Genomic DNA, 115,343 nt, shown 5'->3' with positions numbered 1-115,343 from the left:
CACCTTGCCGTTGACGGAGGTATAGCGGCCCGACATCAGCCAGGCATCCGGATCCTTGACCTGATTGAAATCCTCCAGCACGCCGACTCCATCCGTGGCGCACGGCTTCGTCGGCGTCAGGCTGTTGCTGGGGCAGTCATAGGGAATTTGCTGCAGCAGTATCACCTCGCCGGCGCTGCCGCTGCCATCGTCGGGCTGGAATTGCTTCAGTATCACATCGAGGTCGCCATTCGCCGTGGCGGTCGGATATCGGTCGCCTTCGACCACCAGCGCGCCGGCCATGCCGCTGGCGACCTGCATCGCCGTCGCGCCATGCTGGTGCGGGTGATACCAGAAGGTGCCGGCCGGGTGGTCGATGGGAATATTGTATTCGTACTCAAAATCCACGCCAGGCTTGATCGATATCAACACGTTGTCGCTATTGCCCGAGGGCGAGACCCACAGGCCATGCGAATGCAGATTGGTATCGTTGAAGCAGCCAAGCGGACGCGCCGCATTGATATCGCTCGTCGCGCACTGCTCGGCCGGCAGCGCCGGCAACTGGTTATGCAGCTTGAAGCGCACGGTTTGCCCCGGCGCCATCACCACGGTGGGCGCCATGAAGGTGGCCGCATTCTCGTCGCGTCCATCGAGCGCCAGGCCGTCCGTCTGCTGGTAGGAACGCAGGCGCACCTTGTCATGCTTGGCCGTGGTCGGGTTATAGATGCTGCCGTTGGCATAGCGGATGTACAGGTCATACGACCTTTCAAACTCGTCGCGCTTGCTCGCCGCGCGGTTGGCTGGCCTGGCGCGCGCCTTCAGCTTCGGCGGCTCCTGCAGCAGGCGCAGCTCGAGTTTGGGCACGGACTGCAGGTTCAGGTCGACATTCAGATTGACCGTGCTTTCTGCGGCGAAGGCGGCACTGCAAGCGAACGGCATGGCGGCCAGGCACAGCGACACGTACCTGCGGGGAAGGCGGTGGGACATGACAACTCCTCGATTGGACTGGACAATGGAAGCATGGCTGGGCATGCGTATTTTTATTAATAACATTGCCATTATCCATAATGACAAAGAGTCAATACTCACACTAAGTCACTTGTTGTATTTATTGCTGAGGCGGGACGGGGGTAGGAATGAGGGTACTGATGGGGGCTGATGCAGAGGGGGCGCTTGCCGCCAGAGCCTGAGGTGAGGGGACGGCGTTGGCCGCTGCGCGGCCAACGGCCCGCGCGCAGCGCGGTGATTGGGCGATTCGGAGAGGACTGGGCCGGCACGGCCCAGTCCTTCGAATCCCACCGTTCCGTCCAGACAAATAAAAAAGCCTCCCGCAGGGGAGGCTTTTTTATTTGATTCTGGCGGAGACGGTGGGATTCGAACCCACGATACAGGTATAAGCCGTATGCATCCTTAGCAGGGATGTGCCTTCGGCCACTCGGCCACGTCTCCTAGCTGATTACTCAACTATGTCTCTGTAGCTAACTGCGCTGCAGCGACGAACGTCATAATATCGATTGCCCCCCCTTTGGTCAAGGGCGTGGGGCAATATTTTTGGATATTTAAGCTTTTTCCAGCTCGAACGCTTTATGCAGCGCGCGCACTGCCAGTTCCATGTACTTTTCATCGATCAGCACGGAGATCTTGATCTCGGAAGTGGAGATCATCATGATGTTGATGCCCTCTTCCGACAAGGTGCGGAACATTTGCGATGCGACGCCGACATGGCTGCGCATGCCCACGCCGACGACGGACAGTTTCGACACTTTCGCGTCGCCCGTGATACTGGCCGCGCCCAGCGATTCGCGGTTCGCTTCCAGCACGGCCAGCGCGCGCGTGTATTCGCCGCGCGAGACGGTGAAGGTGAAGTCCGTTTTACCGTCCACCGACTGATTCTGTATGATCATGTCGACTTCGATGTTCGCGTCCGCCACCGGTCCCAGGATGTGGTACGCCACGCCTGGACGGTCGGGCACGCCGAGCACGGTGATTTTGGCTTCATCGCGGTTGAAGGCGATGCCGGAGATGACTGCTTGTTCCATGTTTGTATCTTCCTCAAACGAAATCAGGGTGCCTGAATTGGCTTCTATTTCCAGCGGCAACATCGGGTCGGTCAGCGACGACAGCACGCGCGTGGGAACGCGGTAGTTGCCGGCAAATTCCACCGAGCGCGTCTGCAGCACTTTGGAACCCAGCGAAGCCAGTTCCAGCATCTCTTCAAAGGTGATGGTCTTCAGGCGGCGCGCCTCGGAGACCACGCGCGGGTCGGTCGTGTAGACGCCGTCGACGTCCGTGAAGATCAGGCATTCGGCCGCCTTCATGGCGGCGGCGATCGCCACGGCCGAGGTGTCCGAACCGCCGCGGCCCAGGGTCGCGATGTTGTCGTGTTCGTCGACGCCCTGGAAACCGGTAATGATGACAATCTTGCCTGCATCGAGGTCGCGTTTGACTTTTTCGTCATCGATCGACTGGATGCGTGCCTTGGTAAAGGCGGAATCGGTCTTGATCGCGACTTGCCAGCCAGCATAGGATACGGCTTGTTTGCCGATCGCCAGCAGTGCCATCGACAATAGGCCGACGGACACTTGTTCGCCTGTCGAGGCGATCATGTCAAGTTCACGGGGATCGGGTTGATCCATGATTTCCTTGGCCAGTCCAATCAGGCGGTTGGTTTCGCCCGACATGGCGGATGGCACCACCACGATTTGATGCCCGGCGTCGTGCCACTTGGCAACGCGCTTGGCGACATTCTTGATACGGTCAGTCGAGCCCATCGACGTACCGCCATATTTGTGGACGATTAAAGCCATAAGAGTGAAGTTTCCGCTCAAGAAGAATAAAAAAGGAGGGCTTTACTCTACATGCCGCAATGCAAAATAACAAGCTAAAAAGCGCATTAGCTCATACCGATTGCGCATATGGAAATAACCAATCCATGCAGTCCAGCTGGCTTGAGCAGCCGCTTGGCAGCCACCCCGGGAGTGGCCGTGGCGGCTGCCCTTACGCTCAGCAGGAGACCCAACGCAAGGCGACGCGGGGACGATTCAGCAGACTCAGGCAATGGCAATCGAGGCCAATACCGGCCGCGAACAGCAATTGTTGCGCCGCACAGACAAGGGGCAGCCGTTCGCGCTCCCAGGCGGGCACGTCAAACGCCTGATAATGGTATTTCAAGCTCTTGGTGGGACGGTTCAAGGCCAGTTTCAATCGCTCGCCGCCTTGGCGGAAGTCGATGGTCAAGGTCTGTGCTTGCAACCAGGCAATATCGATACCCTGGCCGCCCTCTTCCACCGCATCGAAATGCAGCACGCCGCCATACGCGGGAAACGCCAGGCTGGCCTCGCCCTGCCACGTAAATTGGTGGCCGGCTTTTTCCAGCCCGGGGATGCCCGCATCGTCACGCTCGCGCATGCCGGCCAGCTCAATCAGCTTCGGCGTCAGGTATAAACGGTCGCGGTGGCGCCGCACGTGGCATTCGGGATGCGTGACCAGCAATTGCGCATCGGGCCGCGCCTCCAGCAGCTGCGCCAGCATTTCCGCCAGCCACGCCGTCGACGGCATGCGCAAGCCGCGCGTGCCGAACCAGTGGCGCAGCAGGTTGTAGCAGCGGTCCGCGCTCAGCGCGCGCAATTTCGCCAGCTCGATGCACTCGCCATCGAGACAGTCCGCCAGATCCTGCGTCGCCAGTTCCGTCAGCAGGCGCTGCGCCGATTGCGCATGCTGGGCGCTGCGGGCGAAGCGCTCCTGAAAACCGGGAAACGCCTGTGCCAGCACGGGCATCACCTGGTGCCGCAGGGCATTGCGGGCGAAGCGGGGATCGTCGTTCGACTCATCGTGGATGTGCGCGATCGCGTGCTTCGCCACGTACGCTTCGAGTAGCCTGCGCGACACGGGCAGCAGCGGGCGCGCCATCACCAGGTCAGGATTGCCCAGCAGCTCGGGCGCGCTGTTGGCGCCATCCATGCCGGACAGGCCCGCCGTGCCGGAGCCGCGCAGCAATTGCAGCAACACCGTTTCAGCCTGGTCATCCTGGTGGTGGGCTGTGAGCAGCAGGCGCACGCCGTGCGCGGCGCTCAGCTCGCCCAGGGCCGCGTAACGGCGCTTGCGGGCCGCTTCTTCCGTGCCCGTTTTCGCATTCTTTTCCAGAGTGACCTTGCGTGCCTCGAAGGCGATGCCCATGCCGGCGCACAACTGCTCGCAGTGGGCCAGCCACGCATCCGCGTTCGGGCTCAGGCCGTGGTGCACGTGAAACGCGTGCAGGGCCACGCCGTGCTCGTGCGCCCAGGCATGCGCCAGGTGCAGCAGGGCAGAGGAATCGAGGCCGCCGCTGAGGGCGATGCCGACGGTGCTGCCGGGTGCAGGTGCGCAGGCGTCCAGTGCGCGGGCGAAGATGTCGGGCACGGTGGCGGTTTGTTGCTTTTTCATTCGGACTCCGGGAATGCAAAGAGGGACAGGCTGCTAAACGGATGGTGTCGTTTAGCGGACTGTCCCTGGTAAAACTTACTCACCGCAGGCAAAAATCCGGGGTCAGACCCGGCGGGTCTGACCCCGGCATTTGCCTGCGTGACCAATAGTACTTACTCGCTCGGCGTGGTTTCCTTGAACTTGCCGTAGCTCAGCAGTTTTTCATGGCGCGCGGCCAGCAAGTCCTTGGTTTTCATGCCGTGGAACTGGCGCAGGGTGTCGGCCAGTGCGCGTTTCAGCAAGGTGGCCATCTGTTTCGGATCGCGGTGGGCGCCGCCCAGCGGTTCGTTGATGATCTTGTCGATCAGGCCCATGGCTTTCAGGCGGTGCGCCGTCAGGCCCAGCGCTTCGGCCGCGTCGGAGGCGCGCTCGGCGCTCTTCCACAGGATCGAGGCGCAACCTTCCGGCGAGATCACGGCATAGGTCGAGTATTGCAGCATCAGCACGGCATCGCCCACGGCGATGGCCAGCGCGCCGCCGGAACCGCCTTCACCGATGATGGTGGCGATCAGCGGCACCTTGAGTTCCGCCATCACGTACAGGTTGTGGCCGATCGCTTCCGACTGGCCGCGCTCTTCCGCGTCGATGCCGGGGAAGGCGCCTGGCGTGTCGACGAAGGTAAAGATAGGCAAGTTGAACTTTTCAGCCACTTTCATCAGGCGCATGGCCTTGCGGTAGCCTTCCGGCTTCGGCATGCCGAAATTGCGCATGGCGCGCTCTTTCGTGTCGCGGCCCTTCTGATGGCCGATGACCATGCACGGCTGGCCGTTGAAGCGGGCCAGGCCGCCGACGACGGACAAATCGTCCGCGTAGCTGCGGTCGCCATGCAATTCGTGGAAATCGGTAAAGATTTCATTCACATAATCCATGGTGTAGGGCCGCTGCGGGTGGCGCGCGATCTGCGCCACTTGCCAAGGGGTCAGCTTGGCGTAGATATCCTTGGTCAGCTGCTGGCTCTTCTTGGCCAGGCGGTCGATCTCTTCCGAGATGTCGACGGCCGAATCGTCTTGCACGAAGCGCAACTCTTCGATCTTGGAATCGAGTTCCGCGATCGGCTGTTCAAAATTGAGGAAAGTCGTTTTAGTCATTGTACCTCCAGGTTTTACCGGCCACGGCGCCAGGGCGCGCGGCGTCATCTATGTTTATTTTACCGTACCGGCTGGTGCGCCGGGGGCTGTATCGGATGCGGCAGGGGCGGCTGCAGGGTCGAGACTGCGCCACAAATACCACGTCGCCACGGTGCGCCACGGCTCCCAATTGGCGGAAACTTCGCGCGCATCGCTGCGGGAAACTGGTTCGCCGGAGAAATAATTGACGCTGATGCCCTGGATCAAACCGGGATCGTCGAGCGGCAAGACATTCGGCCGGAGCAGATTAAATATCAGAAACATCTCGGCTGTCCAGCGGCCGATGCCGCGGATCTGCACCAGCTCGGCGATGACGGCTTCGTCATCCATCTGGTCCCACTGGCTCGCGTGCACGCGCTTGGCCTTGAAATGGTCGGCCAGGTCGAGGATGTATTCGGTCTTGCGTTTGGACAAACCGCAGGCGGACAGTTGCTCGGCGCCTGCCTTCAATACTTGCGAAGGCGTGCATTTCGGGCAAGCCAGCAGCAGTTTTTTCCAGGCAGCATCCGCCGCCTTGGGCGTGATCTGCTGCCCCACCAGCGAACGGGCCAGGGTGGTAAACGGGTCGCTATGGCCGACCAGGTGCAGGTCGCCAAATTGCGGGATGAGCTTTTTCATGATGCGGTCGCGCTTCATCAGCTCGATCTTCGCCTCTTCCCAGTAATGCGGCACCTGGATCACCTGCGCCGCCACCGGGGCTTCCCCGTTTTCCCTGGACGTTGGCATCATGCGCGGCGCCAGTTGGTCGAGCCGTCAGGCTTGTCTTCAAGAATGATGCCCGCAGCCAACAATTCGGCGCGGATCTTGTCGGACTGGGCAAAGTCGCGCGCCTTTTTCGCCGCGCTGCGCGCCGCGATGGCCGCTTCGATGCCGGCCGCCTCATCCTGGCCGCCGTCAGCGGCGCCGACGGTGGCTTGCAGGAATTGCTGCGGCGTGCGCTCAAGCAAACCGAACACGCCCGCCAGGCCCTTCAATTGACGCGCCAGGGCCGGCGACTTGCTCTTGTTGACTTCCGTTGCCAGGTCGAACAGGGCGGCCACGGCCAGCGGCGTGTTGAAATCGTCGTCCATCGCTTCGCGCACGCGCACGGCATGGGCTTCGCTCCAGTCGATGGCGCCCTCTTCCACCGCCACGTCGGCCAGCGCCGTGTACAAACGGGTCAAGGACAGGCGCGCGTCATCGAGGTGCACGTCCGAGTAATTCAGGGGGCTGCGGTAGTGCGCGCGCAGGATGAAGAAGCGGATCACTTCGGCATCGAACTTTTGCAGCACTTCGCGGATGGTGAAGAAGTTGCCGAGCGACTTCGACATTTTTTCATTGTCCAGGCGCACGAAACCGTTATGTATCCAGTAATTGACGCTGGTATGGCCGAACGCGCCTTCGGATTGGGCGATCTCGTTTTCGTGGTGCGGGAATTGCAAGTCCGCGCCGCCGCCGTGGATGTCGAATTGTTCACCGAGCAAGGCGCACGACATGGCCGAGCACTCGATATGCCAGCCCGGGCGGCCCTTGCCCCACTTCGAATCCCATTTGACTTCTTCCGGCTCCGACTCTTTCGACGACTTCCACAGCACGAAGTCGAGCGGATCGCGCTTGCCCGTGTTGACGTCGACACGCTCGCCCGCGCGCAGGTCGTCGAGCGACTTGCCCGACAGCTTGCCGTAGTGGGGGAAATTGCGCACGGCATAGTTCACATCGCCATCCGCACCCTGATAAGCCAAATCTTTGGCTTCCAGCTGCTCGATCAGGCGCAGCATCTGCGGCACGTATTCGGTGGCGCGCGGCGTGTGGTCGGGCGTCAGGATGCCCAGCGCGGCCGTGTCTTCATCCATGTAGCGGGTGAAACGCGTCGTCAGCTGGGAAATCGTTTCGCCGTTTTCCACGGCGCGGCGGATGATCTTGTCGTCGATGTCCGTAATGTTGCGCACATAGGTGACGTCGAAACCGGACGCCTTCAGCCAGCGGTAAATGACGTCGAACGCCATCATCATGCGCGCATGGCCGATATGGCAATAATCGTAGATGGTCATGCCGCACACGTACATGCGAACCTTGCCCGCTTCCATCGGGACGAATACCTGCTTCTCGCGAGCCAGGGTGTTGTAAATCTTTAGATTGCTCATCGTGCTTTGCAAGTGGAGCGGTCGCCAGCCTGGCAAAACGACAGACAGGCGCGGACACCGGGGGTGCCGCGCCACAGAACTGCCGTGTGCGCCGAAGACTGTACGACCCGCTATATTGTTGTTCTTGTTTGTTAGAATTAGGGCGTTAGCGGTCAAGTATAACATTGATAAAAACCATACTGGCCCGATATGAATCAGGTTTTTACGATGTTCAACCGAATTTTCACTTCTTTACAATTAAAGCAAGTTTAAAGAAAAATAACGATCAAGGACGCCTTCATGCAAGAAATCAAATCGAAACGCCTGTCTTTCCTGGCCCGCTTTTGCACCCTGTTTGCCGGCCTGACCCTGGGCAGCGCCGTCGTGGCAGCCGCTCCGGCGACCGCCGTCGACCCAACGCCGCACGTGGCCCTGAAAACCAGCATGGGCGAGATCGTGCTGGAACTGGACCAGGAAAAGGCGCCGAAAAGCGTGGCCAATTTCCTGCAGTACGTCAACAGCGGTTACTACAAGGGCACCGTATTTCACCGCGTCATCGACGGCTTCATGATACAGGGCGGCGGCTTCGACAAGAACATGAAGCAGAAACCGACGAAAGCGCCGATCAGGAACGAGGCGCAGAACGGCTTGCAGAACGTCACCTACAGCATCGCCATGGCGCGCACGGGCGACCCGCATTCGGCCACCGCGCAATTCTTCATCAACGTCAACGACAACGGCCCGCTCGACTACCCTGGCCGCGACGGTTTCGGCTACACGGTGTTCGGCAAAGTCGTCAGCGGCATGGAGGTGGTCGACAAGATCAAGGCCGTGCCCGTGGCAGACAAGGGACCGCACCAGAACGTGCCCGTCACCCCCGTGGTGATCGAATCGGCGACTTTACTCAAGACAGCGCCCGCAAAACTGTAAAATAGCGTTTTTGCGGCGCCCGCCTGTCTGGCGCCGCTGAATCAATTATTCATCCAATTTATTAAGGATCATCATGACCTCCGTCATCATCACCACCAATCTGGGCAAGATCACCGCTGAACTGGACGCCGAGAAAGCGCCGAAAACGGTTGCCAACTTCCTGGCCTACATGCAAGCTGGTCACTACGACAACACGATTTTCCACCGCGTCATCGACGGCTTCATGATCCAGGGCGGCGGTTTCGAGCCAGGCATGAAACAAAAGCCAGCCGACACCACCGTGGAAAACGAAGCCAAGAACGGCCTGAAAAACGACACGTACACGCTGGCCATGGCCCGCACGTCGGACCCGCACTCGGCATCGGCCCAGTTCTTCATCAACATCAAGAACAACAGCTTCCTCGACTATCCAGGCCAGGACGGCTGGGGCTACGCCGTATTCGGTAAAGTCACCGAAGGCAAGGAAGTCGTCGACGCCATCCGCGCCGTGAAAACCTCGCGCGCCGGCATGTTCGCCGATGTGCCAGTGACCGATGTCATCATCGAAAAAGTCGAAGCCGCTTAAGGTAGCCCTGCAAACCTACTGCGCAGCCCACTGCCGGGTTTCCGTTGCTCGCTGTACTCAAGGTACAGCTCCGCTACTCGACCCGGCATCGGGCTTGCTCGCTACGGTTTTCAGAGCCACCTTCAACAATTCATTCCATACACCAAACAAGCCAGGCAGCAATCATGCGTCCCGCAAGCAAGCAGTCCCTTTACTACGGGAGCGTTGAACGATGACAATGCCTGCCGCACTCTTTATTTCCGACCTGCATCTGCAGAGCTCGCATCCGCGCACCAGCGCGGCGTTTCTTTCTTTCCTGGAACACCATGCGCAATATGCGCAAGCGCTGTATCTATTAGGCGACCTGTTCGAATACTGGGCCGGCGACGATGACCTGGAAGACCCGTTCAATGCGCGCATGACGGCCGCCATCCGCGCCGTCAGCGATGCGGGCGTGCACGTCTACTGGATCGCCGGCAACCGCGACTTTCTCGTCGGCTCCGGCTTTGCCGCCGCCGCCGGCGCCACCCTGCTCAGCGAACCGCACGTGGCCACACTTGCCGGCCGGCGCATCGTCTTGCTGCATGGCGACGCCGAATGCACGAAAGACGTGCAATACATGGAGTTTCGCGCCATGGTGCGCCAGCCTGCCTGGCAAAAACAGTTCCTCTCCATGCCGCTGGCGCAGCGCAAGGCGATCATCGACGGCTTGCGCAAAAGCAGCCGCGAGCACAATGGAGAAAAATCCATGGACATCATGGATGTCACGCCCGATGCCGTAGCACAAGTATTTGCCGAACACGCGAGCACCGTCATGATCCACGGCCATACGCACCGCCCCGCCCTGCATAAAGTTGACGAAACCTTGCGCTATGTCTTGCCCGACTGGGAATGCGACGTGACGCCGCCACAACAGCCGCGCGGCGGCTGGATCGCCATCGATGCGCGCGGCAACATCACGCGTCATGACTTGAACGGCGACATCATCGACTAGGCGGTCGCCTACCGCCGCACGGGCACTTGTCCGATAGCCGCGCCCGCCTGGCCTTGCTGTAATGGCGCCATGCACACTGTATACATCGGCACGGCCGGCTGGAGCCTTTCCAGCGCCGTCGCCAGCCGCTTCCCCCTCGATGGCAGCCAGCTGCAGCGCTATGCCCAGGTGCTGGATTGCGTGGAAATCAACAGCTCCTTCTACCGCTCGCACCAGAGCGCCACTTACGCGCGCTGGGCCGCCAGCACACCCGAGCATTTCCGCTTCAGCGTGAAATTGCCGCGCAGCATCACGCACGAACGGCGTTTGCGCGATGGCGCGGCCGAACTGGATCGCTTTGCGGGGGAAGTCATGCAACTGGGCAATAAGCTGGGCTGCGTGCTGGTGCAGCTGCCGCCCAGCCTGCGTTTCGAGGCGGACGTGGCCGCGGCATTTTTTCAGGCGCTGCGCCAGCGCTTCGGCGGCATGCTCGCTTGCGAAGCACGCCACCCCAACTGGTTCGCGGCGCAGGCCACCGGACTGTTGACCGCGCAGCGCATCACGCGCGTGCGCGCCGATCCGCCCGCCGGCCAACCGGGGCCGCACGTGCCCACCACCAGCGAGGCCTACCTGCGCCTGCACGGCAGCCCGAAAATATACTATTCCGACTATCCGGCAGACTACCTGGCGGCACTGGCCGCTGAATTGCACGCACAAACACAGGCGGACAACTGGTGCATCTTCGACAACACGGCGGCCGGAGCCGCCCTGTTCAATGCGCTGGATTTGCAGGCGCGGCTGAGGGATGCGCCAGCCGCGCCTGCGCATCGCGCCATTTAAGGCAAGGGCATCTGGATGATGGCGCGGGCGGTATAGCCATACAAGGTACCGTTGCCAAAAGCCAGGGCCTCCACGATGGGATTTCCCCATGCCAGTTGCGGTGAGGAAATGACCCCGGCCGTATCGATCTTGCGCACGCCATCCTGGCCGCTCAGGTACAGGTTGTCGGCCTGGTCGATGGCCAGGCTGGGCATGCCGGCAAAGGACAGGCTGCCCACGCCAGGCGCACCATCGGCATTTTTAGTCGAGTACAAGGTGCCGGCAAATATGGTCACGGCGCCGGAACGATCCGCCTTGAAGATCACTTGATGATAATAGTCATCAAAATACAGATTCCCCTTGCTGTCAAACACCATGCTGTAAGGCAAAACATCTTGCAAGCCGAGCTCACTGTCGCCGAAGGAGCGCGCGAGCGTCTCAAAAGACACAAACAAGGAAAATACGCCACCGGGCGGGCGCCGGTAAATCCCCCCGTCCAAAGCCTCCGTCCAGGTGATATAGCCATCCTTGTCAATCGCCAGGATATACTGCTGAAGGCCAAAACCGTCTGCTGGCAATGGTTCAACGGTGGACATGACCCCGTCGGCATTGATCTTGCGCAAATTAAATGAAGCAGAATTCGGCGCCCTGTCCGCCACATACACGGCGCCATCCGCGCCGCAAGCAATGGCCACGGGGCTGAGCATGGTCGCGCTGAGCCGTGGCCCGTCATCGCTGCCGGCGCGGCCGGCAATCCCTACATAGACTTCCAGCTTGCCATTGGGCGTCAGCCGGCGCAGCACCTTGTTGGCCGCCTCAAGCAGATAGACATTCCCGGCAGGGTCGCTGCACACGTCCGATGCCTTAAGAGTACCCACGCGGGCCGCAGCGCCCACGCCATCCACCTGCCCGATATTGCCCTGTATGACAGGCAGGATCACAATCCTGTTGCCGCCATCCACCCGGCTCAAGCGCTGCAGGGTGGAATCGTAGACCAGCATGCTGCCCGTATCCCCGATCAATATCTGGGTCAGGTTTTTCCAGTCGAGATAATTCCCTCCCGCGTCGGGCACATACCGGCCCACCACCGTCGTCACCTGGCCATCGGGCGTCATGCGGCGGATGGCCTCGCGATCGGTCAGCAACAAATTGCCGCTGCGCTCGAACACCATGCCGCGCACGCCCCTGAAGCTGGCATTGACACCATTGCCGTCATAGCCAGACGTTCTCACATTTCCGGCGACCAGGGAGGCCACGCCATTGGCAAGGCGATACATCTTGCTGCCGCTACTGTTGCTCAAGTAAATGACGCCGTTGGCATCGACTGCCATCTGACCCACGCGTCCCGTCCGCGGCTGGCCATTCGGCTCGGCAAACAGGACATTGTAGGAACTGACCACGCCAGTTGGCGTCACCCGCCGAACCTGGAACTGTCCATCATCGACGAGCAGCAAATCACCGTTCGGATCCATGGCCATGCTGGCGATCACTCCAAACCGGGCTTGCGTCCCCGGCCCGTCGGCATACACAGGCACACCATCCGGCTCTGCCAGAGTCGCACTGCAATTGGCACGGCGCTTGCCGGCCAGTGTACTGACCACGCCAGCCGGCGTAATTTTTCGTACCTGGCCATTGCAGGTGTCGGCCACATACAGGTTCCCCTTGCCGTCGCTCACCAGCGGTGCACGGCCCCCCATGTAAAAAGTCGCGCTGGCAGCAGGCCCGTCAACGGCACCGGCCTTGCCCGGCATGCCGGCGTAGATACTGAGGCTGCCGTCAGGGGCCAGCTTGTGGATCACTTGTGAGGGAACATCGGCGATGTAATAATTGCCCGCGCCATCCTGCGCTATGCCATCGACACGCTGGATCCGCTCCTGCACGCCCGCCAGCAAGATGGGCAGGCAACGCACGGCCAGGGTGCTGACATCCGCGCTGCCCATGGTCGCCGCGCCTTGCGCGATGCTGCAGCCCAGGCCAGCGGAGGCGCTGTCGACCTTGCCTTGATACGCCGTGCCCGCCGCCAGCTTGCCAACAAAGCTGAAGGGACCGTTGGCCGTGACGGTCAGCTTTTCCGTGCCGTTCGCCAGCACGACGCTGGCGCCAGGCAGCAAGCCGCTGACCGTGCCGCCCAGCAGATAGCGTGGCGTTTCGGCCGGCGCCACGGGTGTCGGTGGCGGCGTGGACGTGCCGCCGCCGGAACCGCCGCCACAGGCGCTCACCAGCGCCAACAGGGCGGCGCCGCAGCCGGCACGCCTGAACAAATTCTGTACTTCTCCAAAGCAATTTATCATTTCTGCTTTCATGGCTGTGGCGACATGCGCGCAAAAAGTTATCAAGTAGGATTTTCAAACACGCAACATTATAGTTTCCTTATGGATAGAAAAACATGAATAGGTTGACATTTGAATTTTCACTGTTATAGTTAACTACAACACCAACTCAATACATCACGGAGCTTCGATGCCTACAGCACTTTTTATGCGCCGCACCGCCCCGCCCTTGTCGGAGCGCATCCCATGAGCGCGGAATGGAACGACAATAGCCCCATCTACCGCCAGCTCAAGGCCAGGGTGGTGGGCATGATGCTCGATGGCGTGCTGCAGTCCGGCGACGCCTTGCCTTCGGTGCGCCAGGTGGCGGCCGATTATCAATTGAATCCCATCACGGTCTCGCGCGCCTATCAGGAACTGGTCGACGATGCCCTGGTGGAAAAACGCAGAGGACTCGGTATGTATGTCTTGGAAGGCGCCCGCGACAAATTGCTGGCCAGCGAACGCGAGCGCTTCCTGCGCGAAGAATGGCCAGCCTTGCTGGAACACATCACCCGCCTGGGCCTTGATCTCGATCAACTGCTGCAAGCGAGCCGCGACGGCGGCGCACACGGAGAGAACGCATGAATGCATTGAACAAGGACAGCGTCATCAGCGCGCGCGGCCTGCGCAAGCAGTATGGCAAGCAGGTAGCCATCGACAACATCAGCTTCGATATCGCACCGGGGCGCATCGTCGGCCTGATCGGGCCTAACGGTTCCGGCAAGACCACCACCCTGAAAGCCATCCTGGGCCTGACGGGCTTCGATGGCGACTTGTCCGTGCTGGGGCGCGATCCCCGCGTGCAGCGCGACGCGCTGATGGACGACGTGTGCTTCATCGCCGACGTGGCCATCCTGCCGGGCTGGCTGCGCGTGGCCGACGCCATCGATTTCGTTGCCGGCGTGCATCCACGCTTCGACCGCAGCAAGGCCGAACGCTACCTGGCCCACACCAAGCTGGCGCCGAAGATGAAGGTCAAGGCCATGTCGAAGGGCATGATCGTGCAGCTGCACCTGGCGCTGGTGATGGCCATCGACGCCAAACTGCTGGTGCTCGACGAGCCGACCCTGGGCCTGGATATCCTGTACCGCAAGCAGTTCTACCAGAACTTGCTGGAAGATTACTTCGATGAAAACAAGACCATCGTCATCACCACCCACCAGATCGAGGAAGTGGAACACATCCTCAGCGACCTGATGTTCATTCGCGACGGCAAGATCGTGCTGGCGTCGAGCATGGAAGAGGTGGGCGAGCGCTACATCGAGGTGATGGTGGGCCCGCAGCATGTCAATCCCGCGCGCGCCCTGCAGCCGATCAGCGAACGCAGCGTGTTCGGCAAGTCCGTGATGCTGTTCGATGGCGTCGCCCGCACCCAGCTGGCTGCCCTCGGCGAAGTACGCACGCCCAGCCTGGCTGACCTGTTTGTCGCGACCATGAAAGGATCGTACCAATGAGTATTTCCCCTGTAAACAAGATGCAATGGCTGCTCCGGCGCGAGTTGTGGGAACACAAGGGCATGCTGGTGTGGACGCCGGCCCTGATCGGCGTCGTCATGACGGTGCTGGGCGCCCTGATGGCGGCCGCGACCGTCGCAAAGACCAAAATGCACACGGCGCTCATCGTCAATGGCGAGGAAATTTCCTGGAGCACCGTCTTCAATACGCGCACCTTCGGGCCGCGCCGCACGGAAATCATCGACGCCGTCGCCAACAACTATACGTACGCGGCCGCGCCGCTGTTCCTGGCACTGGGCTTCCTCGTGTTCTTCTATTGCCTCAGCGCCCTGCATGACGACCGCCGCGACCGCAGCGTGCTGTTCTGGAAATCGCTGCCCATCTCGGATGCGCAGACGGTCCTGTCGAAAGCGGCCATCGCCCTGCTGGTCGCGCCGCTGATCGTGGCCGCCGCCGCCAGCCTGACGTCGCTGGCCCTGATCCTGATCCTCAGCGGCGTGCTGGCGGCCAACGGCATCCACGTGTTTGCCGAACTGCTGGGCTCTTCCGGCCTGTACCTGGGGCCGCTGCGCGTGTTTGGCTTGTTGCCCGTGTATTGCCTGTGGGCCTTGCCGACTGTCGGCTGGCTGCTGATGGTATCGAGCTGGGCCAAGTCGAAAGTCTTCCTGTGGGCCGTCGGCGTGCCATTGCTGCTGCTTATCCTGACAGTCTGGGCCGGCAAGCTGACGCAGACGGAAAGCGACGTCAGCTGGATACAGATGAATGTCATCGGACGCGCCCTGCTGGGCACCCTGCCCGGCAGCTGGTATCTGTTCGAACCGGAACTGCTGCCGCGCATGCACGCCCTGGCAGAGGGGGGATCGCACATGACGCGCATCGATGTGTTCAGCAATTCCTGGTCCAGCCTGGCCTTGCCGGCCGCCTGGCTCGGTGCGGCGGCAGGCGCGGCGCTGATTTACGCCGCCATCCGCCTGCGCAGCTGGCGCGAGGAAGGCTGACAGCGCACTATCTCTTGCCCGTCAAAAACGCCCCGCCCGTCGGGGCGTTTTCTATTTCTGCACCATCGAAACATCTGAAAACAATCACTACCTTTCTGATAGTGATTATTAAAAAACTCCCTCCCTGAATAAAGACTATTCAATCGATAGCATCAGTCCAATATAAAAAATGCAAATAATTATTTCTATCGCATTTTATTACCAATCCAATTTGATAATCACCATACAAAAAAGCAACAACTAGCAATTCGATAGCGATATGGCTTTTTCGATGAAAGGCGCCAAAACACTGCCGCTGGGTAGCGGATTCAGCCGAAAAACACCATTCCGTGACAATCCGTGATTATTCACTTGCGCAAGGCTTGACAGAATAGAGTCATGAAAAATGATTAAAATTGAATTGAAAGTTTCAAAATTGAAACCACCATCAGAGTGAGAGCTGGTGCGGCCTGCATGCAAATTGCGCTGTCTCAGGAGGTAGATCGCCTGGCAAGCCAGTTATCGAAAAAACAGGATGCAAGAAAATAGCGCCATGCAAAACAAATGCAAAAATGGCATTTTTAATATTTCAAGGCAAGCGTTCCATTACGCCAGCGTTTTTTTGCCAGTTATGTTTTACTTCACCATCTGCATCGGCAATACCCAATTTCAACCACGGCCCAAGCCACGCCGGAGTAAGCAAGGAAACGAATTAAATTATTGATTTTTTAATATCTTAAAAAGTTGAACGAACATATAACCTTCTTCCGGAGACTTTCAAATGGCCACCATCCAAAATCCAGCACAAGTTCCCGTCAATGCCGAAGGCGCTGGCGCCAAGGTCGCGACGCCCGCTAAAAAAGCGGTCAATCCGAAAAACGGCGACCGCAAGCAGTATGACGAAGACGAGCTGATTAAAGGGGCCGATGCCAGCGCGACCATGCCGCCTGAAAATGTCGTGGAAGTCACGGGTAGCGCCGATAGCGGCAATGCCGCTGCCCTGGGCACGGCCGCAGCGGTGGCTGCAGCCGCCTTGGCGGCCGGTGGCGGCGGTGCGGCCGCAGGCCAGGCCGGCAACGGCAGTGCCGATCCCGGCACGGCGCAAAGCGACAACAACGGCGGCGCCGCGGGCGCGGCAGGCACCGGCGCGGGCGCCGCCGGCATCCCCAGCGGCAGCGTCGTGGATGTCGCGGGAGCATCAGCTGGAGCGGGTGCAGGCGCCGGTGCTGCAGGCGGTCTGGGCGGACTTGGCGTGCTGGGCGCGCTCGGGGGCCTTGGCCTGGTAGCCGCCGCGGCAGGCGGTGGCGGCGGAGGCGGTGCCGCGGCTGGCGGCTCCGGCACGGGCGGCACAGGTACGGGCGGGACCGGTGGTACCGGCGGCACGGGCGGTTCGACCGGCGGTGGCACGGGAAATCAATCCACGACCACCACCATTACCGACGCGGCCGTGCTGGCTGCCGCCGCAGCGGTCGCGGCGGCCAACAATGCCCTGGCCGATGATGCAGCCGCCGCCGCAGCAGCAGCCACGGCAGCAGCTGCGCTGGCAGCGGCGAATGCGGCCACCCTCGCCGACCAGCTGGCGGCGCAAGCGGCCGCCGCGACGGCAGCAGCCTTGCTCGCAGCCAATAACGCCACCAGCGACGATATGCTGGCCGCCAGCACGGCAGCCGCCGTGCCCGGTGCGCAAGCCGCTGCCACGGCTGCCACGAACGACGACGACGCGGCCGCCGCCGCGGCGGCCGCCGCCGCCATTTCGCTGGCCGCCACCACGTCGGCACAAAATGCCGATGCGGCTGCCGTCACGGCCGCCGCCAACGCCGCCGCCGCGCACGCCGCTGCCGATGCGGCACAGACGCAAGCGGACCAGACCAACGCCCCCGCACTGCAATTAATCGCCGATGCAGCCGATGTCGTCTCCGCCGCCGCCAATACCCAGGCAGCACTGACCGATGCGGCGGCGCTCGGCGTCATCTCGGCCAATGATGCCGCCGCCGCCGCCACCGCCACGGCGCTGGCCAATGCCACGGACGCCGCCGCGCTGGACCTGGCGGCAACGGCCGCCGCCAATGCCGCCGTCGCGGCCGGCATACAGGCCAGCCTGACGGACGCCGCCGCCCTGACACTCGTCTCCGATGCCGATGCGGCCACCGCCGCCGCGGCCGCCAGCGTGGCCGCCGCCACCGATGCCGCCGCCCTGACCGCAGCCTCGAATGCGGCCGCTACCGCGGCAGCGAATGCGGCAACCAACGCCAATGCCAGCGACGCCGCGGCACTGGGCGTCGCCGCCACGGCGGCAGCGAATGCCGCTGCGGCAGCCAGCACGCAAGCAGGACTCACCGACGCCGTGACGCTGACCATGGCAGCGGACGCCGCCGCCGGCGTCGCCGCCTGGGATGCCTCGATCGCCAACGCCACCGATGCCGTGGCCCTGCAGGCCGCCGCCGATGCCGCCGCCACGAACGCCGCAAACGCGCAGACACAAGCCAACATGACGGACGCGCCCACCCTGGGGCTGATCGCCGATGCGGCCACCCTGGCGTCGGATGCGGCGCAGGCGCAGGCCGACCTGACCGACGCGGCAGCGCTGGCCCTGATTTCCAGCGCCGATGCCGCCGCAGCGGCGACAGCGGCCACATTGGCCGGCAACACGGATGCCGCCGCGCTCGACATCGCTGCCGCCACTGCCGCCACTGCCGCCGCCAACGCCGTGGTGACAGCCAACCTGAGCGACGCGGCCGCCCTGCAGATCACGGCCGATGCCGCCGCCAACACCTCGACCGCCGCCGCCGCGCAGGCGGCGCTGACCGATGCGGCCGCGCTGCAAATCGTCTCCGATAATGACGCTGCCGCCGCACTGGCAGCGCAAACCACCGCCGACCAGACGGATGCTGCCGCCCTGGCCGCTGCCGACGCGGCGGCAGCCAGCGATGCCGCGAATGCCCAGGCAGTGGCCGACCAGACCGATGTAGTTGCTCTGCAGCAAGCTGCCGACCAGGCGGATGCGGATGCGGCGGCCGCCAATTCGCAAGCGAGCCTGCTGGATGTCAACGTTGCCCTGAATGCCTTCAACCTGGCCAACCTCGCCGCCCTGGCCGCCAACGTCACGGCCGGGCAGACCAGCGTCGTCGACCTGACGGCCACCGTCAACGCCTTGCAGCTCGACGCCGATGGCGCCGATGCCGATGCCAGCCTGACGGACGCCCTCCTCCTCGCAGGCATCTCCGCCGCCGATGCGCTGGCGGCCGCGACTGCGCTGACCACTGCCAACCTGACCGACGCCGTGGCGCTCGCCAACGCAGCCGCCACTGCCGTCTCGGCGGCGGAAACGGCCGCCCTGCTGGGCGGGATCGATATCTCGGCCGTCAGCGCCGCCGCTGCGGCCCAGGCCGCAGCCACGGCCGCAGCGGCCACCGCCGCGCTGACCGATGCCGGCGCGCTGGGCCTGATCTCCACCGCCGACGCCGCCGCTGAACTGGCTGCCCAGACGGCGGTCACCACCTTGACCGCCGCCAATACGCTGGCGCAAAATGCCCTGACCGCGGCACAGCTCGTGGCCGGCCAGACCGATGCCGCGGCCCTGGCCGTGGTGTCATCGACCGCCGATGCGGTCGCCGCCGCAGCCGTCACGACGGCGGGCCAGACGGACGCCATCGCGCTGAGCCTCATTTCCACCGCCGATGGCCTGGCCGCCGCCTCGGCCGCCAGCCTGGCGGCGCTGACGGATGCCACGGCGCTGGGTGTGATCTCGACCGCCGATGCCACCTTGGCCGCCACCCTGCTGACAACGGCCAACTTGACGGACGCTGCCGCCCTGGGCCTGGCCGCCGCGGCGGCCGCCGCCGCCGCCAATACGGCGACGAATGTTGCCAACCTGACCGATGCAGTTACCCTGGGCACGCTCTCGGCAGCCGCCACCACGGCCGCCAATACGGCGGCCACCACCGCCTCGTTGACGGACGCCACGGCCCTGGGCCTCGTCGCCACGGCCGATGCGGCGCTCGCCGCCACGGCGCAGACGACGGCCAACCTCACCGATGCCGTGGCACTGGGCCTCGTCTCGACGGCCGCCAACACGGCCGCCGGCCTGGCTGCCACGGCGGCCAACCTGACGGACGCCGTCGCCCTGGGCACCGTCTCGACGGCCGCCACGGCAGCCGCCAACACAGCCGCCGCCACCGCCGCGCTGACCGATGCCGTCGCCCTGGGGCTGACGGCCACCGTCGATGCGGCCGCCGCCACCGCCGCGCAAACGACGGCCAACCTGACGGACGCCGTCGCCCTGGGCCTGGTGGCGACCGTGAATGCCACCGCCGCCGCGACCGCCGCCACCGTCGCCGGCCTGACCGACGCCGTCGTGCTGGGCACGCAGCATACGCTCGACGTCACGGCCGCCACCGTGGCCGCCACCAAGGCGGCGCTGACGGACGCGGCCGCGCTGACCACCATCGCCAACAACGATGCCGCCAGCGCCGCCGCGGCCGCCGCCTATTCGGCCGCCCATCCACTCGACCTGGTGGCCGCGCTGGCCGCCACCGTGGCCGCCACCACGGCCGGCCTGTCGCACACGGCGGCGTTGGCGGCGCAAGCCGACGACGCGGCTGCCGCCTCGACGGCCGCCACGGCTGCCGCCTCGCTGGTCACGCTGAACAATGCGATTGCCGCCGACAATGCCGCCACCGCCGCCGCCACGCTGGCCCTGACCTCGCAAGCTGCGGCCACGGCGGCGCAGCTGGACGACACCCTCGCGGCGACCGCCGCCGGCGTGGCCGCCACCTCGCTGGCAGCGGCGCAGGCGGCGCAAGCGGCCGATGCCGCCGCCGCCGCGACGGCAGCGACGGCAGCCAATGCGCTGGCCGCCTTGAATGCGGCCCTGGCCGCCGACGCGAATGCGGCAGCTACCGCCGCGGCTGCCGTCACGGCCAATGCGGCCACGGCCGCCGCCGTCGCCGACGATCTGGCCGCCGCCACGGCCGCCACCGTCGCCAATGCCTCGCAAGCGGCCGCGCAAGCGGCGCAGCTGGCCGACAATGCCGCCGCCAGCGCCGCCACCATCGCCGCCAATGCATTGACCGCGTTGAACCAGGCATTGGCTGACGATGCGGCCGCCGCTGCCGCCGTCCTCAACTCCACCAACGCCACGGCCGCCGCTGCGGCCGCTACCGCCGCCGATACGGCCGCCGCCGCTGCCGCCGCCGTCGCCGCCATCTCGGCCGCCGCCACGCAGCATGCGCAGGCGGACGATGCCGCAGCAGCGGCAGCCGCCCTCACGGCGGCCATCTCGCTGGCCGCCACGCAAGCCGCGCAGGCGGCCGACCTGGCCGTCGGCACGACGGCGGCGGCCGCAGCGAGCGCGCTGGCCGCCCTGAACCAGGCCCTGGCCGATGACAACGCCGCAGCGGCAGCCGGCACGGCAGCCGCCAACGCGCAAGCGGCCCTGAATGCGGCCACGACGGCGCTCAACGCGGCAATCCTGACGGCCAGCGCCTCGCTCGCCGCCACCAATGCCGCCCTGGCCGACGATGCCACGGCGGCAAGCACGGCAGCCGCCGCCGCGGCCGCGCAAGTCATTGCCGACGCCGCGCTGCTGGCCGACGCGGGCCTGGCCGCCCTCGCCACGGCGGCCAACAATGCACTGGCCGCGGCCAGCGCCGCGCTGGCCGCCGACGATGCCGCCGCCAGTGCCGCGCACACGGCGGCAATCTCGGCAGCCGCCACGCTGGCGGCGCAACTGGCCGACACGGCCGCCATCAACGCCCATGCGGCGCTCAACGCGGCCATCGCCAACCTGAACGCGGCGGTGACGGCCGATACCAACGCGCTGGACGCCGACAATGACAAGACGCTCAAGCTGAACCTGCTCATCTCCGCGCAAAATGCGTCCGATGCGGCAGCCCAGGCCGACGCCAATGCGGCAGCCGCCCATGCGGCGCTGACATCGGCCCAGGCCGACGATGCGGCGGCCGTCACGGCCGCCAACAATGCGGCAGCCGCGCATGCGGCAGCCGTCGCGGCGCAAAATGCCGATGCCGCCGCGGCAGCGGCAGCGGCGCAGGCAGCCATCTCGCTGGCCGCCACGCTCAATGCCCAGGCCGACGACGCCACGGCGGCAGCGGCCGCCACGGCCGCCGCGAATGCGCAGCTGGCGCTGAACGCGGCCCTCGCCGCCGACGCCAACGTCGCCGCCACCGCCGCTGCGGCAGCCGCCGCCCAGCTGGCGGCGCAAAACGCGCACGACGCCGATGCCGCCGCCGCGGCAGCGGCCGTCGCGGCCGCCATTACCCTGGCAGCCACGCAAGCGGCACAGGCCGACGATGCGGCGGCCGCCCTGGCCGCGGCCAACGCCGCCAACGCCCAGGCAGCGCACAACGCCGCCGTCGCCGACGACCAGGCCGCGGCGGACGCCGCAGCCGCTGCCTCCCTCGCACAAGCAGCAGCGACGGCCGCAGCAGCAGCCGATGCCGCCGCCACCGCCAGCGCCGCGGCGGCGGCAGCGGCACTGCTCGCCGCCCAGGCAGCACAAGCCGACGACACGGCCGCCAACCAGGCTGCGGCAAACGCCGCCGCCGCCACCGCCGCACACACGGCAGCCATCGCCGCCGATGCCCTGGCCATCAGCACGGCGGCAACGGCAGCCACCGCCCTGGCCGCCGCCACCGCGGCGCAGAACGACGATGACGCCGCGGCGGCGGCCGCCGCCCAGGCCGCCATTTCGCTGGCCATCACGCAGCAGGCACAGGCCGACGATGCGGCAGCGGCAGCGGCCACCGTCAACGCCAACAATGCGGCCGCAGCCGCGCTGGCCGCCCATGCCGCCGATGCGGCAGCGCCGCTGGCCCAGGCCCAGGCCGCCGCCTCGCTGCTGGCCTTCCAGGCCGCGCAAGCCGACGATGCCGCCGCCGCCAACGCGGCGGCAGCAGCGGCCCAGGCACATGCCAATGCCAACGCGGCCTACGCGGACGATGCGGCAGCGGCCCAGGCCAACGCCGACGCGCAGGCAGCCGATGCGGCCCTGGTGCAAGCGAACGCCCTGGCCGCGCAAACGGACGCCAGCGCCCTGGCTGTGGTGTCGGCGGCGGACGCCGCCCACGCCGCCGCCGTGCAAGCGCTGGCCGACCAGACCGATGCCGTGGCGCTCACCCAGGCCGCCGATGCGGCTGCGGCCGCCGCCCTGGCCGCGGCGCAGACGGCCAACCTGACGGATGCCACCGCGCTGCACCTGGCAGCCGATGCGGCCGCCGCCGCCGCCCTGCAGGCGCAGGCGCAGGCGGACCTGACGGACGCAAACTCGCTGACGGTGTCGGCAAATGCCGCAGCCGCAGCCGCGGCGGCAGCCCAGGCGCAGGCCGACCTGACGGATGCGAGCCAGCTGTTCGTGCTGAGCCAGAACGCCCTGCACAACCCGCTGACGGTGAGCGACTTCAGCACCGGCCTGCCGGCCGCCGGCGGCGACGTGATCGACATGTCGGCCATCGCCCACCTGACGGCAGCGGTGGCGGTGAACGTCAACGTGGGCACCGACTTTGGCAACGACAACCTGTTCATCTTCGACGGCACGTCCGTGTCGATCGGCGCGGCGGCCGGCGCCATCGCGGCCGACGACAGCGTCCTGTCGGGCCAGGGCTACATCGTCATCGCCGATGCGCAAAACAGCGGCGCCGTGACGGTGTATCACTCGAGTGACCTGAGCAACGCCAACGCCATCGACACGGCGCTGGTGCTGCTGAGCGGGGTGAACATCACGCAGCTGACGGCGGCCAACTTCATCGTCTGAAGCAGGGCCCCCACGCCAGGCGCCGCACCTGGCGCGGCAGCGGGAGCGCACGGCGGCGCGCTCCCGCCCACCTTGAAATGCGTCAGGCCTCGGGCCGGAAAAATACGGGATGAGATCAAGCGGTTCCCCAGCATTGTCTTCACTGCCACGCATCGCGGCCCTGCTGATGGCCGCGGCCATGGCATCCATGGCGTCTTTCGCCCATGCCCAGGGCGCCACCGCCTGGAGCTTCGACCAGGTCCTGCAGCAGGCGCTGCAAAGCCATCCCGCCGTGCAGGGCAGGCGTTCGGCGCAGGCGGCCGCGCGCGCCGACCTCGATGGCGCGCAATGGCAGCGCTTTCCCAGCCTGTCGGCGGAAGTCCCCACCGGTTCGCAGGAAACGGGCGGCGTGGTGCGCATCGAGCAGCCGCTGTGGAGCGGCGGGCGCATCGACGCCGGCATCGATGCCGCCGGCAGCCGGGTCGACGCGGCCGGTGCGGCCATCGAAGAAGAACGCCTGACCCTGTCCCTGCGCGTGATCGCCGCCTACACGGAAGCGCTGCGCCAGACGGCGCGCGTGCGCTCGGCCGAGGCGGGCCTGGCCGAGCACCAGCGCCTGCTGGACATGATCAAGCGCCGCGTGGTGCAGTCGGTCAGCTCGCAGACGGACCAACGCCTGGCCGAGTCGCGCGCCTACCAGGCGGCCAACGACGTGTCGAATGCGCGCCAGGCACTGGAAAACGCGCTGGCGCAGCTGTCGCAACTGGCGGGCAAACCCGTGCGCCTCGTCAGCACCACCGGCATCGGCGTGGGCGAACCGCTGCCCGACGCCAGCCTGGAGCGGGTCATGCGCCAGGCCATCGACTATTCCCCCACCCTGCACCGCCTCGATTTCGAGGCGCAGGCCGCCGATTCCGAAATCACCATGCAGCGCTCGGCCTACATGCCGAAAGTCGTGCTGCGCATGGAAAAGCCGACAGGCGGCATGAATGCCGACAACCGCACGCGCGCCATGCTGGTGCTGCAGGCGCAGCCGGGCGCGGGCCTGTCGGCCAAGGCCGGCGTGGATGCCGCCGTGGCGCGGCGCGAAGGCGCGCGCGCCGCGCACGACGTGGCCGAACGCGAGGTGCGCGAGCGTTTTACCCTGGACTGGAACGAGGCCGAGGCGAGCCGCCAGCGCCTGGGCAACGCGGGCGAAGCCAGCACCACCTCGACGCAGGTATTCGAATCGTATGCGCGCCAGTACGTGATCGGCCGCAAGAGCTGGAACGACGTGCTCAACGCCGTGCGCGAAGCGACCCAGGCGCAATTTTCGCTGGAAGACACGCGCGCGCAGGCGATCGCCGCCAGCCTGCGCCTGGCCGCGCAAACAGGCACCCTGGCCGGGCGCACGGCGCCGGCCGCGTCGGTGCGCGCCAATTGACCGCCACAGAACACGAACAGGAGACAGCGTGGATACCTCCATCAAACATGGCTTGCTGACACTCATCGAGCGGGCCGCCCGCCTGACGGGACAGCACGTGCCCGCCGCCCGCCTGGCCGACCTGCAACGCCATCTCGATGACATCGACGACAACAGCGCCCCCGGCGCGGCATTGACCACCATCTGGCAGGCGGCCGGGCTGGAAGGCGCGGCGCGCGCGCTGCACGAGCCGACGCCGGGCGAGCTGCCGTTCGCCGTCTACAGCGCCAGCGCGGGCTGGGGCTTGCTGCAGGCGCGCGGCGCCGACGGCGCCTGGCGCGGCGAAGGCGTCGACGGGCGCGCCTTGCAACTGGCCTCGCTGGCCGGCCTGGCTTGCGTGAGCCTGCCGCGCCGCAGCGAAAAAAGCGGCGCCCGCCCCGGCGCCCTGGGCCTGGTGCGCAACGCCCTGTGGCTGAAAAAAAGCGTGTTTGTCGACGCCGTGCTGGCCACCGCGCTGGTGACCCTGCTGACCATGGCCACCTCGCTGTTTTCCATGCAGGTGTACGACCGCGTGATCCCGAACCAGAGCTTCAGCACCCTGTGGGTCCTGGTGGTGGGCGTGGCCCTGTCGATCGGCCTGGAATTCATCCTCAAGCAGGTGCGCAGCCGCATCGTCGACCACTCGTGCAATGACGTCGACCATGAGTTGTCCGAGTGGTTTTTCCAGCGCATGCTGGGCATCCGCATGGAGGCGCGCCCCGCTTCCGTCGGCACCCTGGCGGCGCAGGTAAAAGGCTTTGAGATGGTGCGCGGCGTGCTCACGTCGACATCGCTGTTCGTGCTGACGGACGTGCCCTTCGCCGTGATTTTTCTCGCCATGATCACCATCATCGGCGGGCCGCTGGTGGTGGTGCCGCTGGTGGCCCTGCCGCTGGCCCTCGCATGCGGGCTGATGTTCCAGCGCGCCATCGAAAGCCATACGCGCAAGAACCTCAACGCCAGCAACCGCAAGGCCGGCTTGCTGGTGGAAGCCGTCGACGGCGTCGAAACGCTCAAGGGCAGCAGCGCCGAATGGATGATGCAGGCGCGCTGGGCCGAACTGGTGGCCGAGAGCAGCCACGCCGAGCAGAATATCCGCGACTATGCGGCCCTGTCGCAAAACATCACGGCCGCCTTCCAGCAGCTGACCAACGTGGCGCTGATCTCCATGGGCGCCTGGTTCGTGGCCGAAAACCAGATGACCATGGGCGCCCTGATGGCCTGCACCATCATCAGCAACCGCGCCCTGATGCCCATCGTGCAGCTGCCCGCCGTGATGGTGCAATGGGCGCATGCGCGCGCCTCGATCGACGGCCTGGAACAAGTCATCAGCCTGCCCAACGAAGCCGACAATGCGCAGTTCGCGCTGACGCCGCGCAGCCTCGACACGGGCTTGCGCTTCGAACGCATCCGCTTTACGTATGGCGGCGCGCAAAAGGTGGCGCTGGAAGTGGAAAACCTCGCCATCCACCCCGGCGAGCGCGTCGGCCTGGTGGGCGCCATCGGCTCGGGCAAGAGCACCCTGCTGAAACTGGCCTCGGGCCTGTACCTGCCGGCCGAGGGAAAAGCCTACCTGGGCGACGTCGACATGGCCCTGCTGGCGCCGGCCGTGGTGCGCGAAATGGTCGGCTACCTGCCGCAGGAAACGCGCCTGTTCAGCGGCACCCTGCGCGACAACCTGCTGCTGGGACTGGCCGACCCGGGCGAAGAAGCGATCCTGGCTGCCGCCAAACGCACGGGCTTGATCGAGCTGATACTGGGCCAGCCACGGGGACTGGCGCTGGGCATCACCGAAGGCGGACGGGGCGTGTCGGGCGGCCAGCGCCAGTTGATCGCCGTCACGCGCCTGCTGCTGGCCAAGCCGCGCATCTGGCTGCTCGACGAGCCGACGGGCGCCATGGATGCGAAGACGGAAGCGCGCATCGTCGGGCTGTTGGGCGAGCTGGCGGCCGAAGGCGTGACGATGGTCGCCACCACGCACAAGAACGCCCTCCTGCCCCTGCTCGACCGCCTGGTGGTGCTGCAGGCGGGACGGGTGCTGCTGGACGGCCCGCGCGATGCCGTACTGGCCAAGCTGTCGGGCAAGCCGCAGGCCGTACCCGCTTCCGCACCCGCGCCGGTGGTCCAGGCAGCGGCGGCGCAAGGAGCCGTCGCATGAAACTGGCCAAGGTCGAAACGCGGGAAGAAGCGAAACGGGGCCGGGTGCTGATCTGGAGCTGCACGGCGGCACTGGCGGGCGTCATCGCCTGGGCATCGTGGGCGGAGCTGGACCAGGTCACGCGCGCCAATGGCCAGGTGATCGCCAGTTCGCGCAACCAGATCATCCAGGTGGCCGATGGCGGCGTGCTGGCCGAGTTGCGCGTGCATGAAGGCAGCATCGTGAAAAAGGGCGAATTGCTGGCGCGTTTCGACCGCACGCGGGCCGAAACAAGCTACCTGGAAAGCACGGCCAAGGCCGCCGGACTGAAGGCGGCCGTGGCGCGCCTGCAGGCGGAAGTGTTTGGCGGCGCGCCGAAGTTCCCGCCCGAACTGCAGGCGTTTCCGGAATTTCGCGCCAACCAGCTGGCCCTGTTCAGCAAGCGCCAGGGCGCCGTGCAGGCGGAAGTGAGTTCGCTGGACAGCGCCATGAAACTGATCAAGGAAGAGCTGGAAATGAATCTGCCGCTGCTGGAAACGGGGGACGTCAGCCGCGCCGAAGTGCTGAAACTGCGGCGGCAGGTGGTCGACATCCAGGCGCAGATCACCAACCGGCGCAACAAATACCTGCAAGACAGCCAGACAGACCTGGTGAAAGCCCAGGAAGACCTGGCCGGCGTGCTGCAGACGGTGACGCAGCGCAAGGAGCAGCTGGGCTCGACGGACATCTACGCGCCCACCGACGGCATCGTGCGCAACGTCCGGCTCACCACCCTGGGCGGCGTGGCCAAGCCGGGCGAGGAAATCCTGCAAATCGTGCCCACGGACGATGACCTGATCATCGAGGCGAAAGTCAAGCCGGCCGACATCGCCTTCATCAAGCCCGGCCTGCCCACGGCCGTGAAACTGGACGCCTATGACTACGGCATCTACGGCCGCCTGCGCGGCACCGTCAGCTACATCAGCGCAGACACTTTAAGTGAAGACAACAAGGGCAACGAGCAGCCGTACTACCGCGTGCAGATCAAGACCAGCGGGCGCAAGCTGATGGGCAAGAATGGCGAGCCGATTCTGATCCAGCCCGGCATGACGGCCACCGTGGAAATCAACACGGGTCGCAAGACGGTCTTGCGCTACCTGACGAAACCGATCACCAAGACGTTCTCGGAGTCGATGGGGGAGCGGTGACGCAGCGGGCTGCGTCACCGGCAGGCTTCAAACGGCCGGTTTCAATTGACCGATGACGCTGGCCACCTTGGCCGTAATCATGTCGACCGCGGGGCCATTGGCGCCGTGCGGCAGGATGACATCGGCATTGCGCTTGGTCGGTTCGATGAATTGCTTGTGCATCGGGCGCACGGTTTCCAGGTATTGCTCGATGACGCTCTCGACCGAACGGCCACGTTCCGTGATATCGCGTTGCATGCGGCGGATGAAGCGCACGTCGGAGGCCGTGTCGACAAAGATCTTCAGCGACATCATGTCGCGCAGTTTTTCGTCATACAGGGCAAACAGGCCTTCGATGACGATCACCGGCGCCGGCTTGACGGGAATGGTCCGGCTGGAGCGATTGTGCAGCGTGAAGTCGTACTCGGGCATCTCGATCGCCTCGCCATTGCGCAAGGCCTGGATGTGCTGCACCAGCAATGGCCACTCGAACGCCTGCGGATGGTCGTAATTCTGCTGCCGGCGCACTTCAGGGGAGAGGTGGGTTTGGTCGCAGTAGTAGTCGTCCTGCATCACGACCGAGACCATGTCGGCGCCAAACGACGCCAGCACTTGTTGGGATACGGTGGACTTGCCACTGCCGCTTCCGCCAGCGACACCAATGATAAACGGTTGGAAGGAAATAGTATTCATGCCGAATGATACCGGAAACATGAGCGGTCCGACAGGGAGCGGCTGCAACGCCGGGCCTGTCACGCGCCATGCATCAGTCGTGCATACAGCTCGGCCACCCGCTCTGCCGTGATGCCGTCACGCTGTTCCACCGCCAGCGGATGATCCGTCGGTTCCAGCTCGATTGCCGGACGTATGCCATCGTCGCGCAGGTGCACGCGGGTTTTCAGGTTCAGGGTGTCCGGATACACGGGCAGTTGCGTGCTGAGCCAGCCGAAGAAGGGGCCGATGTGCGCCCGTTTGGCATCGTTGAAGCAAGCGTCCCAGGCGTCGAAGCTGTCAGCGCTCAGCGACACCCACACGCCCCAGCTGAACGGCTCGTCAAAGCCATGCACGGGGATGTCGATGGTGGCGCGCACGAAGCAGTGCGCTTCGTCGACGATGCAGGCGTCGCTGTCGAGCTGGCAGCGCGCGCTCCGTTCGGCGGGCGCCATCTGCTCGCACAGCCACGGCGCGTCGGCGCCGAAGCTGGGCATGCCCGTGTGGGTCTCGCCGCAGGAGCGGCACAGGAAGGAAAAAACCATGCTTGCAGTAAGGTTATTCGAACTGCTTGCGGAACGCCTCGAACTGCGCCGCCAGGCCATCGAAATCGCTGCGCAATTGCAGCACTTCCTGTTCCAGCTGGGCCACACGACTGCCCTGCTGCGGCGCGCTGACGGCACCGGCGAAACCGGCCGCCGTCTCGATCTGCGCCAGCGCCTCTTCGCCGCCCAGCAAGTGGCCGTAGCGCGGCTCCTTGGCGCCGGGCGCGACGGCCAATTTCGCCACCAGCGGCGGGTATTTATCGATCAGGAACTGCAGGCCGGCTTCCACTTCCGCCACGGACTTGAATTCATGCACGCGGCCGCTGCGGCTGCGGATCTCGCCCGCCGTCTGCAAGCCGCGCAGCATCAATATCGTCAGGATGGCCAGCTTGTCCTGTTCCAGCGACCACTTGATGCGCATGCGGTGCTCGTACTTGGCGACCCGGGCGCCCGCCTGCGTGATGCCATTGACGAACTTGCGCTGCATCAAACGCTGCAGCACGTCGTAGACGGTTTCTTCGGACAGGGCCATGACGGGGTCGCGGCTGGACAGCTGGTTGCAGCCGTTCGTCAGGGCGTTCAGCGACAGCGGATAGCTGTCCGGCGTCAGCGCTTCCTTTTCGGCCAGCACGGCCAGCACGCGGATCTCGAAGGGGTCGAGCAGATTCGGATTGTCATTGCTTTTTTCGCCTGCCGTCACATCAGTATTCATGCCTGTATCCTTAATCAACCAGCTTGTTCATTTGCTCGGAATCAAATTTATCACACTCGGGCACGCCCTGGCAGCAGATGCCCGCCGCCTTCAGCGTGGCGAGGATGGTCTCGATGCGCTGCTCCTGCGCCACGGCGTGCGTAATCAAGCCTTGCAGGGCTTTCGACAGCGGGTCGTCGCCGTTGGGCGTGACGCCATACGCGGCGAACAGATGGGCCGTGCTGCCTTCACGCAAGGCGCTGACATCCTTTTGCACGATGTGCGCGGGGTTGCCGACGGCCGTGGCGCCGGACGGCACGGGTTTCAGCAGCACGGCGTTCGAGCCCACCTTGGCGTACTCGCCCACGGTAAAACTGCCCAGCACCTGCGCGCCCGCGCCGACGATGACGCCCCGTTCCAGGGTCGGATGGCGCTTGCTGCCGCTGTGCAGCGAGGTGCCGCCCAGGGTGACGCCCTGGTAGATGGTGCAGTCGTCGCCGACGACGGCCGTCTCGCCGATCACCACGCCGAAACCATGGTCGATGAAGACGCGCCGGCCGATGACCGCGCCCGGATGGATCTCGATGCCCGTGATGATGCGGCCGATATACGAAATGAAGCGCCCTACCCACTTCAGGTGCCGCGTCCAGCACCAGTGCGCCCAGCCGTGCATGACGATGGCGTGCAAGCCCGGATAACAGGTCAGCACCTCCCAGCCATTGCGGGCGGCGGGGTCACGTTCAATGATGCTGTTGATGTCTTCGCGCAGGTGGTGGAACATAATGAAAATGGATAAGGTGGAACGCAAATGGTAGCGTATTCGGAGGGGGACTGCTGGAGGGGGCTGCCGTTGAGAAGCTGCTCAACGGCAAGCTGGGGTCAGACCCGGCGGGTCTGACCCCAAATAACGCTAACTTAAGCTTCTAAAGCGATGCGCTGGCGGCGGGCTTCATACAGACAGACACCGGAAGCGACCGACACGTTCAGGCTCTCGACGGAGCCGAACATCGGGATGCTGACGAGGATGTCGCAGGTGTCGCGCGTCAAACGGCGCATGCCTTCGCCTTCCGAACCCATGACGAGGGCCGTCGGGCCCGTGAAATCGGCTTCGTACAAGCCTTTTTCGCCGTCGTCCGAGGTGCCGATCAGCCAGATGCCGCGTTCCTTGAGTTCACGCATGGTGCGCGCCAGATTCGTCACGGTGATGTACGGGACGGTTTCGGCGGCACCGCTGGCGACCTTGGCGGCCGTGGCGTTGAGGCCCACGGCGCGGTCCTTCGGCACGATGACGGCATGTGCGCCGACGCCGTCGGCCACGCGCAGGCAGGCACCCAGGTTGTGCGGATCGGTAATGCCGTCGAGAATCAACAGCAGCGGCGGGCCGTCGATGGCGTCCAGCAGCTCATCGAGATTGCGCGCCAGCGACAGTTGCGAGGCAAACGCGATCACACCCTGGTGACGGCGCGTGCCGACGATTTTATCGAGACGCGACGAGTCGACAGGCATGACGCGCACGTTGGCAGCCTTGGCGGCGGCGATCATGTCCTTCATGCGGCCGTCGACGCGGCTGGCATCGACGAAAATTTCTTCCACGGACGACGCTTCATGACGCAGACGCGAGGTGACGGCGTGGAAGCCGAAAATCATTTTATTCTTCATTATTTATCGTTTCTTCTTGCTTGTTTTTGATGCAGATACAGTTTTTGCTGCTCGTGGTGCCGCCGCAGCGGGTGCCGCGGCTGGTTTCTTGCTGCGTTTCGGCGCGGCGGCCTTGGAAGCTGCCGCCTTCGGGGCTTCCTTCGGGGCTGCCTTGGCGGCAGGCTTGGCTTGCGCCTTGGCGCCGTTGGAGCGGCCGCCGGAACCATTGCCGGATTTGCCGCCGTTGCTGACGCTGGCCTTGATCTCGTGGCGCTGCTCGGTCGCGGGACCGGGCTTGACCATCGATTTCTTCTCGCCCTTGCGCTTGCCGCCGCCATTCGGCTTGGCTGGCGCTTCTTCGCCCGCCAGTTCCGCGTCGGTGACCAGGCGCAGGTCGATCTTGCGCGTTTCCAGGTCAACACGCGCCACTTGCACCGTCAGACGGTCGGTCAATTGATAACGCTTGCCCGTGCGTTCGCCGCGCAACTCATGGCGCGCATCGTCGTACTGGAAGTAATCGGTGCCCAGCTCGGTGACGTGCACCAGACCTTCGACAAACAGGGTATCGAGCTGCACGAACACGCCGAAGGTGGTCACGCCCGTAATGGTGCCGGTGAACTCTTCGCCCAATTTATCCTGCATGAAGTAGCACTTCAGCCAGGCTTCCACGTCGCGCGACGCTTCGTCGGCGCGGCGTTCGTTGGCCGAGCAATGCACGCCCAGCGCGTCCCAGATGGTGAGATCAGTTTTCTTCGGCTTGCCGTCGGCCTTGTCCTTGGCTTGCTGCTTGCGCGTGGCGTTCGACACGTTCGTGTTCAGCACGGTCTTTTCGGACAGCTTCGGCTCGTATTTCTTGCCTTGCAGAATGGCCTTGATGGCGCGGTGCGTCAGCAGGTCGGGATAGCGGCGGATAGGGCTGGTGAAGTGGGCATACGCCTCGTACGCCAAGCCGAAGTGGCCGATATTGTCCGGGCTGTAGACGGCTTGCTGCATCGAACGCAGCAGCATCGTTTGCAGCAGGGCCGCATCGGGACGCGCCTTGATCTGCTGCATCAGGGTCTGGTAATCGGATGCCGACGGCGTGTCGCCGCCCGTCAGGTTCAGGCCGACCTGCTTGAGGAAGGTGCGCACTTGCGTGAGCTTTTCCTTGGTCGGGCTGGCGTGGATGCGGTAGGTGCCAGGATGCTTGTTGCGCAGCAACAAATCGGCCGCGCAGACGTTGGCCGCCAGCATGCACTCTTCGATGATCTTGTGCGCTTCGTTGCGCGTGCGGGGGATGATCTTTTCGATCTTGCCGGCGCTATTGCAGACGATATACGTTTCCGTCGTCTCGAAATCGATGGCGCCCCGCTCCGTGCGCGCTTTCAGCAAGGCGCGGTAGACGGCTTCCAGGTTTTGCAGGTGCGGCAGGATGTCCGCGCGGCGTGCCGCTTCCGGTCCCTTGGTGTTGCCCAGCACGGCAGCGACTTCGTCATACGTCAGGCGCGCGGCCGAATGAATGACGGCCGGATAGAACTGGTAAGCCTTCAGCTCGCCCTTGTCGCTGACGACGGCGTCGCAGACGAGGGTCAAACGGTCGACGGCCGGGTTCAGCGAGCACAGGCCATTCGACAGTTTTTCCGGCAGCATCGGGATCACGCGGCGCGGGAAGTAGACGGACGTGCTGCGCTCCAGCGCGTCGATATCGAGCGCGTCGTTCGGTTTCACGTAATGGCTGACGTCGGCAATCGCCACGATCAGGCGGAAGCAGTTGGCGCGGCCGATCTTGACGGGTTCGCAATATACGGCATCGTCGAAATCGCGCGCGTCTTCGCCGTCGATGGTCACCAATGGCACGTCGCGCAGGTCGACACGGTCTTTCAGGTCGGCGGCGCGCACTTCGAACGGCAGTTTTTCAGCTTGCTTGAGGGCGGCGGCGGAAAAGATGTGCGGCACGTTGAATTTGCGCACGGCAATTTCAATTTCCATGCCGGGATCATCGAGCGCACCGAGCACTTCGACGATCTTGCCGACCGGCTGCTTGAAGCGCATCGGTTGCTCCGTCAGCTCGACGCTGACGATCTGGCCGGCTTTCGCCTTGCCCACCGAACCGGTGACCAAAATGTCCTGGCCGATGCGCTGGTCTTCCGGCGCCACGACCCAGGTACCGTTTTCCTGGATCAGGCGGCCGATGACGTGGGTATTGGCGCGGTAGGTGACTTCGACGATCGTGCCTTCCGGGCGGCCGCGGCGGTCCGTGCCGACGATGCGGGCCATGACCTTGTCGCCATGCAGTACTTTCTGCATTTCTTTCTCAGGCAGGAACAGGTCGGCGCTGGCGTCGTCGGGAATGACAAAGCCGAAACCGTCGCGGTGGCTGGTGACGCGACCGGCGACAAGCGCGCTCTGGTCGGCCAGGCAGAAAACACCGCTGGCGTCAGACTTGAGCTGGCCGTCGCGCTCCATCGCCTTCAGGCGACGGACCAGGACATCCATGGAATCGGCATGCACTTGCAGCGTTTTCCCGAGAGACTGCGGGTCGAGAGGCGCGCTGACGCTGCGGAATATGCCGAGAATGTCCTCCCGGCTGGGGATGGTGTGGGTATTTTGGCTCAAAAGTATTTCTATAGTTGTTATTGACAGTGATCAAACGGAAGACAAAGACCGATGACATCACCGTCAATATTGACACGGTGATGTCCGGTAGTGTACCGGAGGACGCCTTGGTTTGCCTAACGGACAGCGTAGCGGAAACCGAACAAGTGCCCCGCCGATGAAAAAAAGGAGAAAAGCTGCGCAATGCATTTGACTTCGGCAAATATTGCTCTATAATCTCGGTCTCTTGCAGCGACAAACCTTCACGGGAATGCAGTTGCAGGAAAGCGGTACAGGGTTGATGTGCAGTATGGAGCGAAAGCTCATCTGGCGCAAAACTCTTCAAGTCGCTATAATAGCAGAATTGCTGTAAAGTTATTTTGCAACAAGTACTCGAGCAGTAAAGTAGTAAGCAACAAGTAATAGAGCAGCATCAGTGCCCACGTGGCGGAATTGGTAGACGCGCATGGTTCAGGTCCATGTGCCTTCGGGTGTAGGGGTTCGAGTCCCTTCGTGGGCACCATTACCTAATTCGCAAAAAAGCCGCAAACTTTCACGAGTTTGCGGCTTTTTTCATTTCCGCGCCAAACATCCCTCCCCTCCCGCCAACATAACTTGACTGGCCGCACTGCGGCAACCGAGCCACCCGGCAAGCCCACGGACAGAAACCGGCGGAAAAGCGCTGAAAAAAGAGGCAGATTCAGCCTTTTTTCATAGGGAAAAGCCCTTTTCAGGCGAAAAAGCATGTTTCTTGCAGAAAAGTGCAAAATGTTGATTGACCGAATGCGCGCCAGCCCTTATGATTTTGTCCTCGCTGCAGAACACGCAGCGACAAGCAGCAAGCAGTAACAATGCCCACGTGGCGGAATTGGTAGACGCGCATGGTTCAGGTCCATGTGCCTTCGGGTGTAGGGGTTCGAGTCCCTTCGTGGGCACCACCAGCAACAAGTTGTTCATTGTTGTGATCCGCAGTAAAGTAGCAGATAGTAGCAACAAGCAGCAAAAGCAGCACAATGCCCACGTGGCGGAATTGGTAGACGCGCATGGTTCAGGTCCATGTGCCTTCGGGTGTAGGGGTTCGAGTCCCTTCGTGGGCACCACCAGCAACGAGTCGTTTTCGTTGTAGTCCGCAGTACAGTAGTGAGATATAGTAACAAGCAGCATCAGTGCCCACGTGGCGGAATTGGTAGACGCGCATGGTTCAGGTCCATGTGCCTTCGGGTGTAGGGGTTCGAGTCCCTTCGTGGGCACCATTACCTAATTCGCAAAAAAGCCGCAAACTTGTAAAAGTTTGCGGCTTTTTTCATTTCTGCATGTCTTCCACGGCAGATGCCGCGTGGTTTCCCCACCTGCGGCACCCTCCTCTCTTGCTTACCTGGCCAGCGCCGCCTTCACGGCGTCAAACAGGCTCGTCGTCGGACGGCCAATCAGCGTGCTCAATTGCTTGCCATGATCTTCCAGACCGCCCTTGGCCGCGCCCGCATCGGAATCAGCCAGCAGATCGGCAAAGCCTTCCGGCACGCCCACGCTCACCAGCGCCGCCTTGAAGTCCGCCTGCGGCATATCCTTGTAGACAATCACCTTGCCCGACTGGCGCGCCACTTCGGCCGCATATTCCGCCAGGGTAAAGCCGTGGTCGCCCGCCAATTCATAGATGGCTTGCGGCTGGGCCGCCGTCAGCACGGCAGCGGCGGCCGCCGCATAGTCGAGACGCGCGGCCGACGAGAAACGCCCGTTTTGCGCCGCGCCCAGCACGACGCCATGCTCGAGCACGGGCGCCAGGTGTTCCGTATGGTTTTCCAGGTACCAACCGTTGCGCAGGAAAGTGTATGGCAGGCCGGATGCGCGGATGGCCGCTTCCGTGACGACGTGCTCGGCGGCCAGGCCCAGCGGCGACGTGTCGGCGCGCAAGACGCTGGTATAGGCCAGCAGGGCTACGCCGGCGCGCTTGGCCGCATCGATGACGTTCTGGTGCTGCTGCGCGCGCTGGCCCACTTCGCTCGACGAGATCAGCAGGATTTTCGTTGCACCCTTGAACGCCGCATCGAGGCTGGCGCCATCGTTGTAATCGGCCTGGCGCACTTGCACGCCCTGGGCGGCCAGGCTGGCGGCCTTGGCCGGGTTGCGCACGGCGGCGATGATGTTGGCTGCAGGGATGGATTTGAGCAGGCTGGCGATGACGTGCTGGCCCAGATTGCCTGTGGCGCCGGTGATGACGATCATGATTTCTCCTTGGTACGTGGGTGGTAAAACCCTATAATAGGACTATTACTTACTTATTGTAAGTACGTACCTTTTGGTAAGTACTCTTGGATACCAAACTTCGAAGGCCAACTATCATGTCCACAGACACTCCCGGCGCCAGCCTGCGCGCCGCCCTCGCCCGGCAAAACCAGGGCGCGCACCTGCTCGCGGCCGCCTGCCCGTCGCGCGCCGTGCTCAGCCACCTGACCAGCCGCTGGGCCGTGCTGGTGCTGGTACTGCTGCTGAGCGGCACGCGGCGCTTCAGCGAACTGCGCCGCGAAGTGGGCGGCGTCAGCGAAAAAATGCTGGCGCAAACCCTGGAAGCGCTGGCAGGCGACGGTTTCGTGCTGCGCCAGGCGTACCTGGTGATCCCGCCCAAGGTGGAGTACAGCCTTACGCCGCTGGGACGCGAGGCGGCTGAACGCCTGGCCGTGCTGGTCGACTGGATCGAGGATAATTACCCGCGCATCGAACAGGCGCGCGCCGACCTGAATGCGGCACCGGCCGTGCAAAAGGCCGCGTGAACGAGAGCCATCCGCATTGCTTTTAGCCATCAAGAATTATCGTTTACTCCTACTTGCCTTGATGTAATACTAGGCCCATGAAACGCGTAAGGGCGCGACACCATGAACCAGTTGATTTCTTCCATCACTGACCGGGCCAATGTGCTGCTGGTCAGCAATTCGCCGAACGATGTGCGCGAACTGCTGTATGTGCTGGACCGGCATAACCTGGGTACGGGACTGGCGGGCGATATCGACGAAGGCGTGGAACTGGCGGCCGGCGGCACGGACCTGATCCTGCTCGACGCGGCCCTGGCGGGCACGAATATCGGCGCCACCTGCATGCGCCTGCGCAATGCGGGCGGGCCCCACAGCGTGCCGCTGCTGCTGATGTCGGCCACCCCCAGCGCCGAAGAGCAAGGCCGCAGCGTGGGCGCCGGCGCTTCCGACTACATCAAGATGCCCTTCAATGCGCGCGACGTGGCGGAAAAAATCCTCATGGAACTGGCGCTGCACAAGGCCGAAGCGCCCGCGCCGCGTGCCGCCACGCCGCCGCGCCCCTTGCACCCGCAAACGCTGGAAGTCAATTACCACTCCATCCTGGCCGGTTCGCCCGACGCCGTGCTGCTGTTCGATATCGACAACCGCCTGCTGATCGACGCCAACCACCTGGCCGAAGATTTGTTCGGCATGCCGCTGGCCGAGCTGCTGCAAGGCGGCATGGAACCGCTGTTCCCCAGGCACCAGGTCGATGGCCGCGCCTCGCCGCAACTGCTGGAAGAAAAGATCCGCGATACCTTGCAAGGCAAGATCGTCGTCTTCCGCGCCAACTGCTGCCACCGCGACAGCCACCCGATCGCCTGCGAAATCCGCCTGATGCGCCTGTCCGTGCCGGGCCGCCAGCTGGTGCATGCGCGCATCATCGACTTGACCGAACGCAACCTCGCCGAGGCGATGCGCTCGGGCCAGAGCGCCCTGCTGGAAATGGTCGCCAAGGGCGCGCCGCTGATTCCCACCCTGAACCACTTGCTGCTGCTGATCGAAGGCCAGTCGCGCGGCGTGCTCTGCTCCATCATGCTGCTCGACGATGACGGCATCCATATGCATAGCGCGGCCGGCCCCAGCCTGCCGGCCGAATACATGGCCCTGCTCGAAGGCGTGGCCATCGGCCCCGGCGTGGGGTCTTGCGGCACGGCCATGTTCCTGCGCGAACCGGTGGTCGTCACCGACATCATGCGCGATCCGCTGTGGGCACCCTACCGCGAGCTGGCGGCGCCATTCGGCCTGCGCGCCTGCTGGTCGCGCCCCATCTTCGGCCAGGATGGCACCGTGCTCGGTTCCTTCGCCATGTACTACCGCGAAGTGCGCCAGCCCGACGCGCGCGACCTGGAGCTGATCGACACGGCCACCGACCTGGCCGGCATCGCGATTGGCCGCATGCGCCACGAACGCGAGCTGCAGCGCCACCGCGCCCATCTGGAAGAGCTGGTGGCCGAACGCACGGCGGCGCTGACGCAGGCCAAGGAACACTCGGAACAAACGAACCTCGAATTGGCCGCCGCGCTGGAAAACCTCTCCATCACGCAGGAAGAACTGGTGCGCCGCGACAAGCTGGCCGCGCTGGGCGCGCTGGTGGCCGGCATCGCGCACGAACTCAATACGCCGATCGGCAACGGCCTCGTGGTGGCCACCACCATGGCCGAGCGCACGCGCGAAATCCAGGCCAGCTTCCAGGGCGGCTTGCGCCGCTCCGAACTGGGCGCCTACCTGACCCAGGCCAGCGAGGCGGACGCCATCATGCTGCGCAACCTGCAGCGCGCCGCCGACCTCGTCTCCAGCTTCAAGCAGATCGCCGTCGACCGCGCCAGCTCGCAGCGCCGCCACTTCCTGCTGCGCCAGTTCATCGCCGAACTGATGCTGCCCATGTCGACGCCGCTCAAGGCCGCCGGCCTGAGCCTGACGCAGGACGTGCCCGAGGGTCTGGCCATGGACAGCTATCCCGGTCCGCTGGGCCAGGTACTCAGCAACCTGCTGGAAAACTGCCTGCGCCACGCCTTCGAGGGCCGCAGCGGCGGCACCATCGCCATCACCGCGCGCGGCAGCGACGACGGACAGACGATCACCCTGTCCATCGCCGACACGGGCGTGGGCATCGCCGCCGATGACCTCGTGCATGTCTATGACCCCTTCTTCACGACCAAGCTCGGTTCCGGCGGGTCGGGCCTGGGCTTGCACGTGGCGCACAACATCGTCACGGGCGTGCTGGGCGGCCATATCCATGTTGCCAGCAGCACCGGCGACGGCAGCGGCACCACGTTCACCCTGCAGTTGCCCGCCGCCGCGCCGCAAGCGCCCGCCCCCTGACGGGCAAGCGCGCTACAATGCCAGCAAGCATTTCTTTCGGAGCACCCATGAAATACCTTATCGCCACTGCCCTGCTGGCAGTTTGCGCCGGCGCAATGGCCGGACCTGCCCCCTGGTACAAATGGCGCAGCAAGATCGACGGCACCCTGGCGTGCGCCCAATCGACCTTGGGATTTGGCTGGGAACTGGCCTCGGGACCGTACAAAGATAGCCGTTGCGAAAAACCGGCGCTTGTTAAATAATGGGGTCATGACCACACGGGGCACCGGCTTGAGAGCAAGCGATGGCAATGCGGCGTCGAAAGAGTATGGAACGATAAGAACGTATCTATTCAAACCGAGGAGACCACATGTTTACGAATCCCGAACAATTCGCAACGGCCACCAAGGCCCTGTTTGAATTCCAGCTGATGACCTTCAACACCCTCACCTCCAAGGCCGTGCAAGGCGTGGAACAGGTATTGGCGCTGAACATGGCCACCGCCAAGTCCGGTATCGAGGATGGCCTAGCCGCCAGCAAGGAAATCAGCCAGGCCAAGGATCCGAAGGCCGCCATGGCCGCCGCCGCTGCCCAGCTGCAACCGGGCGTGGCCGGCGCGAAAGCGTATAAACAGCAACTCGACGACATCATCAAGGAAATCCACACGGAATTCACGACGGCTGCAGAAGCCCATGTGGCCGAAGCGAAAAGCAATTTGAGCGCCCTGATCTACGACGTGACGAAAAACGTGCCGCCGGGCTCGGAAAACGCCGTCGCCATCGTCAAGGCCGCCATCGACAACGCCTTCCTCGGCTACGAACAAGTCACCAAGGCCACGAAACAGGCCGTGAAAACAGTGGAAGAGCAGATCGCCAAGGCCAGCGCGCAAGTGGCGCAGGCCACGGAAAAGGCGACGGGCGGCGCCACCGCCGCAGCGGAAAAGGCGGCGCCTGCCGCCAAGCCCAAGGCTGCCAAGAAGTAACAAGTCCCAGGAGCAGATACCGGGGTCGTACCCTGCAGGGTACGACCCCGGCCTTTGCTGGGTTTTACCCCACCGGCATGATCCTGTACACGCAGCGCCGCCCCCCCTCCAGCAGATATTCGCTGCGTTCCACCGTGCAATCGTCCCCCAATACCCGCTGAAAGATGGCCAGCTCTGCGCGGCAGAAATTCTGGCACGCCTTGGCGGCCGCACAAATCGGGCAATGGTTTTCCACCAGCAAGACACTGCCATCGTCCTGCGGCTCGGCATGGGCCATGTAACCCTCGCCATCGCGCGCCCGCGCCAGGCTGTCCACCCGTTGCGCCAGATCAAGCCGAGGGTCGACCAGCTTGCCGTAGGCCGCTTCGCTGCTGCGCTCGCGCGCGCCGATCAGTCTATCCAGCCCCTCGTCGCCGAACAGGGTTTTCACTTGCGCGATCAATTCCAGTGTCAGGTCGGCATGGCGGTCGGGAAAGCGCGCGTGGCCGGCCGGCGTCAGCTGCCAGCGCCGCGACGGGCGCCCCACCTTGTCGGCCACGTCGCCGCAAGCCACCAGGCCCTTGTCCTGCGCCGCTTCCAGCTGGCGCCGCGCGCCCATGGAGGTGATGTCGAGCAAGGCCGCCAGTTGCTGCGCCGTCTGCGGCCCGCGCATCTTCAGCAAGAACAGCGTCTGCTCGGACGTATTCATGCCACCGCCTCGGCATCGACCGCGCCGGCCAGCTGGCGGCGCCAGGCGGCCATGCGCCACGCGGCCCAGGCGGCAGAACAGGCGCCCGCGACAAGGATCAGCCGCGTATCGATCAGGGTCAGCACGGAGCCGCTGAGGGCGACGACGATATTGGCGATGCAAAAGGTCGTGGCCAGCAAGCCCATCACGGCGCCCTGGCCGTGCGCGCTGAAGCGCTCGGCGCACCAGCCCTGGATCACCGTGTTGTACAACGCATTCGGAAGGCCGAACAGCACGATGGCGGCGATGCCCACCCAGATATTGCCAAGCGCCAAGATTCCCACGGCCAACGCCACGCCGCACGCATACCAGCTGGCGCGCAGCAGCGGCGCATGGCGGCTGGGACCGCCCGCCAGCAGCGAAGTGATGGTCATCGTGCCGCACAGGCCCACATTCACCCAGGCAATCTCTTGCGCATGGTAATTGGCCGTCTCGACCAGCCACAGCGGATAGAACTCGTAAAAGCTGGCCACGCCGCAGGTCAGCGCCAGTTGCACGATGAACAGCGTGCGCAGCTCGTCATGACGCAGCAAATTGAGCGAATGACGGTCGCGCGCCACTTGCCACCACGACGTCGTCAGCAGGGACGGCGTTTCGCGCGGCAAGCCCACGGCCACCAGCACGGCGACGAGCATCAGGGCGGCGGCGGCGATCCAGAACGGCACCGTCACGCCCCAATGCAGGGTGGCGCCCGCCAGGATCGGCCCCACCAGCCAGCCCAGGTAAAACGCGCCATTCAGCCAGGACATGGCGCGCAGGCGCAGCGGTCCCGTCAGCTGGTCGGCCAGCATGGCGCGCGCCACGGCGCCGTTACCTTCCAGCAAACCGGTGATGAAACGGGCGACGATGAACAGGGGGTAGGACTGGATCACCAGCGCCCAGGCCGTGAAGGCGTGGCCGATGGCGGCGCCCACGGCCGTGCGCATCAGCAGGGGACGGCGGCCATAGCGGTCCGACAGCGGCCCCAGCAAGGCCGAGCCGATCAGCAAGCCCAGCGGGTTGATGGTCAGCGCCAGGCCGAACAGCAGTTTCGATGGCAAGCTGAGGAAATTATTGAAGGCATTCGGCGCTTCGGCCGCGAACAGGGGCGGCAGGATCGGGTACGGCAGGGAGGCGCCGATGGTCGACAGCAGCGCCAGCAAACAGGCGGCGGAAATCAGGATGATGTTTTTCATGCGGGCTCGATGGAGATTGTCCGGCCAGACTACGTGAGCACGCCACATAAGTAAACTAAAATGTTTATTAATTATGCGCATCATTGTCGCCGCGGGGCCAGCCGTGCGCGCCATCGCCTCGGCTATCATTGCCGCATGACTCACGTTGAACAGGGCAAACATGACACTGGCAGAAATTGAACAGCAACACGGCTTCACTTATCCTGCACTGTACCGGCAGCTGGACCGCGACGGCATGCTGGCCGTGGGCGAATACGGCCCCGACTGGTACAAGCTGGTCTATCCCACCTTGACCGAGCGGCCCACCCTGCTGCTGCATGCGGACGATTTCGAGTTGCTGAGCGTCAAAGCCGCAGCGGCAGCCATGGAAGAACTGGCCGATCCCGACGATTACCGGCAGATCGATCCCGCCTTCCGCTTCATCCCGTTTGCGCAAACGGGCGCGGGCGACCACTACTGCTTTTTCGCGCCTGGCCAGCAGGACGGCGACATGCCCGTCGTGCTGCTGTGGCATGACCAGAATGAAGCCCAATACCTGGCAAAGAACCTGCAGGATTTCCTGTTTCACATGTTGTTGAACAGCATGGCCGACCAGGACACGTACAACGACGTCAGCGACGAGGAATTCAAGGAACAACTGGCAAACACCCTGGGCACGCATGCGCGCTACCTGACGGCGCGCCAAGCCGAGGTGCTGCAATCCTTGCTGGCCAGGGTCATCATCGATTACGACGTGCTGCTGCCGAAGGGACGCAAGGAAGCGCACCGGGGCTTGCTGAGCGATATCGAACTGGCTGGCCTGCGCGCGGAACTGATTCCCTACGAAAAGTTCGACAGCTGTTTTGCCTACAGCACGGCTGGCTGAACATAATTCGCTGGGCAAGCGGCGGCTGAAGGTTTAAACTGTATATAAACACAGTAAAATCGATCACCTTGCAACTTGCCCTATTGCCATCCCCATGTTGAGAGTCCTGGAAAATCCCCTGTACTATCTGGATAATTTCCAGGACGTGCTGAGCTGGATCAGCGCCCGTTACGCCGATCTGCTGAGTCTTGAGGAAACGCAATTCATCGCCGACTTCGGCAAGCTGCCGCAGCCGTCGCGCGCCCTGTTCGTGCGCCTCGTCATGCGCAAGGGCTGTCTATTTCGCGCAAGCAAGCTTAATTACCCGGAAATCGGCGACACGCGCTCAGCCGCCCTGCCCTTGCTGGCCACGGGCTGGGTCGAAAGCGATCCAGCCATTTCTGTCGAGGAACTGTTCGATCTGCTGCTGAAAACGGAAATCGCCCAGGCTTTCGATCTCGCCGCCCCCCTGAAGGCGGCGCGCAAGGCGGAACAATTGGACGCCATGCGCGTACTGCATGCGGAAAGCAAACCGTTTTCCGCGTGGCATCCGACCTCCGGCGACGTGCTGTACCGCCTCGGCCTGCAAGCCCTGTGCGACCGTTTGCGCCTGATTTACTTTGGCAACTATCACCAGGACTGGTCGGAATTCGTGCTGTCCGACCTGGGTGTGTACCAATATGAAAAAGTGGAATTCTCGCCCGCTTCGCGCGGTTTTCGCACGCGCCAGGAAATCGAGCACTATGAAGTGCTGCACCAGTGCCGCGAACGCTACAACGACAGCGCGCCGGCCGACGATGTGCTGCAGGAACTGGCGGCGCTGCCCTTGTCGCAGGACAATAGCTGGCTGGCCAGCCGGCGCGACAAGCTGCGCTTCCAGATCGCCCAGCACCTGGAAAAATGCCAGGACTGGCCGGCCGCCTACCGCGCCTACGCCGATTGCCGCTATCCGGGCGCGCGTGGCCGCGCCATCCGCGTGCTGGAAAAAGATGAACAGCCGCAAGCAGCCTACGACCGGCTGACGATCGCGCTGGCCGCGCCGGAAAGCGAAGCGGAACAGCAGTTGCTGCTGCGCATGGCGCCCCGTTTGCGGCGCAAGCTGGGCCATGCGAAGCAGGCGGCCAGCGCCCCCGCCGCCGTCGACCGCATCGACCTGCTGCTGCCCTGCCCTGAACAGGCGTACTACGTGGAAGGCGTGGTGCAGCAGCACCTGAGCCACGACGACGCGCCCGTGTATTACGTGGAAAACACCCTGATCAACTCGCTGTTCGGCCTGCTGTGCTGGCCCGCCATCTTCAAGGCCATGCCGGGCGCCTTCTTCCACCCGTTTCACCGTGGCCCGGCCGACTTGCACAGCGCCGATTTTTACCAGCGCCGCAGCATCGACTTTGCCGCCTGCCTGACGCAACTGGACGACGGCAGCTACCACGCCGCCATCCGCGCCACGCTTGCCGCCAAACACGGCATCGTCTCGCCCTTCGTCAGCTGGGACGTGCTCGACGACGACTTGCTGGACCTGGCGCTGACCTGCATCCCGGCCGCCCACCTGAAAAAGGCGTTCGAGCGCATCTTGCTCGACATCAAAAGCAACCGCAGCGGCTTTCCCGATTTAATCCAGTTCTGGCCGGCGGAACGGCGCTACCGCATGATCGAAGTCAAAGGTCCGGGCGACCGCCTGCAAGACAACCAGCTGCGCTGGATCGCGTATTGTGCCGAGCACGCCATGCCCGTCAGCGTGTGCTACCTGCAGTGGGGGGCCGCAGCATGAGCCGCAGCACGTACACGATCGCCGTGCGCGCCCTGTGCGAATTCACGGCCAAGGCAGGCGACCTGGACTTGCGCTTCACCCCCTCGCCCACGGCGCAGGAAGGCATGGCGGGGCACGCCACCGTCACCTCTCGGCGCGACGACGATTACCAGCGCGAAATCAGCCTGTCCGGCGACTTCGGCCCCCTGCACGTGCGGGGCCGCGCCGACGGCTACGACCCGGCACGGCGCCAACTGGAAGAAATCAAGACCTACCGGGGCGAACTGGACGCCATGCCCGCCAACCACCGCCAGTTGCACTGGGCGCAGGCGCGCATCTACGGCCATTTGCTGTGCCAGCAGCTGAACCTGCCCATGCTGCGCGTGGCGCTCGTGTATTTCGATATCGCAAGCCAGAAGGAAACGCTCATGCACGAGGAGTGCACGGCCGAGGCGCTGCGCCTTTTCTTCGAACAGCATTGCGCCCTCTTCCTCGACTGGGCCGAGCAGGAACTGGCGCACCGCGCCAGCCGCGATACTCAACTGACGGCCATGGCCTTTCCCCATGCCGACTTCCGCCCGGGACAGCGCCAGCTGGCCGAAGCCATGTACAAGGCCAGCAGCCGCGGCTGCGGCTTGCTGGCGCAGGCGCCGACCGGTATCGGCAAGACGGTGGGCAGCCTGTTCCCCATGTTGAAAGCCACGGCCGCGCATGGCCTGGATAAACTGTTTTTCCTCGCCGCCAAAGTACCGGGACGCCAAATGGCGCTCGACGCCTGCGCCATCCTGAAGGATAGCGCGCCCCTGCTGCCACTGCGCGTGCTGGAACTGAGCGCCAAGAGCAGCGCCTGCGAACATCCTGACAAAGCCTGTCATGGCCAATCGTGCCCGCTGGCAAAGGGTTTTTACGACCGCTTGCCGCTGGCGCGCGAGGTGGCGCTGGCCAGCGGTTTGATCCTGGACAAGGAAGCCGTGCGCGCCATCGCCTTGCAGCAGGCTATTTGCCCGTATTACCTGGGCATGGAACTGGCGCGCTGGAGCGACGTCGTCATCGGCGACTACAATTATTACTTCGACCTCAGCGCGATGCTGTACAGCATGACCCTGGCCCACGACTGGAAAGTCAACGTGCTGGTCGACGAGGCGCACAATATGGTGTCGCGCGCGCGCAGCATGTATTCGGCCGAGCTGGCGCAGATCGACCTGAAAATGCTGCGCAAGTTCGCGCCCGAGGGCTTGAAAAAGCCGCTGGACCGCCTCTCGCGCCAGTGGACGGCCTTATTAAAAGAGCAGGATGGCGATTACCACGTGCATGCGGCCTTGCCGGACAAATTCTTTGGCGCCCTGCAAGGGGTGGCGACGGCCATCGGCGACTACCTGGCCGAGCACGCGGGGGCGCTGGACGAGGATTTGCAGCGCTTTTACTTTGACGTGCTGCTGATCAACCGCCTGGCGGAAAGCTTTGGCGAGCATTCGCTGTTCGACGTCAGCAAAACGGACACTGGCTCCACCGTCTGCCTCCGCAATATCGTGCCGGCACCGTTTCTCAAGGAGCGCTTCGCGGCCAGCCACAGCACGGCCCTGTTTTCCGCCACCCTGAGTCCGTGGAATTACTACAGCGACACCCTGGGCATGCCAGCCGACACGGCCTGGGTCGACGTGGAATCGCCGTTCCAGGCGGAACAACTGTCCGTGCGCGTGGCAGACAGCATTTCTACGCGCTACCAGCATCGCGCCGCCTCGCTGCTGCCCATCGCACAATTGATGGCGAAGCAATACGCAGAAATGCCGGGCAATTACCTGGCCTTCTTCAGCAGCTTCGACTACATGGAAAAGACGGCCCACTTGTTCGCCCAGCATTACCCAGACGTGCCACTCTGGCAACAACCGCGCCGCATGGACGACGCTTCCCGGGCGCAATTCCTGGGCCGTTTCGGCCTGGAAACACGCGGCATCGGCTTTGCCGTGCTCGGCGGCGCCTTTGGCGAAGGCATCGACTTGCCCGGCGCGCGCCTGATCGGCGCCTTCATCGCCACCCTCGGTTTGCCGCAGATCAATCCCGTCAACGAGCAAATTCGCCAGCGCATGGGCGACATCTTCGGCGCCGGCTACGACTACACGTACTTGTATCCGGGCATGCAAAAGGTGGTGCAGGCGGCAGGCAGGGTCATCCGCACGCAATCGGACAAGGGCGTCGTCTACCTGATCGACGACCGTTTTTCCCGCCCGGAAATCCGCCAGCTGCTGCCCACGTGGTGGGATGTGCAGCTAGCCAACCAGTAATTTCAGCTTTTGATACCCCGCCTTGCTCACGGGTATCCTCGTATCGTCGCGCAGGATGGCCACGTGGCTGTCTTTCGTGGCCGCCTCGATGCGGCGGATGCCGTCGATATTGAGCAGATACGAGCGGTGCACGCGCAGGAACTTGGCGGGATCGAGCTGGGTTTCCAGCTCCGCCAAGGTCTGGCTTTTCAGGTAAGAATTGCCCTCGGAACGGATGCTGATGTAGTCATCCTGCGCCTCGATATAGTCGATGCGCGCGCTGGCGATCACGTGGACCTTGGCGCCGTCGCGTATCAGCACGCGGTCCAGTGGCGCCGCGCGCGTGGCCGCCTCGCGCGCCACCGTCAGCACAGTCTCGGGCGTGCTGCGGCTGGCGCGCGCATGGGCCAGCGCCTGGTCGAAGCGCTGTTCGCTGAACGGTTTCAGCAGGTAGTCCAGGGCATGGCATTCGAATGCCTTCAAGGCGTACTGGTCATAGGCCGTGACAAAGATCAAGCGCGTCTTCGCGCCGATCAGCTCGGCCACTTCAAAGCCGTCCAGGCGCGGCATCTGGATGTCGAGAAACACCAGTTCCGGCTCCAGCTCCGCGATGGCCTTGACGGCCTCGAAGCCGTTGGCGCACTCGGCCACGATGTCGATATCGTCGTGGCGCGCCAGGTATTCGCGCAACACGCTGCGCGCCAGCAGCTCATCGTCAACAATGGCGACCCGCATTCTTGCCTGCATCATGCTTCCTCCGTGTCGCCGGTCTGCGCCGGCATGGAAATCATCACTTCGAACTGACCGTCGCGCCGGCCCCAGTGCACGCTGGCTTCGTGGCCATACGCGCCGGCCAGGCGCTGGCGCACATTCTCCAGGCCCACGCCATTGCCGCGGGCGGGCCCTTGATCTGCGTCAACCGGGTTGCGCACGGCGATCTGCAGCAAGCTGCCTGCGCGCCGGGCCTCGATGGCGATCAGGCCGCCCTCCGTCAAGCCGCAGATACCATGCTTGACGGCATTTTCCACCAGCGGCTGTATCAGCATGGGCGGCAGCAAACACGCCAGCGCGGCAGTGTCGATGCTTTCCGCCACTTGCAGGCGTTCGCCAAAACGCACGTGCTCGATGGCAAGAAAATGGCGGATCAACACCAGTTCCTGTTCCACGGTGATGTGCTTGTGCGCTTCCAGGCTCAGGCTCTGGCGAAAGAAACTGGCCAGTTGCACCGTCATCTGGCGCGCCCCCGCCACATCGATAGACGTCAAGGCGCTGATGGAGTTCAAGCTGTTGAACAGGAAATGCGGATCGATTTGCGTGCGCAGCATGCGCAATTGCGCTTCCTGCGCCGTCAGCTGCGCTTCCAGCCCCCGCTGCTCGGCCATCCTGGCGCGCACGAATTCCAGCAACAGATAATGCACTGCGGCAGCAAGGCAATACAGCAGCACGCCCAGGCCGAAGAACAGGGCCAGCAGCGATTGCGTCAGGTTCACGCCCAGCCAGCGCAGCTCCAGCAACAGGCTGACGCTATTCAGAAATTGCAGCAGGGTGGCCCACAGCAAGCCCGCGAACAGGGCCGCCACGCCCACCACGCCGGCGATGGCGAGCGGATGGCGCGCGTGCAAGGGATAGGCGCGGCACAGGTAAAACGCGGAAAAGCCCGAACCGATCGCATACACGAGCGTGGCAGGCACCACCAGCACGACGGCATTGAGCCACGGCGCGTGGGCCACCCTGGCCAGGATGAAGGCCAGGGCCAGGCCCAGCGCGATGCAGACCAGGAACACCACCACGGCGCCGCGCCGCTTCGACAAGGGCCCCGACATGCGCGCCTAGTTGCGGATTTCCAGGCCGCCCATGATGGCGTAGCCCGTCACGTACAGACGCTTGTTCTGGTTCGGCGGCACGATGGTCTTTTCTTCGAAGCCGCCGAGGATGGGCGTGCCCTGCAGCACGACGCTCCAGTCGGGTGGAATCTTGATGGTGACGCCGCCGCACAGGGCAAATACGTTGAGCACGGCTTCGCCTTCGATCGACGCCTGGCGCAAGTCGATTTCGCAGCCGGCCATGATGACATTGATATCGCCGCCCTTGAAGCGCTGCGACGACACGCGCCGCACATAGCCGCCGAGGATGGCCGTCACTTCGATGATGCTGTCATCGTCCGCCTGCCCGCCGGCGCCGGGCGCTGCCGTGTCCTTGTCGAGCGACACGGCGCCATTCCTGGCCTGGCCGAAAGAGTCAGGCGCTGCGGCGCCCTCCTGTTGCGCGGCAAAGCGCCGGCGGCGCTGGCGCTGCTGCGCGCCGGGCAGGGATTTCGACACCACGGCCACACCCAGGCCGATGATCAGCAGGGGCCATAGCAAGTCCCAGTTCATGTAGAAGATGCCCATGTGCTTGAGGGTCCAGGCCACGCCCAGCAGCACCAGCATGCCGCCCAATAAATAACCGTTCGCGCTGCGGCTTTGCGACAGTTTCAGCAGGCCAAACACGATCAGCGCCGTGGGCCAGAAGCGGAAGGTGTAGCGCACATCGATGAAACCGAGGTTATCGAGCAGAAACAGCAGTCCCAGGCCGATGACGATGACGCCCAGCACGATCTGCGATGGCGAGTGCAGCGGCGGTTTATTTTTCATGCTCGGACTCCCGGTAGGCAATAAAATGTTTGTTCAACAGCGGTTCCAGCACGAGGCCCACGCCCCAGGCGATCAGCAAGGCGGGCCAGCTGTTATAAAAACTCAGGTTCCACAGTTCTTCATACGATACATACCACCAGGCGGCGAAAAAGATCAGCCACAGGCCGCTCAATACCTGCTTGGCGGACACTGGCGTGAGCAGCTTGTTGAGGCCGAAAACGACCAGTATCACCGGCCAATAATGCCATAGTGAATAGTAATCGTGGAGATAGATCATATCGAGCCGGTCCAGCAGGATGACGGCGCCGGTGGCGATCAGCAGCACGCCCCACAGCAGCTGGGTACGGCGGCAATAAGCTGGTTCAGGTTTCACGGTCACCCCTTGAAGTTGGTTGATCGTAAAGATACGCGGATTTCGGGGAGGAGAAAACAGCGCTTCGGCGAATGGCGGAAAGACAGCGGTGAATGGCGCGGCGGCGGAAATAACGGGCAAAAAACAGGCAAAAAAAAAGACCGGCTAGAGCCGGCCTTGAAGGGGTTCGCAGTCCACACCGCGACCTGGAGTTGCAGTGCACAGCCGCATGGCGCAAGCGCGCCGGCAGCAAGAATCTGGTGCCGATCCTTGAGGCGACCGGCTGACCTGCTGGAAGATCGAACATGCCGCCAACTTCACGGCAGTGCGTCTCAACCAAGCAAAGCCATCATACTCCCGATCGCCACAAAGCACCGTTCGCTAGCGCACACTGATGAGGTTTTGCTGAGCTGCATCAAACGGCGCTGGCTTGCGGCGGGTGCAGCATGTTGTTCTTAATCCATGCCAGCACGGACGGTCCCTGCGGCTGCCAGCCCAGCAGCTTGCGCGCCCGCTCGCCGCGCACGCGGCTGTTGGAACCGAGGCCGTACGACGCCATCTCGTAGCCCCATTCGGCAATCGCCTCGGGCAACGGCCAGTCCTGCGCAGGCCCCAAGTCAAGCGCCTGGGCGATGGCGGCCGTCATGTCGCGGAAAGCCGCCTCGCCCGACTCGACAAAGTAAAAGGTGCCGGCGGGCGACTTGTCCAGCGCCAGCAAATACAGGCTGACAACGTCATCGATATGCACGTTCGACCAGATATTGCGGCCCGGACCCACGTGGCGCACGATGCCGCTCTTGCGCGCCTGCTTGAGCAGACGGGGCAATTGCACGCTGTCGCGCGGCAAGGCGCCATGGCCGTAGATCAGGGTGTTGCACAGCACGCTGGCGCGCACGCCCTTGTTTGCGCTGGCCAGCACCAGGTCATCGATGGCGACCCGGGCCGCCTTGTCGGCCGTGGGCGCCGGCAACTTGTCTTCGTAATAGATCTGCTGCGTGCCCTCGCCGCCCGAGGCGTCGCCCACGATGGACGAACCGCTGGTGTGGAGGAAAGGCTTGTTGCTGCCGGCCAGCGCCTCAATGATGGCTTCGACGGCGCCCCGGTGGTCACTGCTGGCCGCGTTGATGACGGCGTCGGCCGCCCTCGCCTGCTCGATGAGCAATGCGCGGTCGTTCAACTCGCCCTGCACACCCAACACGCCGATCTTGGCCAGTTCGGCCACCTGTTCCGGTTTGCGCACGAGGCCCGTGACCTGATGGCCGGCGCGCACCAGGCCCGCCGCGATGGAACTGCCGATGAAACCTGCTGCGCCTGTCAAAAATACTTTCATACCGTGGACGCCAAACAAAACCTACTGCGCGTCGCGCTTTGCGGCCTGCGATGCTCACCGTGCTCTAGCACGGTTGCGCTTCTTAGCCACAAATCATCGCCGCTCGCTACGGTTTTGTTAGGCGTCGTTCCTCCTTGGTTAGCTTTGTTAATTCAGATCAAAAGCGATCACATGAACAAAGTATGCCCGCTTTCATCTTTCGCAAAAAGCGGCCGCGCAGCAAAAGATCTATGACTTGGGCGCAACAATCTTGAGCTGCAGGGCGGCGATGTAGCGGCTCCGCCAGGCGGGGTCTTGCGGCGCCAGCAAGGTGAGCCTGTCGCGCGCGCGGGTGGCGGCCACATAGAAACGGTTTTCCTCTTCCAGCGGATCGGTCTTGCTGCGCGGGAATTCGTCGACGGCCAGGTAGGGCAGAATCACGTGGTTGTATTCGAGGCCCTTGATCTGGTCGATGCAGGCGATGACGAGTCTGGCCTTGCCGGTCGAGACCGTCACGGCGTCTTCCATCTCGCCCAGCCAGCCGGCAAAACCGCCCAGCGCCACGCCCGCTTCGCGGCACACGGCAATGAAGCCGTGCAGGGAACGGGCGACCACCCGCGCCTGCGCCGGGTCGACATAGATGCGGCGCGCCGTCTGTTCCAGCTGCATCAAGTCAAAGACATGCTGCAGGGCATCGCCCGCCAGGGCGTCGGGAGGCAGCGCGCGCAGGTAATCGACGGCGGCCAGGGTCAGGGCCGCCTTGTCCTGGTTCTGCGACTTGGCTAGCTGGTTCGTCAAGAAGCCTTCCAGCAAGTCCGGGTAGTTGGCCACGTCGGCCTTGGCTTGCTGCAATTCCGTGCGCGTAAACGGGATTTCCGCGAAGGCCACGAGGGCTTCGAGGATCTCGCCGCGGCGCGGGCCGCTCTTGATCGCATGCAAATCCTTGCGGGCGATGGCGACCATGCCGCGCAGCATCAGCACTTCCAGGCTCAGCAAATAGCTGTTCATATCCACCAGGCCATACGCGATGCCGTTCTGGAACAGCGCCGTTTCCACGCGGATCGCCTGGTCGCGGTCGCGCAGCAAGATGGCCGTCGTGCCCGCATGCGCGTGTTCCAGCGCGGCGATCAGCTGGGCGCTGCACGCTTGCGGCTGCGCATGGTCGTACTCGAGCAGCTCGATGTGGGTGGCGCGCGACAGGGCCGACACGCTGGCCTTGTTTTTCAGCACGCCCACGGCGTGCGCCAGCTGCGGGCCGTAGCGGTAGGAGGCCGTCAGCGGCAGGCGCTGCAAGGCCGGGAATTCCTGTTCGAAGCGCTGGCGCAGGAAGCGGTGGTCGGCGCCCGACCACGTGTAGATGACTTGATCCTTGTCGCCGGCGCCGCAGAAAAATGCGTTGCCACGGCGTATCAGCATGGTCAGCAGGCGGAACGACGCTTCGTTCAAGTCGTGCAATTCATCGGCGACGATGATCTGGAAGGCGGGCAACTGCTGGCGCAGCGGCTCGTCGCCATCGAGCATGCGCACGAGGTCGTAAGTGGCGTCGAACGGGGCGCGGAACTGGATGTCGCCCGTGTCGGCGCCGCGCAAGCCTTCGTATTCGCGCAGCCACAGATAGTGCGTGCGCGACATGCCCAGCAGCTCCAGGTTGTCGTCGAGGGAATTGCTCTCGAAGTCGGGATTTTGGAAATCCAGGCGCGCCTTGGTGCGCAATTGCAGTTTCAAAAACTCGGCAATCGCCCCGTTGGTCGTATTGATTTCCAGCGGGTAACGATGAGCGTACTTTTCCGACACGACTTCCAGTGCTTCCCAGGCCACCGGGCGCAGCTCTTCATCGCTGCGCATGGCTGCCACCTGCATGTTTTCCAGCTGCAACAGCACCTTGGCGGCAAAGGCGTCGAAGGTGTCGATGGTCAGGCGCTTGACGACACCCAGCGGCACGCCAACTTCCAGCAGGCGCTGGCGCAGGGCCACGCGCGCCGCCTCGGTGAACACGAGGGCCAGCATGCGCTCGGGCGCGCGGCCCCGGTGCAGCGCCTCGGCAAGGCGCAGGGCCAGGGTCGTCGTCTTGGCCGCGCCGGCATTGGCGTCGATCAAGACCACTTTCTTTTGCGCCGTCTGGATGGCGACCTGTTCCGGCGTGGGCGTGATGCGTTTGGGAATGAACTGCGGGGCGTTATCTGTACTCAAGGGTATCCTGAAATGATGTCTGTTTTCGGCGCGCTACCAGGCGCAGGTGCGCAGGCCGGCAAAGATGTCGCCCCGCTCGGGCGCGTGGAAGGCGCGCATGCGGGCCGAATGCAGGCGCGGCGGCGTGGCGAAGGCGGCGCCGCGCAGCACCTGGTGCTGCATGAAATACGGCGCCGAATATTCGCGCCAGGCATCCACCGCAAAGCCCGGATACGGCTCGAACGGCGTCGCCGTCCACTCCCACACCTGGCCCCAGTGAAAGCGCGGATGGCCGGACAGCGCAGCATACTCCCATTCCGCCTCGGTCGCCAGGCGGCGCCCCGCCCAGGCACAGTACGCCTGCGCTTCAAACAGGTTGATGTGGCGCACGGCTTCGTTCGGCGGCAAGGTCGTGCGCCGGCCGAAACGCATGGTGCGCCACTGCGTCGCTTCGCGCAGCCAATATAAAGGCGACGAGCGCTCCTGCCGCATCAGCCAGGCGCTGCCGGCAGCGCTCCAGAACTGGCGGTTCTGGTAGCCGCCATCGGCGACGAAGTCGGCAAACTGGGCGTTTGATACGGCGCAAGCATCGATGGAAAACGGCGCCACGTAGCAGCTATGGGGCGGCGATTCATTGTCGAAGGCGAAACCGGCACCGCGCGGCGAGCCCAGTGTGACGGTGCCGCCAGGAAAAGCGATCTGCCCCGCCCCGGGCGGCAAGGCCGGGCTGGCAGCGAGCGATTCCGGTGCTTCCAGGCCCAGCCATTGCAAACCGGCCAGCATTTCCTCGCCACACAGGTCTTCATGCGCCAGGGCCAGCCGGTACGGCGCCAGGGCGCCGTCGACATTGGCTTCGCGCGACAGCTTATCGAGCACGCGGTCGAGTACTTCGCGGCAATACGTCTTCACGGCGCCGGGACTGGGCAGTTCCAGCCTCCAGCGCGCGCGGTGCTCCACCATGTTGGCGTCGAACAAATCGTCGCCGCGCGTCAGCAGGGAGTTATAAATGGCGTCGGCCGGGTGGCTGGTAGCGGCTTCGCGCAGGATGAACCACTCGGCAAACCAGGCGATATGCGCAAGTTGCCACAAGGGCGGCGTGAGCCGCGAATGGCGCGGCATGCCGGCCACCACGTCCAGGCCGGCAGTAACATAACAGTCGAACAGGGAAAGCGTATCCTGGCGCGCGGCCTGCAGCGACTGGGCCAGTTGCTGCGCGCCGGCGTGGCGAAAAGAGGCGTTGATTAAAGTCATGGCCTGATTGTAACGACTTATGCCAACCTTGCACTAGTCGCGCAGGAAACATGGGGCGCCATGCCCCCCCCGGCCTACTTGACCAGCAACTCGCCCTGCAGCGGCGTGACGACCGATTTTGGCATGCTGACAATAAAACTGCTGCCCTTGTCGGCCACGGACTGGATGGCCAAGGTTCCGCCGTGGCGCAGCAGCACGTGCTTGACGATGGCCAGGCCCAGGCCCGTGCCCTGGGTTTCGCGCGAACGGCTCTTGTCGACGCGGTAAAAACGTTCCGTCAGGCGCGAAATATGTTCCTGGCTGATGCCGATGCCCGTATCTTGCGCGATGAATTGCGGACCGGCCGGGCCATCCTGCCAGCGCAGGGTGATGGTGCCGCCGGCCGGCGTGTAGCGCACGGCATTCGAAGCCAGGTTGCCAAACGCGCTATACAGCTCGTCGTAGCTGCCCAGCACGTCGGGACCGTTGCATTCCATGGTCACTTCATGCTTGCCGGCAGACAAACCCTTGGCGTCGCGCAAGACTTGCTGCATGAGTTTCTTGATATCCACCGGTTCGGGACGCAGCGGATAGTCGACCGATTCCAGGCGCGACAGGGTCAGCATGTCCTCGATCAGGTGCTGCATGCGGTGGCCCTGCTCCGTCATCAGCTTGAGGTGGGCGGCGCGCGTGGCGGCGTCCAGGTCCAGCTCGGCGGAAGCGATTTCCAGGAAGCCCACGATGACCGTCAGCGGCGTGCGCAGTTCGTGCGAGGCATTGGCGATGAAGTCGCGGCGCATCATTTCGATGCGTTCCGTCTCCGTCACATCGTGCGTGACGAGAATCTGGCGGCGGTTTTCAAACGGGATGATCTGCACGATCAGCTTGCGGTTGCGGAAGGTGATCGTCAGCGGCTGGTCGTAGCGGCCCAGGATGATGTAATCCATGAACTCGGGGCTGCGGATCAGGTTGGTCACGCGCATGCCCTTGTCGCGCTCGTGCGTGAGGCCCAGGTGTTTCTCGGCGGCAGGATTACACCATTCGAGGAACAGCACGTCGTCCATGATGACGACGCCGTCGGGCAGCAGGTGCATGGCCTGGCGGAAACGCGCCAGCCATTCCGTCAGCTCGGCCTGGTTTTTCTCGTCGTCGCGGCGCATGCGGTACAGGCGCGCGAAAATGCTGGTCCAGGCGCCCCAGCCGTCGGGCAGCTTGGCGCTTTGCGGATTGTCCAGCCAGTTACTCAGCTGGAACAGATACGACAGCTGCACGAACACCATCATGGCCATCAGCACGAAGGCGATGCCCAGCGCATACGTGGCGCCAAACAGATACCAGACGACGGCCACGCCCAGCAGCGCCAGCACCATGCGCAGGGCGGCCGGTACCCAGAACAGCAATTTCGGATTCATAGAGTCAAACTTTACTTTTCAGACAACATGTAGCCGACGCTGCGCACCGTCTTGATCAGGCTTTCCGCCTCTTTCAAGGCTTTGCGCAAGCGCAATACGTGGACATCGACCGTGCGTTCCTCGATCACCACATGGTCGCCCCACACCTTGTCGAGCAGCTGGCTGCGCGAAAACACGCGTTCCGGATGGGCCAGCAGGAATTTCAACAGCTTGTATTCGGCATGGCCGATATCGATCTTCTGTTCATCCATCATCACCGTGCAGCTGACGGGGTCCAGGGCCACGTTGCCGGCGCGCATGGGCGCCTGCGCGTGTTCCGGACTCTTGCGTCGCAGCAAGGCCTTGGCGCGGGCCAGCAGCTCGCGCGGCGAGAACGGCTTGGTGACGTAATCGTCGGCCCCGCTGTTCAGGCCGGCCAGCTTGTCTTCTTCCATGCTCTTGGCGGTGAGCATGATGACGGGGATGGCGGCGAAATTGCGGTCGGCGCGGATGCGCGACAGCAGGCGCAAGCCCGTCTGGTCCGGCAGCATCCAGTCCAGCAGGATCAGGTGCGGCGTGCGGTGCTGGATGAATTCCCAGGCATCGGCGACGTTTTGTACGGAACAGCAATTCCAGCCGGATTCGCGCAGCGAATAGGTCACCAGTTCAACGATGGCCGGCTCATCTTCAACAATCAATACCGTGGTTTTATCAGATGCCATAAAGCTTACTCAGGGAGCTCCTCGGAAATGGCGGGAGCAGCCACCTTGGTGTGGCGGATGTCCTTGCCTTCAACCACGTAAATCACGTATTCGGCGATGTTTTTCGCATGGTCGCCGATCCGTTCGATGGCCTTGGCCACCCACAGGGTATCGAGCGCCGCCGAAATCGTGCGCGGGTCTTCCATCATAAAGGTAATCAAGTTGCGCATGATAGACCGAAACTCGTGGTCGATGATGGCATCTTGTGCAATTAATTGTAAGGCCTGCTTGCCATCGTTGCGCGCGAATGCGTCAAGCGCATCGTGCAGCATGTCGGTGGCCGTATTGGCAATGCCGCGCACCATCTCGTAGTGGTTGACGACGCCGTTGCCGCGCTTGTGCAGATTCTTCGCCACGCGGGCGATTTTCGTCGCCTCGTCGCCTACGCGCTCGAGGTCGGTAATCACCTTGATGGTGGCCATGATGGTGCGCAAATCGTTGGCGGCCGGCTGGCGGCGCACGATCAGATGGCTGCAGGCGTCGTCCAGCGACACTTCCAGCTGGTTGACGACGTCGTCTTCGCGCATCACGCGGTCGGCGCGTTCCGGGTTGCCGATGCGAAAGCACGTCATCGCGTCGAGGAACTGGGTTTCAACGATGCCGCCCATCAGGAGCACTTTCGAGCGGATCGCTTCGAGTTCGTTGTCGTATTGCTTGGATGAATGTTCGCCTATCATGCTGTCTCTCCGTATTCAGTTGTTGTGTATGCGCGGGGCGGATCAGCCGAAGCGGCCCGTGATGTAATCCTGCGTTTCCTTGCGGGCCGGATTCATGAAGATCTGGTCCGTTTCGCCGAATTCCACCAGCTCGCCCAGGTACATATAGGCCGTGTAGTCGGAGCAGCGCGCCGCCTGCTGCATATTGTGCGTCACGATGGCGATCGTGTAATCCTGTTTCAGTTCGCTGATCAGCTCTTCCACCTTCGAGGTGGAAATCGGATCCAGCGCCGAGGTCGGTTCATCGAGCAGCAAGACGTCCGGCTTGACGGCCACGCCGCGCGCGATGCACAAACGCTGCTGCTGGCCGCCCGACAGCGACAGGCCGCTCTTGCTCAGCTTATCCTTGACTTCGCCCCACAGCGCGGCCTTTTTCAGGGCCCACTCGACGCGCTCGTCCATCTCGCCCTTCGACAGGTCTTCATACAGGCGCACGCCGAAAGCGATGTTGTCGTACACGGACATGGGGAACGGCGTCGGCTTCTGGAACACCATGCCGACCTTGGCGCGCAGCATGTTGACGTCCTGGTCGGCGTCGAGCACGTTGCGGCCGCGGTACAGGATCGAGCCTTCCGCGCGCTGGCCCGGGTACAGGTCGTACATGCGGTTCAGGGTGCGCAGCAGGGTTGATTTACCGCAACCGGACGGGCCGATGAAAGCGGTAACCTTCTTTTCGTGGATGTCCAGGTTGACGTTATGCAAGCTTTGCGTTTTGCCGTAAAAAAAGTTCAGGCCCGAAATTTCGATGGTTTTTTTCTTTGGTGCCAGGTCTTGTGCTGGATTCATTTGCGTATTCATATGGGTTCGCTTCGCTCGGTATCTGTTTAATTAGGGACTTTTTGGCTGAACACGGTGCGCGACAGGATATTCAAGGCCAGCACGCTGAAGGTGATCAGCAGTGCGCCGCCCCAGGCCAGCGAGCGCCAGTTGTCGTACGGGCTCATCGCAAACGATGCGATGACGGACGGCAAGTTGGCCATCGGCGCATTCATGTTAAAGCTTTGGAACTGGTTATTCAGGGCCGTGAACAGCAGCGGTGCCGTTTCGCCGGCGATGCGGGCCAATGCCAGCAGTACGCCGGTGATGACACCCGCCTTGACGGCGCGCAAGCGCACGAGTGTCGCCACCTTCCAGCGCGGCGCACCGAGGGCAAATGCGGCTTCCAGCAGGCTGTTCGGCACCAGACGCAGCATATTGTCCGTCGTGCGCACCACCACCGGCACGGCGATCAGCGACAGGGCGATGGCGCCAGCGTAACCGGAGAAGTGTTTCACGTGCGCCACGTACAGCGCATACACGAACAGGCCGATGACGATCGATGGCGCCGACAGCATGATGTCGGTCACGAAGCGCGTCACTTGCGCCAGCTTGTTTTCTTCGCCGTATTCGGCCAGGTAGATGCCGGCCAGGATGCCGATCGGGGTGCTGACGACTGTTGCCAGGCCCACCATCAGGGCGCTGCCGACGATGGCATTGATCAGACCGCCGCCTTCGCTGCCGGGGGCCGGCGTCGTTTGCGTGAACAGGTCGACGGACAGGGCGCCGAAACCCTTGATCACCAGGGTGAACAGGATCCACACGAGCACGGCCAGGCCCAGGGCCATGGCGGCCACCGACAGGGCGATGCCGACGCGGTGCATCAGCAGGCGCTTGCGGTAGACGGGGTTCATGGCCGGCTTGGCCGGAACGTCGAGAGTGCTTACTTGGCTCATTTCGTGCCTTCCTTGCGGGACATGCCAGCCAGCATCAGCTTGGCGGCGGATAAGACGATAAAGGTGATGACAAACAGGATCAGGGCCAGCGAGAACAGCGAGGACACGTGCAGCGCCGATTGCGCTTCGCCAAATTCGTTCGCCAGCAAGGAGGTGATGCTGTTACCAGCGGCAAACAGCGACCACGACAGCTTGTTCGCGTTGCCGATGACGAAGGTGACGGCCATGGTCTCGCCCAGCGCGCGGCCCAGGCCCAGCATGACGCCGCCGACGACGCCGGTCTTGGTGTAAGGCAAGACAATCTTGCGCACCACTTCCCAACGCGTGCAGCCGAGGCCGTATGCGGATTCCTTCAGCACGGCAGGGACGATTTCGAACACGTCGCGCATCACGGAAGCGATGAAGGGGATGATCATGATGGCCAGCACCAGGCCGGCCGTCAGCAAGCCGATGCCCATCATGGGGCCGCTGAACAGCTGGCCGATGACGGGTACGTTGCCGAGGGTGGCTTTCAGCAGGGGCTGGACGTGGTCTGCAAACAGGGGGGCGAAGACGAACAGGCCCCAGATGCCGTAGATGATCGATGGCACGCCGGCCAGCAGCTCGACAGCCGTGCCCAGCGGGCGGCGCAGCCAGGCCGGGCAAATTTCAGTGAGGAACAGGGCGATGCCGAAGCTGACGGGAAAGGCGATCAGCAAGGCGATGACGGACGTCACCAGGGTGCCGATGATGGGGATCAGGGCGCCGTACTGGTCATTGACGGGGTCCCATTCCGCGGACACGATGAAATGCAGGCCGAAGGTCTGGAAGGCCGGTATCGATTCCATGATCAGCGAAATGATGATGCCGACCAGGACGATCAACACCGACAGGGCGAACAGCATCGTCACCTTGTGGAACAGAAAATCCTGGATGCGCTGCTTGCGCATGGTGGAAAGCATTTGCGCGTGACTGATGGAATCGGTCATGGTGCCGCCTGGCATGGGGATCGTGGAGGAGGTAGATTGTGCGCTCATATTGTGCCAGATGTGGGTGGTACTGCCGGTACTACTGTTTGCAGATACTGCTGTTGTTAACTCTTGTTTTATTGTTGCTTCTTAGCCAGGACCGTCTGCAAGGGCTTGCGGGCGGTCCTGGCTAACTCCCTGCCCCGCCGCCGTGCTGCTGGCGGGGACAAGGACATTCTTGCTTGAATAAACCGTAGCGAGCGGCAACTAGTTGTGGCTGAGAAGCGGAGCTGTGCTTTAGCTCAGTGAGCATCGCAGGCCGCAAATAGCGCCGCGCAGTAGGTTTATTAGTAGATCGACTTGCCCGATGCATCTTTCAGGTTGGCTTTCCACGATTCCTGCACCAGTTTCACGACCGATGCCGGCATCGGCACGTAGTCCAGTTCGACGGCAGCAGGGCCGCCGTTCTTGTAGGCCCAGTCGAAGAATTTCAGGACTTCTTTTGCCTTGGCTGCGTCAGCCTGGACTTTGTGCATCAGGATGAACGACACGCCGGTGATCGGCCAGCTGTTCTTGCCAGCCTGGTCGGTCAGAACCACGCCGAAGCCTGGAGTTTGCGTCCAAGGAGCCGAAGCGGCTGCTGCCTTGAAGTTTTCGTCGTCAGGCTGCAGGAAGTTGCCGTCCTTGTTTTGCAGCTGGGTGTGCGACATCTTGTTTTTCTTGGCGTAAGCCCACTCGACGTAGCCGATCGAACCCTTGATACGCTGCACGTTGGCGGCGACGCCTTCGTTACCCTTGCCGCCCACGCCCACGGCCCATTTCACAGCCGAGCCAGCACCGATTTTCGATTTGAATTCCGGGTTGGTTTTCGACAGGAAGTCGGTGAACAGGAACGAGGTGCCCGAACCGTCGGCGCGGTGTACCACGGTAATTTCCGTGTCCGGCAGCTTGACGCCCGTGTTCAGTGCGGCGATTTCCGGCGCGCTCCACTTGGTGATCTTGCCCAGGTAGATGTCGCCAACGACTTTACCCGTCATTTTCAGCTGGCCTGGGGTTACGCCGTCCAGGTTGACGATGGTGACCACGCCGCCCATGATGGCCGGAAACTGCATCAGGCCCGCTTCTTCCAGCTCTTCTGCCTTCAAAGGCATGTCCGAGGCGCCGAATTCAACAGTCTTGGCCTTGATTTGCTTGATGCCGGCGCCGGAACCGACGGACTGGTAGTTCAGGCCGTTGCCGGTGTTGGCTTTGTACGTCTCAGCCCATTTGGCGTAGATCGGGTACGGGAAGGTTGCGCCAGCACCTGTCATATCTGCCGCCATGACGGAAGCGGAAGAAAATGCCATCGCTGCCGAAGCACCCACGACGATAAATTTGAACATTTGCTTCATTTGCATATCAAGTCCTCAGGGTTGTTAGGGCTCAAAGTCCCGGTTGAATGCTGCGCAGTCTAGCAAGCGAATATGACAGCTTTATGACATGGGTAAAAAATCCTGAAATAATTGGCTACGCCCCGAGAACACCCTTTTTCAGCATGAAAAATGACAGGGCGGGCGACGCTTTATGACAGCTTATGTCACGCTTACGTCATATTTCATGATTACACTCACAGCGCGTCATACATGATGAAATACGGCTAGAATTAACTATCTGCAAAGACAAAAGAATATGAAACCTGAACTGCACACGGAAGTGACCAAATCGGGCATCCTGCTTGACCGCGAGCTGTCGCAACTGACTTTCAACCGGCGCGTGATGGCCCAGGCGGAAGACCCGAACATTCCGCTGCTCGAGCGCCTGCGCTACCTGTGCATCGTCAGCAGTAATATGGATGAGTTCTTCGAGGTGCGCGTGGCCAGTCTGCTGGCGGCCGGCAGCATCGGCGGTTCGCTGGCCGGCCACCCTGCCCTGGCGGCCAACCTGGAGCGCATCGGCAAGGAGTGTCATGCGCTGGTGGAACGCCAGTACGAGATATTAAATAACGACGTCTTGCCGGCCCTGCGCGAAGCGGGCGTGCATTTGCTGCGCGACAGCGACCGCAACGAAGCGCAGCGCGCCTGGGTCAAGCAATACTTCGACCGCGAAGTGCGTCCCCTGCTGACGCCGATCGGCCTCGACCCGGCCCACCCGTTCCCGCAAGTCGTCAACAAGAGTCTCAATTTCATCGTCTCGCTGAGCGGCAAGGATGCGTTCGGCCGCGGCACGGCGATCGCCATCGTCAAGGCGCCCCGCGTCTTGCCACGCGTCATCAAGCTGCCGGACGAGATTTCCGGCGACGGCGTGTCCTTCTGTTTATTGTCCTCGGTCATCCATGCGCATATCTCGGACCTGTTCGCCGGACGCGAAGTGATTGCCTATTCGCAATTCCGGGTCACGCGCGACAGCGACCTGTGGGTTGACGAGGATGAAGTCAAGAATCTGCGCCAGGCGTTAAAAGGCGAACTCGTGGGGCGCCAGTTCGGCACCTCCGTGCGCCTGGAAGTGGCGCGCAATTGCCCGCCAGAATTGTCGCAGTTCCTGCTCGACCAGTTTAATCTGGATCAAAGCCGCTTGTACCGCGTCAACGGCCCCGTGAATCTGGTGCGCCTGTCGGAAATGATCGACCACGTCAAGCAGCCCGAGCTGCGCTTCCCCCCGTTCTTCCCCGGCCTCGCGCATAAAGCCATCGGCAACGACATCTTTGCCGCCCTGACCAAGCACGACATCCTGCTGCACCACCCGTACCAGTCGTTCCAGACGGTCATCGACTTCATCCGCAGCGCCGCCTACGATCCATCCGTCGTCGCCATCAAGCAAACCATTTACCGCACGGGCATGAACTCGGACCTGATGGAATCCTTGATCACGGCGGCGAAGATGGGCAAGGAAGTGACCGTCATCGTGGAATTGATGGCGCGTTTCGACGAAGAAGCCAATATCAACTGGGCCGACAAGCTCGAACAAGCCGGCGCGCAAGTCGTGTACGGCGTCGTGGGCCTGAAAACCCATGCCAAGGTGGCGCTCGTCATCCGCCGCGAAGAAGGCTCCTTGCGCTTCTACGCCCACTTGGGTACCGGCAACTACCATCCCACGACAACCAAGCTGTACACGGACTTCGGCTTGCTGACGGCCAACCAGGACCTGGCCGTGGAAGTGAACGAAGTCTTCATCCACCTGACCAGCCTGACCAAGCCGCACAACCTGAACCATTTGTGGCTGGCGCCGTTCGGTCTGCAAAGCGAGATCATCAAGGCCATCCGCAACGAGGCGAAAATCGCCCGTTCGGGCCGTCGCGGGCGCATCATCGTGAAAGTCAACGCGCTGGTGGACGAATCCGTGATCCGCGCCCTGTATGCGGCCTCGACCGATGGCGTGAAGATCGACCTGATCGTGCGCGGCGCCTGCACCCTGAAGCCGGGCGTGCCGGGATTATCGGAAAACATCAAGGTGCGCTCCGTGATCGGGCGTTTCCTCGAGCATAGCCGTATTTACTACTTCCGCAACGACCTGGCGCACGATGTCTACCTGGCCAGCGCCGACTGGATGAGCCGCAACCTGTTCCGCAGGGTGGAAGTGGCCTTCCCCGTGCTGGACCGGGCGCTGAAGCGGCGCGTGATCGCCGAGGGCCTGAATCCGTATTTGAAGGATAATACAAATGCATGGGAACTGGAGCCGACGGGCCATTACGCGCGCCGCAAGCCGCGCGGCAAGCAAACGCCGTTCAGCGCCCAGCAGTATTTGATGCATACACTGGGCACGCCGGGCGCGGAGGTCGGCGAATAGGCAATTCTACACAGAGGAGCACAGCATGGATCTCATCTTGTGGCGACACGCAGAAGCCGAGCCGGGCGTCCCCGACCTCGAACGCGCCCTGACCGTCAAAGGCCAGAAACAGGCGCGCCGCATGGGCGAATGGCTGGCCTCGCAACTACCGGAAAATTGCCGTATCCTCGTCAGCCCCGCCCTGCGCACCCTGCAAACGGCGGAAGCGCTGGGGCGCAAGTTCAAGCTGATGCCGGAACTGGCGCCCGGCGCCGAGGCGGAGGATATCCTGAAGGCGGCCAACTGGCCCGGCGGCAAGGAAAGCGTGCTCATCGTCGGCCACCAGCCCACCCTGGGCCAGGCCGCCGCCCTGCTATTGACGGGTGAAGAGCAGGAATGGGAACTGCGCAAGGCCAGCGCGTGGTGGTTCTCGCAGCGCGAACCAGGCGACCCCATCAGTGTTTATCTGAAGGCGGTGATGGCGCATGATTTGGTGGTGAAATAAGGGTGGTGAAATAAGGGGGCTGAAGCAGAAAATGCGCAAAAAGTGCGCTGGGACAAATACTAGCAGGAATTACAACTCGGCGGCCTTGTAAAGCGCTGCCGATCTGCTAGAGTTTAATTGCATCAACTACGTGTTGGAGCGCTGCTCCGGCACATTGAGCAACCCAGCGGACAGCCGTCCAACGGCGGCTGAAAGACCATGTTAACCTTCGTCGTTTTTCTCTTCATCGCCATCTTCGCCGCCATCATCGGCTTCGTCGCCTTTGAACTGATCGAAGAAATGCGCGGCAGTCACCACAAGCTGATGGATCGCTACCACGAGTAGTGCTCACCTCGGCAATATCGCATGGCGCCAGCGACGGCCTACAGGCCCGTCCCTCGCGCCATCCTTGTTTTTACACTCCCGTTTTACACTCCCGTCTTGAACTTCGTATAGATACGCGTCATCAAGCGGCGGATATCGGCCGTGGTCGCTTCCGGTGCGGCCATGCGCTGCTTGTCGGCGTCCGACAGGAAGATAGCCTTGTTTTCACCGATGTCCTTGCGCACATATTTGATGCTGGCCGGATTCGGATTCGCGTAGAACACCTTATTGCTCAGGCTGGCATGCACTTGCGGGCGCAAAATATAGTTGATGAACAGGTGCGCGTTGCTCGGATGCGGCGCGTCGGCCGGGATGGCCATGGTGTCGAACATCAGGGCGGCCGTCTTCGGCACCAGCACCTGGATCACATTGCCGTTTTTCGCATCGATGGCGCGCTGGCGCGCGATATTGATGTCGCCCGACCAGCCCAGCGCGACGCAGACGGAACCGTTGGCCATGTCATTGATGTAGCCGGATGAACTGAACAGGGTCACGTAGGGACGGATCGCCTGCAGCACCTTGCCCGCTTCCTGGTAATCGGCGGCCGCTTTCGAGTAAGCGGGCTTGCCCAGGTATTGCAGGGCGGCCGGCAGCACTTCCGACGGCGAATCGAGGAAGGACACGCCGCACGATTTCAGCTTCGCCGCGTATTTCGGGTCGAAGATCAGGTCCCAGGCGTTGTCCGGCATGGGCATGCCGCCCAGCGCGGCCTTGACCTTGTTGACGTTGATGCCCACCGTCGTGTAGCCCCACAACCAGTCGACCAGGTAATCGTTGTTCGGGTCGATCTTCGACAGCTTGGCCTGCAGGTTCTGGTCCAGGTTGCCCAAATTCGTCAGCTTGCTCTTGTCGAGCTTGCGCAACAGGCCCGCATCGATCTGCAGGCGCGCCCACTGGGCCGTCGGCACGACGATGTCGTAGCCTGACTTGCCCGCCACCAGTTTCGCATTGAGGATTTCGTTATTGTCGAAAACGTCGTAGCGTACCTTGATGCCCGTTTCCTTCTCAAAATTCTTGATCGTATCGTCGCCGATATAGTCCGACCAGTTATAGATGTTCAGAACCTTTTCTTCCTGAGCCTGAGCTTGGCCAGGCAAGGCCAATACGGCCGCCGCCAAGGCCAGTCCCACTCCAATGCGCCGCCCTGCTTGCCATGTGTTTGCCATCGTACCGCCTCCGGAATTAGTCAGAAAATAGTGACGATGATAGCAAGAAGGGCGGCATCAGGTCTAGCCTGATACCGCCCTGCTTTAGATTATGCCGATGTTAGCTTGCGCCAACACCCCACAGCGTAAAACTGGGGTCAGACCCGACGGGTCTGACCCCGGCCTTTGTTCGCCTTTGGGGTAAATTACACCTTGTCCAGCCCCACTTGCGCTCCCGTAAATACGAGGTTGCCGTTCTGGGCGTCGATGCGGATTTCGTCTTTCGGGCCGAACTTGCCTTCCAGAATCAGCTTCGACAGCGGATTTTCGATCTGCTGCTGGATCGCCCGCTTCAATGGACGGGCGCCATACACCGGGTCGTAGCCCGCTTCGGCGATCTGCTGCAAGGCCGCGTCCGTCAAGCTCAACGCCATGTCCATGCGCGCCAGGCGTTCTTCGAGGATCTTCAGCTGGATCTTCGCGATCGCGCCGATGTTCTTCTCGTCGAGGCCGTGGAACACGACGATTTCGTCGATACGGTTGACGAACTCGGGACGGAAGTGCGAACGTACCTCGGCCATCACGGCCAGCTTCACGACACCGGGATCATCGCTTTCCATGGCCTGGATTTTATGCGAACCCAGGTTCGAGGTCATGATGATGACGGTATTCTTGAAGTCCACCGTGCGGCCCTGGCCATCCGTCATGCGTCCGTCGTCGAGCACTTGCAGCAGCACGTTGAAGACGTCGGCATGCGCCTTTTCCACTTCGTCGAGCAGAATCACGCTGTACGGCTTGCGGCGCACGGCTTCCGTCAGGTAGCCGCCCTCGTCGTAGCCGACATAGCCGGGCGGCGCGCCGATCAGGCGGGCCACGGAATGCTTCTCCATGAACTCGCTCATGTCGATGCGGATCATCGATTCTTCCGTATCGAACAGGAAAGTGGCCAGCGCCTTGCTCAGCTCGGTCTTGCCGACGCCCGTCGGCCCCAGGAACATGAAGGAACCATATGGACGGTTCGGGTCGGAGAGGCCGGCGCGCGAGCGGCGGATGGCGTCAGCCACGGCCGTGATCGCTTCATCCTGGCCCACGACGCGCTCGTGCAGCTTCTCTTCGATGTGCAGCAGCTTGTCGCGCTCGCCCTGCATCATGCGCGACACGGGTATGCCCGTCGCGCGCGACACCACTTCGGCGATTTCCTCGGCGCCCACTTCCGTGCGCAGCAGTTTCGGCTGGTCAGGGTCGAGTTTCGGGATGCCGCTGTCAGCCTGCTTGAGCTGGGCTTCCAATTGCGGCAGCTTGCCGTATTGCAATTCCGACACTTTCTGCCAGTTGCTTTCGCGCGTGGCTTGCTCCATCTGCAGCTTGACTTGCTCGATCTCTTCCTTGATGTGCGTGCTGCCCTGCACCACGGCTTTTTCCGCCTTCAGGATTTCCTCGAAGTCGTTGTATTCGCGCTGCAGCTTGACGATCTCTTCCTCGATCAGGCCCAGGCGGCGCAACGACGCTTCATCCTTTTCCTTCTTGACGGCTTCGCGCTCGATCTTGAGCTGGATCAAACGGCGCTCCAGCTTGTCCATCACTTCCGGCTTCGAGTCGATCTCGATCTTGATCTTCGCCGCCGCTTCATCGATCAGGTCGATCGCCTTGTCGGGCAGGAAACGGTCCGTGATGTAGCGGTGCGACAGCTCGGCGGCGGCGATGATGGCCGCGTCCGTGATTTCCACCTTGTGGTGCAGCGCATATTTATCCTGCAAGCCGCGCAGGATGGCGATCGTCGCCTCCACGGTGGGCTCATCGACGAGCACCTTCTGGAAGCGGCGTTCCAGCGCGGCATCCTTCTCGATGTACTTGCGGTACTCGTCGAGCGTGGTCGCGCCCACGCAATGCAGCTCGCCGCGCGCCAGCGCCGGTTTCAGCATATTGCCGGCATCCATCGCGCCGTCGGCCTTGCCCGCGCCCACCATGGTGTGCATCTCGTCGATGAAGACGATGGTTTGCCCTTCATCCATGGCCAGTTCCTTCAGCACGGATTTCAGGCGCTCCTCGAATTCGCCGCGGAACTTGGCACCGGCAACCAGGGCGGCCATGTCCAGCGCCAGCACGCGCTTGCCTTTCAGCGATTCCGGCACTTCTCCATTGACGATGCGCTGCGCCAGGCCTTCGACGATGGCCGTCTTGCCCACGCCCGGCTCGCCGATCAGCACGGGATTGTTCTTGCTGCGGCGCTGCAGGATCTGGATGGTGCGGCGGATTTCATCGTCGCGGCCGATCACAGGGTCGAGCTTGCCCTTGCGCGCCCGCTCCGTCAGGTCCAAGGTGTATTTTTTCAAAGCTTCGCGCTGGCCTTCGGCCTCTTGCGAATCGACCTTGTTGCCGCCGCGCACAGCTTCGATGGCCGCTTCCAGGGCCTTGCGGGTCAGGCCGTTTTCGCGCGCCAGCTTGCCGCAGTCGGACTTGTCGTCCGTCATGGCCAGCAAGACCATTTCGCTGGACACGAACTGGTCGCCCGCCTTCTGCGATTCCTTGTCGGCCAGGTTCAGCAGAGCCACGAATTCGCGGCTGACCTGCACATCGCCGCCCGTGCCCGACACCTTCGGCAAGCGTTCGATCGAGGCGCCCAGGGCCTTCGACAGGCCGCCCACGTTGACGCCGGCCCGCTGCAACAGCGAGCGTGCGCCCCCGTCGTCCTGGTTCAACAGGGCCGTCAGCAGGTGGACTGGTTCGATATAGGGATTGTCGTTGCCCACGGCCAAGCTTTGCGCATCGGCCAGGGCTTCCTGTAATTTGGTAGTGAGTTTGTCTTGTCGCATGAAAAGCGCTCCCGGTTAATTAGTTGTTAACCAAATTGGGGTGAGGCAGTACTTTTCAAGCATACACAAAGCAGAAAACCGCTGCACTCGGGAAAATGCTAGCGTGCGCGGCAGATACAACTCAAATGGGGCTGGCTTTTACGGTCCACTTGTCCAGGGCCGTCTCGTCGCTGTCGCGCGCATCGACCCAGCGCGCCCCTTCCGGCGTGTCTTCCTTCTTCCAGAACGGCGCTTCCGTCTTCAGGTAGTCGATGATGAATTCGCAGGCGGCAAACGCCTCGCCCCGGTGGGCGGACGAGACCGCCACCAGCACGATCTGCTCCTGCGGCAGCAGGGGGCCCACGCGGTGGATCACCAGCGCGCCGGACAAGGGCCAGCGGCCCCGCGCCTGCTCGACGATGGCTTCGATGGACTTTTCCGTCATGCCCGGATAGTGCTCGAGCTCCATGGCGGCCACGTCCAGCCCCTCGTTCATGTCGCGCACCGTGCCGACAAAACCGACGACGGCGCCCACCTTGGGGTTGCCTGCACGCAATTGTGCGATTTCTTGACTCAAGTCAAAATCAGCTTGCTGGATGCGGACGCTGGTACTCATTTGGCATGTCCTCCGATACGGCGCAGCAGGGTTTCGATGCGGCTGGCCGTGCGCGCATCGGTGGCAGCGGCAATCGCGCACAGCTGCATCAGCTGCGACACTTGCGTAAGCGGCTTCTGGCCCGATTTCAGCGACGATTGCAGCACTTCCACCTGCATTTTCAGGCGGTCGCGGGCAAATTCGGCGCCGCTGTCGACGCCGGCGACGATTTCCAGGCGCAAGACCTCTTCGAGCAAGCGGGCCTGGTTGGCCTGCAATTGCTGCACGTAGGCGGCGGCGCCCTCGCCCAGCGCGGCCTGGGCGGCGGCAAAGCGCTGCTGCAGGCTGCGTTCGTACTGGGTGTCGAGCGGCGGCAAGGCGTTCCAGCGTTCGGACCAGGCGGCCGCATCCGCGCTGGCATCGCCCTCGACCAGGGCCGTTTCCAGCGCCTGCGCCAGGCGCAGCTTGTCGCGCAAGGCGTTGGCCTGGGCCGCGCCGGCCCGTTCGGCGATGGCGTCCGCTTGCGCCTGCACGCCGGCGACGGCCGCGTGGTAGCGCTGCTCGATCTTCGCTTCGCTGGCGCGCGGCACGGGGCCCGTGGCGTTCCAGGCGGCGCGCGTGTCGCGCAGCAAGTGGTTAATGAAGGCCGTGCGGCTCTTGTCGTCGCCCTCGGGCACGACGGCCGTTTCCAGCGCGGCGCACAGCGCTTCGCGCGCATGCAGGTGTTCGCGGCGCTCGTGGTCGGCCGCGTGGGCCGTTTCCTTGCGCCTGGCGAAGATATCGTCGCAGGCGGCGCGGAAACGCTGCCACAGCGCCTGCTCCGCGCGGCGTTCCAGCGGCAAGGCTTTCGCCAGTTCCTGCCATTTGTCCTGCAAAGCTTTCAGCATGTCGACCGTGTTGCGCTCCGATGGCTTGAGCAGACCCACTTCGACGATCAATTGCTCGCGGCGCGCCGTCTCGATCTGGCGCTGGGTGTCCAGCGGCTTCGACAGGGCGTCCAGCGCGGCGCCGAATTCCGCATCCAGGCGTTTCTTTTCCTTGCGGTCGATGGTGCCCAGGCGCGTCCAGGCCTGGCGCAGGCGTTGCGAGGCGGAGGCGACATGTTTCCAGTCGGTACTTTCTTCGGCCGCCAGGGCCGCTGTTTCCGCGATCAGTTCCTGGGCCTTGGCCGCATTGCCGTGGCGCTCTTCGGCCAATTGCTTGAAATGCTGGGCCGCCGGCGCATACGCGAGGCTGCAGGCGGCGTCGAAACGCTCCCACAGGGACTTCGGCGCCGGGCCGGACAAGGTATCGAGCGACTTCCAGCGTTCGCGCAGGCTGCCCACTTTCTTGGCCAGCTCGGCCATCGGGAGTTCCTGCGCCGGCAATTCCTCGCCCGCCTTGACCAATTCCTCGCGCGACACATTGCCGCCCCAGCGCGCCCAGTCGGCCAGACGCTTGAATTCTCCCCGCACATGGGCCAGACGGTCCGCTTGCGCAGGCGTCAAACGGCCGTGCTTGCTATCGCGCAATGTCTTGTCATGCTCGGAAGCCACGTGCAGCAAGCCATCCTGCAGGGCCGCCTCCAGGGCGTCGAGCGTCTTGAAGAACTGTTCCGTCGCTTCCTTCGAGACGGGCGCGTGCTCCTGGCGCGGCTTGCGCAGTACAGGTATAGGCTCGGCATGGCCCGCTGCGGCCTCTGGCGCTGCCGCCTGCACGGGCGCCGGCGCGCTGGCCAGCACGGCCGCAAATTGCTGCTGCAAGCTGTCGGACAAGGGCGACTCTGGCAGGCGCGGCAAGGCTTGCCATGCGCGCTTCAGGGTATCCACGTCGAGCGTGGCGGCGTCCTGCGCCTGCCATTCGGCCAGAGCAAGCTGGCGCGCGTCGAACACGGCCTGGTGTTGCTGCAGGGCTTGCAGGGCGGACTGCGCCTGCTCGCGCGCCTGGATGAAGTCGCTTTCCAGGTGTTTCGGCAAGGAGCCGCGCTCGGGCGATTGCGCATGCTGCGCATGTTCCCCGTCCAGGCGGGCCAGCGCCTGCGCCAGCTCGCCGGCGGACTGGCCATTGCTGGCCAGCGCGCGCGCAGCGGCGACGGCGTCGATCACGGCGCGCTGCAGCACCACTTGCGCTTCCAGGCGGGCGGCCAGCGCGGCACGCGCGGCGGCAAAGGCGGTCGCCAGTTCCGGCGTGGCCTTGATGACTTGCCATTGGCGGTCCAGCTCGGCTACCTGATTCGGACTGAGCTTCTCATCGTTCAACAGGCGCTGGGCCGTGTCGAGGCTGGCCTGGGCGCGTTGCGTCTCGGCAGCCTGATGACGGATCAGGTCGATGCGGCCCTGCATCAGCTTGGCCACGCGGCGGTCCGTGTTGCGCATGGCGTGATGGACTTTTTCCAGCAGAGGCAAGGCGTGGACGTGTTCGGCCGCGATCAGACGGGCATCGGCAAATTCGCTGGACACGATGAATTCAAAGGCGGCAGCCTCGTCGCCAGCCACGGCATGGGCACGCGCCACCTGTTCGGCGCGGCGCGATGCGCTCTGCGCCGAGGCGGCGGCCTGTTCTGCCACGACAGGGTCGGGTACGGCAGTCTTGCTGGCAGAACGCTTGAAGAGAAATTCGAACATGACGGGTTTCGCGTGGATCAAAACCACCATCATAACAAAGCCCGGGGTATTGCATCGGACAGGACTGAACAAGTTATCAAATGAATAAAGCGAATCTTTTTCCTCTATTTTTTCCTATGACAGCTCGCCAGCCACCATACCCAAAGTGCCTGCAGCAGACTCCGCTTGTCGGGGTGTGCGCTCGCTACCCGTTCAAGCCTGCGCACGCAGCGGCTGTGCCGCCACCGGCAACGCGGACGCGGCGCCATCGGCTGCCGTTTCAGCGCCGCCGGTTGCCGGCAAAGGCGCTGGCAAAACAAAGGGCAGCACCTGCGCCTTGCCACGGCGCGCTTCCTGCGCGCGTGCATCGTGGGCGAGGAACTGGTAGGCGATGGCAAACCACGCTTCGCCGACGATGACCTTGCGCGCCAGCGCGAACAGCTCGCGTTCTTCCTTTTCCAGGCGCTGCAGCAAGGCCGCGCAAAAGGCGTCGATGGCGGCGCACAGCTGCTCGGCTTGCAATTCGGAATGGTCAATGGCGGCACCCGCGCGCTGCTGCACGACATTGATGCTTTCCAGCGCCGCGTGGTTCAAGCCGTTCAACTCGTCCAGCAAGCCGTCGGCATGCGGCGCGGCCTGGCGGATGGCGGGAATCAGGTACATCTCCACCTTGCGCCAATAGCTTCCCTGGTACAGCCGGTTCAGCCAGTCACCCGTGTACTGCAGTTGCGCCAAACTGAGCCTGCTTTGCTGGCGCAGCTGCACCTGCATGTATTTCTGAAAAGCTAACAAGCTCATGCGGATGCTGGCCTGTTCCACCGACAGGGAAACCAATATATATGTTGCAGTAAGCATGCACTCACTCCCGAAAACGCGCTGGATATGTCATCCTGGAAGTGAAAGTGTAAAGACTACCGACAGGGGCCGGTTTGATCCTGCACAAACCCGCGGCGAGCCCGCTGCGCTTTTTTCAGGGCGCGCGCAGGCCGATATGCAGGTTGACGACGCCAGGCTCTTCCGATGGCGTGACCTCGCCGCCAAAGCTTTTCACCAGCCGCTGCATGCCCTTGTTGCGCGCCATCGCCTCGCCCACCAGCGCTTCCGTGCCCCGGCTGCGGAAATAGTCGACCAGCTTCTCGAACAGGATGTGTCCCAGTCCCTTGCCTTTCAGGGCCGAACGCACGGCGATGGCGAAATCGGCGTGGATATTGTCCGGATCGGCCACGGCGCGCACCACGCCCAGGGTTTCCGGCTTGCCATCCGGGCCCGTGTGCGTGGCGATGAAGGCCATGGCACGGTCGTAATCGATCTGCGTCAGGCGCGCCAGCTGCGACACGGGCAGCTCGCGCATGGAGGTGAAAAAGCGCAGGCGCACGTCGTCCGGGTCCAGCGCGTGGAACAGGTCCATGTGCTGCGGCGCGTCCTCGGGGCGGATGGGGCGCAGCAGAATCGATTGCCCCATCCACATCACCTGCTCTTCCAGCTCCTGCGGATACGGGCGGATGGCCAGGCGGTCGCGCTGCTGGCCCGGCTGCAGGCGGATGCGCGCGTCGAGGGCGATCACGCCGTCCGCATCGGCCACCAGCGGGTTGATGTCGAGTTCGGCCAGCTCGCCGATGTCTGCCACCAGCTCGGCCACCTGGATCAGGGTGTAGCAGATGGCGTCGATGTCGGCCGGCGGCTGGTTGCGGTAGCCGGCCAGCAGTTTTGAGACGCGCGTGCGCGCCAGCATGTCGCGCGCCAGCACCATGTTCAAGGGCGGCAGGCCGATGGCGTGGTCGGCCGTCACTTCCACGGCGATGCCGCCCTGCCCCACCAATATCACGGGGCCGAAGGCGGCGTCCGTCGTCACGCCGACGATCAATTCATGCGATTGCGGCCGGCGCGCCATCTGCTGCACCGTGAAGCCGTCGATCAGCGCGTCGGGACGCATGCGGCGCACGCGCTTGAGCATGGCGGCGGCGGCCGTGCGCAGGATGTCGGGCGTGTCCAGGTCGAGCGCCACGCCGCCCACGTCGGACTTGTGGGCGATGTCGGGCGAGTGGATTTTCAGCGCGACGGGATAGCCGATGTCCGCCGCCACGGCCAGCGCCGCTTCCACGTCGGCCGCCATGCGCGTGGTGGCGACGGGAATGCCGTAGGCGGCCAAAATCTCTTTCGAGCGGCACTCGCCCAGCACCGTCTGGCCGGCCGCCAGCGCGGCGGCGACGATTTCGCGCACGCGGGCGCGGCGCGGCGTGGCCGACATGGGCAGCTGCGCCGGCACCTGCATCAGGGTTTCCTGGTTGCGCCGGTACTGCACGATCTGCATGAAGCCATGCACGGCCTTTTCCGGCGTGTCGTAGGTGGGAATGCCGGCGCGATTAAAAACCTGGCGCGCGGGCGCCACGGTGGTGCCGCCCAGCAGGCACGACAGCACCGTGCGCGAGGTGGCCTTGATCAGCGGCGTGACGGCTTCGGCGATGTCGATCGACGAGACCATCGCTGTGGGCGCATGCAGCAGCAGCAAGGCGTCCGCCTGCGGCTCGTCGAGCAGGGGCTTGATGGCGTCGGCATAGCGCTGCACGGCCGCGTCGCCGGGCAAGCCGACGGGGTTGTCGTGCGACCAGCCGCGCGGCAGCGCCTTTTCCAGCGCGATGACGGTATCGGGCGACAGGTCGGCCAGCTTGCCGCCGCTGCCCACCAGGGCGTCGGTGGCCATCACGCCCAGGCCGCCGCCGTTGCACAGGATCGCCAGGCGCTCGCCGCGCTGCGAGCGGATGTGCGTGAGCGTTTCCACGGCGTCGAACAGCTCTTCGGCCGAGTACACGCGCAGCATGCCGGCGCGGCGGATGGCCGCGTCGTACACGGCGTCGGAACCGGCCAGCGCGCCCGTATGCCAGGCCGCCATGGCCGCGCCTTCCGCCTCGCGCCCCGCTTTCAGGACGATGACGGGCTTGCTGCGCGCGGCCGCCCGCGCCGCCGACATGAATTTGCGCGCCGCCTGGATGTCTTCCATGTACAGCAGGATGGCGGCCGTATCGATGTCGCCGGCCAGGTAGTCGAGCAGGTCGCCGAAATCGATGTCGTAGCTGGCACCGAGCGAAATGAACTTGGAAAAGCCCACGCCATGCGCGTTGGCCCAGTCGAGCACGCCCGACACCAGCGCCCCCGATTGCGAGACGAAGGCGATCTTGCCGCTCGTCGCGCCCACGTGGGCGAAGCTGGCGTTCAAGCCCAGTTTCGGCACCAGCAGCCCCATGCTGTTGGGTCCCAGGATGCGCAGCAAATGCGGTTTGGCCGCCTTCAGCATGGCCAGGCGCAGCGACTGCTCGCGCACGGGGTCGAGGCCGGACGTCATGACGATGGCCGCGCGCGTGCCCAGCGCACCCAGTTCGCGGATCAGGGCCGTGATGGTGGCGGGCGGCGTGCAGATGATGGCCAGGTCCGGCGCCTTCGGCAAGTGCGCCAGCTTGCGGTAGCATTTCAGGCCCATCAGCTCGTCGTACTTGGGATTGACGGGCCAAATCTCGCCTTGATAGCCGCCGCCCAGCAGGTTGTACAGGGCGATGGCGCCCAGCTTGCGTTCGCGCGCCGTGGCGCCGATCAGGGCCACCGAGGCCGGCTTGAACAGCTTGTCGAGATTACGGATACTCATGTTCTGGCCTCATGGATTGCCGGAGCGGGATTGCCGGAGCGACTACGCGCCAGTGTAAGGGATGCGTTGCCAAAAAAATTTGACCTTGCGATGCATTTCACGAAAAATCCGCGCGCGCCTACCAGCGCGAGCGGTGGCTTTCCGTCACCCCGGCCAGCTGCGCCACGATGCGCTTGGGAGAGTCCGCGCTGGTGCGCACCCAACCGCTGAAGGTGCCGATGGGCTGGATGTAGCGGCTGGCGGCGATCCACAGGTTTTTATCCTCGCGCCGCGCGCCTTCCGGCTTGAAGTGCAGGTCCAGCAGATCGTCGTCCGTCCATACGTGCCACGGCGCCAGCGGGTTGTCGGGATTGAAGTCGAAGTGCGCGCGGCCCAGCGGATACAGCTGGCCATCGAGCCACAGCGCATTTTCATGCGCGCCGAAATAGCCGGCCTGCAGGTTGAAACCCAGGTCCAGGCTGTGCGCCGAGGCCCAGCGCCATTCCGTTTCGCGCGCCAGCAAGCCATTCGAATAATCGAAGCTGGCCACGCCATCGTCCAGGCTGTAGCCCATGGCGCCGCAACGCACCGTGCCCCACAAGGGCAAGCCGCCCGACTTTTGCGTCGCGTGCACGCTGCCGCCCTCGCCCACGGGCCCCACGGCCAGCAAGGTGGGCGCCACGGGCGGGCCGAATTCCGCGTCGATGCCGAAATGGCCGCAATCGAGCCGCAATCGGTAGCGCTGCTGCGGCTGCGCCTCGATGGAGATCACTTGCGAGAGGAAGCGGAAACGGCTGCTGGCCCCCGCATGCGGCGCCACAGTGGCGCTCAAGCCCGGCACGCCATCCTGCGAAAAACTGGCCACGATCTTGCCCTTGTGGCGGTCGAAGGCATACGCGAAGGCCGTGCTGGTCCAGCCCAGGTCGACGATGGCCACGCCGCAGAACAGCGTGGGCGTGGACAGAGCCACGTAGTGCCAGCGCTTGTGGTGGAACAGCCGCCACAGGGCGCCGCGCGCGTGCGGCGGCGCCAGCGCGGCCCAGTCGAAGGCGTTCAATTGGCCCGTGTAGCGGCCAAAGCAGGGAACGCCATCGGCGTCGAGCAGCTGGAGAGGAGCCGGCGGCAGCATCATGCGGCCCGCCTTGCGGCAGCGCCGCCGTCGTGCAGGGCCTCGGCCAGCTGCACACCAAATAGCGCCGGCTGCGCTTGCGCAATATCAATGTCCGGACAGGCGTGCCACAGCGCCAGGCGCTGCACGGCGCCGGCCACGTCCTGCACCAGGCGGGCACTGAGGCGCACGCCGTCTTCCAGCGCCAGCGACTTGATCTCGAAGCGGCCCTGCGCGCGGTGCGCCTTGGCGTCCAGGCGGCCCACCAGCGCGCCGCGGCGCAGGATCGGCAGGGTGAAGTAGCCATACCGGCGTTTTTCAGCGGGCGTGTAGCATTCGAGCCGGTAGTCAAAGCCGAACAATTCCAGCGCGCGGCGCCGGTCCCAGACGACGGGATCGAACGGCGAGAGTATCGTCGTCAGGGTAGGCGCCAGCTTGCCGGCCGCCGCGTCGCGCAACAAGTCCCCATGCTCCGCATGCACGTATACGGCATCGCTCCAGCCATCGACCGTGCAGCGCAGCAGCGCGCCCTCGTCCACCAGCGCCTGCAGATCGTGCGCCAGGCTGGCGCGTGACTGTTTGGTGCGGAAATAATCGCTGATCCAGCCGGCCCGCGCCAGGCCCAGCGCCTTCACGCTGGCCAGCAGCAGGCGGCGGCGCACCTGCTCTTCGGGCGGCAGCAAGCCATCGTGCCAGCCCGGCAAAACGCGTTCGGCGAGGTCGTAATAGCGCTGGAACTGATGGCGCTTGGCGATCATCAGCACGCCCGACGTAAACAGGACTTCGAGCGAGCGCTTTTCCGGCTTCCAGCTCCACCAGCCGCCCGCCTGGCCATCCGTGCGCTCGAAGTCGGCCGAACGCGCGGCGCCGTTGGCGCGGATGTGTTCCAGCACCGAAGCGACGGCCTCGCCCTGCTCGGCCATCCATTTGACCGAGTATTTCCAGCCCATGGCGGCCGGATCGAGCATGCGGTGGCGGTACAGGCCATAGTCTTCGATGGGCACGAAGCAAGCCTCGTGCGCCCAGTACTCGAACAGCGCGCCCTCGGCCAGCAGCTGCTCCAGCCACGGCTGCGGATAGTCGCCCAGCCGGCTCCACAGCACCAGGTAGGGGCTGCGCGCCACCACGTGGATGGTATCGATCTGCAGCACGCCCATCCGGCGGATGGCCGCCAGCACGTCAGCCTTCACGGCTTTTTTACGCCGCGCCTGCAGCAAGCCCTGGGCGGCCAAGTGCAGGGCGCGCGCGGCGGCCAGCGAGAGCGGAGGGAGGTCGGGAGGCGTGGATAGGTCTGGACTGTGCATAACAGAAAGATACCGCATTCCGGACGCGCCTTGTGCGTTTTATCGCTATCGGATCGCGCAGCCGCTGCCCCCGCTACGTTGCGGGAAACACAAGCGTCACCGCCAGGCCCCGGCCCTGCAGTCCGGCGCCGAGGACGATCTGCGCGCCATGCCGCTCGGCGATGCGGCGCACGATGGACAGGCCCAGCCCGCTGCCGGGAACCTGGCTGCCGCCCAGACGCACAAAGCGCTCGAACACGCGCGCGTGCCATTGCTCGGCGATGCCCGGCCCCGTATCGGCCACGCGCAGGTAGCTGCGCCCCGCCTCCACGCCGCAGCTGATCTCGACGGCGCCCAGCGCCGGCGTATAGCGCAGCGCATTGTCGACCAGGTTGCGCAGCAATACCTGCAGGCTGTCCGCATGCAGCGCGCAGGGCGCCGGCGCAACGTTGACCGCCAGCGACAACGGGTACGGCGCGGCCAGCGCCTGCCACTGCGCGCCCTGCGCTGCCAGCACGTGCGCCAGGTCGCCCGGCGCCAGCGCCGTCTCTGCCTGCGACTGCGGATCGAGCTGCGCCAGCGCCAGCAACTGATTGACGAGGCGCGTGGCGCGCTCCACGCTGGCGCCCAGCGCGGCGATGAATTCCTCGCGTTCGTCCGCGCTGCGGGCCCGCTGCAGCACTTGCAGATTGGTCTTGATGGCGGCCAGCGGCGTGCGCAGCTCGTGCGCCGCATCGGCCGTGAAGCGCTGTTCGTTGTCTCGGCTGTGACGCACCCTGCCGAACAGGCGATTAATTTCCAGCAGCAGCGGATGCAGCTCCGAAGGCGCGCCGTACACATGCACGTCCGTCAGTTCATCGGGCGTGCGCGCCGACACTTCGTCGGCGGACGCCTGCAGCACGCGAAACACGCGGTGGATGCTCCACCAGATGGCGATGGTGGCCAGCGCCACGAGCAGCAGGCCGAACAGCGCGATGCGGTAAAAGAAGCCGCGGCTGATGTCGTCGCGGTGGCTGGTCGGTTCGGCCACCAGCAGCTGCAGGCTGCGCTGCGGATCCCACAGCGAAAACAGACGCCAGCGCTGGCCGGCTATGCTGGTCCACGACAGGCCGTCCGGCGCGCTGCGCGACAGGGCGATGTCGGACGCCGCGTCGTTGCGGTACAGGACGCGCTGCTGCGCATCGCGCACCTTGAACAGCAAATACTGGTGGGGATTCGGATGGCCGCGCAGCGGCAGGTCGATGGGCCCCGTCAAGGCATGCTCGCGCGCATCCTTTTCCACCAGCGACAGCAGCAAATGCCCCGTTTCGATCAGCGACTGGTCGAATAATTCCTGGCTTTCGCGTCGCGCTTCCACGTAGACGATGGCGGCGCTGCCCACCCACAGGGCCAAGGTAAGACCCAGCAGCACGGCCAGCAGGGTGCGCCGCAGCGACCAGCTTTTCACGCCGCCGCCAGCCGTTAAGAATCTCTTAAGAACTTCTGCGCAAGATCCGGAGCGAAATATTTTTTGGGAAGCCATGCCTGCAATTGTAAATGATTCTTATTGCTTTCATGATTCCCATTACCTAAACAATACAGACCAATAATTAATTCACCCTCAGGAGTTTGCATGTCCAACAGCCCCCGCCGCGCGCGCCTGCCGCGTCCCACCACCCTGGCCCTGGCCTTGGCCGCCCTGTCCTGCCTGCCGGCTCACGCCCAGACGGGCACGCCTGCCAGCATGCCGGAAGTGGTGGTTTCCGCCTCCGGTTTCGAGCAGGATATCAAGCAGGCGCCCGCCTCGATCACCGTGCTGACGCGGGAAGAGCTGTCGAAGGAGCGCTTCGGCAACCTGACCCAGGCGCTGGAAAGCGTGGAAGGCATCGACGTGGGCGCGGCGGGCGACAAGACGGGCGGCATGAACATCAGCATCCGCGGCATGCCCAGCGACTACACCCTGGTGCTGATCGACGGACGCCGCCAGAACGCGGCCGGCAATGTCACGCCGAACGGCTTCGGCGGCACGCAGACGAGCTTCATGCCGCCGCTGGCCGCCATCGAACGCATCGAGATCATCCGCGGCCCCATGTCGACCCTGTACGGCTCGGACGCCATGGGCGGCGTGATCAACATCATCACGCGCAAGGTGGGCAAAGAGTGGATGGGCTCCGTCTCGGCCGACTACACCGTGCAGCAGGAATCGGACTTTGGCGACGTGAAAAGCGGCCGCTTCTACCTGAGCGGCCCCATCGCCACCGACCTGCTGGGCCTGTCCCTGCGCGGCAGCAAGCAGCGCCGCGATGCGGCCGACATCCGCTACACCGACGCGACTGGTGCGGAAAATGTGCCAAGCATGGGCGCCAATCCCGTGCGCGCGGACATAGCCAACTTCGGCGCGCGCCTGGCCTTCACGCCGAACCGCTACCATACCGTCATCCTCGACGCCGACGCGGGCCGCCAGACCTACGACAATTCGAGCGGCCAGCTGGGCACAAAGACCGTGCAGGGCGGCTACGGTCCGGAGCAAAAATACCAGCGCGACCAGTGGACGCTGTCGCACACGGGCCGCTTCGGCTTCGGCACCCTGGACAGCAGCTACATGGTGAACAAGACGGAAACCCTGGGCCGCACGATTCCGCCGGGCACGCCGGGCGCCGTGGCCGGCAGCGCGCGCACGCTGGAAGTGGAAAGCCAGGTGTTCGACACCAAATTGGTCATGCCTTTGGGCAAGCACATGGCGACCGTCGGCGCGCAATGGTGGAAAGCGGAAATGACGGATGGCGTGGCGCCAAAGAAATTCGAATTCACGCAAAAAGCCCTGTTCGTGGAAGACGAATGGCAGGTGCTGGAGAGTGTCGCGCTGACCTTCGGCGCCCGCTATGACGATCACAGCATCTTCGGCGGCCAGACCAGCCCCCGCGCGTATGCCGTGTGGAACGCGACGCCGAGCTGGACCGTCAAGGGCGGCGTCAGCAAGGGCTACAAGACGCCGCGCGTGGAACAATTATCGCCAGGCATCAACGGTTTCGGCGGCCAGGGCACGATTCCCCTCGTCGGCAGCCCGGACCTGAAGCCGGAAACGAGCACGACGACGGAAATCGGCGCCTACTTCGACAACCTGGCCGGCTGGACCGCCAGCGGCACCGTGTTCAACAACGAATTCAAGGACAAGATCACGACGGGCACGGGCCTCGTCAACTGCGATTACCGTCCGGCGCCGAACCGTCCCGGCTGCGTCAGCTTCGGCAACTGGCCCAACGTCGATGCGTTCGGCCAGTCGGTCAACGTGGATGAGGCCGTCACGCGCGGCGTCGAGCTGAATACGCGCTTCCCGCTGGGCAAGACCTTGTCGGCCAGCGCCAACTACACGTACACGGAAAGCGAACAGAAGAGCGGCAGCAACGCGGGCAAGCCCCTGAGCGACACGCCCAAGCACGCCGTCAACGCGCGCCTGAGCTGGGATATCTCGCGCGCATGGAATGGCTGGCTGCGCGCCGAGTACCGCAGCGAGCGCTTCCGCGATCCGGGCACCTCGGCCGCCACGCGCGCCGCCCAGGCCGCGCTGGGCGACTACAAGGGCTACACCATGCTGCACCTGGGCAGCAGCTACCAGCTGAACAAGCGCGTGACCCTGAACGCGGCCGTGTACAACCTGCTCAACAAGGACTTCATCGACTACCAGCCTTACCGCGCAGGCTCGGGCCCGGCGTTGACCTACGCCAACCGCTATGTCAACAGCCTGGACGGCCGCCGTCTGTGGCTGTCGGCCACCGTCGATTTCTGATGAGCTAATCCATCCGCATTATCGATGCCAACGGGCTGCCTCAGGGTAGCCCGTTTTTTATCAAGCCGCTTGCGCTTTATCAATGCAATAGCCGATCGCATGCACGGTGCGTATCAAGTTCCGTCCCAGCTTCTTGCGCAGGTGGTGGATATGCACTTGCACGGCATTGCTTTCCACTTCATCGCCCCAGCTGTACAGGTTTTTCTCCAGCTGTTCCCGGCTCAGCACGCGGCCGCCGTGTTCCAGCAGCAATTGCAGGATACGGAACTCCTTCATCGTGAGCATCACGGGCACGCCCCCTTGCGTCACCTGCCGGTCCGCGATATCGAGCACCAGGTCGCCATGCACGAGGTTTTCTCGCAGGCGGCCCGCGGCGCGGCGGCAGGCGCTGCGGATGCGCGCGGCCAGTTCGTCGAGGTCGAACGGTTTGACGATAAAGTCGTCGGCGCCCGCGTCGAGCCCGGCGATGCGCTCGCCCACCTGGTCGCGTGCCGTGACGACCAGCACGGCGCCGCTGTAGCCATTGTCGCGCAGCACGCCCAGCGCCTGCATGCCGTCCTGCCCCGGCAAGCCCAGGTCGAGCAGGATGCAGCCATAGTCGTGTAGGCGCACGGCCGTGTGCGCGTGTTCGGCGCTCGTGACCCAGTCGACGGCATAGCCGCCCTGTTCCAGGCCGATCTGCGTGGCGCGGCCCAGTTGCGGGTCGTCTTCGGTCAGCAGGATACGCATGGGGTGGGAGCCGGACGGGCCGCTCAGTCCTTTTTCTTGATCAGGCCAGCCAGCGCGGCGAACGGATTGTGCGTGGCGGGCGCCACCTCGGCCGACAGCAGGCCGGCGCCACGGTCCGCTTCCAGGTAGCGCGAGTGCTCATTGTCGTGGCAATACAGGCACAGCAGTTCCCAGTTGCTGCCATCGGGCGGATTGTTGTCGTGGTTGTGGTCGCGGTGGTGCACCGTCAGCTGCTGCACGTTGGCGCGCGTGAATTCGCGCATGCAGCGGCCGCAGACCCACGGGTACATCTTCAGCGAACGCTCGCGGTAGCCGCTCTCGCGCTGGTCGGCGGCGCGGCGCGCTTCAGCCACGATCTTGTCCAGTCTTGCCGCGTCGGGCTTTTTACTCTGCATGACAACTTTCGATATGGGAGGAAGAAGCATCCATTTTAATGAGGATGGGGGCGCAATTGTACTTTTTCTGCCACGGCGCCAGCCCGTGTCGCCGCCGGCGTGCTTTTTTTAGCGTGCGCGGCACCACAGATACTTGATTTAACGCAAAATAAGGCCAGCGACAGACGACGAACAGACGCTAGGGCGGCAGTCGGCGCGCAGGTCAGCATATTTCGGCTATGATGCGCGCCACGCCGCCCTTCCCCTTTTCCATGACCCTAGCCTGCAAGCGCCCGTGATAGCGATAACAAGACCCCTGCAACGCCTTGCCCGCCGCCTGTACCGTCTCAGCCTGGTGCCCCTGTTCGCGCTCATCCTGCTGCTGGCGCTGTGGGCGGCCGTCTACTATCAGGTGGGCCAGGAGCGGGCCAGCGCCGTGCGCGATGCCGTGGCCGTGAGCCAGTCGCTGGCGCGGACCCTGGCCGACCATACCAGTTTCACCTTGCGCCAGACGGACCACGCCACGCAATTGTTCAAGCTCAAATACGAGGAAACGGACGGCGGCCTGCGCCTGAATGAATTCACGCGCCGCCAGGGCCTGCTCGACAGCGTGCTGCCGTCGAAGCTGGCATTGCCGATCGCCCTCATCGACGCGCACGGCGACGTGATCGACAGCGCCAACGCGTATTTGCCGGAAAACCTGGCCAGCCAGGCATTTTTCAGGGCGCTGGCCGCGAATGCGTCCGACACGGCCCTGGTCGACACGCCCATGCTCGACGCGGGCGGCAAGCACTGGACCATCCGCCTGGCGCGCCGCCTGGACGATGCGCAAGGCCGCTTTGCCGGCGCCATCGTCATCCTCGTCGACCCCACGTATTTTGTCGACGACTACGACCGCCTGAACCTCGATGAACAGGGCGCGCTGATGCTGGTGGCGCGCGACAGCGGCCTGACGGCGGGGCGCATCGGCGAGCAATTGATCCTCAGCGACCGCATCGACTTCCGCATGCCGGGACCGCCGCAGCACGCCGCCGAAGAACTGCTGATCGAGCCGCCCGTCGACACCACGCCCCGCATCTACAGCTACCACGAGCTGCCGCGCTACCCGCTGCTGGCCGTGGTGGGCGTAAGCCGCGCCGTCGCCCTGACGCGCTTCGAACACCGCCGCCTGATATATGTCGGCGCGCTGCTCGCCGCCAGCGTGCTCATTGCCGGCTTTACGGCCCTGCTGATGCGCCAGAGCGCGCGCCTGCGCCGCAGCATCCGCCAGGCCACGGAAACGCAAGCCTTGCTGCGCGCGGCGCACCAGGGCAGCCTCGATGCCGTGCTGCTGCTGAAAGCCTGGCGCCCCGCGCCGGGCAAGCCGGTGGAGGACTTCACCTTTGCCGACATCAACGAGCGCGCCGCCGACATGCTGGGCAAACCGCGTTCGGAACTGCTGGGCCAGCGCGTGCTGCCGCTGATGCCGCTGCTGCGCGGCGAGCGTTTCTTCAAGCGCTTCGTGCTGGTGATGGAAACAGGCCAGCCGCTGGAAGATGAATTCGAGCTGCCGCTGGCCTCGGGCGGCACGCGCTGGCTGCGCCACCAGGTGGTGCCGATCGCCGACGGCGTGGCCGTCACCTCGCGCGACATCAGCGCGCGCAAGCACGACGAACTGGCGCTGCAGGACAACCGCAGCTTCCTGCAGTCGCTGATCGACCATTTGCCCGTGCTGGTCTACGTGAAAAGCGCGCGCCCGGAAAATTTCGGCCAGATGGAAGTGTGGAACAAGGCGGCCGAGGACATCACCGGCCACCTGGCCGCCGACGTCATCGGCAAGACCGATTGCCAGGCCTTCCCGCCCGACTTCGGCCTGCACGACGCCGAGGACGACCGCGCCATCCTGGCCGAGCGGGGCGTCATCGACCATACGGAAAAGCCGTTGCGCCTGTTCGATGGCAGCCTGCGCTACCTGCGCGCCGTCTCCGTGCCCGTGTTCGACGAGCGCCAGCAGATCGAACATATCCTGTGCATCGCCGAGGATATCTCGCAGCGCCGCCAGCAGGAACTGGAACTGCGCCAGAAACAGGCCGAACTGGCCGCCGTCAACGACGCTTCGCCGCTCGGCCTGGTGCGCCTGGACCGCCAGCGCCGCTGCACCTACGTCAACCGCACCTTCGAATCGATCACGGGCTTGCCGCGCGCGGCCGCCTTGGGCGCCGGCTGGACCAGCGCCCTGCACCCGGACGACTATCCGCTGATGCACGTGGCGCTGGAACAGCTCACGCGCAGCCATGCGCCGTTCCAGTCCACTCTGCGCTGCCTGCACCGCGACGGCAGGCTGGTCTGGGTCTCCGTCAAAATTGCCCCCATCCTCATCGACGGCCGGATCGAAGGCTACGTGGGCAGCCTGGACGACATCACCATCCTGCGCGAATCGGAAGTGGCGCTGCTGGAAAGCGAAGCGCGCCTGCGCACCATCGCCGACACCCTGCCGGCCATGATCGCCTACATCGACGCCGACCAGGTCTACCGCTTCCTGAACATCGCCTATGAGCGCGAATTCGGCCTGACGGGCCGGCAAGCGCTGGGTAAGAGCGTGCGCGACACGGTGGGCGAGGCGCGCTACCGCACGGTGGCGCCGTACATCGAAAGAGTGCTGGCGGGCGAAACCCTGAGCTTCGAGGAAGAAGACGACAAGGAAGGCATCGAGCGCTGCATGGAAGTGATCTACATCCCGCAGATCGGCGAAGACAAGCTGCAGGTGGCGGGCTTTCACGTGATGCGCCAGGATATCACCGTGCAAAAGCGCGAAAAACAGCGCCTGCTGAAACTGGCCCAGGTCGATGCATTGACGGGCTTGTCGAACCGCGCCGGCTTCCAGCAAAAACTCAGCGACGCCATGCACGCGAGCCGCCAGCATCAGCACCTGATGGCCGTCATGTACATGGATATCGACCGTTTCAAGCCCGTCAACGACACGCACGGCCACGGCACCGGCGACGCGCTGCTGCGCGCCTTCGCCCAGCGCCTGACGCAAACCATGCGCGTCACCGACATCGTCGCCCGCCTGGGCGGCGACGAATTCACCATCATCATGGAACAGATCACCCGGCCCGAGGACGCGGCCGTGCTGGCGGAAAAAATCGTCGCAGCCATGCAGCAGCCGTTCGAACTCGATGGCATCACCGTGCGCATTTCCGCCAGCATCGGCCTGGCTTTCTACCGCGACGAAGACATTTCCCCCGCCGTGCTGCTGCAGCGGGCCGACGTGCTGCTGTACCAGGCCAAGCAGGATGGGCGGAATACGTACAGAGCCGGCGCATTGACGGCTTGATGGCTGAGGGCAAGCCCAACTGAAGGCTGAGGTCAGACCCAACGGGTCTGACCCCTATCATTCCTGCTATATTGGCGCCTGTCTTCCCTACCCTTGCCCCACCATGCGCCTGCTGCACACTTCCGACTGGCATCTGGGCCAGACCCTGCACAACTATGAACGGGGCTACGAACACCAGCGCTTCCTCGACTGGCTGCTCGACACGCTTGTGGCCGAACAAGCCGACGTGCTGCTCGTCGCCGGCGACGTGTTCGACAACGCCAACCCGTCGGCCGCCTCACAAAAGCAGTTATATGTCTTCCTGCAGCAGGCGCGCGCGCGCCTGCCCGCGCTGCAGCTGGTCGTCGTCGCCGGCAACCACGATTCGGCCGGCCGGCTGGAAGCGCCCGGCCCCCTGCTGGCCGCGCACGGCACCCATGTGATCGGCCATTTACTGCGCGACGAAGATGGCCAGATCGACCTGGAACGCCTGCTGCTGCCTTTGACGGGCGCCGATGGGCAAGTGCAAGCCTGGTGCCTGGCCGTGCCTTTCCTGCGTCCCGGCGACGTGCCGAAACTGCCGGCCGGCGACACCCAGGACGCCTACCTGGGAGGCATCGCCCTACTGTACCGCCAGCTGACGGACCTGGCGCTGGCGCGCCGCCAGCCCGGGCAAGCCATCGTGGCCATGGGCCACTGCCACATGGTGGGCGGCGAAATGTCGAACGACTCGGAACGCCGCATCGTCATCGGCGGCACCGAGATGCTGCCCTCGGGGATTTTCGATGCCGCCATCGCGTATGCGGCGCTGGGCCATCTGCACAAGGCGCAGGCCGTGGGCGGCCAGGAACGCATCCGCTATTGTGGCAGTCCGATACCGCTGTCGTTTGCCGAAGTAAACTACCGCCACCAGGTGCTGTGCCTCGATATCGAAGGCGAGCAGTTACGCGAGGTGCGCACCATCACCGTGCCGCGCGCCGTGCCGCTGCTGCGCGTGCCCGCCACACCGGCGCCCATCAGCGAGGTGCTGGAACAATTGGCCGCCCTCGACGTCCTCGCCGCCGCACCGGAAGCGCAACCGTTCCTGGAAGTGCGCGTGCGCCTCGATGCGCCCGAACCGGGCCTGCGCACGCGCATCGAAACGGCGCTCGACGGCAAGCACGTGCGCCTGGCGAAGATCGAAACGTCGAGCGCCGCGCGCAGCAGCGCGCCCGAGAACATGACGCTCGACCAGCTGGGCCAGCTGCAGCCCGACGACATCTTCCGCCGCCTGTACCTGCAAAAATACGGCCGGCCCGCACCGCCCGAACAACTGTCGGCCCTGGCCGAACTGCTGCTGCCTGGCGCCTGACGTCCAGGGGCATTGCGCCAACCATCCATTCTCCCACGGTACCACTTGAAAGGCTTTATGAAGAAAATCCGTCATTTCCCACTGCTGGGCGTTTCGTTGCTCATATCGCTTGCCGGTTGCGGCCCAAGCGCCGAGTACCCGCCCCCGAGGCCGGCCGAAAAGACAGCAGCGTCGCAACTGTCGAAACCCATCATGCTCAAGGACCTGAGCACCGGCATCAAGGCGGGTAAATCGGTGGCGGATGGCTATCTGGGTAAATGGAGCTATTTCGGTAAACCGCGCGTCGTCACGACCGAGCAGCTGGCTGACGGTACCATTACCGCCATCACTGTCTTGCTGGAAGGGTCGGACCTCTACCCGCTCAAAAGCGAACTGGAAGAGAGATACAGCAAGGAGGAAGGCCATCCCGTCACTTTCAGCTGCAACCTTGCGTTCCGCCGCCTCCCCGCGCTCGACAACTTGAGAATCTCCGATGAAAACTGCATTGTGTACCATGCCGATCAGATATTGCGCATACATTCCATCTTTCCGTCTGACACGCAGATGATCAATAAATTATGGTCCGCGAGAGCCCTGTTCTACACCACCAAATTGACGCTGGTCGATGCCGGGCTTGAAGCCAGGCGCGAGGCCGCCATCAAGATGGCGTCCGATGAAAAGCGCGCGGCCGAAGAAGCCAGGGCGAAAAAAGATCTGTAAGCGCACCAGCGCGGCGACTGCACCAGCATAAAGACCAGCATGAAAATCCTCAAAATCAGCGGCAAGAACCTGGCTTCGCTGGCCGGCGAATTTGAAGTCGACTTCCAGCAGGAGCCGCTGGCGTCCGCCGGCCTGTTCGCCATCAGCGGGCCCACCGGCGCGGGCAAGAGCACCCTGCTCGACGCGCTGTGCCTGGCCCTGTACGACGCCACGCCGCGCCTGTTGAAGGTGCTGGGCCGGGGCAGCGCCCTGCCCGACGTGGGCAAGGAAACCGTCAACGCCCAGGATACGCGCACCCTGCTGCGCCGCGGCACGCCCGAAGGTTACGCGCAGGTGGACTTTGTCGGCAACGACGGCGCCAGCTACCGCGCGCGCTGGAGCGTGCGCCGCTCGCGCACGAAGGCCGAAGGGGCGCTGCAGGCGACCGCCATGAGCTTGCACCAGCTGCCAGCACTGCAACCCATCGGCGGCACCAAGACGGAAGTCAAGGAAGAGATCGAAAAGCGCATCGGCCTGTCGTTCGACCAATTTACGCGCGCCGTGCTGCTGGCGCAGAACGAGTTTTCCACGTTCCTCAAGACGGAAGACAATGAACGGGGAGAGTTGCTGGAAACTCTGACGGGCAGCAGCATCTATACCGACATTTCCATGCGCGCCTTCGAGCGGGCAAAAAAGGAAAAGCAGGTGCTCGAACGCCTGGGCGAAAAACTGGCCGACCAGCGGCCATTGTCGCCGGAAGAACGTGCTGAAACGGCCACGCTGGGTGAGGCCGCCGAAGCGGCCCTGCACACCATCGACTTGCGCAAGGCGGTGCTGGAGCTGCAGCAGCGCTGGCACCACGAGACGCACAAGCTGCAAAACCAGGTAACGGCGGCGCAAGCGGCGCTCGATGGCGCGGATGCCGAACGGGCCGCCGCCGACGAGCGCCGCACGGCGCTGGCGCAGTGGGAATTGCTGCAGCCGGCGCGTCCCCTCATCGACGACGTGGCGCGCCTGGCGAACGACATCTCAGGCACCGGCGCCGCACTGGAAGCGTCGCGCGCGCACGCGGCGCAAGCCGTGGCCAGCGAAACGCAACTGACCGCCAGCGTGCAGCTGGCGGCGGCGGCCTTGCAAGCCAGGGAAGCGGCGCAGCGCGACGCGGCGCCCCGGCTCGATCAAGCCAAGGCGCTCGATGCCGGCATTGCGGCACACTTGCCAGCGCACCGCCAGGCGCAGGATGGCGCACTGGCGGCCGACCAGGCCAACGAGACGGCGCGCGCCACCTTGCACGAGCTGCAGCAGCACCAGCACGCCATGCAGGCGGAGCAGGAAACGGGCCGCCTGTGGCTGACGTCGCACCAGCACTGGCAAGCGCTGGCCGCGTCGTGGCAATTGTCGGACCAGCTGTTCGCCCAGGCCGGCCAGGCGGCCGCGCAAGCCGATGCGGCCGACGCCAGGGCGGCCGAAGCGGCGCAGCTGGTGCGCGCGGCAGGCGCCGCGGACCAGGAGGCACAGGCCGCGTTGGCGGCTGCCGCCGCCACGCTCGCCGCGCACGATGCGCAGCGGCGCGAGGCGCAGTGCGCCGTGCAAGCCATCGATGGACAGCTGCTGCAGCAACAGCGCGGCCAGCTGGAAGACCATGCGCGCCAACTGAATGCGGCGGAAAAGACGTGGACGGAGCTGGCGCGCAAGCAGCAGGAGCTGGCGCACGGACAAGCGAGGGCGGCGCAACTGGCGCAAGCCGCGCAAACGGAAACGACGGCGCTGGCGGTGCAGGCGGCACAAACGGCGCTGCTGGAAGCGGCCCTGGCGCAAGCGGAAAAATCCTTGAAAAGGGCGGAAGCGGCATGCGCGGCCAGCGTGGAGCAATTGCGCGCCACCTTGCAGGACGAACAGCCCTGCCCCGTCTGCGGCGCACTCGATCACCCTTACAGCCACGCCGACGACGCCTTGCAGGCGATGCTGGCCAGCTTGCAGGATGAAGTCCTGGCCTGCCGCGCACAGGCGCGCGGCAATCTGGAGCAACTCGCCACGCACAGGGCGGCGCTGGCCGCGACCGCGCGGGAACAGGCGCAGACGGATGCGGAATTGGCCGTCCTGCCGCCCGCCATCGACAGCTTGAACGCGCAATGGCAGCCGCATGCGGACACCCTGCAACTGCCGCCGGCACACCAGCGCGCGGACTGGTTCGCGCAGCAGCTGGCGGCCAATACGGCAGCCCTGCAAGCGCTGGCGCAGCAGGAGGAGGCGCTGCGCCAGGCCGGCGCGCGGCGCGAGCAGGCGCAGGCGGCGCACGAACTGGCCAGCGCCGTACACGCGCGCTGCACAAGCGCCGTCGCCGAAATGCAGACGCGTCTGGCGCAATTGCAGGCACAGCAGGCGGCCAGTCTGGACAAGGCGGAAACGTCGCGCGGCGCGCTTGACGGCTTGCTGGCGCAGCTCGATGCCGCGTTTGCCGACGTGGAAGGCGCCGAAGGCTGGAAAGACAGCTGGCGCGCCGGCCCCGCCGCCTTCCGCGCGGCGCGCGAAGCGGAAAGCCGGCAATGGCTGAAACAGCAGGCGGACCAGGACCAGCGCGGCCACGCGCTAGCGACCCTGGCCGCGCAGCTGGCAGCAGCGCAGCTGGCCGCCGGCAAGGCACGGCAAGCGGCGCAGGAATCCCACGCCGCCTTTGCCGCCGCCGACAAACAGCGCACGACACTGCAAGCGGAGCGCAACGCGCTGTGGCAGGGCCAGAGCGTGGCCGAGGTGGAACGCAGCCTGGCGGCGGCCATCGCGCAGGCCAAAGACCAGCTGGCGCAGCAGCAGGCGGCAGCCCACGCGGCCAGCCAGCAGCGCGCGCGCCTCGACGAAGCGTGCGCACAGTTGTCGCAGCGCCTGGCCGCCCTGCGCGAACAGGAACACGGCGCCACCGTCGCCCTGCACGACTGGCTGCAGCAGTTCCGGCAGCGTCACTCCGGCCACGCGCCCGCCACGCTCGACGAGCTGCGCGCGCGCCTGGCCATCCCCATGGACGCCATGCGCGCCGAGCGCGATGCCCTGCAAGCGATCGCCGACCGCCACACGGTGGCCGTTTCCGTGCTGGCCGAGCGCCGGCAGCAACTGGCCGCGCACGTGCAGCAGCCGCCGGAGGCAGTGGAAATGGACGAGGCCGTGTTGCAGGCGGCGCTAGACGCGCTTGGCGCCGAACGCCAGGCGGCCAACCAGGAAGCGACGCGACTGCGCCTGGCCATCGCGCAGGACGACGCCAGGCGCCACAGCGCGCAAGCGATGCTGGCGCAAATCGAGGCGCAAGCCGTCATCGAGCGGCGCTGGGCCAGCCTGAATGAACTGATCGGCTCGGCCGACGGCAAGAAATTCCGCAACTACGCGCAGCAATTCACCCTAGAAGTGCTGCTCGGCTATGCCAACGCGCACCTGAACCACCTGGCGCGCCGCTATCAGCTCGAACGCATCGACAACCCGAACAATCCGTCGCTGGGCCTGATGGTGCGCGACCAGGACATGGGCGGCGAGCTGCGCTCCGTGCATTCGCTGTCGGGCGGCGAATCGTTCCTCGTCTCGCTGGCCCTGGCGCTGGGCCTGGCCTCGCTGTCCTCGAACCGCGTGCGCGTGGAATCGCTGTTCATCGACGAGGGCTTCGGCAGCCTGGACACGGAAACCCTGCGCGTGGCCATGGATGCGCTCGACGGCCTGCAAGCGATGGGACGCAAGGTGGGCGTCATCTCGCACGTGCAGGAAATGACGGAGCGCATCGCCACCCGTATCCTCGTGCAACCGGGGTCAGGCGGCAAGAGCGTGGTGACGGTGCGCTAACGGCGTGGCAAAGGCGTCATCGAGCTAGCGGTTCGCGTCCCAGCCTGAGCAAATCCCAGCCCAGTTCGCGGCGGATCTGCTCGGGGTCGGGCGGGGGCCGGCGCTGTTCCAGCTCCGCTTTCAACCATTTTCTCACCAGCTCCTTGGCGGGCTGTACAGGCTTTTCCTTGTCACGCTTGTCCATGGTGCTACCTCTTCAATGGCGGTCAGACGACCTCCTATATACGTTCAACGTCACGGCGCGGATTCAGTTGACGTCCGCGTGGCGCAGATGCAACAACGTGTAACGATGACCGGAGTGCGTTAAAATCGCCGCCTTCGCGTAGACGAACTCTACGCCCCGCAACAGTTCAAGGAACCCCATGAAAGCCGCCCGCAGCCTCACCTTCAAGTGCGTAAAATGTCACAAATCCATGCAGGTTTACCTGCAAAAAGTCTCCGCCTGCTCGCATATCCAGCCGTATCAGGGCATTTGCGCATGCGGCGAACTCAAGCGTCACGCCACGGGCCAGGCCGATGCCGTCAAGTCCTACCTGGAATCGGCAGACGGTAGCTGGTCGCACCACCACTAATGGTTAAAGAATGGGGCGATAGTGCCGTTAATTCGCCTATCTCCCCCATTTGAACCCACCATGTCCCAGCTCCCCGCCCTCCTTTCCGGCTCGCGCCAGCCCGCAGCCAATCCCCTGGCAGGACAGGCGCCGCAAAAAGCGGGCGCCGGCGCCACCGGCCTGGCCGCTGCGCCCCTGATGCAGCGCACGGCGCAAGACGTGGTGGCGCTGTCGAAAAATGGCCTGGACCTGTCGGCCAAGGGATTGTCGCAACGGACCGATGCGCTGGGCAACGCCACGGTCGACGTGGCGCAGGATTTTCTTTCCACCATGACGCGCCAGCTGTTCGGCGACGGCGCCAGCGTTGCCTTCGATTCCGTCGACCTGCAGGCCGGTTCCAGCTTCAGCAGCGGCAGCGCCAGCGTCTCGGGCGCAGGCGCCAGCAGCCGCGCCGCCGCCTTCAGCCTCGATGAAAACGCCCATTTCATCGGCAAGGGCAAGATCACCACGGCCGATGGCCAGACCTTCGACTTCGAAGTGGAAGTGCAATATCAATCGAACATCAGTGCGGGCGCATTTGCGCAAACGCAAGGTGAAACGCCGGAAGCCACATCATCCGATGACGCCGCCCCGCCCGCCAAAGAATTGCCCGCCACGCACTTCGGCGGCAGTCTGCACGACCTGTTCGAACTGCTGGGTCAACAATTGCAAAGCAACATTTTTAATAACAATGTCAACAGCAACGCCGATGGCGCCAGCGGCAAGGATGGCGACCTGGCGGGCAGCCTGAGCTTGCGTTTGCTCAAGCTGGTGCAGCCGGACCATGCCACCGAGACCGCCAAAGTCGACAGGCAAGCCGTGGAAACCACGCCGGAAGAGCAGGCGCGCGCCCGCGCGCTGGCACTCGCCTATGGCACGGCCCCCGCTGGCAGCACGGCCGGCGACGTATAATGGAAGACGGCCTGCGCAGGCGACCATGCCGCGCGCCCCCTTCTATCGATTGAATCCCATGTCCGACACTTCTTCACCTACCGTTCATCCGCAGATCCACTGGAGCGAAAACGGCGCCGAGCATTCGGCCCGCTGGCGCTCGGAAAGCGGCATGCCGCCGCCCAAGCGCGTCGTCATCGCCGACGACCGCACGACGGCCGACCAGGCTTACCGCCTGGCCTGCGAAGGCACGGCCATGCTGTGGCGCGGCGACTTCCAGAACGCGCGCCAGCTGCTGCAGGCGCTGGCGCGGCGCGCCGACCACAAGAACGACAAGCCGAGCAAGAAGGCCAAGGCCGCCAAACTGGCCAAGCCGGAACCATCGGCCACGGAAGCCTTCCATCTGCACCGCCAGGCCCAGTCGCAGCGCGCCCGCACCCTGGCCATGCTGCTGCTGCCTTTCGATGCCGATTACACGATCCCGCTGCGCCGCGCGCCGGACGTGAAACTGGCGTGCAATGAAGCATATGGCCGCGGCGAAGAGCCGTTCGTCGCCTCGCTGCGCGAACTGCTGGGCCTGATCGGCGCGCATGAATGGCGCCGCACGGGCGTGGAACTGCCGGCCCTGGGCCAGCGCATCCATCCGCATTACGGCGTGTTCGCGCCCATCCGCGGCGAATACGTGGGCCTGGTGGCCGACGCGCCGCTGCCCGCGCGCGCCAAGCTGGCCTTCGATATCGGCACCGGCACGGGCGTGCTGGCCGCCGTGCTGGCGCAGCGCGGCATTCAGCGCATCGTTGCCACCGACCAGGACCCGCGCGCCCTGTCCTGCGCGCGCGAAAACCTGGCCCGCCTCGACTTGATCGACAAGGTCGAGGTGGTGCAGGCCGACCTGTTCCCCGCCGGCCGCGCCCCGCTCGTCGTATGCAATCCGCCCTGGCTGCCGGCCCGCCCCAGCTCGCCGATCGAATACGCCGTCTACGACCCGGACAGCCGCATGCTGCGCGGTTTCCTCGCCGGCCTGGCCGACCACCTGGAGCCAAGCGGCGAAGGCTGGCTGATTTTGTCCGACCTGGCCGAGCACCTGGGCCTGCGCCCGCGCGCGCAATTGCTGGAATGGATAGCGCAGGCGGGCTTGAAGGTCGTCGACCGCCTGGACGTAAAACCCACGCACCCGCGCGCGCAGGATGCGACGGACAGCCTGCATGCGGCCCGCTCGCAGGAAATCACCTCGCTGTGGCGCCTGGCGGCGGCATAATCCAGGGTCTGAAACCCGGCCATTGCGCATTGCAGCAAACCCCGCTATAATTCGCCTGCGGGGTGGAGCAGTCTGGCAGCTCGTCGGGCTCATAACCCGAAGGTCACAGGTTCAAATCCTGTCCCCGCAACCAGATACCGAAAAGCCGCTGATTCTTGCAAGAGAATCAGCGGCTTTTTCCATTGCGGCGCGGTATCTCAATGGCCATCCTGCAAGCCAAATATCCTCCATTTCCATCCGCTCTTTCGCAATGCAGCAAACTCGGTTATAATTCGTCTGCGGGGTGGAGCAGTCTGGCAGCTCGTCGGGCTCATAACCCGAAGGTCACAGGTTCAAATCCTGTCCCCGCAACCAATACATAAAAACCGCTGATTCCTGCAAGGGAGTCAGCGGTTTTTTCATTCCAGGCCTGGCCCGCTCACGCGGCGACGCTGGCCCTGATCTGCCTGGCCGCCGCATGCAGGCTGGCCGCCACCCGTTCCAGCTTGTCGGCTCCCGCCGTTTCGGCCAGCGCGGCAAAGGCGCTGATATGAAACGTGGCCACCATGGCGGGCGACACTTCCAGCTCCAGCGCGGTCTTGCTCAATTCCGTCGACGCTTCAAGGTAAGGCTCGCTGCCCGCCTCGAACGCCTGCTTGGTTTCCAGCAATTCCTGGCCGCCTTCCGCCTTGGCCAGACACGCATCGACCTTTTGCTGGAAGGCCGGCAAGGTATCGCGCACGGGTCCGGCGTCCGGCGCCGCCTCCGGTTCCGGCTCCGCAGGCGCAGGAGCGGCTGCGGCCGGCTTGTCCGCCGGCGGCATGTCGCGCAAGGTCAGCCAGCGCTCGACGGCGAGGAAATCGGCAAACGGCTCCTCTACCTTCGGATTCATCAGCCAGACCTCGCCCGTGCGCCAGTCGATCCGGGCGCCGCGCTCGTTTCTCGCCAACAGAATATCCTTGCCGCCATCGGCATTCGACACCCGGCCGATGTCGAGCCAGTTCATCAGTTCCGCCTGGCGCGACATCGCGTTGACCCGGTGAAAAAAGGCCAACCATAAGAATCTGGCGACCAGGAGAACCAGGGCACCGCCAACCATCCACATCATTTTTCGCTCCGCACCACATCGACAGCCCGCATTTTCTCACATGAAAGCTTGCGCCAAGGAAACTTTTACATCTGCCGTGCGCGGGCGCAAATCCACCACCGCACACGACTGGGACGCGCAGTCGCATTTCAACAACGCCGCGTTTTCCCGATTGCCTGGCGGGCGCCGCTACGCTATCATGAGAACAATTCTCATTTAGATTAAGCCATCCCGTACGCATGCTGTCCGCCCCTTCCCCGTCGTCCGATTTCCAGTCGCTGTATGCCGAGCACCACTCCTGGCTGCTGCATTGGCTGAAGCGCCGCCTGCACGATGCGGGGCTGGCGGGCGACCTGGCGCAGGATACCTTCCTGAAGATCTTCGTTGCGCGCAGCAGTGCCGGGATCGCGCAGCCGCGCCCTTTCCTGGCCACCATCGCCAAGCGCCTGCTGGCCAACCACTGCCGCCGCGAAGCGCTGGAACGGGCCTACCTCGACGCCCTGCTGCTGCAGCCGCAAGCGTGCGCGCCGTCGCCGGAAGCGATGTCCCTCCTGCTCGAATCGCTGCAACTGGTCGACCGCGCGCTGGACCAGCTTTCCGCCAAGGCCAGGGCCGCCTTCCTGCTGGCCCACCTGGACGGCATGACCTATGCCGAGATCGCCGCCGAACTGGGCACCACCACGCATTCCGTCAAAAAATACCTGAGCAAGGCCAACCTGCTGTGCTTTTTTGCCGTGCCCGATTTTGCCGCGCCCTGACATGCGCGGCGCCACCGTCTACGCCCAGGGCCAGCCCATCGACCTGGCCGTCGCCATGCAGGCGGCCGAATGGCTGGCCACCCTGATGAGCGGCGCCGCCACGCCGGCGGAAAAAACGGCCTGGCAGCAGTGGCGCCAGGCGCATCCCGACCACGAACGCGCGTGGCAGCACATCGAAAGCGTCAGCGGCGGCTTGCGCGAACTCGATGCGCAGGCCAGCCGCAAGGCGCTGCTGCAACGTCCCACCGCGCCCCCGGTCTCGCGGCGCAGCAGCCTGCGGTTGCTGGCGTGGGCATCGACCATCGGCCTCACGGGCTGGTTCGGCGCGCGCTCGGAATACGCGCCCGACTTTGCCCGTGCCGCGCTGGCCGACCTCTCCACCGGCGTGGGCGAACGCCGCGAGCTAACCCTGCCCGACGGCACCCGTTTGCACCTGAACAGCGGCAGCGCCGTCAACATCCGCTACACGGGCACGCAGCGGCTGCTGCAACTGCTGCAGGGCGAAGTCTTCATCGCCACCGCCCGCGAAACGGGCATGCCCTACCGCCCCTTCCTCGTCGAAACGGCGCATGGCCGCGCGCAGGCGCTGGGCACGCGCTACTCGGTGCGCCAGGCGGGCGGCAGCACCGAGGTCGCCGTCGAAGAAGGCGCCGTCCGGCTGATGCCGCGCCAGGGCGACGGCAATCTGCTCCTCCGTGCGGGCCAGGGCGGCGGCATGACGGCGCAGCAGGTCTTGCCGGCGCACGCCGTTTCGCCCGACATCTGGGCCTGGCGCCGGGGCTTGCTGCTGGCCGACGCCATGCCGCTGCGCGACTTCCTGCATGAATTGAGCCGCTACCGCCACGGTTTGCTGGGCTGCGACGACGCCGTCGCCGGCCTGCGCATTTCCGGCGTCTTCCCGCTGGCCGACCTGGATGCCGTGCTGCTGTCGCTGCCCGACTCCCTGCCGGTGGACGTGCGCCTGCGCACGCGCTACTGGGTGCAGGTGGAAGCGCGCCAACGGCGCTGAGCATTTATTTTGAGGCCGACGCAAAAAAAGGTACCCGCTTTCGCTTCTCGCGTGACCTGTGTAGGCAACGTCCTTTTTGACGACTACACCACAAGGTAACCATGTCTCTTGCCATTCACTCCAAGCCGCGCATCAAGCGCATGGCGCATGCCATTCAACTCGTCTTCATCGGTTCGGCCCTGCTGCTGAACGCCCAGGCGCCAGCCCTGGCGCAGGAAAGCGCGGCAGCGCCAGCGGCCAGCCTCGACTTCCAGGTGCCGGCCGGCGACCTGGCGGCGGCGCTGCGCCAGGTCGCCAGCCAGTCGCGGGTCATCCTCAGCTTCACGCCGGAGCAGACGCGCGGCAAGACGTCGGCCGGCTTGAGCGGCCGCCACGACGTGCTGGCCGCCCTGAACGGCGTGCTGCGCGGCACGGGCCTGAAGGCCGAGCGCAGCGCCAACGGCAGCTATGTGCTGCGCCCGGCCGATGCCGCGGCGGGCGGCGAAGCGCTGTCGATGATGCCGGAAGTGTCGGTCAAGGCGCAGCAGGATGCCACCGAAGGCTCGGGCGCGTATGTCTCCACCCTGCCGATCGCCACGGCCACGCCACTGGGCCTGTCGATCCGGGAAACGCCGCAGTCGGTCAGCGTCATCACGCAGCAGCGCATGCAGGACCAGGGCTTGAGCACCATCGCGCAAGTGATGGCGCAAACGCCGGGCATCACGCTGTATTCGCTGGGCAGCGAACGCACGGGCTTTACTTCGCGCGGCTATTCGATCAGCAATTACCAGCTCGATGGCGTCAGCACGCACTCGGAAACCATGGGCCTCAATGCGATACCGTCGCAAAGCCTGGCCGACATGGCGCTGTACGACCGCATCGAAGTGCTGCGCGGCGCCTCGGGCCTGATGACGGGCGCGGGCGATGCCTCGGGCGCCATCAACATGGTGCGCAAGAAGCCGACGGCGCAATTCCAGGCGTCCGTCGAAGGCGAGCTGGGTTCCCACGATGAGCGGCGCGCCATGGCCGACGTTGCCGGCCCGCTCAACGACGCGGGCACGGTGCGCGGCCGCCTGGTGACGGTGTACGAGGAAGGCGACAGCATCGTCGACGGCTACAGCCGCGACAAGAAAGTGGTCTACGGCGTGCTCGAGGCGGACCTGTCCGCCGACACGAAACTGACGGCCGGCGTCACGCACCAGCGCAAGCGCTCGAACGGATCCCTGTCCTACCTGGGCTTTCCCCTGTTCTACAGCAATGGCAACATGACGAACCTGCCCCGCTCCTTCAGCCCGGCAGCCACGTCGAATCGCTTCGACACCAATTCGACCGACGTCTTCGCCACTGTGGAACACGCGCTGGCGAACGACTGGAAGCTGAAAATCTCGGCCAACCGCGTGCAGTCGTCGCAGGAAGAGCGCTCCGTCTACCTGAACGTCAGCGGCGGCTTGCCCAACCAGGCCACGGGCGATGGCCTGCGCCTGAACGCCGACTACCGCGACTACCAGCTCCAGGTCAACAGCGTGGACGTCAACGTGCGCGGCCCCTTCGGCGCATTCGGCCGCCAGCACGAACTGGTGCTGGGCATGGACTACAGCGAATTTCAAAGCACGACGGATGCACGTTTCGACAATGGCATCGAGCGCACGCCTGTCAACCTGTACCGCTGGAATCGCACGGCGACGCCCGTGTTTGGCGGCACCTATGGCACCAACGACAGCACGCGCCGCCAGGCCAGCGTGTATGCCGCCACGCGCCTCCATCTCTCCGAGCGCCTGAAATTGATCGCCGGGGCAAAAGTGCTGCGCTACGACGAAAATTACATCTCGGACACGCCTGCCGAGTCCTATTACAACGCGGCGCCAGCCTCGGAAAGCCGCGTCGTCACGCCGTATGGCGGCCTGGTGTTCGACATCGACGGCACGCACAGCGCCTACGCCAGTTATTCCACCATCTATCAGCCGCAAGCATCGCAAGACCGCTACGGCAAGCTGCTGGCACCGCGCGAAGGCAAGACCCTGGAAGCAGGCGTCAAGAGCGGCTGGTTCGATGGCCGCCTGAACACGGCCGCCGCGCTGTACCAGATTCGCCAGAACAATCTGGCCGAGTCGGATCCAGGTTACTACGTGCCTGGCACAAAGATTTCCGCCAACCGCGCCATCAAGGGTGCCAAAACCCAGGGCGTGGACCTGGAAGCGACGGGCGCACTGACGCCGGACTGGAACATCTCGGCATCGTGGTCGTACAGCCAGACGGAAGACAATGCGGGCAAGGCCATCCTGACCACCTTCCCGCGCCACCTGGTGAAACTGTGGACCACTTACCGCCTGCCCGGCGAATTCAAGCGCCTGACTGTGGGCGGCGGCATGAACTGGCAAAGCCGCGTGTATTCCGACATCGATGCGTGGCAGGTCAACCGCACCCTGCACTGGGAACAGAAGGCGTACTCGGTGGCCAGCCTGATGGCGCGCTACGACGTCAGCGACAAGCTGTCGGCCACCGTCAACGTGGCCAACCTGTTCGACAAGCAGTACACGGCTTCCGTGTCGGACTGGTGGTTGTCGGGCATGCATGGCCCGGCGCGCAAGGTGGCGTTGACCGTGCGCTATCAGTTCTAAAGCCAGGGCAAGGGCCGGGCTGAATATTTCACATTGCCGCGGGGCCGGTGATACAATTTTCCCGCTTCACGGGCGTTGCCGGCCATTGCCGCCAACGCCCGTGCCCATAGAGACACCCAAGGAGAATGTGTGAAGGACCTCGCCCCCGCCCTGCCAGCCGATCCGGCCGATCAACCCGCCAATCCCGCGCGCCGGCGCATTTTCCAGGCCGCTTCCGCAGTCGGCCTGGCCGCCAGCCTGCCGGCGCTGGCCGACGCCGCGCCAACAAAAAAAACCATCGCCAAGGGCTCGCTCGACGCGAAACTCAAGGCGCACGTCAAGAACGTGGTCGTGATCTACCTGGAAAACCGCAGCTTCAACAACCTGTTTGCCAATTTCCCCGGCACCAGCGCGCCCCTGTCCGCCGTCACGGCGGAACAGGCGCAGCAACTGGACCGCGACGGCAAGCCGCTGGCCACCCTGCCGAAGATCTGGGGCGGCCTGGTGCCGAACCAGCAGAATATCGGCGGCATCGATTACCTGATCAAGGAAGACCAGATTTCCGGCCTGCCGAACGCGCCCTACAAATTGAGCGACGCGGCCGGCAAGCCCCTGCCCGAGAGCATCATCACGCGCGACCTCGTGCACCGCTTCTATAACAACCAGATGCAGATCAACGGCGGCAAGAACGACGGCTTTGCCGCGTGGGCCGACAGCGGCGGCCTGGTGATGGGCCACTACGGCGAAACGTCGAAAAACCTGAACCTGTGGCAGATCGCCGAACAGTACACCTTGTGCGACAACTTCTTCATGGCGGCCTTCGGCGGCTCCTACATGAATCACCAGTTCCTCGTCACGGGCCGCGCCAACGAATATTTCAATGCTTCCGAGACGGCGGCGAAAAAAAAGATCGCCGTGCTGTCAGACGGCCCGCAAGGCGTGCGCCTGGCCATCTCGCCCGACTGCCCCGCCTCCGCGCTGGACGGCAAGCCGAAATACGTGAACGACGGCGCCCTCACGCCGGACGGCTATGCCGTCAACACCATGGCGCCGCCATATCAACCGAGCTACATCCGCCCGGCCTTCGACGGCGACCCGCTGCACGCCGACCCGGCCGACGCGAATACCCTGCCGCCGCAAACCTACGACACCATCGGCGACCTGCTGTCGCGCAAGGGCGTCAGCTGGGCGTGGTATGGCGGCGGCTGGCAAGCTGCGCTCGACCACAAGGGCGGCGGCAGCAAGCCTAACTTCCAGTTCCACCACCAGCCGCTGAACTACTTCAAGCAGTTCGCCCCTGGCACCGCGGCGCGCGCCGAACACCTGCGCGACGGCGGCACGGGCGACAGCCCGATTTCGAACAAATTCCTGGCCGCGGCCGTAGCGGGCAAGCTGCCGGCCGTGACCTTCTACAAGCCGCAGGGCAATCTGAACCTGCATGCCGGTTATTCGGACATCGAGTCGGGCGACCAGCACGTGGCCAACGTCATCCAGCATCTGAAGGAATCGCCGCAGTGGAAAGACATGATCGTGGTGATCACATTCGATGAGAACGGCGGCTGGTGGGATCACGTGGCGCCGCCGAAGGGCGACCGCTGGGGCCCGGGCACGCGCATTCCCGCCATCGTCGTCTCGCCGTACGCGAAGAAAGGCGCCGTCGACCACAGTTTTTATGACACGACGTCGATCCTGCGCCTGATCACGCGCCTGCACGACTTGCCGCTGCTCGAAGGCCTGAAAGTGCGCAACGACGCGTTCGCGTCACGCGGCGCGCTGCCGCCGGGCGACCTGACGGGGGCCCTGAGCTTCCGTTAAGGCCATAGCATCGGTGTCACGGGCGTCCCACAGCCAGGGCCGCCTGTGATACACTGCGTGCCGCACTTAAATCCGCAGGACAAGTTTTCCTGCAGGTTATCCCAACAATGAGCCCGACTCCAGTAGCCGGGCTTTTGTTTTGTGGATGAAGTTAAAGCGTATTCACATGGCGGACAGCTTTTTGCCCGCTCCCCGGCGCCATTTTTCGCGGCCGGGGACCAGAGGTTCAGAAATGAGAGATAAAAAAGACAACGCCACCATCGACTTGCCCGGCTTCGGCCCGCCGCCAGCGCCCGAGGCGCCAGAGCCGGCGCCGGAACCGCAGCGCCGCGCGCGCGCGCGCAAGGTGGCCTTGAAGCAGGTGCAGCTCGAACTGCTGGAGCCGACCGATGCCACGGGCCTGCCCGTGTGGACGCGCGACGCCGGCCTCGATCTGACCGGCTTGCCCATCTGGGCGCCCGACAATTAACACCCCATGCCGGCGGCCGTTTGCCGCCGGCTTCCACACCACCATCCGCACAAGGGCGTAAGCCTGTAGACTGTGCCCATCCACCCGCTTTTTACCGGCTCCGCCCCCTATGAACACCACTTCCGCCACCACTTCTTTTTCCAGCCTGCCGCTGACGCCCGCCTTTTTGGCCAACCTGGACTCGCTCGGCTACCACGAGATGACCACCATCCAGGCGCAAAGCCTGCCGGCGGTGCTCGATGGCCGCGACCTGATCGCCCAGGCGAAAACGGGCAGCGGCAAGACGGCCGCCTTCGGCATCGGCATCCTGCACAAGCTCAATCCGGCCTGGTTTGCAGTGCAAGGCCTGGTGCTGTGCCCGACGCGCGAACTGGCCGACCAGGTGGCCAATGAATTGCGCCGCCTGGCGCGCGCGGCCGGCAACATCAAGATCCTGACCCTGACGGGCGGCGCGCCGATGCGCCCGCAAATCGCCTCGCTGGAACACGGCGCCCACATCGTCGTCGGCACGCCGGGCCGCCTGCGCGACCACCTGGGCCGCGGCACCATCAACCTGAATCACGTGCAAACGCTGGTGCTCGATGAAGCGGACCGCATGACGGACATGGGCTTTTACGAGGAAATCGCCGGCATCGTCAGCGCCTGCCCGGCGCGCCGCCAGACCTTGCTGTTCTCGGCCACGTATCCGGAAGACATCCGCCGCGCCACGGCGTCGTTCCTCGTCAATCCGCTGGAAGTGACGGTCGAAGCGCAGCATGACAACGACAAGATCGAGCAGCGCTTCTATGAAATCGGCTTCGACGAGCGCAATGGCGCCGTCGGCAAGCTGTTGAAGCACTTCAAGCCGGAATCGACCCTGGCCTTCTGCAACACCAAGGTGCATTGCCGCGAACTGGCCGAAGAACTGCGCCAGCAAGGCTTTTCCGCGCTGGCCCTGTACGGCGAGCTGGAACAGCGCGAACGCGATGAAATCCTCGTGCTGTTCGCCAACCGCAGCTGCTCCGTGCTGGTGGCCACCGACGTCGCCGCGCGCGGCCTCGATATTTCCGACCTGGGCGCCGTGATCAACGTCGACGTGTCGAAGGACACGGAAGTGCACATCCACCGCATCGGCCGCACGGGCCGCGGCAGCAAGAAGGGCCTGGCCCTGTCGCTGTGCGCGCCGAACGAGAAAAAATGGGTCAAGCTGATCGAGCAATACCAGAACAGCGCCGCCGAATGGCACGACCTGAAGGAGCTGGCCGAGGATGACGGGATGGAGGCGCTGCCGGCGCCGATGGTCACCCTGTGCATCATGGGCGGCAAGAAGGACAAGCTGCGCCCGGGCGACTTGCTGGGCGCGCTGACGGGCGACGCGGGCCTGACCAAGGAACAAGTAGGCAAGATCAACGTGTTCGAATTCATGACCTACGTGGCGCTCGACCGCAAGGTGGCCGAAGCGGCCTTCAAGCGCCTCAACGCCGGTAACTCCCTGGGCCGCGACTTCGGCAACATCAAGGGCCGCAGCTTCAAGATGCGCTTTATCGAGGCGTAAGCTGCTGCACTGCACGCAGGGCCGCCATGGTCCTGCATCCCGGGTAGTCTTCCCTCACGGGATACTGCCCGCGGTAGTAGCAGCTCCAGTAACTGATGCTGCGCCGCTCCAGCGTGTCCACATACGCTGGGTTCTCCCGCAGATAGCGCGCCAGCGCTTCCGTATTCCAGGCCAGCAGCGCCGCGCCAATCACCTCGACAATCTCCAGCACGTACTCGCCGCACAGGTGCACGACGAACGGCACCGTCCACGCCCGCTCCTGCAGCAACAGCTGTTTTACACACGCTTCGCGCAAATGGCCGTCATGGTGGCGCGTGCCCAGGCACAGGGCGAGCACGCCCGCGTCGCCGGGCAGGCGCGTACAGGCCAGCAGCTGCTTTCGGTGGTAATAGGTGCGCACGGGGATGCGCAGCAGCCGGCCATCCTGATGCACGTCAAACGGTGCCGATGGCGCGTGCAGCTGGCCTTGGGCCAGCGCAGGCAGCAGCTGCACCACGGTGTCGGTCAATGTTGCGGGAAAGGCTTGCGCTTCAACCATCGCGCCCCTCCCGGCAAACCTTGCGCACGCCCAGCGCAGGCTGATCCCTCTTTTCAAAGATCACATTCGAATACCACTCGGCGGGATCGCCTGCGGTGGGCTTGCCCAGCGAGATATAAAAGCCGCCATGCGTGAACAGGGCCGTGGTTTCCTTGCCCGGCGCGCTCCCCTGCAGGAAGGTGGGCCAGGCCGCCTTGTCGACTTGATTAAAACGCGCGGCCAGCAGCGCCAGCAAGCGCGCATGCGTGGCCGGCGCGTATGGGAACAGGTACAGGTATTCGACCAGCTCACCGCCATCGGCCAGGCGCGTGACAGCGGCCGTCGCCGCCTCGATCTCGCCGCCAAAACTGCATAAGGTGCCGCCGCTGTAGGCGAAGTCGATGACGGTCGCCGGCGCGCACGCCTGCCGTTCGCGGTCGATGCCGATGGGCGGCAGCGCACGCACTTGCGCCAGCAGCGCCTCGCCTGACGTGGCCAGTGCGGGAAAGCCCGGACACTCGCTGGCCGCCTGCGCGGCAGAAAAGACCAGGCAACAACTCAATAGCAGCACACGACGCTTCACGGCATCTCCAGTTTCATCAGACGGCCATTATGCAGGACATCTTCACAAAGGCCGCGCCTGTTGCCCTTGCGGCGTATCGTCGATGTCGAAGCCCGCCGCACGCGCCAGTGCGCGCAAGCGGTCCGCCTCGACCCACTGGCGCTGCGCGCGGGCGACGCTCCGCTGCGCCATCCACGCCTGCACCTGCTGCGGCACTTCCAGCTGCGCCGGCTGCCAGGCCAGCAGATCGAGTCCCAGCGCCGTATCGAAACGGGCCATGGTGGCCTTTTTCACGGCGTCCGGCAGCGCACTTTTCAGCAGATCCCAGGCCATGGCCAGCGCGCGCGGATAATTCAGGTCATCGTTGACGCAGGCAGTAAACCGCGCCAGCCATGCGGGATCGGCCTCGCCGTCCTCCTCCCCCAGGCCGTACACGGCCACGCGCAGGCGCGCCAGGCCGCTGCTGGCGGCGCGCAGGGCTTCATCCGTGAAATTGAGGCTGCTGCGGTAATGGGCGCCCAGGCACAGGTAGCGGTAGGCCAGCGGATCGACGCCCCGCTCCACCAGGCTTTGCAAGCGCAAGAAGTCGCCCGAGGATTTCGACATCTTCGCCTCCTGCGTCTTGAGGAAGGCGCCATGCAGCCAGAAGTTGGCCAGGCGCGTGCCGTGGCGCGCCTGCGTTTGCGCGATCTCATTGCTATGGTGGACGGCCACGTGGTCTTCGCCGCCGCAGTGGATGTCGAAATAGGTTCCCAGGTGCTTTTCCGCCATGGCCGAGCATTCGATATGCCAGCCGGGAAAACCCAGGCCCCACGGGCTGTCCCACTCCATCTGCCGCTGTCCCGGCACGCCGCTGAACTTCCACAGCGCGAAGTCGCAGATATCGCGCTTCTCGCCCAGCTCCACCCGCTTGCCCGCTTGCAGGCCGTCGCGCTTCAGGCGCGCCAGTTTTCCATAATCGTCCTGGCGCGTCGTGTCGAAGTAAATGCCGTCGTCCGTGCGGTAGGTGTAGCCCTTCGCTTCCAGGTCGCCGATGAAGGCGATCTGCTCCGCGATATGGTCGGTGGCGCGGCACCAGACGGTGGGCGGCAGGATATTCAACTGGCGCAAATCGTCCTCAAACGCGCACGTGAATGCGGCGGCGATATCCCAGGCCGACTCGCCGCTGCGCCGGCTGCGCGCTTCGATCTTGTCGTCGCCGCTGTCCGCATCCGACGTCAAATGGCCCACGTCCGTGATGTTCATCACGTGGCGCACTTGCAAGCCGTTGAACGCGAGCGCGCGGCGCAAGCCGTCGACGAACAGATAGGTGCGCAGGTTGCCGATATGCGCGTAATCGTAGACGGTGGGGCCGCAGGCGTACAGGCCCGCCTGGCCAGGGGCGATGGGTTCAAACGGCCGCAGGCTGCGGCTATACGTATCGTACAAATGAAGTGTCATGCGGGACTTTTATGCGCGTTGCGGAAAAAGAAAATGGCCACAGGTTTTTCAACACTGTGGCCATCGGAATGAGGAGTAAAAAGTTTAACGGCGCCGGGCCGCATCCTCACGAAGCCATGCGCGCGGACACGGCGCAGCAGCGGCGCCGGATGCAAAAGCTGGATAGAGGATGGAAGTGATCATGGGACAAATATCGCATGTACGCGGGCGGGCCGTCAAGCCCTCCCGCGTCACCCGCTTATTTCTTCGCCTGCTCGATATGCGGCAGCAGCACCGTCAGGATGCCCAGCAGCGGCAGATAGGAGCAGATTTTATACACATAGGCGATGCCCGACACGTCGGCCAGGTGGCCCATGGCGGCCGCCGCGATGCCGGAGACGCCGAACATCAGGCCAAAGAATATCCCCGCGATCATGCCCACCTTGCCCGGCACCAGTTCTTGCGCAAACACAACAATGGCGGAAAACGCGGAAGAAATGACGAAACCGATGATCACCGTCAATACAGCCGTCCAGAGCAGGTCGACATACGGCAGCAGCAGGGTAAATGGCGCGGCGCCCAGGATGGAAATCCAGATCACGCGCTTGCGGCCGATGCGGTCGCCGATGGGGCCGCCCATGAAGGTGCCGGCCGCCACGGCGGCGAGGAAGAGGAACAGGTACAGCTGGGCATCGCCGAGCGACAGGTGGAATTTATCGATCAGGTAAAACGTGTAATAGCTCGACAGGCTGGCCATGTAGATGTACTTCGAGAACACCAGCAGCGCCAGCACGCCCAGCGCGCCAATCACCTTGTTGCGCGACAAGTTCGGCCCATGTCCGCCCGTTTTCGGCTTGAAGCTGGCCAGGTGGCCGCTGTACCAGTGGCTGACCTTGTACAGCACGCCGATGGCCAGCACGGCCAGCAGGCTGAACCAGGCGATATTGCCGTGGCCACGGTTCACGATGACGGCAGCCGCCAGCAATGGCCCCAGCGCGGAACCGACATTGCCGCCCACCTGGAACAGCGACTGGGCAAAGCCGTAGCGCCCGCCCGACGCCATGCGCGCCACGCGCGACGCTTCCGGGTGGAAAGTCGAGGAACCGACGCCGATCAGGCCAGCGGCGATTAGCAGGGTCGGGAAGGTCGAGACGATGGACAGCATCAGCACGCCGGCGAGGGTAAAGCACATGCCGACCGGCAACAGGAACGGCAGCGGACGGCGGTCCGTGTACAAGCCGATCCAGGGTTGCAGCAACGATGCCGTGCACTGGAACGTCAGGGTAATGAGGCCGACCTGGGTAAAACTGAGTGAAAACTCGGCTTTCAGCATCGGATAAATCGACGGCAATAATGCCTGGATCAAGTCATTGAGCAAATGCACGAAGGCAACGGCGCCCAGGATGTGCATGGCCAGACCGGATTGTTGTTGGGAACTATGAAGCGAGGGCGCCGCCGGCACGGGCGTGGCCAATGCTGGAGCAGGTGTGGTTGTGTGCATGTGTCATCCGCAATAATCGGGCACGGCGGGCGGCCCGGCAAAGAAGCCAGTATAGTATGGTCACTGAACTGATAACTTCCAATAATCGTCGCCCAAGTGACAACCAAGAGACAAGCCCGCGCCCCACATGTACACCCAACAACCCGCCCAGACCCATCCCGATGGCGTGCCGTTCAGCCGCAGCACCAGCTCGCACGACTACCAGCACGTGCCGCGCCCCGTGACGGCCATGTCCAGGCAATATGCGGCGGGCGACTATACGGCGCCGCACAGCCACGTGCGGGCGCAGCTGCTGTATGCGACGGAAGGCGTGATGCGCGTCTCCACCGAGCACGGCGTATGGATCCTGCCGCCGCGGCGCGCCCTGCTGATCCCCGTAGGCGTGGTGCATGAAGTCCACATCTTGAGCGAACTGAGCATGCGCACCGTGTACATCGACGCGCAGGTGGCGGCCCAATATGGCGCCGATTGCAAGGTGCTGGAAGTGAGCCGGCTGTTGCGCGAGCTGATCCTGGCCTTGCTGGCCGAGCCGATCGAATATGCGCTGGCGGGCCGCGGCGACTGGCTGGCGCATTTGATCCTGTCGGAGCTGACGGCCGCCGATACCGTGCCCATCGCCATCCCCTGGCCGCGCGACCGCCGCCTGGTGGCCGTCTGCTCGGCCATCATGGACGCGCCCGGCAGCCGGCGCAGCATCGAGGACTGGGCGCAGGATGCGGGCGCCAGCGCGCGCACCCTGATCCGCTTATTCCCCAAGGAAACGGGCTTGCACTACCGCCAATGGCTGCAGCAAGTCCACCTGGCCGAGGCCTTCTGCCGCCTGGACCGGGGCGAAGGCGTGGCGGCCATCGCCTATGCGCTGGGCTACGCCAGCCCCAGCGCCTTCAGTGCCATGTTCCGCCGCATCCTGGGCCGCACGCCGCAGCACTACCTGAGCGAGTGGCGCGCCGCCGACTAAACGAAAAAGCAGCCCGCGGGCTGCTTTTTTTACATGTTCAAGCTGATTCTTTTTCGCCGGCAATCAAGCGGTAGGCCAGCGCGCCCAGCAAGGCGCCGATGATGGGTGCCAGCCAGAACAGCCACAGCTGGCTGGTGGCCCAGTCGCCCACGTACAGGGCCACGCCTGTGCTGCGGGCCGGGTTGACGGAGGTATTCGTGACGGGAATGCTGATCAGGTGGATCAGGGTCAGCGCCAGGCCGATCGGCAGCGGAGCGAAGCCGGCCGGTGCGCGCCTGTCGGTGGCGCCCAGGATGACGATCAGGAAGAACATCGTCAGCACGATTTCAATGACCAGCGCCGACAGCATCGAATAGCCGCCCGGCGAATGGGCGCCGAAACCGTTCGAGGCAAAGCCCTTGCTGACGTCGAAACCGGCCTGGCCGCTGGCGATCACGTACAGCACGCCGCCGGCCACGATGGCGCCCAGCACTTGCGCAATGATGTACGGCAACAGTTGATTGGCGGGGAAGCGGCCGCCGGCCCACAGGCCGATCGAGACGGCAGGATTCAGGTGGCAGCCCGAGATGTGGCCGATGGCGTAGGCCATGGTCAGCACCGTCAGGCCAAAGGCCAGCGCTACGCCGGCAAAGCCGATGCCAAGGCCGGGAAAGGCGGCGGCCAGCACGGCGCTGCCGCAACCGCCCAGTACCAGCCAGAACGTGCCGAGAAATTCGGCGCCATATTGTTTCATGATGTATTCCTTTAAAGTGACGAGAAAACGTGCCAGGGACGACCAATCGGACCGCTCACCACCTTTGCCCGCGCCCGGAGGCGACGGCAAAGCACAGCACCAGCAATGCACTGCACGCTGCAGAGCGCGAATAATGACATGCTGTCATTATCAATGCAACATTAATCTCATGCAACAATATTAATGGTTTTCATGGAATAAACTATTACTTTAATAACTATCATGATGCCGGGCGGCGCATGTATTTGTGTGGCGCCTCCAGTGGCGCAAAACCAAAGCTTGCATACAGGCCATGCGCGTCATCGGTGCCCAGCATCCAGACGACATCGCGCACACGCGCATCGCCGAGCACGGCGGCCACGATCTGCTTGCCATAGCCGCGCCCCTGATATTGCGGCAGCACAAACACGTCGCGCAGGTAGGCAAAATCCGTGTAATCGGTGATGACCCTGGCGAACGCCACTTGCTGGCCATCCACATAGCCGCCGAAACACAGCGCGTTGGCGATGCCCTTGCGCACCGTTTCCAGCGCCACGCCGCGCTTCCAGTACGACTGCTCGCTCAGGTAGCGGTGAATCATGTCCACGTCCAGCTCGCCGCGTTCGCTGGAAATGCGCAGTGGCGCGTGCATCAGTTCTTGAACAGCAGGTCGGCTTCGGCGATGCTGGGTTCGCCGAAGTAGACGGTGCGCGAGCCCCCCTTGCCATCGCTGCCGATATACACGCCCGTCATGCTGCGCTCGGCCGGGTCGTACAGGATGGAGTAGCGGTGGCCGCAATTGTGCGGTTCGCAGACACTGCTCAGCAGACGCGCCTTGCCGTCGATCTCGACGGGCTTGAGCGGGCTCGCCACACCGTTCGGCACCCAGCGCTGCCGCTTCAGGCCGGCCTTCTTCAGGCCGATATTGAAGGCCTTGCGAAAGGCATAGTCCGCCTTGTAGACGTCGGGGAAGTACGGGCAGGTGTGGCCGCCGTCGCAGCTTTGCGCCTGCTCGATCAGCGACAGTTGGGGCGTACGCGCGTGCGCCGTCAGGGTGGCCAGCGCCACGGCGGCGCCCAGGAACAGGGGCAAGAGCAAACGTGCGGACATGCAATCTCCTAAAAGCATTCGGTAATGCCGGCAGCATAGCAGAATGGCATGCTTGTGCGCCCGTCTCAGGGAGAACAGCGGATACCGACGACCCCGTTGACCTTGCCTTCCGCCCATCCCGTCTCGCGCCAACGGTACACGCCGGGCGCGACGATGATCAACTGCCACTCCACCAGCTTGCCAGCGGCGTTGAGGCGGGTTTCGTTGTCATAGCGCAAAGTCAGGCTGTACTCCGTTTCCGCTACCACCGTCGCGGCAAAGCGGTTGGTTTCCCCCAGCTTGCTTTTCCACGTCCGGTCGCTGAAGATCGCCAGCCGCTGATGATCGTCAGACAGCTGCATGCGCGTAAAGTGCCGCGCTTCTTCGCAAACGCTATTCGTATTGACGCTGTCGGACCAGCTGCCAGACAATTGCGCGGCATCAAAGGGAGTCGGGATGGCCGTCACGGCCGCAGTCAGCAGCAAGGTTGCAAGCATAGTTTATCGAAAGAAAACGAAAAGAATCATCATGGCAGGCGCAACGCCAGGGTAATGCTCGACGGCAACGCGGGCGTGCGCCGGTGCAAAGTCGCCTGCTCATAGGCATACGCCATCGCGATGAGTTGCATGTCGCCGTGCGCAGGGCCGATGAAGGACAAGCCGACCGGCAAGCCCCCGGCCACGCCGGCCGGCACCGTAATATGCGGCAAGGCCGACGGCGCTTGCGCCACGCCATGGCAGGTGGGCCCCACCAGCGCATCAAGGCTGTGCGAGCCCAGCAGCGCTTCGATGCCGCCGGGTTCGGGCGCGGGCGGCATCTCGATCAATTCCGCACCCTGTTCGCGCAACGCCAGCAGCGCCTGCCCGATCACGGCATCGGTCCCGGCACACAGGCCGAACAGGCTGCGCGCCACGCCGATGCGGCGCCCGTGCAAGCCGGCGGCATCCAACACTACGCCATCGGCCAGGCGCTCGCCGCTCAAGGCCGCGAGCAGCCAGGCCGCCTCGCGCACGCTGGGCGCCATCGGTCCGGCCGTGGCCGGCTCGCCGCCCTGCCCCTCGGCAGTCCTGCCCGTGGGCTTGATGGCGACCAGGCCGCAATTTGAAGCCGGCGCGACAATGGAGCCGTCCGCCGCGCTGTCGACGGCGAGGATGGTCAGCCCGGCCCAGCTGGCACTGGCATGCGGCACGCTGACGGCAGCCCATTGGCGCAAATTGCTTTTGCCGATGATGACGGCGCCAGCCGCGCGCAAACGCGCCGCCACAAAGGAATCGCAGCTGGCATGGGTAGCCAGGGGCGCCTGCGTGCGCGTCTTCATGCGGTCGCCCGTGGCGATATTGTCGCGCAAGACGACGGGAATGCCGTGCAAGGGGCCGCGCACCTTGTGCACCTGCCGCTCGCGATCCATTTCCAGGGCGATTTTCAGCGCATCGGGGTTGATTTCAATGCCGGGATAGGCGCGCGCGCCGATGCTGCACAGGGAACGGATGCGCCCCAGGTACTGCGACGTCAGCGCATGGGAACTGAGTTTGCCTGCCTGCATCATCTGCTGTTGCGGCAACACGCCCGCATCGAGCAGATGAGCCATCGGGCTGGCGGGCGCCGTGGCACGGGCCAATACGGGACGCGCCACGCTCCGGGGCGCGCCACTGCGTAACATCTGACTGCGCTGCATGCTATCTCCAGGAAACTTCAATGTTTCTACCGCAATAATGTTCTAGCCATAGCATAGCAGTCCTTGCAACACAATTGTTGTTGAAGGGAATTATTTTTTAAGCAAAAAAAAACGCCGCCCGAAGGCAGCGTTTCTTGGTGATCCAGCATTGCGGCAATCCAGGCCGGCATATGCCGGGCCATGCGAGCGGCGCAGTGCAAGAATCTATCAGTTGCGTACGACACGCTTGTATTCGTTGGTACGGGTGTCGATTTCGATGACGTCGTCCTGTGCCACGAACAGCGGCACTTGCACGGTGTGGCGGTGTGCGTCGATGGCGTTTTCGATCTTGGCTTCTTTCAGGACGTTGCCCGAAGTATTGCCCTTGACCGCTGGCTCCGAGTACACCACTTGACGGGCGATGGTCGTAGGCAGTTCAACGGAGATAGCCTTGCCGTCGTAGAAAATGGCTTCGCATTCCATGCCATCTTTCAGGTAGTTCAGCGCTTCGCCCAGGTTTTCTTCTTCGATTTCGTACTGGTTGTACTCGGTGTCCATGAACACGAACAGCGGGTCGGCGAAGTACGAATACGTCACTGGCTTTTTATCCAGAACAACAACGTCAAACTTGTCGTCGCCGCGGAACACGTTTTCCATCGGGGTGTTCGTCAGAAGATTTTTCATCTTCCATTTGTAGGTGAAGCCCGTGCGGCTCGAACCGTTGACATCAGAACGCAACACGATCATTGGCTTGCTGTCGACCATGATGATATTGCCAACACGAATTTCTTTTGCGGGTTTCATAGGAATGTACGTAAAAAGTGGGTTGCATGAAGACCATCTGCCGCCTGTGCGCCATCAGCGCCGCAAGCTTGCGTTTGATCGGTTAAAAATACGTTAGAAATAACCGGGCATTTTACCTTAATTTTTGGCAAGCGCCTATCTCGTCGCGCCAGCGAACGCCAGCAAGTTACTTGCCAGATCGCCATTAGCCTGCATCTGCCGCTGCCAGGCCTGCGCGCGCGCCCCGATGCGCGGCAGATCGGCCTGCAATGCGGGCCACAGCTGCACCCACGGCAAGGCGTCCGCGCTGGCGCCATTCCAGGCCAGCGCCGCCTGCACCAGGCTGTCGATGGCGCCGTCCGCATCGACCGCATAGCGCTGCAGGAAAGCGCGCAGTTTCACGTGATGCAAGTTTTCATCCTGCAAGTAGATATGCCAGAGAAACGGCCGGCCCGCCCATTGCGCGCGCACGAAGGAATCCTCGCCGCGCACGCAATTGACGTCGCAAGCCCACAGCAGGCGGTCGTAATCGTCTTGCGGCACGAACGGCAACACGCGCACGGTGAGCGCGCCGCGCGTGCGCGCCGCACCGGCCACCGCCGCATCGTCGCCGATAAACGCCTGAACGGCATCGAACGCGACGCCTTCCGGTACCAGGCACGTCATGGGCTCGCTGCCCGCCTGCCAGGCCGCAAACAGCTCGGCGACCGGGGCGGACGGGTAGCAGAACAGCGATACCTTCAAGGCGGACATTTCCGCCGCCGTCACGCCGAATTGCCCGAGAAATGCCCTCATGGCGCCCGCATCGGCCTGGAACGCCAGCCTTTTCTCGTCCAGCGCCGCTTCGCGCAGCAAGCCGCCCGTCTTGTCCGTGAAGCCGGGAAAGAAGAAATGCTTGATCATGCCGTGGCGCGGCGACGTCAGCGCGTGGCAACCCTCGACCCACTCTTCCGCCGTCAAGCCTTCCAGGTTCAGCCAGACGGGATGCGGCGAACACTGCGCCATGGCGGCGATATAGCCGGGCGGAATGTCGCAGGCAAAGAACTCGATGACGATGTCGGCGATATCGGCCGGCGCAAATACGCCATCCTGGCCGCGCCAGTGGCGCACGGCAACGCCGGACACGTGCTGCGCTTCGGCAGCCACATCGATTTCAGGACAGATGCGCTGAAAACTCGGCAAATCATCGACCCACAGGGTGACGGCCACGCCATGCTCGCCGTTCAACTGCCGCGCCAGGCGCCAGCAAATGCCGATATCGCCGTAGTTGTCGACGACTTTGCAGAAGATGGCCAACGTTGGCGCGCGATCGGTAGCTAATGGCATATTCAAAGGGGAAGAGAAAAATGTGGCATGGCAACCCATAACAAAAAAGCCGCACTGTTACCAGGCGGCTTTTTTGTTGGCTGATTCAGCCGGTCTGGCGTCCCCAAGGGGATTCGAACCCCTGTACTCACCGTGAAAGGGTGATGTCCTAGGCCTCTAGACGATGGGGACAGAAAATCTGTCCTGAATGCACTATTCCGCATCCCGACCTGTTACTGCTTGCGAATCTGGCGTCCCCAAGGGGATTCGAACCCCTGTACTCACCGTGAAAGGGTGATGTCCTAGGCCTCTAGACGATGGGGACAGAAATCTGTCCTGAATGCACTATCTGCATCCTGACCCGGTACTGCAGCAATATGGCAGAAACAAAAAAAGCCTGACTTGTCAGGCCCATTCAGCACTGCACTCTTACTTTACAACTAAATCCTGGCGTCCCCAAGGGGATTCGAACCCCTGTACTCACCGTGAAAGGGTGATGTCCTAGGCCTCTAGACGATGGGGACCTGTGCTGGCTTTACTCTCAGCGGACTCTTTGTTGAAGGCTTTGCTTAGCCCCTCAAAAAAGCGTGCGCGAAGTTTAACACGAAGCGATTCACGAAATCAACTGCTGGCCTTCTTTTTTCCACCTTATTTGAATCATCGCTCCCTATGGAGGACAGGATGATGGCAGGAAGATATGGAAGCGGCAGCACGCCGGGCACGCAGGAAAAACCGCGCCGACCGTCTGGCGCGGCAAA

Annotated in this window: 90 protein-coding genes and 10 tRNA genes (1 of these 100 cut by a window edge); 42 read left to right on the top strand and 58 right to left on the bottom strand. The window is 64.1% G+C overall.

All coding sequences use genetic code 11. The features are described from left to right. The 7 genes from BZG29_RS10970 to cysS (BZG29_RS10940) form a co-directional block, all read right to left on the bottom strand. On the bottom strand, positions 1–966 hold the 5' end (the start) of the coding sequence (locus BZG29_RS10970; RefSeq protein ID WP_171984977.1) for a multicopper oxidase family protein. The gene continues 1,080 nt to the left of window position 1, outside the view; only the first 966 of its 2,046 coding nucleotides appear in the window; the start codon lies at positions 964–966; its stop codon lies off the left edge, out of view. Between the two features lie 369 nt (positions 967–1,335). Then, positions 1,336–1,428, bottom strand: a tRNA-Ser gene (locus BZG29_RS10965). A 110-nt stretch (positions 1,429–1,538) separates the two neighbouring features. After that, positions 1,539–2,786 carry an aspartate kinase gene (locus BZG29_RS10960; RefSeq protein WP_035817435.1) on the bottom strand — a complete coding sequence of 416 codons (1,248 nt, stop codon included), beginning with the start codon at positions 2,784–2,786 and terminating at the stop codon, positions 1,539–1,541. A 196-nt stretch (positions 2,787–2,982) separates the two neighbouring features. Further along, positions 2,983–4,401: a tRNA lysidine(34) synthetase TilS gene (gene tilS / locus BZG29_RS10955; protein ID WP_077402246.1), complete on the bottom strand. Its 1,419-nt coding sequence runs from the start codon at positions 4,399–4,401 to the stop codon at positions 2,983–2,985. Positions 4,402–4,553: 152 nt separating this feature from the next. Next, positions 4,554–5,528, bottom strand: a complete 975-nt coding sequence (locus tag BZG29_RS10950) for an acetyl-CoA carboxylase carboxyltransferase subunit alpha (RefSeq protein ID WP_034756951.1) — start codon at positions 5,526–5,528, stop codon at positions 4,554–4,556. Positions 5,529–5,582: 54 nt separating this feature from the next. After that, positions 5,583–6,293, bottom strand: coding sequence for a DNA-3-methyladenine glycosylase (locus tag BZG29_RS10945; protein WP_077409058.1), 711 nt, complete (start codon positions 6,291–6,293; stop codon positions 5,583–5,585). Then, the gene (cysS, locus tag BZG29_RS10940) at positions 6,293–7,690 is read right to left on the bottom strand and encodes a cysteine--tRNA ligase (protein WP_077402243.1); all 1,398 of its coding nucleotides are present in this window, start codon (positions 7,688–7,690) and stop codon (positions 6,293–6,295) included. Before cysS (BZG29_RS10940) ends, BZG29_RS10945 begins: the two co-directional genes overlap by 1 nt. A 279-nt stretch (positions 7,691–7,969) precedes the next feature. On the opposite strand from cysS (BZG29_RS10940), the gene BZG29_RS10935 reads away from it, so the two are divergent. The 4 genes from BZG29_RS10935 to BZG29_RS10920 all read left to right on the top strand — a co-directional run bounded on the left by BZG29_RS10935 (position 7,970) and on the right by BZG29_RS10920 (position 10,956). Then, entirely contained in the window at positions 7,970–8,599 is a 630-nt protein-coding gene (locus tag BZG29_RS10935) for a peptidylprolyl isomerase (RefSeq protein ID WP_150130862.1), read from the top strand. A gap of 73 nt (positions 8,600–8,672) precedes the next feature. Continuing rightward, entirely contained in the window at positions 8,673–9,164 is a 492-nt protein-coding gene (locus BZG29_RS10930; RefSeq protein ID WP_035817428.1) for a peptidylprolyl isomerase, read from the top strand. Between the two features lie 217 nt (positions 9,165–9,381). After that, positions 9,382–10,137 carry a UDP-2,3-diacylglucosamine diphosphatase gene (locus BZG29_RS10925; protein WP_077402238.1) on the top strand — a complete coding sequence of 252 codons (756 nt, stop codon included), beginning with the start codon at positions 9,382–9,384 and terminating at the stop codon, positions 10,135–10,137. Between the two features lie 69 nt (positions 10,138–10,206). After that, positions 10,207–10,956 carry a DUF72 domain-containing protein gene (locus tag BZG29_RS10920; RefSeq protein ID WP_077402234.1) on the top strand — a complete coding sequence of 250 codons (750 nt, stop codon included), beginning with the start codon at positions 10,207–10,209 and terminating at the stop codon, positions 10,954–10,956. Here BZG29_RS10920 and BZG29_RS10915 read toward each other — a convergent pair. Next, positions 10,953–13,196, bottom strand: coding sequence for a hypothetical protein (locus BZG29_RS10915; protein WP_150130861.1), 2,244 nt, complete (start codon positions 13,194–13,196; stop codon positions 10,953–10,955). The two genes, BZG29_RS10920 and BZG29_RS10915, sit on opposite strands and share 4 nt — an antisense overlap. Before the next feature lie 255 nt (positions 13,197–13,451). Here BZG29_RS10915 and BZG29_RS10910 point away from each other — a divergent pair, with 255 nt between their 5' ends. The 7 genes from BZG29_RS10910 (at position 13,452) to BZG29_RS10880 (ending at position 28,193) form a co-directional block, all read left to right on the top strand. Further along, on the top strand, positions 13,452–13,832 hold the full coding sequence (locus BZG29_RS10910; protein WP_077402228.1) for a GntR family transcriptional regulator: 381 nt from the start codon (positions 13,452–13,454) through the stop codon (positions 13,830–13,832). Further along, positions 13,829–14,701: an ABC transporter ATP-binding protein gene (locus tag BZG29_RS10905; protein ID WP_077402225.1), complete on the top strand. Its 873-nt coding sequence runs from the start codon at positions 13,829–13,831 to the stop codon at positions 14,699–14,701. Before BZG29_RS10910 ends, BZG29_RS10905 begins: the two co-directional genes overlap by 4 nt. Further along, positions 14,698–15,699 carry a hypothetical protein gene (locus BZG29_RS10900; RefSeq protein WP_077402222.1) on the top strand — a complete coding sequence of 334 codons (1,002 nt, stop codon included), beginning with the start codon at positions 14,698–14,700 and terminating at the stop codon, positions 15,697–15,699. Before BZG29_RS10905 ends, BZG29_RS10900 begins: the two co-directional genes overlap by 4 nt. Positions 15,700–16,459: 760 nt before the next feature. Beyond that, positions 16,460–23,449 carry a hypothetical protein gene (locus tag BZG29_RS10895; protein ID WP_077402219.1) on the top strand — a complete coding sequence of 2,330 codons (6,990 nt, stop codon included), beginning with the start codon at positions 16,460–16,462 and terminating at the stop codon, positions 23,447–23,449. 133 nt (positions 23,450–23,582) lie between these two features. Next, positions 23,583–24,851: a TolC family protein gene (locus tag BZG29_RS10890; RefSeq protein WP_171984976.1), complete on the top strand. Its 1,269-nt coding sequence runs from the start codon at positions 23,583–23,585 to the stop codon at positions 24,849–24,851. 28 nt (positions 24,852–24,879) lie between these two features. Beyond that, entirely contained in the window at positions 24,880–27,027 is a 2,148-nt protein-coding gene (locus BZG29_RS10885; protein ID WP_216350361.1) for an ATP-binding cassette domain-containing protein, read from the top strand. Beyond that, the gene (locus BZG29_RS10880) at positions 27,024–28,193 is read left to right on the top strand and encodes an HlyD family type I secretion periplasmic adaptor subunit (RefSeq protein ID WP_077402212.1); all 1,170 of its coding nucleotides are present in this window, start codon (positions 27,024–27,026) and stop codon (positions 28,191–28,193) included. Before BZG29_RS10885 ends, BZG29_RS10880 begins: the two co-directional genes overlap by 4 nt. Before the next feature lie 27 nt (positions 28,194–28,220). Here BZG29_RS10880 and udk read toward each other — a convergent pair whose 3' ends face one another. The 6 genes from udk to rnr all read right to left on the bottom strand — a co-directional run bounded on the left by udk (position 28,221) and on the right by rnr (position 34,352). Continuing rightward, entirely contained in the window at positions 28,221–28,865 is a 645-nt protein-coding gene (gene udk, locus BZG29_RS10875) for a uridine kinase (protein WP_077409055.1), read from the bottom strand. A 59-nt stretch (positions 28,866–28,924) separates the two neighbouring features. After that, positions 28,925–29,428 carry a DUF2199 domain-containing protein gene (locus tag BZG29_RS10870; RefSeq protein ID WP_077402209.1) on the bottom strand — a complete coding sequence of 168 codons (504 nt, stop codon included), beginning with the start codon at positions 29,426–29,428 and terminating at the stop codon, positions 28,925–28,927. Between the two features lie 13 nt (positions 29,429–29,441). Continuing rightward, entirely contained in the window at positions 29,442–30,140 is a 699-nt protein-coding gene (locus BZG29_RS10865; RefSeq protein WP_077402207.1) for a YceH family protein, read from the bottom strand. A 10-nt stretch (positions 30,141–30,150) separates the two neighbouring features. Next, positions 30,151–30,900, bottom strand: a complete 750-nt coding sequence (gene cysE, locus BZG29_RS10860; RefSeq protein ID WP_077402204.1) for a serine O-acetyltransferase — start codon at positions 30,898–30,900, stop codon at positions 30,151–30,153. Between the two features lie 134 nt (positions 30,901–31,034). Then, positions 31,035–31,778, bottom strand: coding sequence for a 23S rRNA (guanosine(2251)-2'-O)-methyltransferase RlmB (gene rlmB / locus BZG29_RS10855; protein ID WP_034756912.1), 744 nt, complete (start codon positions 31,776–31,778; stop codon positions 31,035–31,037). A gap of 3 nt (positions 31,779–31,781) precedes the next feature. Next, the gene (gene rnr, locus BZG29_RS10850; RefSeq protein WP_077402201.1) at positions 31,782–34,352 is read right to left on the bottom strand and encodes a ribonuclease R; all 2,571 of its coding nucleotides are present in this window, start codon (positions 34,350–34,352) and stop codon (positions 31,782–31,784) included. Between the two features lie 417 nt (positions 34,353–34,769). On the opposite strand from rnr, the gene BZG29_RS10845 reads away from it, so the two are divergent. From BZG29_RS10845 to BZG29_RS10830, 4 genes are all read left to right on the top strand, one after another. Beyond that, positions 34,770–34,854, top strand: a tRNA-Leu gene (locus BZG29_RS10845). 330 nt (positions 34,855–35,184) lie between these two features. Further along, positions 35,185–35,269, top strand: a tRNA-Leu gene (locus BZG29_RS10840). A 77-nt stretch (positions 35,270–35,346) separates the two neighbouring features. Beyond that, positions 35,347–35,431 (top strand) — tRNA-Leu (locus tag BZG29_RS10835). A 68-nt stretch (positions 35,432–35,499) separates the two neighbouring features. Further along, a tRNA-Leu gene (locus BZG29_RS10830) sits at positions 35,500–35,584 on the top strand. Between the two features lie 118 nt (positions 35,585–35,702). On the opposite strand, the gene BZG29_RS10825 is transcribed toward BZG29_RS10830, so the two are convergent. Further along, positions 35,703–36,554 carry an SDR family oxidoreductase gene (locus BZG29_RS10825; RefSeq protein WP_077402198.1) on the bottom strand — a complete coding sequence of 284 codons (852 nt, stop codon included), beginning with the start codon at positions 36,552–36,554 and terminating at the stop codon, positions 35,703–35,705. Between the two features lie 116 nt (positions 36,555–36,670). On the opposite strand from BZG29_RS10825, the gene BZG29_RS10820 reads away from it, so the two are divergent. The 4 genes from BZG29_RS10820 (at position 36,671) to phaP (ending at position 40,403) form a co-directional block, all read left to right on the top strand. Then, a complete protein-coding gene (locus BZG29_RS10820; RefSeq protein ID WP_077402196.1) occupies positions 36,671–37,099 on the top strand; it encodes a helix-turn-helix domain-containing protein in 429 nt (142 codons plus the stop codon). Positions 37,100–37,201: 102 nt separating this feature from the next. Next, a complete protein-coding gene (locus BZG29_RS10815; RefSeq protein ID WP_077402193.1) occupies positions 37,202–39,442 on the top strand; it encodes an ATP-binding protein in 2,241 nt (746 codons plus the stop codon). A 47-nt stretch (positions 39,443–39,489) separates the two neighbouring features. After that, the gene (locus BZG29_RS10810; RefSeq protein WP_077402189.1) at positions 39,490–39,684 is read left to right on the top strand and encodes a hypothetical protein; all 195 of its coding nucleotides are present in this window, start codon (positions 39,490–39,492) and stop codon (positions 39,682–39,684) included. Between the two features lie 107 nt (positions 39,685–39,791). Further along, positions 39,792–40,403 carry a TIGR01841 family phasin gene (phaP, locus tag BZG29_RS10805; protein ID WP_077402186.1) on the top strand — a complete coding sequence of 204 codons (612 nt, stop codon included), beginning with the start codon at positions 39,792–39,794 and terminating at the stop codon, positions 40,401–40,403. A 64-nt stretch (positions 40,404–40,467) separates the two neighbouring features. Here the strand turns inward: phaP and BZG29_RS10800 are convergent, their stop codons facing one another. Next, on the bottom strand, positions 40,468–41,091 hold the full coding sequence (locus BZG29_RS10800) for a metalloregulator ArsR/SmtB family transcription factor (RefSeq protein ID WP_077402182.1): 624 nt from the start codon (positions 41,089–41,091) through the stop codon (positions 40,468–40,470). Beyond that, positions 41,088–42,305: an MFS transporter gene (locus tag BZG29_RS10795; protein WP_077402179.1), complete on the bottom strand. Its 1,218-nt coding sequence runs from the start codon at positions 42,303–42,305 to the stop codon at positions 41,088–41,090. The genes BZG29_RS10800 and BZG29_RS10795 overlap by 4 nt, the downstream gene beginning before the upstream one ends. A gap of 160 nt (positions 42,306–42,465) precedes the next feature. Here BZG29_RS10795 and BZG29_RS10790 point away from each other — a divergent pair, with 160 nt between their 5' ends. From BZG29_RS10790 to BZG29_RS10780, 3 genes are all read left to right on the top strand, one after another. Continuing rightward, on the top strand, positions 42,466–43,170 hold the full coding sequence (locus BZG29_RS10790; protein ID WP_077402175.1) for an SMI1/KNR4 family protein: 705 nt from the start codon (positions 42,466–42,468) through the stop codon (positions 43,168–43,170). A gap of 94 nt (positions 43,171–43,264) precedes the next feature. After that, positions 43,265–44,917, top strand: coding sequence for a VRR-NUC domain-containing protein (locus BZG29_RS10785; RefSeq protein WP_077402172.1), 1,653 nt, complete (start codon positions 43,265–43,267; stop codon positions 44,915–44,917). Beyond that, the gene (locus BZG29_RS10780; protein WP_077402169.1) at positions 44,914–47,178 is read left to right on the top strand and encodes an ATP-dependent DNA helicase; all 2,265 of its coding nucleotides are present in this window, start codon (positions 44,914–44,916) and stop codon (positions 47,176–47,178) included. Before BZG29_RS10785 ends, BZG29_RS10780 begins: the two co-directional genes overlap by 4 nt. Here BZG29_RS10780 and BZG29_RS10775 read toward each other — a convergent pair. The 14 genes from BZG29_RS10775 to pstS all read right to left on the bottom strand — a co-directional run bounded on the left by BZG29_RS10775 (position 47,164) and on the right by pstS (position 61,774). Further along, entirely contained in the window at positions 47,164–47,892 is a 729-nt protein-coding gene (locus tag BZG29_RS10775) for a response regulator (protein WP_077402166.1), read from the bottom strand. The two genes, BZG29_RS10780 and BZG29_RS10775, sit on opposite strands and share 15 nt — an antisense overlap. Positions 47,893–47,903: 11 nt before the next feature. Beyond that, the gene (locus BZG29_RS10770) at positions 47,904–48,980 is read right to left on the bottom strand and encodes a histidine kinase (protein WP_077402163.1); all 1,077 of its coding nucleotides are present in this window, start codon (positions 48,978–48,980) and stop codon (positions 47,904–47,906) included. A gap of 6 nt (positions 48,981–48,986) precedes the next feature. Beyond that, entirely contained in the window at positions 48,987–49,790 is an 804-nt protein-coding gene (locus BZG29_RS10765) for a DUF5668 domain-containing protein (protein WP_077402160.1), read from the bottom strand. After that, positions 49,780–50,163 carry a DUF5668 domain-containing protein gene (locus tag BZG29_RS10760; protein ID WP_253192852.1) on the bottom strand — a complete coding sequence of 128 codons (384 nt, stop codon included), beginning with the start codon at positions 50,161–50,163 and terminating at the stop codon, positions 49,780–49,782. Before BZG29_RS10760 ends, BZG29_RS10765 begins: the two co-directional genes overlap by 11 nt. 394 nt (positions 50,164–50,557) lie before the next feature. Then, complete coding sequence (locus BZG29_RS10755) at positions 50,558–51,472, bottom strand: NAD-dependent epimerase/dehydratase family protein (RefSeq protein WP_077402157.1); 915 nt, start codon at positions 51,470–51,472, stop codon at positions 50,558–50,560. A gap of 228 nt (positions 51,473–51,700) precedes the next feature. Beyond that, positions 51,701–53,641 carry an ATP-dependent helicase gene (locus BZG29_RS10750; protein ID WP_077402154.1) on the bottom strand — a complete coding sequence of 647 codons (1,941 nt, stop codon included), beginning with the start codon at positions 53,639–53,641 and terminating at the stop codon, positions 51,701–51,703. 33 nt (positions 53,642–53,674) lie between these two features. Then, entirely contained in the window at positions 53,675–54,871 is a 1,197-nt protein-coding gene (gene senA, locus BZG29_RS10745) for a selenoneine synthase SenA (RefSeq protein WP_253192851.1), read from the bottom strand. 74 nt (positions 54,872–54,945) lie between these two features. Further along, complete coding sequence (gene phoR, locus BZG29_RS10740; RefSeq protein ID WP_034778134.1) at positions 54,946–56,262, bottom strand: phosphate regulon sensor histidine kinase PhoR; 1,317 nt, start codon at positions 56,260–56,262, stop codon at positions 54,946–54,948. Positions 56,263–56,273: 11 nt separating this feature from the next. After that, a complete protein-coding gene (locus tag BZG29_RS10735; RefSeq protein ID WP_034755074.1) occupies positions 56,274–56,963 on the bottom strand; it encodes a response regulator in 690 nt (229 codons plus the stop codon). A 5-nt stretch (positions 56,964–56,968) separates the two neighbouring features. After that, positions 56,969–57,679 (bottom strand): phosphate signaling complex protein PhoU, encoded by a 711-nt coding sequence (gene phoU, locus BZG29_RS10730; RefSeq protein WP_034778131.1) that lies wholly within the window; start codon positions 57,677–57,679, stop codon positions 56,969–56,971. A gap of 42 nt (positions 57,680–57,721) precedes the next feature. Further along, positions 57,722–58,516, bottom strand: coding sequence for a phosphate ABC transporter ATP-binding protein PstB (gene pstB / locus BZG29_RS10725; protein WP_029496304.1), 795 nt, complete (start codon positions 58,514–58,516; stop codon positions 57,722–57,724). Positions 58,517–58,542: 26 nt separating this feature from the next. Then, positions 58,543–59,430, bottom strand: coding sequence for a phosphate ABC transporter permease PstA (gene pstA / locus BZG29_RS10720; protein ID WP_077402151.1), 888 nt, complete (start codon positions 59,428–59,430; stop codon positions 58,543–58,545). Further along, on the bottom strand, positions 59,427–60,398 hold the full coding sequence (gene pstC, locus BZG29_RS10715) for a phosphate ABC transporter permease subunit PstC (RefSeq protein WP_099664709.1): 972 nt from the start codon (positions 60,396–60,398) through the stop codon (positions 59,427–59,429). The genes pstA and pstC overlap by 4 nt, the downstream gene beginning before the upstream one ends. Positions 60,399–60,724: 326 nt before the next feature. After that, positions 60,725–61,774, bottom strand: coding sequence for a phosphate ABC transporter substrate-binding protein PstS (gene pstS / locus BZG29_RS10710; RefSeq protein WP_077402145.1), 1,050 nt, complete (start codon positions 61,772–61,774; stop codon positions 60,725–60,727). A 271-nt stretch (positions 61,775–62,045) separates the two neighbouring features. Between pstS and ppk1 the strand changes: the two genes are divergently transcribed. From ppk1 to BZG29_RS28645, 3 genes are all read left to right on the top strand, one after another. Further along, positions 62,046–64,139 (top strand): polyphosphate kinase 1, encoded by a 2,094-nt coding sequence (gene ppk1, locus BZG29_RS10705; RefSeq protein ID WP_077402142.1) that lies wholly within the window; start codon positions 62,046–62,048, stop codon positions 64,137–64,139. A 25-nt stretch (positions 64,140–64,164) separates the two neighbouring features. Then, on the top strand, positions 64,165–64,623 hold the full coding sequence (gene sixA, locus BZG29_RS10700) for a phosphohistidine phosphatase SixA (RefSeq protein WP_077402139.1): 459 nt from the start codon (positions 64,165–64,167) through the stop codon (positions 64,621–64,623). A gap of 198 nt (positions 64,624–64,821) precedes the next feature. Beyond that, positions 64,822–64,947: a hypothetical protein gene (locus tag BZG29_RS28645; protein ID WP_257218666.1), complete on the top strand. Its 126-nt coding sequence runs from the start codon at positions 64,822–64,824 to the stop codon at positions 64,945–64,947. Positions 64,948–65,030: 83 nt separating this feature from the next. Here BZG29_RS28645 and BZG29_RS10695 read toward each other — a convergent pair whose 3' ends face one another. From BZG29_RS10695 to BZG29_RS10655, 9 genes are all read right to left on the bottom strand, one after another. Continuing rightward, positions 65,031–66,152, bottom strand: coding sequence for a polyamine ABC transporter substrate-binding protein (locus tag BZG29_RS10695; RefSeq protein WP_077402136.1), 1,122 nt, complete (start codon positions 66,150–66,152; stop codon positions 65,031–65,033). Positions 66,153–66,337: 185 nt separating this feature from the next. After that, complete coding sequence (clpB, locus tag BZG29_RS10690) at positions 66,338–68,944, bottom strand: ATP-dependent chaperone ClpB (RefSeq protein ID WP_077402133.1); 2,607 nt, start codon at positions 68,942–68,944, stop codon at positions 66,338–66,340. A gap of 121 nt (positions 68,945–69,065) precedes the next feature. After that, a complete protein-coding gene (gene moaE / locus BZG29_RS10685; protein WP_077402130.1) occupies positions 69,066–69,539 on the bottom strand; it encodes a molybdopterin synthase catalytic subunit MoaE in 474 nt (157 codons plus the stop codon). Continuing rightward, positions 69,536–72,121, bottom strand: coding sequence for a DUF349 domain-containing protein (locus BZG29_RS10680; RefSeq protein WP_077409052.1), 2,586 nt, complete (start codon positions 72,119–72,121; stop codon positions 69,536–69,538). The genes moaE and BZG29_RS10680 overlap by 4 nt, the downstream gene beginning before the upstream one ends. Positions 72,122–72,313: 192 nt before the next feature. Beyond that, complete coding sequence (locus tag BZG29_RS10675) at positions 72,314–72,955, bottom strand: hypothetical protein (protein WP_150130860.1); 642 nt, start codon at positions 72,953–72,955, stop codon at positions 72,314–72,316. Positions 72,956–73,070: 115 nt separating this feature from the next. After that, entirely contained in the window at positions 73,071–75,737 is a 2,667-nt protein-coding gene (locus BZG29_RS10670; protein ID WP_171984975.1) for a bifunctional acetate--CoA ligase family protein/GNAT family N-acetyltransferase, read from the bottom strand. Positions 75,738–75,855: 118 nt separating this feature from the next. Then, positions 75,856–76,848, bottom strand: a complete 993-nt coding sequence (locus tag BZG29_RS10665; protein ID WP_077402124.1) for a DUF2804 domain-containing protein — start codon at positions 76,846–76,848, stop codon at positions 75,856–75,858. Continuing rightward, positions 76,845–78,128, bottom strand: a complete 1,284-nt coding sequence (locus BZG29_RS10660; RefSeq protein WP_077402121.1) for a crosslink repair DNA glycosylase YcaQ family protein — start codon at positions 78,126–78,128, stop codon at positions 76,845–76,847. The genes BZG29_RS10665 and BZG29_RS10660 overlap by 4 nt, the downstream gene beginning before the upstream one ends. A gap of 73 nt (positions 78,129–78,201) precedes the next feature. Further along, positions 78,202–79,554, bottom strand: coding sequence for an ATP-binding protein (locus BZG29_RS10655; RefSeq protein WP_253192850.1), 1,353 nt, complete (start codon positions 79,552–79,554; stop codon positions 78,202–78,204). A 165-nt stretch (positions 79,555–79,719) separates the two neighbouring features. Between BZG29_RS10655 and BZG29_RS10650 the strand changes: the two genes are divergently transcribed. Then, a complete protein-coding gene (locus BZG29_RS10650) occupies positions 79,720–81,873 on the top strand; it encodes a TonB-dependent receptor (RefSeq protein ID WP_077402115.1) in 2,154 nt (717 codons plus the stop codon). 60 nt (positions 81,874–81,933) lie between these two features. Here BZG29_RS10650 and BZG29_RS10645 read toward each other — a convergent pair whose 3' ends face one another. After that, a complete protein-coding gene (locus tag BZG29_RS10645; RefSeq protein ID WP_077402112.1) occupies positions 81,934–82,602 on the bottom strand; it encodes a response regulator in 669 nt (222 codons plus the stop codon). Positions 82,603–82,625: 23 nt separating this feature from the next. Continuing rightward, positions 82,626–82,997: a YajD family HNH nuclease gene (locus tag BZG29_RS10640; protein WP_034755042.1), complete on the bottom strand. Its 372-nt coding sequence runs from the start codon at positions 82,995–82,997 to the stop codon at positions 82,626–82,628. 274 nt (positions 82,998–83,271) lie between these two features. Here BZG29_RS10640 and BZG29_RS10635 point away from each other — a divergent pair, with 274 nt between their 5' ends. From BZG29_RS10635 to BZG29_RS10620, 4 genes are all read left to right on the top strand, one after another. Next, complete coding sequence (locus tag BZG29_RS10635; protein ID WP_253192849.1) at positions 83,272–86,292, top strand: PAS domain-containing protein; 3,021 nt, start codon at positions 83,272–83,274, stop codon at positions 86,290–86,292. Between the two features lie 103 nt (positions 86,293–86,395). Then, the gene (locus BZG29_RS10630; protein ID WP_077402105.1) at positions 86,396–87,622 is read left to right on the top strand and encodes an exonuclease SbcCD subunit D C-terminal domain-containing protein; all 1,227 of its coding nucleotides are present in this window, start codon (positions 86,396–86,398) and stop codon (positions 87,620–87,622) included. Positions 87,623–87,679: 57 nt separating this feature from the next. Beyond that, the gene (locus BZG29_RS10625; protein WP_077402103.1) at positions 87,680–88,321 is read left to right on the top strand and encodes a hypothetical protein; all 642 of its coding nucleotides are present in this window, start codon (positions 87,680–87,682) and stop codon (positions 88,319–88,321) included. 39 nt (positions 88,322–88,360) lie between these two features. Next, the gene (locus tag BZG29_RS10620; RefSeq protein ID WP_077402100.1) at positions 88,361–92,119 is read left to right on the top strand and encodes an AAA family ATPase; all 3,759 of its coding nucleotides are present in this window, start codon (positions 88,361–88,363) and stop codon (positions 92,117–92,119) included. Between the two features lie 16 nt (positions 92,120–92,135). Here the strand turns inward: BZG29_RS10620 and BZG29_RS28100 are convergent, their stop codons facing one another. Beyond that, positions 92,136–92,303: a hypothetical protein gene (locus tag BZG29_RS28100; protein ID WP_171984974.1), complete on the bottom strand. Its 168-nt coding sequence runs from the start codon at positions 92,301–92,303 to the stop codon at positions 92,136–92,138. Between the two features lie 178 nt (positions 92,304–92,481). On the opposite strand from BZG29_RS28100, the gene BZG29_RS10615 reads away from it, so the two are divergent. The 5 genes from BZG29_RS10615 (at position 92,482) to BZG29_RS10595 (ending at position 95,212) form a co-directional block, all read left to right on the top strand. Continuing rightward, positions 92,482–92,691: a hypothetical protein gene (locus BZG29_RS10615; protein ID WP_034755039.1), complete on the top strand. Its 210-nt coding sequence runs from the start codon at positions 92,482–92,484 to the stop codon at positions 92,689–92,691. A gap of 60 nt (positions 92,692–92,751) precedes the next feature. Beyond that, complete coding sequence (locus BZG29_RS10610; RefSeq protein WP_077402097.1) at positions 92,752–93,621, top strand: hypothetical protein; 870 nt, start codon at positions 92,752–92,754, stop codon at positions 93,619–93,621. A gap of 58 nt (positions 93,622–93,679) precedes the next feature. Further along, a complete protein-coding gene (locus BZG29_RS10605) occupies positions 93,680–94,858 on the top strand; it encodes a class I SAM-dependent methyltransferase (protein ID WP_077402094.1) in 1,179 nt (392 codons plus the stop codon). 56 nt (positions 94,859–94,914) lie between these two features. Continuing rightward, a tRNA-Met gene (locus BZG29_RS10600) sits at positions 94,915–94,991 on the top strand. Positions 94,992–95,135: 144 nt separating this feature from the next. Further along, positions 95,136–95,212, top strand: a tRNA-Met gene (locus BZG29_RS10595). A gap of 64 nt (positions 95,213–95,276) precedes the next feature. Here BZG29_RS10595 and BZG29_RS10590 read toward each other — a convergent pair. Beyond that, complete coding sequence (locus BZG29_RS10590) at positions 95,277–95,891, bottom strand: hypothetical protein (protein ID WP_171984973.1); 615 nt, start codon at positions 95,889–95,891, stop codon at positions 95,277–95,279. A 272-nt stretch (positions 95,892–96,163) separates the two neighbouring features. Between BZG29_RS10590 and BZG29_RS10585 the strand changes: the two genes are divergently transcribed. The 6 genes from BZG29_RS10585 to dbpA all read left to right on the top strand — a co-directional run bounded on the left by BZG29_RS10585 (position 96,164) and on the right by dbpA (position 104,085). Then, positions 96,164–96,682 carry a sigma-70 family RNA polymerase sigma factor gene (locus BZG29_RS10585; RefSeq protein WP_077402088.1) on the top strand — a complete coding sequence of 173 codons (519 nt, stop codon included), beginning with the start codon at positions 96,164–96,166 and terminating at the stop codon, positions 96,680–96,682. A 1-nt stretch (position 96,683) separates the two neighbouring features. Then, complete coding sequence (locus BZG29_RS10580) at positions 96,684–97,691, top strand: FecR domain-containing protein (RefSeq protein ID WP_150130858.1); 1,008 nt, start codon at positions 96,684–96,686, stop codon at positions 97,689–97,691. A gap of 101 nt (positions 97,692–97,792) precedes the next feature. Next, positions 97,793–100,288, top strand: a complete 2,496-nt coding sequence (locus BZG29_RS10575) for a TonB-dependent receptor (protein ID WP_077402082.1) — start codon at positions 97,793–97,795, stop codon at positions 100,286–100,288. Positions 100,289–100,417: 129 nt separating this feature from the next. Further along, on the top strand, positions 100,418–102,082 hold the full coding sequence (locus BZG29_RS10570) for an acid phosphatase (RefSeq protein WP_077402079.1): 1,665 nt from the start codon (positions 100,418–100,420) through the stop codon (positions 102,080–102,082). A gap of 232 nt (positions 102,083–102,314) precedes the next feature. Then, the gene (locus BZG29_RS10565) at positions 102,315–102,551 is read left to right on the top strand and encodes a hypothetical protein (protein WP_077402076.1); all 237 of its coding nucleotides are present in this window, start codon (positions 102,315–102,317) and stop codon (positions 102,549–102,551) included. A 109-nt stretch (positions 102,552–102,660) separates the two neighbouring features. Further along, positions 102,661–104,085 (top strand): ATP-dependent RNA helicase DbpA, encoded by a 1,425-nt coding sequence (gene dbpA / locus BZG29_RS10560; RefSeq protein ID WP_077402073.1) that lies wholly within the window; start codon positions 102,661–102,663, stop codon positions 104,083–104,085. On the opposite strand, the gene BZG29_RS10555 is transcribed toward dbpA, so the two are convergent. From BZG29_RS10555 to BZG29_RS10540, 4 genes are all read right to left on the bottom strand, one after another. Then, complete coding sequence (locus BZG29_RS10555; RefSeq protein WP_150130857.1) at positions 104,072–104,623, bottom strand: hypothetical protein; 552 nt, start codon at positions 104,621–104,623, stop codon at positions 104,072–104,074. The genes dbpA and BZG29_RS10555 overlap by 14 nt on opposite strands. Then, complete coding sequence (locus tag BZG29_RS10550; protein ID WP_150130856.1) at positions 104,616–105,185, bottom strand: hypothetical protein; 570 nt, start codon at positions 105,183–105,185, stop codon at positions 104,616–104,618. Before BZG29_RS10550 ends, BZG29_RS10555 begins: the two co-directional genes overlap by 8 nt. 42 nt (positions 105,186–105,227) lie before the next feature. Continuing rightward, positions 105,228–106,604 carry a cysteine--tRNA ligase gene (gene cysS, locus BZG29_RS10545; RefSeq protein WP_077402063.1) on the bottom strand — a complete coding sequence of 459 codons (1,377 nt, stop codon included), beginning with the start codon at positions 106,602–106,604 and terminating at the stop codon, positions 105,228–105,230. Between the two features lie 238 nt (positions 106,605–106,842). After that, a complete protein-coding gene (locus BZG29_RS10540) occupies positions 106,843–107,994 on the bottom strand; it encodes an MFS transporter (protein WP_216350386.1) in 1,152 nt (383 codons plus the stop codon). A gap of 217 nt (positions 107,995–108,211) precedes the next feature. On the opposite strand from BZG29_RS10540, the gene BZG29_RS10535 reads away from it, so the two are divergent. Further along, positions 108,212–109,042, top strand: coding sequence for a helix-turn-helix transcriptional regulator (locus BZG29_RS10535; protein WP_077402057.1), 831 nt, complete (start codon positions 108,212–108,214; stop codon positions 109,040–109,042). 37 nt (positions 109,043–109,079) lie between these two features. Here BZG29_RS10535 and aqpZ read toward each other — a convergent pair whose 3' ends face one another. The 10 genes from aqpZ to BZG29_RS10485 all read right to left on the bottom strand — a co-directional run bounded on the left by aqpZ (position 109,080) and on the right by BZG29_RS10485 (position 115,109). Beyond that, positions 109,080–109,775: an aquaporin Z gene (gene aqpZ, locus BZG29_RS10530; protein ID WP_077402054.1), complete on the bottom strand. Its 696-nt coding sequence runs from the start codon at positions 109,773–109,775 to the stop codon at positions 109,080–109,082. A gap of 220 nt (positions 109,776–109,995) precedes the next feature. Then, positions 109,996–110,406 carry a GNAT family N-acetyltransferase gene (locus BZG29_RS10525; RefSeq protein WP_077402051.1) on the bottom strand — a complete coding sequence of 137 codons (411 nt, stop codon included), beginning with the start codon at positions 110,404–110,406 and terminating at the stop codon, positions 109,996–109,998. Beyond that, positions 110,406–110,864, bottom strand: coding sequence for an Ivy family c-type lysozyme inhibitor (locus BZG29_RS10520; RefSeq protein ID WP_171984972.1), 459 nt, complete (start codon positions 110,862–110,864; stop codon positions 110,406–110,408). Before BZG29_RS10520 ends, BZG29_RS10525 begins: the two co-directional genes overlap by 1 nt. 65 nt (positions 110,865–110,929) lie before the next feature. Beyond that, positions 110,930–111,340: a hypothetical protein gene (locus BZG29_RS10515; protein WP_150130855.1), complete on the bottom strand. Its 411-nt coding sequence runs from the start codon at positions 111,338–111,340 to the stop codon at positions 110,930–110,932. 29 nt (positions 111,341–111,369) lie between these two features. Then, positions 111,370–112,518 carry an amidase family protein gene (locus tag BZG29_RS10510; RefSeq protein ID WP_150130854.1) on the bottom strand — a complete coding sequence of 383 codons (1,149 nt, stop codon included), beginning with the start codon at positions 112,516–112,518 and terminating at the stop codon, positions 111,370–111,372. 207 nt (positions 112,519–112,725) lie between these two features. Continuing rightward, positions 112,726–113,301: an elongation factor P gene (locus tag BZG29_RS10505; protein WP_034758247.1), complete on the bottom strand. Its 576-nt coding sequence runs from the start codon at positions 113,299–113,301 to the stop codon at positions 112,726–112,728. Positions 113,302–113,436: 135 nt separating this feature from the next. Next, on the bottom strand, positions 113,437–114,606 hold the full coding sequence (gene earP, locus BZG29_RS10500) for an elongation factor P maturation arginine rhamnosyltransferase EarP (RefSeq protein WP_077402038.1): 1,170 nt from the start codon (positions 114,604–114,606) through the stop codon (positions 113,437–113,439). A gap of 95 nt (positions 114,607–114,701) precedes the next feature. Continuing rightward, positions 114,702–114,777 (bottom strand) — tRNA-Glu (locus BZG29_RS10495). Between the two features lie 57 nt (positions 114,778–114,834). Continuing rightward, a tRNA-Glu gene (locus BZG29_RS10490) sits at positions 114,835–114,910 on the bottom strand. 123 nt (positions 114,911–115,033) lie between these two features. Next, a tRNA-Glu gene (locus BZG29_RS10485) sits at positions 115,034–115,109 on the bottom strand. Positions 115,110–115,343 lie beyond the last annotated feature (234 nt).

The organism is Janthinobacterium sp. LM6 (genome assembly GCF_002002885.1).
GTDB lineage: Bacteria > Pseudomonadota > Gammaproteobacteria > Burkholderiales > Burkholderiaceae_D > Janthinobacterium > Janthinobacterium kumbetense.
The sequence above is the reverse complement of the archived record's forward strand: the minus strand, read 5'-3'. Positions and strand labels throughout refer to the sequence as shown.

Coding starts and splice junctions, on each gene's coding strand:
- BZG29_RS10960 (WP_035817435.1), bottom strand. CDS start 2,786: ATGGCTTTAATCGTCCACAAATATGGCGGTACGTCGATGGGCTCGACT.
- tilS (WP_077402246.1), bottom strand. CDS start 4,401: ATGAAAAAGCAACAAACCGCCACCGTGCCCGACATCTTCGCCCGCGCA.
- BZG29_RS10950 (WP_034756951.1), bottom strand. CDS start 5,528: ATGACTAAAACGACTTTCCTCAATTTTGAACAGCCGATCGCGGAACTC.
- BZG29_RS10945 (WP_077409058.1), bottom strand. CDS start 6,293: ATGCCAACGTCCAGGGAAAACGGGGAAGCCCCGGTGGCGGCGCAGGTG.
- cysS (WP_077402243.1), bottom strand. CDS start 7,690: ATGAGCAATCTAAAGATTTACAACACCCTGGCTCGCGAGAAGCAGGTA.
- BZG29_RS10935 (WP_150130862.1), top strand. CDS start 7,970: ATGCAAGAAATCAAATCGAAACGCCTGTCTTTCCTGGCCCGCTTTTGC.
- BZG29_RS10930 (WP_035817428.1), top strand. CDS start 8,673: ATGACCTCCGTCATCATCACCACCAATCTGGGCAAGATCACCGCTGAA.
- BZG29_RS10925 (WP_077402238.1), top strand. CDS start 9,382: ATGCCTGCCGCACTCTTTATTTCCGACCTGCATCTGCAGAGCTCGCAT.
- BZG29_RS10920 (WP_077402234.1), top strand. CDS start 10,207: ATGCACACTGTATACATCGGCACGGCCGGCTGGAGCCTTTCCAGCGCC.
- BZG29_RS10910 (WP_077402228.1), top strand. CDS start 13,452: ATGAGCGCGGAATGGAACGACAATAGCCCCATCTACCGCCAGCTCAAG.
- BZG29_RS10905 (WP_077402225.1), top strand. CDS start 13,829: ATGAATGCATTGAACAAGGACAGCGTCATCAGCGCGCGCGGCCTGCGC.
- BZG29_RS10900 (WP_077402222.1), top strand. CDS start 14,698: ATGAGTATTTCCCCTGTAAACAAGATGCAATGGCTGCTCCGGCGCGAG.
- BZG29_RS10895 (WP_077402219.1), top strand. CDS start 16,460: ATGGCCACCATCCAAAATCCAGCACAAGTTCCCGTCAATGCCGAAGGC.
- BZG29_RS10880 (WP_077402212.1), top strand. CDS start 27,024: ATGAAACTGGCCAAGGTCGAAACGCGGGAAGAAGCGAAACGGGGCCGG.
- udk (WP_077409055.1), bottom strand. CDS start 28,865: ATGAATACTATTTCCTTCCAACCGTTTATCATTGGTGTCGCTGGCGGA.
- BZG29_RS10870 (WP_077402209.1), bottom strand. CDS start 29,428: ATGGTTTTTTCCTTCCTGTGCCGCTCCTGCGGCGAGACCCACACGGGC.
- BZG29_RS10865 (WP_077402207.1), bottom strand. CDS start 30,140: ATGAATACTGATGTGACGGCAGGCGAAAAAAGCAATGACAATCCGAAT.
- cysE (WP_077402204.1), bottom strand. CDS start 30,900: ATGTTCCACCACCTGCGCGAAGACATCAACAGCATCATTGAACGTGAC.
- rlmB (WP_034756912.1), bottom strand. CDS start 31,778: ATGAAGAATAAAATGATTTTCGGCTTCCACGCCGTCACCTCGCGTCTG.
- BZG29_RS10825 (WP_077402198.1), bottom strand. CDS start 36,554: ATGATCGTCATCACCGGCGCCACAGGCAATCTGGGCCAGCACGTCATC.
- BZG29_RS10820 (WP_077402196.1), top strand. CDS start 36,671: ATGTCCACAGACACTCCCGGCGCCAGCCTGCGCGCCGCCCTCGCCCGG.
- BZG29_RS10815 (WP_077402193.1), top strand. CDS start 37,202: ATGAACCAGTTGATTTCTTCCATCACTGACCGGGCCAATGTGCTGCTG.
- BZG29_RS10810 (WP_077402189.1), top strand. CDS start 39,490: ATGAAATACCTTATCGCCACTGCCCTGCTGGCAGTTTGCGCCGGCGCA.
- phaP (WP_077402186.1), top strand. CDS start 39,792: ATGTTTACGAATCCCGAACAATTCGCAACGGCCACCAAGGCCCTGTTT.
- BZG29_RS10800 (WP_077402182.1), bottom strand. CDS start 41,091: ATGAATACGTCCGAGCAGACGCTGTTCTTGCTGAAGATGCGCGGGCCG.
- BZG29_RS10795 (WP_077402179.1), bottom strand. CDS start 42,305: ATGAAAAACATCATCCTGATTTCCGCCGCCTGTTTGCTGGCGCTGCTG.
- BZG29_RS10790 (WP_077402175.1), top strand. CDS start 42,466: ATGACACTGGCAGAAATTGAACAGCAACACGGCTTCACTTATCCTGCA.
- BZG29_RS10785 (WP_077402172.1), top strand. CDS start 43,265: ATGTTGAGAGTCCTGGAAAATCCCCTGTACTATCTGGATAATTTCCAG.
- BZG29_RS10780 (WP_077402169.1), top strand. CDS start 44,914: ATGAGCCGCAGCACGTACACGATCGCCGTGCGCGCCCTGTGCGAATTC.
- BZG29_RS10775 (WP_077402166.1), bottom strand. CDS start 47,892: ATGCGGGTCGCCATTGTTGACGATGAGCTGCTGGCGCGCAGCGTGTTG.
- BZG29_RS10770 (WP_077402163.1), bottom strand. CDS start 48,980: ATGTCGGGGCCCTTGTCGAAGCGGCGCGGCGCCGTGGTGGTGTTCCTG.
- BZG29_RS10765 (WP_077402160.1), bottom strand. CDS start 49,790: ATGAAAAATAAACCGCCGCTGCACTCGCCATCGCAGATCGTGCTGGGC.
- BZG29_RS10755 (WP_077402157.1), bottom strand. CDS start 51,472: ATGAAAGTATTTTTGACAGGCGCAGCAGGTTTCATCGGCAGTTCCATC.
- senA (WP_253192851.1), bottom strand. CDS start 54,871: ATGACTTTAATCAACGCCTCTTTTCGCCACGCCGGCGCGCAGCAACTG.
- phoR (WP_034778134.1), bottom strand. CDS start 56,262: ATGAATCCGAAATTGCTGTTCTGGGTACCGGCCGCCCTGCGCATGGTG.
- BZG29_RS10735 (WP_034755074.1), bottom strand. CDS start 56,963: ATGGCATCTGATAAAACCACGGTATTGATTGTTGAAGATGAGCCGGCC.
- phoU (WP_034778131.1), bottom strand. CDS start 57,679: ATGATAGGCGAACATTCATCCAAGCAATACGACAACGAACTCGAAGCG.
- pstB (WP_029496304.1), bottom strand. CDS start 58,516: ATGAATACGCAAATGAATCCAGCACAAGACCTGGCACCAAAGAAAAAA.
- pstA (WP_077402151.1), bottom strand. CDS start 59,430: ATGAGCCAAGTAAGCACTCTCGACGTTCCGGCCAAGCCGGCCATGAAC.
- pstC (WP_099664709.1), bottom strand. CDS start 60,398: ATGACCGATTCCATCAGTCACGCGCAAATGCTTTCCACCATGCGCAAG.
- pstS (WP_077402145.1), bottom strand. CDS start 61,774: ATGCAAATGAAGCAAATGTTCAAATTTATCGTCGTGGGTGCTTCGGCA.
- ppk1 (WP_077402142.1), top strand. CDS start 62,046: ATGAAACCTGAACTGCACACGGAAGTGACCAAATCGGGCATCCTGCTT.
- sixA (WP_077402139.1), top strand. CDS start 64,165: ATGGATCTCATCTTGTGGCGACACGCAGAAGCCGAGCCGGGCGTCCCC.
- BZG29_RS28645 (WP_257218666.1), top strand. CDS start 64,822: ATGTTAACCTTCGTCGTTTTTCTCTTCATCGCCATCTTCGCCGCCATC.
- BZG29_RS10695 (WP_077402136.1), bottom strand. CDS start 66,152: ATGGCAAACACATGGCAAGCAGGGCGGCGCATTGGAGTGGGACTGGCC.
- clpB (WP_077402133.1), bottom strand. CDS start 68,944: ATGCGACAAGACAAACTCACTACCAAATTACAGGAAGCCCTGGCCGAT.
- moaE (WP_077402130.1), bottom strand. CDS start 69,539: ATGAGTACCAGCGTCCGCATCCAGCAAGCTGATTTTGACTTGAGTCAA.
- BZG29_RS10680 (WP_077409052.1), bottom strand. CDS start 72,121: ATGTTCGAATTTCTCTTCAAGCGTTCTGCCAGCAAGACTGCCGTACCC.
- BZG29_RS10675 (WP_150130860.1), bottom strand. CDS start 72,955: ATGCTTACTGCAACATATATATTGGTTTCCCTGTCGGTGGAACAGGCC.
- BZG29_RS10670 (WP_171984975.1), bottom strand. CDS start 75,737: ATGAGTATCCGTAATCTCGACAAGCTGTTCAAGCCGGCCTCGGTGGCC.
- BZG29_RS10665 (WP_077402124.1), bottom strand. CDS start 76,848: ATGATGCTGCCGCCGGCTCCTCTCCAGCTGCTCGACGCCGATGGCGTT.
- BZG29_RS10660 (WP_077402121.1), bottom strand. CDS start 78,128: ATGCACAGTCCAGACCTATCCACGCCTCCCGACCTCCCTCCGCTCTCG.
- BZG29_RS10650 (WP_077402115.1), top strand. CDS start 79,720: ATGTCCAACAGCCCCCGCCGCGCGCGCCTGCCGCGTCCCACCACCCTG.
- BZG29_RS10645 (WP_077402112.1), bottom strand. CDS start 82,602: ATGCGTATCCTGCTGACCGAAGACGACCCGCAACTGGGCCGCGCCACG.
- BZG29_RS10640 (WP_034755042.1), bottom strand. CDS start 82,997: ATGCAGAGTAAAAAGCCCGACGCGGCAAGACTGGACAAGATCGTGGCT.
- BZG29_RS10630 (WP_077402105.1), top strand. CDS start 86,396: ATGCGCCTGCTGCACACTTCCGACTGGCATCTGGGCCAGACCCTGCAC.
- BZG29_RS10625 (WP_077402103.1), top strand. CDS start 87,680: ATGAAGAAAATCCGTCATTTCCCACTGCTGGGCGTTTCGTTGCTCATA.
- BZG29_RS10620 (WP_077402100.1), top strand. CDS start 88,361: ATGAAAATCCTCAAAATCAGCGGCAAGAACCTGGCTTCGCTGGCCGGC.
- BZG29_RS28100 (WP_171984974.1), bottom strand. CDS start 92,303: ATGGACAAGCGTGACAAGGAAAAGCCTGTACAGCCCGCCAAGGAGCTG.
- BZG29_RS10615 (WP_034755039.1), top strand. CDS start 92,482: ATGAAAGCCGCCCGCAGCCTCACCTTCAAGTGCGTAAAATGTCACAAA.
- BZG29_RS10610 (WP_077402097.1), top strand. CDS start 92,752: ATGTCCCAGCTCCCCGCCCTCCTTTCCGGCTCGCGCCAGCCCGCAGCC.
- BZG29_RS10605 (WP_077402094.1), top strand. CDS start 93,680: ATGTCCGACACTTCTTCACCTACCGTTCATCCGCAGATCCACTGGAGC.
- BZG29_RS10585 (WP_077402088.1), top strand. CDS start 96,164: ATGCTGTCCGCCCCTTCCCCGTCGTCCGATTTCCAGTCGCTGTATGCC.
- BZG29_RS10580 (WP_150130858.1), top strand. CDS start 96,684: ATGCGCGGCGCCACCGTCTACGCCCAGGGCCAGCCCATCGACCTGGCC.
- BZG29_RS10575 (WP_077402082.1), top strand. CDS start 97,793: ATGTCTCTTGCCATTCACTCCAAGCCGCGCATCAAGCGCATGGCGCAT.
- BZG29_RS10565 (WP_077402076.1), top strand. CDS start 102,315: ATGAGAGATAAAAAAGACAACGCCACCATCGACTTGCCCGGCTTCGGC.
- dbpA (WP_077402073.1), top strand. CDS start 102,661: ATGAACACCACTTCCGCCACCACTTCTTTTTCCAGCCTGCCGCTGACG.
- BZG29_RS10555 (WP_150130857.1), bottom strand. CDS start 104,623: ATGGTTGAAGCGCAAGCCTTTCCCGCAACATTGACCGACACCGTGGTG.
- cysS (WP_077402063.1), bottom strand. CDS start 106,604: ATGACACTTCATTTGTACGATACGTATAGCCGCAGCCTGCGGCCGTTT.
- BZG29_RS10540 (WP_216350386.1), bottom strand. CDS start 107,994: ATGCACATCCTGGGCGCCGTTGCCTTCGTGCATTTGCTCAATGACTTG.
- BZG29_RS10535 (WP_077402057.1), top strand. CDS start 108,212: ATGTACACCCAACAACCCGCCCAGACCCATCCCGATGGCGTGCCGTTC.
- aqpZ (WP_077402054.1), bottom strand. CDS start 109,775: ATGAAACAATATGGCGCCGAATTTCTCGGCACGTTCTGGCTGGTACTG.
- BZG29_RS10525 (WP_077402051.1), bottom strand. CDS start 110,406: ATGCACGCGCCACTGCGCATTTCCAGCGAACGCGGCGAGCTGGACGTG.
- BZG29_RS10520 (WP_171984972.1), bottom strand. CDS start 110,864: ATGTCCGCACGTTTGCTCTTGCCCCTGTTCCTGGGCGCCGCCGTGGCG.
- BZG29_RS10515 (WP_150130855.1), bottom strand. CDS start 111,340: ATGCTTGCAACCTTGCTGCTGACTGCGGCCGTGACGGCCATCCCGACT.
- BZG29_RS10510 (WP_150130854.1), bottom strand. CDS start 112,518: ATGCAGCGCAGTCAGATGTTACGCAGTGGCGCGCCCCGGAGCGTGGCG.
- BZG29_RS10505 (WP_034758247.1), bottom strand. CDS start 113,301: ATGAAACCCGCAAAAGAAATTCGTGTTGGCAATATCATCATGGTCGAC.
- earP (WP_077402038.1), bottom strand. CDS start 114,606: ATGCCATTAGCTACCGATCGCGCGCCAACGTTGGCCATCTTCTGCAAA.